Genomic DNA, 115,343 nt, shown 5'->3' with positions numbered 1-115,343 from the left:
CCAGCGACAAAAGCAAAGCCTGCCGGATGGCGATTTATGCCTGAAAATGCCATCAATGCATTAAAGATCACGGTGATTTTGTGGATATGTATCGTGTTATGGCTGTATGTCCCGATGCCGGGTGGCGCGCTGATCGTATTACTGGGGGGAATTCTGGGTAGTGTGATCCTGACACTGCCGTTTATCAGCACCAGCGTGCTGCTCAGAAGCATTATGATGTGGTCTGGAATCATGCTGGCGCAGTATGTTTTTCTGATGCCATTGATGTCAGAGGTGTGGCAACTGGGTGCCTTCTACTTTTTGAATGCCTTCCTGATCTGGTATGTTTTCCACCAGCCACAGCAGATTATTCAGCGCTTACTGGGTTCTCAGATTCTGGCGATCATGACCAGCAGTGCCATGCAGTTGAATCCGGTCTATGACATTAATCTGGCTCTGCTGCAACTCATGCTGATTGCAATCAGTATGTTGGTCATTTTTCTGGTTAACCATACCTTGTTTCCAGCCACCGCGGAGCATGTGTTGCTACGGGAACTGAAACGGTTTCGCCTTGGTCTGTTGCATCGACTCACAGTGATGAGCCGTGCCGCCGATAAGCCACAACCTACCTGGCTGGCTTTCAGTCAGACTCCGTTGCGTTCCGCCACGATGGCTGAAGTGGCCTCTACCCGGGTGAACTGGCCAGCTTTCCCTGATGTTGCGCCAGCAAATATTCGCCAGCTGATTGAAGAAAGCTACACTTTGTGCGTTCACTTTCACGCATTCCAGGATAGTTACCAGACATGGTTGGCGCATAGCCGCAATACCGGTATCGAGCGATTACTCAAACACACACTTGAGGAGTTGGCCAGTTTGCTGGATACACCATTGCTGAATGAATCTCAGCATGATCTATCATCAGTGCACACTCATCATGCTGAAGCGAGTGCCATCAACGAGCACGAACAAAAACTGGATGCAATGTCAGACAAACTCCAGCAGTATCTGGCAGGTTTTGACAAACACTCCGTCTTGCAACTGACCTTAACGCCGGCGCAAGCCGATCAAAGTTATCAGTTGCTGACGTCTTTACTGCTGCTGGCCAAGTCAATGCGTAAAATTAGCCATTACACACACATTAGCCAGTTGAATCAGTTAAAATTGTCACCGTTTTCACTGTAATGGATAAAACCCAGTGTTAATAGCCCAATAAAGCGAAACCCTGACAAGTGATAAACTATCGTAAACAAGTCAGAATAATTAAATCGCCCCTAAGCCAAACAGAAAGTATCCGCTAGAAAAAATAAAAGTAACAACAAAAAACAATGATAAATAAAGGCATCAACATTGATGCCTTTATTTGCTTTCATCACCATCAAAATTTCCCAACGCAAGATACGTTATTTTAAAGTTGTCACTTTACAATAATTTAAAAACATTCCCATAAAATAGAAGTATAAATCCACCACAATACTTAACCACTAAAAAGTTATACCAATATGATTGAGAATTTCGCCATTCCTTATTATTAAAACTGAGACAAATAAGAGTGACTGATCATTTAAAATCTTCATAACGAAATTAACTGATTATTGCTTATGAAAAGGTATCCTGCTGCTGTGTTGTTGCTGCTATTGACAGGTTGTAACGACTCAGATAATTCATCTGAGAATACGTCTTCAACCGATGACACAATAGACACCACATCCCCAATTAATGTAACTGAAAAAGATACCGACTCATCAGTGTTTATTTCTGATTTAGACGTCGGGTTAGACATTGATTTCCTTTCCAGCGTCTCATTTACCATTCAGCCCATGCCCGGTACGTTTTCCAAACCCATCAAGGCCACCTTCACGCCTGATGCCCTCACAGCTACAGAAAGTGGCTTTCTTTTGCCTGTTTTCGGGCTTTACAGCGGCTATGACAACCAGGTCACTGTTGATATTACATTGACCGACGGATCCACGCGCTCCGTGTCAACACAGATTACAACCAGCGAATATATTGATCCCAATGGCAGTTACGACAATCTGCAAATCAACAAAAAACTGGATACCAACAACATCGCTTTTAGCTATCTCCATCTTGAAAATAATACGGATCAAGGCCCTATCATAGTGGATGTTGACGGCAATGTGCGCTGGACAGCCAATACTCCAACAAGTGATTATCGTTACGCATTATTTGAAAACGGACGTTTTATCATTCAGGATAATGATGAGCTGGTGTATCTTTCCCTGACCGGTGATGAAGAAAGGTTAAAAATTACCTCCAGTCAACTGACACAGATTAGACCACACCACGAAACCTCAAAAGGAAAAACCGGCTATTTCTTAAATGTAGACACCACAAAAAACGGCAATAATTTGGTCGAATCCGTGTTATTAGAAGTCGATCAGAATGGGAATGAAATTGATCACTGGGATTTTGGCGAAATCATTTCAACGCATTTGACAGAAAACAGCGAAGATCCGTCAGATTTCATCCGTAATGGTATTGACTGGTTTCACATGAACTCTGCGATTTATTCCCCTGACGATGACAGTATTATAGTGTCCAGCCGGGAAAACTTTGTCGTTAAAATCGATTACGCCAGCAAAAAAATGAAATGGTTACTGGGCGATGAAACTAAACACTGGTTCGTCAATCATCCTTCACTGCAGCCTCTGTCGCTAACTTCGAGCGACACGAAACCTATTGGCCAGCACGCGTTATCGATTGTCAATGGTGAACTCATGCTGTTTAACAATGGGCAACTGAGTTTCAATCAACCCGCTGGCGCGCCGACAGGCATTGCATTAGCCTCCAGTTTAGCCATGTCCTTTGCCATCGATGAATCGTCCATGACGGCAGACGCCACCTGGATATACGATGCCGGTATTTTCAGTGATATTTGTTCAAGCGTATACAAAAGCGGGGACAATTATCTGATCACCTACTCCGCCGTTGATCGCACTAATGACAACCCTAGTCGGGTCGTCATTCGGGCTATCGACAGCAGCGAGCTAATCCTGTTTGAAATTGAACTGGACGGCACATGCCGACCCTGGAACACCAATTATGTCGAGCTGAGTAATCTGACTTATCAGTAATTCATCCTTACTTACTATAAGTTAACGACCGGATTAGCGGTGCTGGAAACAGATGGAAGAGGAAAGCTGGTCTCCGATAGGTTTCCAGCGTTCCTGAAAGGCTTCAAAGTCATGGTGCGGAATGAATTTCTTCGCTGAGAGGTTACCTTTCAGATACACTTCTTCTAAGGCCCAAACATGGTGATCAGCATAGATCCCCCAGGACTTAGCCCCATCGCTCAGCTCCGCAAAAGAAAGCGGCATCACCGTCAGATAAGATCGAATGAAAGCCAGTGAGCGTTCAACATCCATCTGGAACATATACATACAGGCCCTGACAACTTCATACCCGAGCGGCATTCGTCCGACCAAATCCCAGTCGATAATCCCCGATACCTGATTCGAACCGTCGAAAAAGACATTGTAGTGATGATAATCACCATGAATCAGTTTCAGCGGAGAGGTCGGGGTATGATAGTGTAAGCTTCGCGAACTTGCCAAATACGCTTTCTGTCGGATGGCGCGCCGTAACGCCCAAGCATCAGTCCCACGCGGTAAGCGGTACAATGGGTTTAACGGCAGCGGTTTTATAGGCGCTTGCCGCTGGATTAACGATAACGGTTGGATTGGCAATAGCGGTTGAGAGAGCGGTTTAAAGAGCGCTTGGAATAGAGCTCGCGACGGTAAGCGCTGTTCGATTGCCTCGATAACTTTTTCCAGCCGGCGGACCCATTCCCGCTGCGGCCAGCGCAGAGTAATCGTCGAATACTCAGACAGCTCGCTTTCAGAACACGCTTGATTTAATGCGTAATGCAACCGTCCCAACGCTTCCCCAGCTGAACAGGCATGATCCAGCGTCAGCTGACAAGCAGGCACTGATTGGCCCCGCGCTTCAGGAAATAAGGCGAAGTAATGGCCATCCAGCGAAACCAGCGTTTCGCCCGCAGACGACGTCACGGGAACAACAACAGTCTCAAGAGTACTGGCAAGGGAACACAAAAGCCGGTGCTCGCGCTGAATTTTCGAGACATCCTGAGTGCGATATTGCCGAAGATACCAGACGGGCAATACGGCCTCCGGCTCACCATGTACCCGAAAAACATGATTCGTTGCGCCAACCGCAACGGGTTCCAGCATGCTGTGCTCAGGCACTTGCGGCCAATGAGCCAGCACGAGGCGCAACTTCGCCGCCAGTGATTCCCATTCCAGACAAGATTCCGTTCTTGTTTCCATGTAGGTCATTTTCCCGTTTAAAGGCGTGCCCTTCGCCTTGTATCTGAAATTCAAACCTTATGAAAATTCAAACGGTATGTAAAACCACAATAGCCAAGCGTGTTGATCAAACAGAGCATCATCAGGCCTCGGCTTACGGCTTACGGCTTACGGCTTACGAATAACAGATAACACTGCCGTCACCACCAGTCCCACACCCAGCCCAACCAAAAGCGAACCAACAAATCCAAAAACGGATTCCGGTAGAAAAAAGAAGCCTACACCCAAACCGATGATCACACCGCCGCCAATGGCCCAAGTGCTCTTATCTTCGTTTTGCATTGCCATATTCTTTACTCTCGACTCTTTGATCCGCTAATTGCTGCGCTGACACACACAAACCCACGACGTACTTGAACTCAGCATGGCATCCAGGACATAGCAATCAGAGCATACAACCAAGCTCCTCATTCCGGGGCCTCGCCCCGAGAAACAATAAACACCCGCCCATTTTTAAGCGTAGGTTGTTCGCTGAAATCACGCAGGGATTCCCCACCACGGCATGGCTAACCCAGCAGGTAACAATCACAACGTGTTCCGAGTGCAACGATTAAACGATAGTGAGTGGCGACCCCTGCTTTACGGCCCGAATCGCCAGGTTCGTATTGATGTCCTGCACCATATTCAGGGTTTGCAGCTTACGCATAAAAGACTCATAGTGAGGTAAGTCCTTACTGACAACCTCCAACAGGTAATCGTATGAGCCGGAAATCACGTGGCAACTAATCACCTCTGTCATCTCAGCGATTGCTTCTTCAAACGCATCAATAACCTGATCCCGGTGATTACTGAGCCGGACATTGACAAAAAAGGTCATCATCAGCCCCATTTTCTTCCTGTCCAGCTTGACCTGATAGCCTGCGATAACGCCATCCGATTCCAGTTTGCGGATACGGCGGGCACAGGGAGAAACAGAGAGCCCGACAGCATCGGCAATATCCGCCGTCGTCTTGCGCACATCGCTTTGCAACTCCATCAGTATTTGTTTGTCTTTCTTGTCCATTTCGACACCATCGTTAAGTTCCATCTCATATTTTGGCAATAATTATCAAAAAATAATCTTATTTTGGTAATCATCATCAATATTAGATGTTCAAAGCAGACTTTTTGCCAACATTAACCCGTTTACATTTTCCATAATAAGTTCCTGACACCTTCTTATAGAAATAACATCAGGACTAAACAATGGAACGTTTAACCACTAAGGATACCTTGTTAGGTATCACGGCCATGCTGGCCACTCTCCTGATTTGGTCGAGCTTTTTTATCTCATTGCGCGCATCCAGCGAATCTGACCTGACCATTGGGGATATTGCCCTGCTGCGCTTTGTACCGGCAGCTCTCGTCTTTGGCTATCTCAGCCGCCATTCTCTGCGAAAAATACAAACCACCCCGAAACGCTACCTGTTGGCTATCGGCTGGGGAGCCGGTTTACCCTTCTTAATGCTGGCCGCTAATGGCCTGCATCTGGCCCCTGTTGCCGATGGCGCATCACTGATTCCGGGCATCTTGCCATTGTTTGTCTCCTCCATTGCCGCGTTTTGCTATAAAGAACGCATTTCAGCTTCCCGTAAAACCGGTATCGGTCTGATTGTGGTAGGCATCAGCTTATTCGTGACCCATTCACTGTTCAGTGGCCAAACCGACGTCGTACAGGGACATGGATTGCTGTTACTGGCCAGTTTCAGTTGGGCCTGGTTTACCGTCGCCATGCGGGTTAGCGGTCTGACGCCTGTCACCGGCGGCTTGGTACTGGCAGGTTCGGCATGCCTGCTGCTACCTGTGTTTCATGGTCTGGGCTGGGTAACATTCAATCTGTTCTCTGCACCGCTCAGCGACATTATGGTGCATCTGCTAATTCAAGGTGTGGCTGTGGGCGTTCTGGCCAACTTCAGCTATGGCTTTGCCATTTCACGACTGGGCGCTGAGATGAGCGCCGCGCTGGGCTCGTTTACCCCTGTGGTTGCCGCACTGCTGGCAGCGGCCATATTCCATGAAGCGTTATCGACAACCACGCTGCTGGCAATGAGCTGCATCATCTGCGGCGCGCTGGCAGCCAGCGAACTCATTCCCCTTAAGGGGAAACTAAAGCAACCCGGCTGGCTGAATCGCTTGCGCTGGCAACGATAACCTCTCGCGCAGTGGCGGCTGCGCGAGATCTTAAGTGGTTTTTGCCACGAGGTTGTCTCTTCAGTATTTCCCCAATCAGCATCGTCGATGTCTGGGTGCATACCTGTCTACATTAATCCATCTGCATATAGGTTTCATGGGAGTGTCGAGTTGATCACAAAAGTTGATTACAATAGACGCCGTTGACCTCGACGCTCCCAAGACTTTTACGGTGGATTTTCAGATGTACAAACTCGTTGCTCTCGACATGGACGGCACCCTGCTGACCTCACAGAAAACACTCTCTCCCCGGACGAAGCAAGCCATTGCCGCTGCTCGTGACCAAGGCGTACACGTTGTTCTGGCATCAGGACGACCGTTAGAAGGCATGCTCCGTTATTTGGAAGAATTGGGCATGACCAGCGACAAGGATTTTGTACTGAGCTACAACGCATCCCTGGTGCAACAGGTGAAAAGCCGGACGATTTTGCGCAAGCAAATCATGACAGGCCGTGATGCGAAAAACATCGCTGCCCTGGCTCGCGATTTGGGTACGTTTGTGCATGCATTTTCAACGACTCGCGGCCTGATCACGCCGCAAAGCAACGCTTTTACTGACCATGAGGCAGACATCAATCAGGTAAGTGCCACCGTGATCGATTTTGCCGACCTGCCGGATGATGAAGAGATTATCAAGGTGATGATGGTGGCAGAGCCAGAAATACTGTCAGCCGCAATTCGCCAACTGCCGGAAGTCGTCACTGAACAATACACCGTCGTACAGAGTGCCCCGTTCTTCCTGGAACTGCTTAACCCAAACAGCAATAAAGGGACAGGTGTCGCAATGTTAGCCGAGCATTTGGGCATTGATGCCAGCGAAGTCATTTGCATGGGCGATGCCGGAAATGATCACCACATGATTCGCTATGCCGGACTGGGAGTGGCTATGGGCAACGCGACAGAAGACACCAAAGCTCTGGCGAACCACATTACCGATACCAACGACAACGACGGTGTCGCCAAAGTGATCGAGCAGTTTATCCTGAATCGCTAATCATAGGACATGAGTGACGGCCAGTATTACTGGTTGTCACACGCCGGGTTCACAAACTCTAAGCGTATTGAGCACGCCGGACTGCTCTGGCTTATCTGACAGGGCTGTTTGAATCATCCACTTGAAGGTTTGGCTTGAAGCGCTGTCCTCAAGTAAACCAAACCGGGTATCTGTTGCATACCCGGCATCTCTTGGCATCTCTATTGGTTTTTACGGCTTTTGACGGTGCTTCACCGTTTACCTATGGCACACACTCGTAGCGCTTATTTGAGCATTCCGCTGAGATAAGAACGGTTTGTCCAACGGCTCATCACAATCACGGCGCAGATGTGGACCGCCACAGCAATGAAAGTCAGGTTAGCGAATACTTCATGGATCTCTTTCAACCCATCTTTGTAACCCATCAATTCAACGTGCGCCATCCAGCCGGTTACTGCCGTTGCCAGCAAGCCACACCACATCAGCCAGATCATCACCGCGCCGGCCGGGTTATGACCGACTGACGCATCGACCCGAGTGGAGATGACTTCACTCAAGTGTGTCACCGCTTGAGTCACCGACGGCTTGAAAGCAGACAGCCTGGCCGGGGAACGGGTAACAATTCCCCAAACCAGCCTGATAACAATCGAACCGATAATGCAATAACCTACCCATTCATGAATTTCACTCCCTTCTTCGGTCACGAAATAATTCGCGAAAAAGAGGCCAGCCACTGCCCAATGTGTAATCCGTACAATTACATCCCATTTGTAATGTTTATCCATTTTTACGCTCTTTGACTTTGCTTAGATCGACGGGATTAAAGTAAACATCCACTTTCTTCCCTTCCTGATTAAATCCGTACAGTTTGTAACAGTTCGAACGTGTTTTCCTGAACGAACGAATGTGATAACCCCTTTGAATTAAATGTTCTCTCGCCTGATCCATCGGTACCCATGTCTCTTCCGGTTGAGTCGAACACGAATAATCTGAGTGAGTGGACGCTGCCATAACGGTCAGAAACGCGGTCACAAAGACTGAGGTTGGGACAGGCATAATCTTTCCCCCATGTTGTCGTTATTCAAGGGTAAGGATTGCACTTTTTTCTTAAGAAACGCTGAAATTAATGCATCAATTTCAAGACAGTCTAAGTATTGTTCTAAGGTTATTAACGCAGTGACATATTGTCGGGTTAATACAATGTGATTTTTATTCGTATTATTTTTCAGGCATTTCTCATCTAACCTACGGTTTTATATTTCTTCACGACGTAGCTTATAAGCACAAGTAAGCATAGTGGCAAAAATTTCAGTTTCCCCTCAATCAATCTTAAGTAAATCTTAAGTCTTGAATTCTAATATCAGGTTATTGAATGAAAACTGGATTTCTTAGCTTGAATACATTGACCGCGACACTTCGCAAACCTTTTCAAATGGAAATGAGTGCCGTTACTTACATTGTGATGGTTGCCGCCTATTTTGCGTTGGTGCTCAACTTGCCGGTAACCAGCAAAATCTATCAGTTGGCAGCTCAAAGTTCGCTGAGTTTTGTTGCCAGTAGCCCGCTACTGCTTTTCTTCTGTTTTATTATTATTTTTACACTTTTTTCTTTGCCATTTGTGCTAAAGCCCTTCTCCGTCATTCTGACATTATTATCGTCAATGGCATTTTATGCCTCGATGAAATATAACGTCATTTTTGACTACGGCATGATTGAAAATATTTTCGAAACAAACTCTGGTGAGGCGACCTCTTATTTAAGCCTGAGTTCCGTGCTGTATTTTGTTGTTTTCGGCCTGATGCCGGCCCTTTTTTTCAGTAGCATCACAGTCAAAAAAGCTGAGTCTCATTTTAAAGCCGTTCTGAAACGACTCATTGCTGTTCTGGTAGCGATTCTTGGTATCGCCCTCATTGCACTGTTGTTTTATAAAGACTACGCCTCTGTAGGACGCAATAACAGCTACCTGAACAAGATGATTAACCCGGCTTTTGCCTACAACACCATCAAATATGTTCAGCGTAACTACCTGACTGAGCCGCTGGTTTATCAGCCACTGGGAGAAGATGCCAAACTGGTTTCGGTTCCTAACGGAAAACCGAATCTGGTTGTACTGGTTGTGGGTGAAACCGCGCGCGCAATGAATTATCACTACAACGGTTATAGCCGTAATACGAATCCCTATACCGAAGGAATGGGCCTGATTGCATTTCAGAATGTCTCATCCTGTGGCACAGCGACGGCGGTTTCAGTTCCCTGCCTGTTTTCTAATATGAATCGCGGAGGCTACAACAAAGCGCAGGCCAACAGCCGTGACAATGCCATGAATGTCATTGGCCGTGCCGGCGTAGACCTCACCTGGATTGACAATGACGGCGGTGACAAAAGCATTGCCAAAAACTTCCGGCTGTTAGGCGTTGATCACACGGCAAATCCCGATTTGTGTAAGGATGACGCTTGTTACGATGAAGTACTGCTACCAATGCTTGACCAGCAAATTCAGGCTACGGACGGCAACAAGCTGATCGCCTTCCACATCATGGGTAGCCACGGCCCGACCTATTACAAACGCTACCCGAAAGATAAAGCGCGTTTTCTGCCGGATTGTCCGCGCAGCGACATCGAGCACTGTACCGATGAGCAAATCGTCAACACTTACGACAACACCATCGCATACACCGATTTTGTGCTGGCGGAAATGATTAATAAGCTGAAAACCTATCAGGATCGATACAACGTTGCCCTGATGTATATCTCCGACCATGGCGAATCGCTGGGTGAAAACGGCATTTATCTGCACGGCACACCGTATGCCATCGCGCCGAAAGAGCAAACTCAGGTGCCGTGGTTGATGTGGCTGCCGGATCAATATTCTGAGCAGAGAAAGATTGATCGTGAATGTTTATCAGCCAGCGCGAAAACTGGCGAATACTCGCACGATAACTTCTTCCACACCCTGATTGGTTTCTTTGGTGTCACCACCCAGGATAAAAATAACGACATGGATATTATCAGCCGCTGCCAGGCTTCGATGAGTTAACCACCTATGACAACCCAGACATTACAAAAGCGCACAGGCCTGAATCGAATTATTTATACCTTTGCCAACAGTTATCGCGGTATTCGCTGGATGGCACAAAATGAAGCGGCCTTTCAGCAGGAACTGATGCTGTTTATTCCGCTGACGGCAGTCGCAGTGTGGCTTCCAATATCTGTGCTGCTAAAAGCCCTGCTAATTTGCAGCTTGTTGTTCGTCCTGTTTGCCGAAATGGCCAATACCGCCATCGAGGCCGCGATTGATCGAATCGGTACCGACTATCACCCGTTATCCGGTCTGGCTAAAGACATTGGCTCAGCCTGTGTCTTTATCAGTTTTCTGATCGCCGGCATTCTCTGGCTGGCGGTCATACTTTCAATAAACTGAACAATGACTCCTTTTAAATCAGAACAATAAACAGAACAGAGATTTAAACAACATGCTGAAACTGCTTATCATCGATCAATCACATTGTTTGCAAAAACGTATCCATAGCAAACTGGTGGAAATGGGATTACTGGTACACATTGCACAGAATCACCATGATGGCCTCAAAATGTTGTTGAGTGAGCACTACGACCTGATTATTTTGGACTATGATAAAAATAACCCTGAGCATCATGGTTTTATCAGCAGTATCAGAAAGTTGGAGCTCTCTGTTCGACTATTGGCTCTGACCACGGAGTACACCCCGGAGGTCATCGTCAGCACCTTAACATCCGGTGCCGATGACATTATTGCGAAGCCGGTGTCGTTTGATGAGTTGTATGCCCGCATCCAGTCATTGTTCAGACGCAGAGAGTCCCATATGGACGACGCCCTTATTCTGATCGACGAATGCATGCTGAATAAATCAGAAAAATGCCTGTACTGTCAGGGTGACGTGATAAAACTCACAAAGACTGAATTTCTCATCATTGAATTCCTGTTTACCGATCACGGCAAATTAAAAAGTGTTGAGCAGATCAAAGCACATTTAACCAATGAAGGAATTTCAATTTCAAAAAACTCGATTGAAGCACATTTATCGACGGTCAGAAGAAAGCTGAAACAGGTTAACCGGACCTTGCCAATTTCAAACCGCAGAGGGCTTGGATATGTCGCTGGATAAACTTCTCAGTTTTATTTCTGCCTGCAATACAAATTAAAAGTAGAACAAATATCCTGTTTTCTTTTAGGGAAAGATTGTATGTACCCATTGATCTCAGTCGTCCTGCCAGCTAAAAATGAGCAGGGCAACATTGGACAACTCATTGAAGAGCTACATGTCGCATTAACAGGGAACGTTGAGTTTGAGATCTTGGTGATTGATGACGGCAGCACAGACAACACCGTCGAAGAGGCACTGCGAGCCGGTCAGGCATGCATCGCCGAAGAGTTCTGCCAGCATCAAGTCGCTCATGGCTCTCACACTCCGTTACCCTCATCCCGGAAAAGCCGGGTATCCGTTTTATCGCATCCTGTCAGCTGTGGACAGAGTACCGCCATCCATACCGGCATCAGCCATGCCCGTGGCGAATGGATTGTCACCGCCGATTCAGATGGCCAGAACGACCCGGCTGATATACCTGCACTGCTCAAACTGGCACACCAGTGTCAGGCACCACATTTTTGTATCGCCGGATACCGCCAGAAACGCCTAGACACCTCCTGGGTGCGCTTTCAGTCCAAAGTTGCCAATGCGATCCGCCAGACGATTCTGCGCGATGGCGTCCCGGATTCAGGTTGTGGCCTGAAGCTCTTCCCGAAACAGACTTTCCTTGCACTACCCTATTTTGATCACATGCATCGCTTTTTGCCCTGCCTGATCAAACGACTGAGCGGTGAGATTGTGGTATGTCCGGTGAACCACCGCAACCGCGTAGCTGGTCAGTCGAACTACAACGCCTGGAACCGCGCCTGGGCGGGCATCATTGATTTAATGGGGGTATTGTGGCTGCGCAAACGCACGAAGTATCCTCCATCGGTCACTCTGCATACCGGCCAAATGTCTGACGAGTAGCGCTTATGACAGTGATGAAGCCTCTCTTAACCTGCTCCGTGTTTCTGATATTAATCGCCGGCATTAATACGCCGGTTTTTGCCCACATGACGGATAAGCTGTGGCTGAATAACTATGTTCTCACCAACGGCTTATCTGGCCATCTGGCCATTTTCAGCATCAGCTTTCTGTTTGTCGGACTGGGCGGCCCCCGACAGGTTGTTGCCGCACTCAACGGCTACTTGTACGGCATTGTCTTTGGCCTGCAAATTGCGTTAATGACCTGCATCCTCGCCGCCAGTGTGAATTACTTCGTTGCCAACACCCTATTAAGCCAGACATTGTGCCGTACCTTCCCGAAAAAAATGAACCAGTTTCAGCAATTTGTCCGGCAAACACCGTTCCTGAAAATTTTGATGCTGCGTTTATTTCCGGTTGGCAATAATGTGCTGACTAACCTGCTGTCAGGCAGTATTGGCGTGCCGTTTAAGCCTTTTATTACCGCCAGCTTATTTGGCTACATTCCGCAGACGTTGATCTTTTGCCTGATTGGCAGCGGTATCAGTGCCGCCAACGATGCCATGATTTACGCCAGCATTCTGCTGACCCTAATCAGTTTCATTCTGACGGGTGTGATCTATCGCGATCATATCCGTCAGCGCATTGCACCATTGAAAATGGAAAATCACTCATGAATGGATTCAGCTTTTTCAAAAAGCGCCCCGATATAGAAAAGCACCAAAACATCACAGTGCCCCACAGTGGTAACGCCGGTTCTTTGAGCAACAGCTACTATGCCAACTTATTCGCCATCTTGGCGATTGCTTTCATTGTCATTTTTGCCGGTATCGGGTTACGCGATCCCTGGCCAGCAGACGAACCTCGCTTTGTCGAAGCGGCAAAGGAAATGGTGGAATCAGGCAACTGGTTCTTCCCGCTCAGAGGAAGCGAACTTTATCCGGATAAACCGCCAGTATTCATGTGGCTGATGGCGCTGCTGTATAAGCTGACTGGCAGTCTCTCGTCGACTTTCATGATCCCTAACGCGGTCGCGGGTCTGGTCATGGTGTGGTGCGTGTTTGACTTGGCCGCCAAGCTCTGGAATGTGCAAACTGCACGTAATGCAGCGGTACTGTTGCTGATTACGCCCCAGTTTGTGATTCAAGCCAAAGCGGCACAAATCGATGCCATGGTCGCCTGCTGGATAACCGTGTCGATGTACGGACTGATTCGCCATTTCTTCGTGCAACCCAGCCCACGCTGGTACCTGTTCAGCTGGGCATGCATGGCCGTGGGGATTCTGACCAAAGGGGTCGGATTCCTGCCGGTTTTTGTCCTCATTCCTATCGCCGTGCTGCACCTCACCGGGCGGCAACGGTTCGAGCAACAACTGAAAGCCAAAGCCTTGCTCGGCCCGGCTACCATGCTGGGGGTTCTGATTCTCTGGCTACTGCCCGTGCTCTATTTTTCGTTCTTCAAAGATAACCCGGATTACATCGCGTACCGGAATAACATCCTGCTCCAGCAAACCGCTGAGCGCTATGCCAACCCAACCGGCCACCTCAAACCCTGGCATTACTTCATTGTCAGTGTGATTCCCGTACTGTGGTTCCCGCTCTACTTTTTTCTGTTCAACAAAGAAAACTGGAAGCAGATCTTCAACTCACCGGTTATTCAGGCCATTCTGGTTTGGGTGGTCTGTGTTGTTATCTTCTTCAGCATCAGCCCAGGCAAACGTGGCGTGTATATTTTACCGGCGCTGCCAATGCTGGCGATGGTGATGGGCGCACTGATAACACAATCAGGCATACCGCAATGGATAAATCGTCTGTTTACCGGCGTGGCTGGTATTGTGACCGTCGCCATGGCCGCAGCCACTGTACTCGCGCTGTTCCACGCCCGGGTGCTTACCAAAGAGCTGGGCGACAATCTGCTGCCCTTTGCCGCCTTTTTCGCCGTTGCGGCATTGATTTGGGGCGGAATTTTATGGCTGCGCAAATTCAGGTTAAACCTGCCGGTATACGGCCTGGCATTAGCTCTGACCTGGCTGCTGTACAGCACCTGGGGCTATACCCTGCTGAACCCGATTCGTACCCCGGCGAAAGATATCATGGCTGACGTTTCTTCCATTGTCGGTCAGGATGGCGAGCTGGGCATGACCCGGTTTAAAGAGCAGTTTCTGTTATTTTCATCCGTTCCCATGACGCATTTCAGTTATTTAAGCAATGTTCATGAACAGGATAAAAATGCTTGGTTATGGATGAAAGAAGGCCCTAACCGATTCATTCTGGCTAAGAATGACGGTGACATAATTTGCTTTGATACCAGTAAATCGCAAGTGATGGGCTTTGCTCACCGCCGTGAATGGATTTTGTTGGATGAGAATTCGTTATTACCAGAATGTGAACCACCCAAAACGATTAAACGTTATCAGCTAACTCCTGAGGCGATATATCAATAGAGGATATATTTAAGCAAGTGATATTAATTGTTTTGAAAATAGAGGATGAATATTGTGAGGCTGTTATCCAAAAACATTAATATCAACAAATGCTGAAGATTCACTGAATATCTCCTAAATATCAGTGAAATAAAGACCTGTGTAACGAATGAAACATTTATTCATTCGTTACACATTAAATATTCAATGTCATTAGATAAAAACGGACAAATATTATTTTTACCTCTGTGATATTTTTATTTTTACCTATACTAAAAGCACAATAAAAATAACATATCTGCACAGTGGCCATGCTTTCATAGTCAATGGATCGCTTATGAACATTCGGTATCGCTCGCTGAACAAAGCTCTGCAGTATTCGCTGGCAGTCATGCATGATTGCAAGCGTCCTCCGGCCATTTTTTTACTGCTACCCAGTTTATCGGTATGCCCGGCATGGGCTAACGGAACGGATGCGGATATCGAACCGGTCATGCCGGAGTATGAATCTCGTCTGCCGCCTTCCCCGTTTTCGATTAATGCTGAAGAGACAGAGCCTTCAGATGAGTCCTCCTGGCTGGATCAAACCACTTACTGGGCTGACGAAACCGAAACCTATGTGGCTGACACCGTGCATGATTTCAGTACCTATATTGATCACAGTCTCGCCAAGGAGGAAAACGAAGAAGAGTTAATGAATAAAAGTTATGTCCGGATTCGCTACAAACCGGAATACACCCACCGCGGTTATTTTGATTCAGATTTCAAAATTTCTGCGCGAATCGACCTGCCCCATACCAAACGCGACTGGAAGCTGATCCTGGAAACGGATCCGGATGACTATGACTCGCTGGAGAGTAAACAACGGGCATTGACCCCAAAAAGTAGCAGCACAACGTCCGGCAGTGACGCAATTGCCGGGTTTCGCCTCCAGAATGCGCATTGGGGCGAGTGGAAAACCCACTTTGATGTCGGGGTAAAATTCAAACTGCCGCTGGATCCCTTTGTGCGAGCGAATTTACGCCGGGTCGATAACTTATCAGAAAACTGGACCACGCAGCTAAAGCAAGAGCTCTTCTATTTCGATTCTAAAGGACTGGGCTCTCTGACCGAATTTAACTTTTACTACGGCAACAACAACGATCCAGCCCGTATCTACAAATTCAGCTCCAGCGCCCAGTACCTGTTCGATGAAAGCGGCTGGGAGTTGGTAAACCAGATTGAGTTGTTTAACCGCCTAAACGACCACCATCTGATGGAATACTCAACCGGTGTCAGTATTGATACGAATGAATCCGATCCACTCACTAACTTCTGGATTTCGGCGTCCTGGCGGCAAAAAATCTATAAGGACTGGTTATATTTATCGATTACCCCACAACTGGATACCCCACGGGAATTCAGTCACAAGCTCAACCCTGGGGTTTTAATCGAAATTGAAGCCTTCTTTTCGAAAAACCACCATGTGGACAGACTTAACCGGTATGTACCGGACCCAACCCGACGCTAATCTGAACGCTAAAGTGAGTGGTAAACTGGCCAGATACACCAATAATGATGAGGGGGATCTCACCATATCGGGTAAACTCGGGAGAGCTGAAACAGCCGCATGCCCACTGTCCGTAAGGCAGCGCGGTAAGCAGCGCACTGAACCACAGATTGACAAACAGGTATGCCATGAAATTATTAGTCATTGAAGATTCTGAGCCACTTCGCCGCAGTTTAAGTATCGGCCTGAACAACCTCGGGTTTACGGTCGACAGTACCGGCGACGGCTCTAAAGGACTGACTATGGCGCAGCTAAACCATTACGATTTGATTGTGCTGGATCTGATGCTGCCCAATGTCGATGGCATGAGCATTCTCAAAAGTCTTCGTCAGTCCGGGCAGCAATCACGGGTACTGATCCTCTCCGCTCGCTCATTAACCGAAGATAAGGTTAACGGGTTGCTGTCAGGTGCCGACGACTACCTCACCAAACCCTTTTCATTTGAAGAACTGCATGCCCGCATTCTGGCCCTGCTGCGCCGCAGTCAAACCGCACAAACCAGTAACCTGCTCGAAATAGAAGGTTTCTGTCTTGATCTGTCGACCAAAACCCTGAGCTATCAGGGCAATTTCATCGAGTTGACCAAGAACGAGTATAAAATTGTGGAGTACCTGTTTCAGTCGAAAGGCCGGGTAGTCAATGCGGAACAAATCAGTGAAGCGGTCGTCGGATCATTTGATTTGCTGGCGAAAAACACCATCGAATCTCACCTTTCCGCAATCCGACGGAAAGTCAGGGAAAAAGGCGGTAACCTCCCAGTGAAAAACAAACGTGGCTTCGGCTACATCGCAGGAAGTGTCTAATGCTGTCCATTCGTACCCAGTTGGTGAAGGCCATCACCATCGTTATCGGGTTGATCTTGTTTGCCATTTTTCTCATTGTCGACTTAAGTGTGGACGACTGGGTAGACAATCAGTTTGATCAGTCTCTGACCAGTAAAGCCAACTACCTGAGAGCTTTTCTGAAGGAGGAAGATGAGCACGCCAAGTTCAATTACAACAAAGATGCCATGATGTTGTTTGACCTCCACTCAGACTCTGACTATTTCCAGATCTGGCAGGGAGGTACCGAAATAGCCCGTTCCCATTCTCTGGATGCGTATCCGGGCACCAATTTGCTGAAAACGGAGATTCCGCTCAACACTTCGGTGATCGTGCCGGTCACATTGCCCAATGGTCAGGACGGTAAAACGGTTCTCACGTATTACCTGCCCCCTGCGCAAACTAACGAAAACCCAGATGTCATTCACCAGAAAAATGCCATCTATATCTCTGTGGCTGCCAGCACTGACAGCATCAGTGGCGTACTGATCCTGATAGATATCTCTCTGATCCTCAGCTTTGTTGCGGCCATCATTGGGGTGCGGGTTTTGGTCACCCGCATCGTTGATGCAGGGCTGAAGCCACTACAGGACTTAAACCAAAACATTAAATCGTTGGATATTTCGGCCTCCCACGCCCATATTCCAGAGCCTGCTGTCGATTACGCGGAAGTCACCCCGATTCGCAAAGAACTTAACCACTTCATTTCGACTAACTGCCAGCTGCTGGCCAACGAAAAACGCCTGACCGCGGATATCGCCCACGAGCTCAAAACGCCGATCTCCGAGATGATCAGCCTTAGTGAAGTCTATATTCGCTATCCGCACGATGAGCGTATCGGTGCCAGCTACAAAGAAGACATGCTGGATATTGCCCTGCGCATGAAAGAGATTGTGAACAACCTGATGCTGTTGCAACACTCCGCCACCGGCGCATTCAATATTGATTGTCATCCGCAACCTTTGCTGCCTCTGCTGGATAAGGTGCTGGGCAAGCTGGCGTTTAAATACGATGACTGCCGGGAGCGGGTCGCCCTCCATTACGATGATGAGCCGACGGTCTATGCCGATCTGTTCAGTCTGGACACCATTCTGACCAACCTGCTGGATAACGGCCTGTTTTACAGCCCCGCGGCGTCAAGGGTTGACATCACAATGGCGCACCGCGAACCGGATTTGCTGATGCTGAGCATTAAAAACAGCCTCTCCTCGCCGCTCAGTGAGGAGGATATTGAACAATTGTGCAAACCGCTGTATCAGGCCGACCCTTCCCGCAGCCAGCGTGACCGGCACGGACTGGGTCTGGCGATTGTCGATAACCTGTGCCGGGCCAACCATTTCGAGTGGAACATTCGTTTGCTGGGTCACAATCGTATTGAGGTGGCGGTTCTCATCCCTTTGGTCAGTGACAGCGAGGCCATTCTGACAGCGCACTAAGCACTCACTATCAGCCTCTTGCTGATGAAGCGCAAACAACAGTTAACCAGCTGACAGCAACAAAAAACCGGCGAAACTTTCGCCGGTTTTTTTTCACGCCCAGAGACATTCAAAAATGTCTCTTCGTTGGCAATACCGTTTCTGCCACATTCGCCTCAGGTGCTGGGCTGCATTTGTTCAACCAGTACCAGCAAGCTTTCTGCGGGTTTCACCGTGGCCACAATGGCTTCATCATAAATGGCTGCCGCCTGACTCAGTCGCTGACGGTAGGCATCGCTGTCAGCCTGGCTTAGCGCCTGCCCCTGCTCAAGTGCAGTGATAAGATGGCCAGCTATCTCGGCGACATCAGTGGTGGCATCGGCCAACGGTACCGTCGCCACAGACGCGGTATTTTCCGCAAATATCGTTTTCGCCTGCTCCGCTGCCTGTGCGGCGAGTTCAAAATGGGCTCGCAGCGCAACCAGCGTTTCCGGTTGACGCTCCGCCTGATAGTGCTGCACCAGCGCATTCATTCCGTACACGGTCAAGCTTTCGACCGGCAGGGCATCCACAAAGCGATTCAGGCGTTCGTGCTGGTTATACAGTTGGCCGGAAGGTGTGGTTTGAATCCACTTTTCCCAGTTGCGGGCATAATACTGCGCCGGTTCCGTATAACGGGCCAGAGTTTGTAATGTCGTGACAGCCTGAAGCGTCCCCGGTATCTGCATAGTGGCAGTGCCTTGAACCTGACCGTCAGCCTTGCTTGGGCCCTGCCCGTTAGCCAACCGCTGCAACATCAGGCGGGCATTCACATGATGTTGCAGGCCGACAGACAGCTCCGCCCAGTCATCTACCACCGCCATGCGCCGGTACATGCTCGCCTCATCCGTGAGTGCAGCATCAGACCAAAGCCGCTCGGCAATGGCATAGCTGCGTGGCCAGATCCGGTTTTCGACTGTCATACCATCAAGATTTTCCGCCCAGACCGTCAGTTCGCCGCCCAGAATACGTTGCTGCTCCCGGGCGTTCAGCTCAGCCGGATACCCGCCGGTCGGGGCCGGAATCTCGGAGCCTTTAATGGCTGTGCCCGCCACCAGCGTGCCGGTTGTCGGCCAGCGCACATTGCCGATCAGCTGGTAGCTGCCTTCAGCCAGCTGAGTGTCGGCAAAACGCAAATTAAACTCGGTGTAGGACATAAAGTTATCGAAATGGCCCCGGAAGCGGGTACCCGGTACATAGTCCAGCACCTCGACCTTCGCCCGAGATTTGCCGTTATAGTCGGTAAAAGCCCGCACCGTGCCGTCTTTCCCTTCGATAATTGTCAGCAACCCTTTGCGCGGGCCCCCTTTGGTTCGGGGTTTCACCCACTCATAGGTCACAAAGGTTTCGCCGGGATGCAGGGTGTCATCAACCTGGATGCCGGGTGGCATCGGGTCGTTGCGGTAGTGGTAACTGGTGGGCTGCGGCTGATCCAGATAATAGCCGGTAGACAAAATTCCCTGATAGCCTTCCTGCGCCGCGCGGCCGATACTGTCGTGTCCACGCCAACTCTGAATCACGACCGATTTAGGCAGGTCTTTGTGCCAGATTTCATCCCAGCCCATCACCTTCTTGCCGCGCTCAGCCAGCAGGGTTTCTACCTTGGTGTTCAGGTAAGACTGCAGGCCTTGGTTGCCGTCCAGCTGATGTGACCGGATAAAGTCCTGAATGCCCGCATTATTCGTCCACTGACTGTAGTCTGGTTCATCTCCCCCGATATGCACGTACTCATCCGGAAACAAAGCCACCACTTCGTCAAACACTTTCCCCAGGAAGGTATAAAGCGCCGGGTTGGTCGGATCCATCAGCGGCTCAAAAACGCCCCAATGGCGCTGATGCGGATAGGTTTGTCCTTCTTCACCAGACATCAGCGACGGATAGGCGTGCGCGACAGCTGAGGCATGGCCAGGCAGGGAGATTTCCGGAATAACCCGAATGCCCAGCTGACGGGCGTAGGCAACCACATCACGGATTTGGTCTTTGCTGTAATAGTGCCCGTCTGCCGTCATCTGCCACAGCTTCGGATAACTGTCGAGCTGGATACGAATGGCCTGATCGTCCCACAGGTGCCAGTGGAAAATATTCAGCTTGGCTGATGCCATCGCATCCAGCTGGCGCTTAATCACCGCGACGGGAATAAAATGGCGCGACGTGTCATAAGACACTCCGCGCCAGGGAAAACGCGGAGCATCAGAGATCGTCACTTGCGGTACAAAGTAACCGTCACGGTCGGTTTCCACTAGCTGAAGCAGAGTTTCAATACCCCGAATAGCCCCGTAAGGCCGGGCTGAAGATAAAACAATCCGGCCGTTTTCAGCCGTAAGCGTGTACGATTCATCGGTATCCAGTGACTGGACTGGCGTCTTGGCCGCTTCTTTGACCTCAATGATTACCGTCGCTTCAGATGCCTGGCTGGCGAAAGGCGACAGCAGCGGCAACCCGGTCTGACGGGCAAGACGGTCAATGAGACGCTGCGCAGTAAACGTGATGCGCTCAGACTGGTAGCCCTGAATGTACACCTTAAAATCGCTGGTAATGGCAATTCGCCCCTGATGCAGTTCCACCGATTGCGGGTAAGGCATCAGGTTCAGATCCGTATTTGGCGCATTCCCGGTCACGCCAGCCATCGCCGACGCCGCACACATCCCCATCATCATCACGGGCAAAATCGTTTTTTTCATAACCCTTCCTTTGCTGTACCACTCAAACTATTCCACTTAAGCTACTATCCCACTTAAGATATGCCACTCAGACTGCACCACTCACCGTTTAACTTTCAGTTTTAATTGCTGCTGATTTCGATTCATCAAGGTGAAGTATTCAAACACTGAGGCAGTCCCAACTGACCGACATGTTAATTTCGCCACGCAAAATAAAAAGTGAGTACACCCTCATTTGGCCATGACCAGCGTGATAGTTTCAGGAAAGAAAAGACAAGTGCGACAAAAAAACGATGGCGGTTCAGGCAGTTACATCATGTTAGAAGAGAACGTAACAAAAACCATTTTTAATGTTTAAATTCATAAAGTTAAAGATTGCTCCCACTTTATTGCTGCGTTGACGCCAGCGAAAGAGCGGCATCGGGCCACATAGCTCAAAACGGCGACCGTTCAGTGATGTTTGAGTGATAGTTTCAATCAGGAAAAAAGTCTGTCATGCCGTTTCGACACACTTCCCCCTGCCGATAGGCTGCATCTAATGGCGGCATCAACCATTGGTAACAAGCGCTCCCTGCCCGCGAAAACAAAGCGGCTTAACGCTCACAGGCTCACTCTCTCAGAGCCAAGTGCCAAGTGCCAAAGTACTCATGCTCGGTGCTTAGTGCTTAGTGCTTAATGCTTAATGCTTAATGAGCAAAATGTATCTGTTCCACTACCCGGCTGTTGGCCTGACGCAGCATCGCAACAAACCGTGATTCGACATCACTGAGCGGCACGTTCTCCGGTGTGACCAGATAAATATCTGCCACCGGCAATTGCTGATACGGCGGCAGTTGCCAGAGTGCCCCCTGCTCGACATAGGGCCTTGCACCTTCAACGGTGAGGGCGCCGAATCCTACCCCGGCCAGGATGAAACGCCGGATTTCTTCTTCGTTAGAAGAGACTGCGACCAGTTTTCCCCAGAACGGCTGTTGGGATCGAAGCTGAGCAATGGCGCTCAGACCCTCACCCGGCTGGTCGCTTTCGAACGAGACGTAAGACAGCCCGCTGAGATCTTCAATGGAAAGATCCGTATGGCCATATAACGCGTGGCGACGACTGCAATAAAACCCCATTTGCTCATAACCCAGCAAGTCAAAGCTGAGCCCTGTCTGCGAGGTTTTTTTATTGCAGATCCCAATATGAATCTCACCGTCTTTTACCGCGCGCACAATCTCCGCGCTCGGCTGGGTATTAATGGTGAAAAGCACATTGGGGTAAAGCTGGTGAAAGTCGGCCAGCGTTTGGTCAAACGCCGGGCAGTGAATATGGCTGGCGATCTGAATATCGATTTCACCGTGAATAGCGTGCTCGTCTTCAGAAAACTGTGCCGCCATATCCGCCAGTACCCGACGGGTGGATGACGCGTATTCGTACACTTTCAGCCCCTGGCTGGTCAGGGTAAACACCCCTTTACGCCGCGTAATGAGCTTTACCCCCAAATGGCATTCCAGTCGCTTGAGGGCATTGCTGACACTCGGCTGACTCAGCGACAGTTTACGGGCGGCGCCAGTAATACTGCTTTCGTCCACGATCGTGAGAAAGGTATACAACAAATTCCAGTCCAGATTCCGCAGCAGCCGTTCGTGAGACGTCAGCATTCAGCATTCCTTACAAGTTTTACGTGCAACACATAGCGTGAAGCTATGAATAGCATAGCAATTCTTCATTTGTAAACATTTAACATCTTAATAACACTCAGAGTGTTGCACTGACTGCCTGAACGTAGAAGAGGAGGCAGCAAGCCAGTCACCACACGACAGGGATGCAACGCGCAAACACAACATCACAATAAAAAATCAAAGGACACCACAATGCGAAATACATTCTGCTCGCTGGCACTGACAGCACTGCTTGCGTCACTGCCTGTCCATCAGGCACAGGCTAAAGACACAACCCTGCGAATTGCGACCGAGGGCGCCTACCCTCCGTTCAACTACTACACCCCGGACGGTCAGCTGGCAGGTTTTGATATCGATATTGGTCGCGCACTGTGTGACAAAATGGCCATTAAATGCACCTTCGTGGCACAGGATTGGGAAGGCATTATTCCGGCGCTGCTGGCTGGCAAGTATGACGCCGTGATTGCGTCAATGTTTATCACCGAAAAACGCAAAGAGAAGGTAGACTTCACCGAACCGTACCAGAAATCAGCCATGACGTTTGTGGTGCCGAAAGAGTCTAAACTCACGGATTTCTCACCGTCTGCCATGGCAGGCAAAACCATCGGTGCACAGGGTGCAACCACACAGGGGGATTTCCTGTCGGCACTGTACCCTGACTCGGATGTCCGCCTCTATCCAACACAGGATGCCGTCAATCTGGATCTGGTTTCCGGCCGTCTCGATGCACAAGTCGGTGACATCATTCCAATGCTGAACTGGGTTGAAAAATCGCAGGATGGCAACTGCTGCAAACTGGCTGGTGAACTCATTACCGATCCGAAATACGTCGGTGAAGGCGTCGGGATTGCCGTTCGCCAGGAAGACGACAAACTGCGCCTGCAACTGAATCAGGCACTGGCAGCTCTCGTGGCTGACGGCACCTATCAGAAAATCAACGACAAATACTTTTCTCTGAACATCCTGACGCTGGAATAAACCGGCAGACATCCCGACTTGCAGTGATTTCGGAGAAATGTTTATGCAATGGTTTGATTACCTGAGCTTTGGCCAGCAGGGCTGGGGCGATGAACTACTGAGCGGCCTGGGGGTGACTCTGGGTCTGGCTCTGGTCACGCTGCCTATTGGCCTGATGCTGGGTTTTATAGTGGCGGCGGCCTCGGTGTCGGGCAAACCGCTGCCTCGTGCAGCGGCCACCGCCTTTACAACCACCATCCGCGGGATTCCTGAGCTGCTAACCCTGTTCATGATTTACCACGGCGCGGGTCTTCTGATTAACACCCTGCTGAAAGCCATCAATCCGGAGGCCGAGTTTTTTGAACTCAGCCCTTTTGTGGCGGGCACGGTCGCGCTGGGGCTGGTGTTTGCCGGGTATGCCGGTGAAGTGCTGCGCGGCGCCTGGCAGGCGTTGGATCGCGGCCAGCTCGAAGCCGGCCTGGCGATCGGCCTGAACCGCAGGCAAATCTTTTTTCGCATTGAGCTTCCGCAGCTACTGCGCCTGGCACTGCCCGGCCTCGGTAACCTGTGGATCAACCTGGTCAAGGACACAGCTCTGGTTTCCGTGATTGCCCTGAACGACCTGATGCGCATGGCGAACGTCGCGGTTGGGGTCACAAAGAAACCGTTTCTGTTTTTCCTCACGGTCTGCGTCATGTACTGGATTATCTGCCTGTGCTTTGCCTGGTGTATCGGCAAGCTAGAGCAGAGGGCTAACCGCGGCATTCGCGCCTCATAGCACCGAATAAGGACATATACCCATGTTTGAGATGTTAATCAGCTACGGGCCCAAATTGCTTGATGGCGCCATCATGACCCTGAAGCTGACCTTTATTGCGGTCGCGATTGCTTTGCTGTTGTCATTGCCACTGGCAATGCTGCGCCGCAGTAAAAAAGGCTTGTTTCAGTATCCGGTACGCCTTTATGTATCGTTTTTCCGCGGCACCCCACTGCTGGCGCAACTGTTTCTGGTGTATTACGGCTCCGGTCAGTTTCGTCCCGAACTGATGGAGGCAGGATTGTGGTGGTTTTTCCGTGATCCGTTTTACTGCGCCCTGTTTACCTTTGCGCTGAACTCCACGGCATACCAGATTGAGATTCTGCGCGGCGCGTTGCAGGCGGTTCCACCCGGAGAAGTGGAAGCCGGGGTGGCTATGGGCATGCCGCCGCACCTGTTGTACCGCAAGATCATTCTGCCCCACACCTATCGGATCGCGTTTCCGGCGCTCGGGAATGAAATCATCCTGATGCTCAAAGGCGGGGCGATTGCCAGTGTGATCACACTGCTGGATCTGATGGGACAAACTCGGCGTGCGTTTTCACAGACATTTGATATTTCCGTCTACGTCTGGGCCGCCCTGATCTATCTGCTAATCACTACACTGTTTGTGCTGGTCTGGCGCCGGATTGAACACCGCTTAACGCGTCACTTGCGACTGAATATTGTGAGCCGTCCGGCCAGCTCTCAGGCAGACACACGGCCGGCCACACAACAGCCAAGCATGCAACAAACGAACACATCAGTCGCAGCTCAACCGTTGCAAGCCAAGGAGGCTACCCATGTCCGTTAATACCGCTGAAATCGCCTTGCAGGCCGACAATCTGCACAAAGCCTTTGGCAATATCGACGTGCTGAAAGGCGTCTCGCTGGCAGCTCGTAAGCATGACGTCATCACCATCATTGGTTCCAGTGGCTCAGGCAAAAGCACCTTCCTGCGCTGTCTGAACCTGCTGGAGATGCCCGACAGCGGCACTTTACAGGTACACGGCGAGGAGCTGGATCTGTCCAAGGCGGCCGCCGGTCAGGCCGACAAGGCGCTGCAACGCCAGATCGAGCGTACCCGTGCCCATCTGGGCATGGTGTTCCAGCAGTTCAACCTGTGGAGCCACATGACGGTGCTGGAAAATGTCATGCTGGGGCCATGCTGTGTGCTCAAACGCGACAAAGATGAGGTCGAGAAGCAGGCCAAGGCACTGCTGGATCGGGTCGGCATGCTGGAAAAATGCCATATGTACCCGGATCAACTGTCCGGCGGCCAGAAACAACGTGTCGCCATTGCTCGTGCGCTGGCGATGGAGCCGGACGTGATTTTGCTGGATGAACCGACATCGGCACTGGACCCGGAGTTAGTCAGTGAAGTCCTGCTCGTGATCCGCGAGCTGGCGAAAGAAGGCCGCACCATGATTATGGTGACGCACGAGATGCGCTTTGCCTGTGATGTATCCACGCACGTAATCTTCCTCCATCAGGGAAAAATTGCCGAACAGGGGCCACCGGAACAGCTGTTCAACCACCCGCAATCGGAACATCTACAACGATTTTTATCCTCCCAGTACTGAATGTATTGAAGCCTGAAAACAACCGTCCTTGGCATGGTTTGAAAACATGCTGATGGAACACTGCGAATAAATGACAGAAGGACAACACCATGACAATGAATGAACTGAAAACCCCGTATCTGGTTTTTCTGGGCGATGCTCAGGATCTGCTGATGGCCAAAGTGGCGAAAGGTGTTGCCCATTGGCGTCCGGAAAAATGCCTGGCGCAGAACCGTTTTGACAATGCCAAAGCCGATCTTGGCCTGCCGGATATGTCGATCCGTGACGCGGCAGAAGCCGGAGCCAAAACCCTGATTCTGGGTCTTGCCCCTATGGGCGGCACCCTGCCCCAGAGCTGGATCCCGCTGCTGATTGAAGCGATGGAAGCCGGTATGGACATTGCCAGCGGCCTGCATATCCGCCTCAACGAAATCGAAGATCTGGTCGCGGTGGCCAACCGCACCGGACGCCGGATGTTTGACGTCCGTAACCCGCCGAAAACCCTGCAATGCGGTACAGGCCAGCCTCGCAGCGGTAAGCGCCTGCTGACAGTAGGCAGCGACTGCTGTGTTGGCAAAATGTTTACCGCACTGGCGATCCACAAGGAAATGGCCGCACGTAACATCAACGCGACCTTCCGTGCCACCGGCCAGACCGGGATCCTGATTGAAGGCTCCGGCGTACCGGTCGATGCCGTGGTCTCTGACTTTATTGCTGGTTCGGTTGAACAACTGAGCCCGGCCAACGATGCCGATCACTGGGATATTATCGAAGGTCAGGGCTCGGTGCTGCACCCGGCTTATGCCGGTGTCAGCCTGGGTCTGCTGCACGGTGCACAAGCCGATGTGATTATTCTGTGTCACGAAGAAGGCCGCATTCAAATGGACGAAATGCCGGGCTTTGAAGTGCCGGATTTTGACACGCTGATCGAAACTAATCTGGCGTTGGGTCGCATCACCAACCCGAACATCAGTTTGGGCGGTATCGCGCTCAACACGTCATCACTGTCTGAAGACGATGCATTGAAAGCCATTGCACGTTATCAGGCCAAATTTGGGGTACCCGTGGTGGATCCGGTCCGCACCGGCGTGGCAGCAATTGTTGACGTGCTGGAGGGCTGATGATGCGCAAGATGACTGTCACCGTTGAAAAGTGGCCGCTGAAACAGCCTTTCGTTATCTCTCGTATGGATCCCATGCTGCATGGCGAAGTGGTGGTCGTTGAGATAGAGGAAAACGGCATTGTCGGACGCGGGGAATGTGAACGCAGCGATGTGTTCGAACCGGATTACCCGAACGTCACCAATGGCATTGAGGCGGCTCGCGAGGCCGTAGAACGTGGCGCCAGCCGTGAAGATCTCCTGTCGCTGATGCCGGCCGGGTGTGCGCGCAACGCGGTTGACTGTGCCCTGTTCGAGCTCGAAGCGAAACAAAAAGGCCACACTGGCTGGCAAATGGCTGGGTTCCGTGAAGCGCCGCAACCGGTGACCACGGTCTTCACCCTGTCGCTGGATACGCCTGAAAACATGGGCGCAATGGCAGCGCAGAATCAGGACCGTCCGATCCTCAAGCTCAAACTGGGCCGTGAAGGCGACATCGAGCGTGTGGCTGCGGTGCGTGCCGCAGCGCCAAACACCCGACTGGTGATTGATGCCAATACCGGCTGGAGTCTGGAGCAACTGAAAGACTATCTGCCTAAACTGGCCGAGCTGGGGGTCGAAATGGTTGAACAGCCTCTGCCTCCGGGTCAGGATCATTTGCTGGAGCAGATCGACCCAATCATTCCGATTGCTGCGGATGAGTCGTGCATTGATCGCAGTTCGCTGCCTGAACTGGTCGGACGCTATCAGATCGTCAATATTAAGCTGGATAAAACCGGTGGGATGACTGAAGCGCTGGCACTGCTGGAAGACGCTCAGGCGCTGGGCTTTGACATTATGATCGGCTGCATGATTGGAACGTCGCTGGCAATGGCACCGGCAATGCTGCTGGCGCAGCAAGCGCGCTGGGTCGATATCGACGGACCACTGTTGCTCAGCAAAGACCGTGACAACGGCCTGATTTATCAGGGCAGTCAGGTGATTGCGCCAGACGTGGCGGTGTGGGGCTAATCTCTCGCAGAAGCTGCCGCTATCAGGCCAATACCAAGCGTTTGGCTAAGGCGATTAACTAAGGCGATTAACTAAGCCGTTTAGCGAAAGTGTGAAAACCGCCGACGTCTCCGAAATGGCCAACAATCCAAGCAGGGCTCAGCCCTGCTTTTTCCATTTTGGGAGATAGATAGTTTTTGAGCGACATCTTTTTTCTTTGCGCTAACGCAGAGTGAGCAAAAAAGTTGGTTCAGAAATTAACCCGCAGCTTCCACGAGAAGGTGTTACCTTCCGGCCGCCGACGGGTTGTAAACTCATTCAGCCATTTGAGCTCAGACACAATTTCCGAGTTGGCAAACTGCTTTCGATAGGTCAGCACTGGTCCCACTCCGGCCGCCATGCCCTTAAAATCCCCGAATCTGGCACCGTCGCCACTGTCAGCACTGAGTTGCTGATACCAGTAACCGGTCAGGCCGATTCCGGTAAAGCCACCCAGCAACATTACATGCTGAATCAGCGTTGATTCCAGATGCCCCTGCACCCCGGAGCGATAGTGGGTCTCTGTATTTTCCGTGTTCACATCGATGCCGGCGGAGACTACAAACTCCTGCCCGGTCATTGGCTGCAGGTAGACCACTGAGGCCGATGGGGAAAATGACCAGTAATTACGGCCGGGATTGGCAAGACGACCCACCTCATAGCGCCCGGTCGGCGCATAAATTCCAAGCCGCCATTCGCTGTACCAGTCGTCTGCCAGCGAAGTGGATAGCATCAGCGGCAGCAACAGAACATCGCCGATACCATCCTCACTGTCATGTCGGAACCCGGAACGCCCGGAAACCGGGTCATCCTCCACATTCGCGCTGACATCGAGCGAGACATAAGGCAGTGACAGTCCCAGAGCATACGCCCAGCCATCACCGAATTCCCGACCGGGGTTCCACATCAGGTTCAGGGCAAGCACCTTCATATCAACATCGAGACGGGTCGCCAGCATGCCCCCCACAGGGACGGCCTGCTCTGGCTTGGCGATATTTCCGTCATAGCCGAAGCTGTCCAGACGCACACTGAACGGGGAAGATCTAGGCGCGGTAACCGGTGTCACCAGCGGTAACATGTCGATAGCCGACGCAAAGGATCCCGGCTGATAATGCCCACCACCGCCCTCCTCAGCATGCGCAGTGAGCGGTCGCCAACCGAGTATTAGCCACAGGAGCAGCAAAGCCCACAGCCAAAGAGGCGGCCAAGCCCGCGGCCTGCTCCTTCCCACGAGAGAGCGGCCGAAAAATCTGCCGCTTTTCCGGACCATCGTCATCCCCGAGCTAAGCGGAGCAATGACACAAAGTACGTGCTTTACCCGACTCACCTTCACCTTTTCCCCAACCTATCAGTCAGCCAATGACAGTATAGTCAGTGACTTGCTGCGACCCTGTCAGGCAAATCAGACTTATCACTTATGAGAGTCAGCTGGGTTTGTTTTTTAGCGTGCCATCATAAAAACCCCAAATCGAAAAATAATTTTTAAAACACCTTTTCAACTTTGAAATTTGCACTACAATGACGCCACGTTTATCGGCGCATCGCCGTTTCCTCTGCAGGCATAGTTTGATGTCGAATTCCATTTCCCGAGCGGTTGCACTTTTAGTACTTGCCAATTTGCTGGCCTCTTTTTCCGATGTTTCGCTTAAAGTCCTCAACGGAGAAGTACCGACATTTCAGTATGTTTTTATTCGGCAGCTTATCAGCACCCTTATCCTGCTGCCGCTGTGGCTGAGACTTCCCCGCGCACAAAGGATGCAAGGGCGTTGCTTCATCACATTTTCCCGGGCTCAGCTTATTTTGCTTGGCAGCGCCTGCGCGATGATCACTATTACCTATTTGCCGCTGGCGACCGCTAATGCGATGTTTTACGTCGGCCCACTGCTGATGCTGCCGCTGTCAGTGGTTTTATTACGAGAGAGACCGGCTCTGAAACAGATCATCGCCACGCTGGTTGGCTTCGGCGGCGTACTGGTTGTCCTGCGGCCGGAACAGTTTCACTGGGCAGCACTGGCCGGACTGGGGTGCGCGCTCTCAATGGGATTAGGCAATATCCTGATTCGTCGCTTACCCACCGATCAGCCGTTAATTTCTACCTTGTTCTGGACCGGGGTAATGACACTGCCTCTGGCTTTCATTCTGGCGATACCTGAATGGGGTACGATTTCTTGGTCGCATCTGGGCTGGATCATGTTGATTAACCTGCTTGTGCTCGGTTATCACGCCCTAGTGGTACTGGCATACAAAGGTGTGGAGGCAAACCGTATTGCTCTGGCCGAATATTCAGGCCTGGTGTTTGTCACAGTCATGGGAGTGATGTGGTTTGATGAAATACCGGATGTGCTGACTCTGGTGGGCATCGTGCTGATTGTCGTGCCGATGATGCCAGTCAGGTGGTCAACATACCTGCGCCGCCATCGCCAAAAACGGGTTTGCGAATCGATAGACTGAAAAACAAAACAACAGACGCCCCTTCGACTGACGGCCGACCATGTGGTAACCGGAGATACGGATGAGCGAAACAGCTAAAAGACAGAACTGGCGGCAGGGAAATCATGGAACACAGAAAGAGCAAGGAAGATAGGAAGATAGGAAGATAGGAAGATAGGAAGATAGGAAGATAGGAAGAACAGGTTGCACGCTTGTACTTAATACCTTAAAAATACCTTAAGCAAAACCACGCAATCTGTTCACCCTCGGCCTTTGAAGAATGAGTCAAACCGGCACTGCCCTGACCTCGTTACACCACAAAATTGAACACGGCACCCATCTGCGCCATGTCTTGTCCGGCGTCTCGTGAGCCGGAGGCAATGGGTTGTGGATCCATCTGCAACTCATCGCGGTTTCGTCCCCACCATTCGTTGCCAGTCTGACCTCGAAGGTATAATTGTGTCGTCAGTAATTCCCGTTCACCGCGCCAGACTTTGACGTGAATATGTGGCGGCCTTCCTGTGTACGGCACCGGATAAAGGGCATAAAATCGGTATCTTCCCTCCGCATCGGTGACCACCGCACCAAAACCGGCGAAATACGGGTCAACCCGCGCTTGACCGGGTTGGTTCGGATGATGATAAATCCCTGCACCATCACACTGCCAGATCTCCACCCGACAATCGGCCTGCGGCTCACCCTCGGTATTCAGTACCCGGCCACTCAGCCACATTGGTGAACCATTCACCGCCTCAGCATTCAGGATCAAATTCTCGCGAAGCGGAATAGCCTCCACCGGATAAAACGGTCCTTCCGTTTGCGAGGGTGTCAAACGAAGTTTACCGGCCGCCAAGGCAGTCCGAAACCGGTTCCCCACCGATTCCAGCATACATGCTGCGAGAGTGAATACTGCCAGGAAACGCCGCCTGTTCATGGTTGCCTCCGCGAATAATGTCCCGGTTGTTTAACAACCAATCGTCAATAAAGTCTGCATTTTTAAGTGTGGCAGACCGGTCGACGAATGTCAGAAGAACATACATTGTCCGCTAACGTTACAGCCTGAGTGCGCCGTATTGGTCAAACGCGTACCGCGCCGCAACTGCCAGTGTGGTTGTGACAGACAAGGTGGCAGAAATGAAGATCGCCACCATGATGACCAGCTGATATTTCACTGCCAGCATCGGCTCGGTGCCACCCAGGATCTGGCCGGTCATCATGCCCGGCAAGCTGACAATACCCAGGGTTGTCATAGACGCCAGCTGTGGTGCCAGTGCCGCTTTCACGGCTATGCGGTGAAACGGCCGTTCCGGGTGTGGCGCCCCCATCGCGAGATAGAACTGGTACTCTCGGTGATTCTCGCTGAGTTGGCTGTACCACCGCTCCAGCGCCAGTACATTGGCCGCCAGACAGTTACCCAGCAGCATGCCCGAGATTGGGATCAGGTACTGAGCCTGCCACCAGGGGTTGGTCTGGATCACACCAATCAGCAACGGCGGCAGTACAATCCCCAGAGCCACCACCTGACCAGCCATCACGGCAGGCATCGTCCGCCTGAGCGAAACGCCCGAGCGGCGACAAATTGTTACCGCGGCCACCAGCACCATGGCCGACAACCAGAGCGCATTAAGCCCGGGATGCTGAAAAGAGAACACAACCTGCAAATACAGTCCCACGACCGACAGTTGCACCGTCATTCTCAGCAAGGCCATCAGCAGGTCTTTACCTAGCCCCAACTGCCAGCGATAGAACAGCCCCAAAGGCAAAAGACAAAGCAGATAAAATCCTGCCAATGCCCACGGACTGAGTGTCAGTGCACTACCCATTATCGCCCTCTTTGTTTACTGCTTCTTCTTTACTGTTCATGTTCAGCTTGCTTGACGTGCCTTCCTGGCTTGCGGTCCGATCTATTGGTTCCTTTTGATCTTTACGGCTCCTTTTGATCATTACGGTTCCTTGTGATCATTACCGTGCATCGTGTACTGCTGGTCAGCGCACGCTATCCAGGCCGGGTCATGTGAGACAGATACAACCGTGACAGACTCTTGTGCCAACAATGCCAGCACGTTGTCGCGATTATTCGGATCCAGGGCGGAAGTCGGCTCATCCATAAACCACAAGGGGCGATTCATCAGCACTGCCCGGGCAATTGCGAGGCGCTGTTTTTCACCGCCGGAAAGGCGAGTCACCGCTGTCTCGTCATCATGATGTAAACCCAGCTTGTGCAGCAACGGCTGATACTGCTCGCGCACAGGCAACGTATGGCTGCAGGCGCCTAACCGCCACGGCAGTAACAACGCTTCAATCAGCGACATTGCCCCCATCACCGGGTCCTGCGGCAGATAGCAAAATTGTTGCCGCCACCAGTGCAGATTGGATTCCTGAACAACCTGCTGTTGCCAGGTTACGGTTCCCCCATGTGCGGGACGCAATCCCACCAGCACCTGTAACAGACTGGTTTTGCCACACCCCGATGGCCCGGAAACCACAAGATGCTGGCCGAGGTGCAATGATGCGTTCAGCGTATCGGATGTTCCGCTCCCTCGCTCGGCAGCTAAAGCGTGGATGGTCAGAATAGAAGGCGGGTGTGTCGTCATACTACTTTCCTGTTACCCAATAGCCGGAGAGCAAAGGGCTGGTGCAAATGTTAATCTTCCCTTCACAAGCGAAAGGTTAACAAGACGAAAAGGATCCTGAAAACTCAAGTCTAGATAAACCCAACCTCAGACACAAATGATTGAAAATCATAACAAACATCAATCATGCTGATTCCATACTTCAATCACTGACTGGCTGCGCGCATTCTTCATCAGCCTTCTCCAAGCCACCCCATCGCGCAGCCCTCTTCACACTGCCTAAATCCTCTGCAGTCAGGCTGCTTCACCCTGTTTTAATTACTGCCCGAGCAGATCCGAAATAGCGCGTTTTTTCCTCAACAGGGGCAAAATCGCTTATGCAACTCCCGACATCTGAAACTAAAAAGCAAAGTGTCTGTCAGATATGTTGGCCTGCCTGCCACTGCCCGTTGATTTATGTTAAGGTGCCGCCAAATTACGGTATCGGCAGTGAGCTGTACGCGTTTCACGTCAACGTCACAAGCACTCGGGAACGCCTTCGTAAGCGGCTGCGGCGATAACGCTGCGCCTTTACCCAACGTCATCCTTCATAAAATTATGCAATCAAAAAAACCAGTATCTTCCTCTGACGCTGAAACGAACAACAACGCCGGTTCGCCAGAGAAGCAAACCCTTTTACGCAAGTTTAAATTAAGGAAATGGGCCAAATGGACTGGTATTGGCGTTCTGACACCGACAGTGGCGCTGACTGCGCTGCTGAGCGTCGGCATTGACGTCGATCTGACCCCACATAAAACCAGAATCAGTCAGTGGTTGACCGATACGCTGGCGCGGGAAACCCGGATCGAGGGAGATATCCGCCTGGCGCTCTCATTCAGCCCGGAAATACAGCTCGAAGCCATTTCTGTTGCTAACACCGAGGCATTTCAATGGCAGCCATTGCTGCAATCGGGCAAGCTCAACGCCCGGGTCAACTTGCTTCCACTGCTGACCGGTACGCTGGCGGTAGATTATCTGGAGCTGGAAGACATCCAGGTCCAATTGGGGAAAGACGCAGACGGGCATGCGAACTGGTTACTCGGCAACGGGATCGCCGCAGCTCAACCTGTATCCCAGCCAGCACCTCAAACAACACCAGACTCTGCATCTGCCGGACTGCATCTCACCCTGAGTGATAAGATTTCAGCCAAAAATATCTCGCTGATTTATCAGGACCGCCAGGAAAACCTGTTCTACGACAGCTATCTGGAAAGCCTTTCTCTGAATCAGGACGATAGCGCATGGCAGCTGCTGGCCCAGGGCGCGGTCATGGGACAAGCATATCAGCTTGATCTGCGTGGCGATCTGCTACAACTGCTCAATCAGCAGCAAGGCAAGTTGCAGGTCAACGGTGAGTTGGCCGGCGCCTCCCTGACGGTTGATGCCGATATTGTACCTTGGCACAGCGGAGATTCTCAGGCCGATATCCGCCTGCACTGGCGTGATACCGGCCCTGTTACCGCATTGCTGGGTCTGGACGTCAAACCAGCCGCGCCGCTGACCGTAACGGCGTCGCTGAAAGGCTCTTCAGAGCGACTGGCAATCAACGACCTGAACATTGACAGTCCGGTCACGCAGGGACAGGGCTTTTTAGCTGTCACTCTTGGCGATCACACCACCATTGACGGTGAGCTCACCGTACCGCTGATTGATCTGCGTCCGTGGCTGGCCCCGGAGCCTGAGCCAATGATGCGCGCCTATGCTTCAGCTCCTCAGCAATCTCCGTTACAGCGGGCGCTTGAGCAATGGCTGGTCAACACTTCCACCCGGCTGGATCTCAACATCCATGAAGTAAAAGGGCTGGGGTCCTCAGTCGAAAACCTGTCGCTGTCTGTGAATGGAAAAGACGGCCTTTTGTCAGCGCCAATGACCGCGGATATTGCCGAAGTGCCGTTCCGGGGACAGGCCACACTGGATGCCACCGACTGGACCTCGACACTGGCAATTACACTAGGTGCAGACAATTCTCCGCTGGGGGAAATGGCGCAATGGCTGACCGGGATCCCGCACGCCAGCGGTACTCTGAAACATGCCGCATTATCGGTTGACACTCAAGGCACCAAACTGAGCGAATGGCTGGACAACGCCAAGGTCGGTCTGGCTATTGATGAAGCGCTGGTCAAATGGGGCGAAAGCGCCAGCTTCAGCATAGCGACGGCCCGACTGGAAGCCGGTATGAACCTGCCGTTTTCGTCAACGCTTGATGGTCAGCTGATGGGACTGCCCACTCGCATTCGGGCACAAGGGGGCACACTGGGTGATGTGCTTGCTGAACGCGATTGGCCGGCACAGCTGGAAATCAACAGTCCGGCAGTGACAGTACGGGCAGACGGTTTGCTGAAACAGTCCCGCTGGCGTGACGGCAGTTGGCTGAATCTGAACGTCAACAGCCCGGATGCCGCCCGGTTAAGCCCGTGGTTGGGCACACAGTCCCAGATCAGCGGCCCGGTACGTTTCAGCGGCAAAATGGATTATCGTGAAGGCTGGATCAACCTGGCCATGCCCGATCTGACCCTGCTCAAAAGCCGGGGCAATGTCAATCTGCGCTGGAAACCGGATGAACAGCGCCCCTTCCTGGCCCTTGACGCGCGTTTCAGACAGCTAGATTTTACCCAATTCGGCCAATTTATAAATGATGATTCCCTGCCTGAAGTAGAGCAGACCGTCCCAACCCAAGGGGTCAATCTGGATGTTCCCCTGCTGGGAGAGGCGATGGTGATTGCTGATGCCGATCTAAACGTCAGTGTTGATACCTTAAAATGGGCCAATCAGAAAATGGACGCCTTGTCATTCAGTGGCAAAGTCCGCAACGGACGTATGGCAGCGGCGCCGATTCAGGCTCACTACGCCGGCAGCCTGTATAAAGGGGACATCGCCTTTGGCATCAATGCCGCCAATATTGATGCCCAGCTCAATCTGGCCGTCAACAATCCGGATATCGGTACCATTCTGCACCAGTTTAACATCACTGATTCGTTTGATATGCACCTGGCACAAGCCCGTCTGGCTGTCAGCCTGGAAGGCCGCACCGTACTCGAATTGATGGAGCATGCACAAGTCAGCGCCGAGCTGAGCGGCGGTCGCGCAAGCATTGCTGATAGCTACACCGGTAAAGCGCTGGCGGTGAAACTCGACCGAGGCCACTTTGTCACCGGGCCGGACACCCAAACCCGCCTGACCCTGAGTGGCATGGCGGCCGGACAAGTTGCCAGCTTCAGCCTGGATTCGCTGTCGCTGAAGGCAGTCAACGATGGTCGGGAAAAACTGCCGGTTACTGTACGCGCTTCGCTGGGTGACATGGCATTCAATGCCCGCTCCCACCTTGCGCTGCCGATCAACCCTCGGGATCTGTCACTGACATTTGACGCTTCACTGCCGAATCTGGATAGATTGGAGCCTTTCACCAGCATCGACATGCCGCCTTACGGTCCGGTCAATGTGACAGCTCAGCTGGATCTGGATGCCGTGGGTTACCATCTGCGTGACCTGCTGGTACAGGTAAACGAAAGTTCGCTGACCGGTCAGGGTGCCTTTCTCCCACCGCTGAAAGCCGGTTCCCGTCCGCGTCTTGAATTAGCGCTGAAAGCCCCGTTTATACAGTTGGATGACTTTAAAGTGGGTGACTGGGCCGCATGGGCAAAAGCCGGGGTTCCTGTGACGGAAAAAGACACGGCACAGCAGACTGCCGCGAAAGGGAAAACCAGCGATACCAGCGCCACTGAAGACAATGAAGGCACGGCCATGACGACCCCGTTCATCAGCCCGGAGGGACTCGATAAATTCAATGCGCAATTTAACCTTAATGTGGGCGAAGTTCGTTCCGGAAAAGACTGGCTGGGTGCCGGTCAGCTGGCTTGGACGCTGGAAAATGGCCTGTTTACACTCAAACCGATGTTCGTTCAGTTACCGGGCGGGAATATTCAGCTCGATAGTCAAATCAAAGCAAAAGACGAGATGTTTGACATCCGTCTGAATGGCAACATAGACAACTTCGATTACGGTATTCTGGCCCGTCGTCTGGCGCCGGACAGTGGTATGTACGGCAAACTGAGCACTCAGTTTCGCCTGAGCAGTCTGGCCAATTCTCCGGACACCCTGATGAACAATGCCAACGGACACATCGGCGTTGCAGCGTGGCCAAAACAGTTAGAAGCCGATTTGATTGACCTTTGGGCAGTCAGCCTGACCGATGCGATCATCCCTAACTTCACCAACAATGACCCATCAGTGCTCAATTGTGTCGCGGCAGCGATCGATGTGAATCAGGGCGCGCTGAAGCAAAAAGAGATGTTACTGGACACCTCGCGGATTCAGGTTCAGGGGGAATTTGATGCCAGTTACGCAAACCGTGATTTCTCGCTGTTCCTGCGACCACAATCGAAACGCGCCCAGATTTTCAGTCTGCAAACGCCGATAAAGGTATACGGTAAGTTTGAGAAATTTGATTTTTCGGTTCCGATGTCAGCGATCCTGGAAACGTCCGTCCGTTTTACAACCAGCCCGGTTATATCCCCCATTCGCTGGCTGGTTGAAAAACCCCTGCCTGCCGATGGCAGCCAACAGTGCGAACAAATCTGGCAACACTATAATTCATAATACAAAAGCCAGCCTTCGGGCTGGCTTTTTGGTACCTACCGTCCACATTTCCAGGGCACCTGTTCGCTTTACGTTATTTACTGTTACGGAAAAACAGGTACGGAAAAAACAGGGTAAAATAACAAGCACTAAAATGCTTACCTCTTTTCTGACTCTCATTCAGACACAACACTTTTTAGAAAAAAGGCCGTGCCGTGAATGAATCCCGCTCAATTAGACGCATTTCATCAACATGAATGAGCTCAATAATCTTTCTCTTAATCCGTATTTTTTCACGACAAAAATATTGCCGTAAGAAAAACGCTAAAAATATAGGGGAATATTTACCCGGCTTTTGTTCACTTTGCGACAATAAATAAGTTCAGAGAATGTTGGACCTCAAAAGCATATAAAATCCAAACAAACCCCAACAATAAAACATAAAAATCATAACTTTAACTAAGACGCCAGTAGTGAAAAAGTCAGCAAACACCGACCGGCCTAACAACCGGAGTAGGTCTTTTATTCTGCTAACAATCACTCACGTCACAGAGCAGAGAGTGTTGTCCGAATTATCTTCCGTTATTTTATTCCAGGAAAATTGGCAGAAAATACATTTCACAGCGCAATAATCACTTTTATCAAAACTGTTATTTGTATCTAAAAATAAAATAAATCATAATAATGCGACCGTGTATCCGCGATATTAAACAGGCATGACAAATTTTGAAGCAAACGAGCAAAAAGTATTAGTCGTAGAAGATAGCCGCCCATTTCGACGAGTCATTGAAAGCGAACTAAGACAAGCCGGTTATACGCCTGTGATTGCTGAAACCATCGCGGAAGCGGAACGGATTCTTGACGAAAGCACCCACTTTCTCTGTGCCATTCTTGACTACTGCCTACCGGACGGTCAGGACGGTGAAATCATTGACGTCTGCCTGTCAGTCGGCGTGAAAGTGATCGTGCTCACCGCCATGATGGACGAACTGACGCGTGAACGGGTGCTGGCTAAAACCGTCATCGATTATGTCCCGAAGGACAGCCCAACCTGTATCAGCAGTATCATTCCAATTCTCAAGCGCCTGGAACACAATGCGGGCCACAAAGCTCTGGTCGTGGATGATTCCGCTACCGCCCGTAAATACACGCGCAGTCTGCTTGAGCGCCAATATCTGACGGTGCTGGAAGCAAGTAATGTCAATCAGGCCCTGGCACTGATTGAACAGGAAAAAGGAATCTCGCTGGTGATCACGGATTACAGCATGCCTGAACGGGATGGAGTCAGCCTGGTGAAAGAACTGCGCCGCAGATTTCGACCGGGGCAGATGGCCATCATCGGGTTATCCGCCAGCGATGAAAATGCCCTGACCGCTAAATTTCTGAAAGCCGGTGCCAATGATTTCCTGAAAAAACCCTTTAATCAGGAAGAGTTCTATTGCCGTCTTCACAGTACGCTGAACATCATGGACTCAGAGCGCAACCTGTTCCAGATGGCCAACAAAGACTACCTGACCCAGACATGGAACCGCCGCTATTTCTTTGAACACCCGCAGGTCAAGAAGCACAGCGGGCCGCGCTGTCTGGCGCTGCTGGATATTGATAACTTCAAAGGTCTTAACGACACCTATGGCCACCACATTGGCGACATGGTACTGATTGAGCTGGCCAAACGGCTGGAAGCTTATTTCCCGGATGCATTGGTCGCCCGCTTCGGTGGCGAAGAGTTCTGCATTTTATATGGCAACTCCGCCGAAATTTTTGAGCGTCGGCTGGATATTCTGCGCGAAGACATTGCCAACACGGAACTCACTATTCTCGGCAACCCAATCCGTTACAGCATCAGCCTGGGTGTGGTACACGCTGAAACCGGGATTCATGAACTTATCCAACGTGCTGATGCCTGCCTGTACAGTGCCAAATCCAGTGGCCGTAACCGCATTGTGAAAGAAGCATAAGAGCGAAATTGTAACCCATTCGCTTGTCTTCGCTTGGCATCATTTATCATGTCATGTCTGCCGTGGTAATTATCCAACAGACATGCAGTTGGTAGGGGTTTTACACTGTAAAATCCCTACTCTGTCATTGCGACTTTCTGTAGCCATCACCGTCCGTTCCTGCATTTTCCCTTCTGTTGTCTACACTTGTAGGCAGATAATTGAAATCAAATACCATTAGCAGGGTGTGCACGATGCCGGACAGCCATATCCCCCATTCGACTGCGGAACTGGATCCTAAACAGGCTGCCCAACAGTTGCTGGCACTCATCGAACAACTGGCCAGTGAAGCCAATCAAGGCACATCGGCCTTACCCGAGATACAGCTGGACAGTCAGTTGGACAGCGATCTGGGTTTTGACAGTTTAATCCGGGCTGAGCTCATCCAGCGTACAGAAGTCTGCTTTGCCGTACCTTTGTCTGATCAGGCACTGGCGACCATAGAAACCCCGCGCGATCTCCTTAACGAAGTGTTCAGTGCCCTCCAGGCTCCCAGTGCAGTAAAAGCCAATATTGGCGAAATTCATCTGGAAAAAGCAGAAAAAGCCCCGGAACAAGTGGAAACCTTGCAGGAGCTACTGGACTGGCATGTGCAGCATCATCCGGATCGCCCTCACCTGTATGTCTACCAAAATGCCGATGACGTGGAAATCATCAGTTATCAGGTGCTTCATGAACGTGCGCGAAAAATCGCGCAGGGGCTGCTGGCGGCGGGGATAGAGCCGGGGCATACCGTTGCCATTATGCTGCCAACCTGCAACGAGTATTTTTTCTGCTTTTACGGCATCTTGTACGCACGGGCAATTCCGGTTCCGATATATCCGCCGGCACGGCCATCTCAGCTGGAAGATCACCTGATGCGCCATGCTAAAATCTTGCAGAATGCAGACGCGCGTATGCTGATCACCGTCAACGAAGCCAAACCGCTATCCCAGCTGCTGCGCATGCAGGCAACCAGCATTGAGCACATCGTAACACCGGATGAAATCGCCCCCGATCAGGACTATGTGCATGTCGGGCAAGCCAAAGCAGATGATATCGCGTTTTTACAGTATACCTCCGGCAGTACCGGCACTCCGAAAGGCGTCACCCTGACACATCGCAACCTGCTGACCAACGTCCGGGCCATGGGCAAGGCCGTCGGCGCGACGCCTGATGACGTGTTTATCAGCTGGCTGCCGGTCTATCACGACATGGGACTTATCGGAGCCTGGTTTGGCAGTCTCTACCATGCCATTCCGCTGGTTATTATGTCGCCGCTGTTGTTCCTGGCCAAACCGCAGCGCTGGTTGTGGGCGATCCACCATCACAAAGGCACCCTGTCTGCCGCCCCGAATTTTGCCTATGAACTGTGCGTCAACAAAATCGATGAGCGTGATCTGCAAGGGCTGGATCTCAGCAGTTTGCGCCGGGCCTGGAACGGTGCCGAACCCATCAGTGCCGATACCATGGCCCGTTTTACCGAACGCTTTGCCCGGTACGGTTTTCGCCCGGAAGCGATGGCGCCGGTTTACGGACTGGCGGAATCTACCGTCGGGCTGACCTTCCCGATGCAACCCCGAGCCCCACGGGTGGAATATATTGACCGCGATACCTTTTTTCGCTCCGGGCAAGCCATCGCGGTAACATCCAACAAACCAGAGAAGCCTCAACACCAACCTGGCTCAACGCCTCACACCAGCCCGACCCCTCACCCCGATCATACCTTTGCCGATAGCCTGCCCTTAATCGGATTGGGCCATCCGTTACCGGGGCACCAGATCCGGATTGTTGACAGCCAAGGGCGGGAGCTGCCGGAACGCCAGGAAGGAGAGCTGGAATTTAAAGGACTGTCATCCACGCAGGGCTATTACCGCTCACCGGAAAAAACGCAAGAGTTATATCACCAGGACTGGCTGAGGACCGGCGACCGCGGCCTGACCATCGACGGAGAACTGTTTCTGACCGGACGCTGCAAAGACATCATCATCAAAGCCGGTCGTAACATTTATCCCCATGAGCTGGAGGCTGCCGTCAGCCAGCTACCCGGGGTACGCAAAGGATGTGTGGCAGCATTTGCTCATACCAACACCCGAAACGGCACAGAGCAACTGATTGTGCTGGCCGAAACGAACTTGCGCACGGAAGAGGATAAAACGGCGCTTCGTAACCGGATTCAGGCCGCGGCTCAGGAGGTACTGGGCATTCCCGTTGACGATATTGCCTTGTGCCCGCCCCATACCGTCCCGAAAACCTCCAGCGGTAAAATTCGCCGTTCTTCCTGCCGCCATCTGTATGACACCGGCACACTCAATGCCCCACAGCGTGCCGTCTGGTGGCAGACCCTTCGGGTTGCGGTGGCGGGTATGCAGCCGACCCTGAACCAGTTTGTTCGTCAGGCAAAAAGTTACCTGTTTGCCGGCTATATGTGGCTGATACTGGGATTACTGGCTCCGCCGGTGTGGTTGCTGGTTGCCCTGCTGCCAAGCCACCTCGCTTGGCGGGTCACCCGCTGGGGCGCGCGTACTCTGCTTTGGCTAACCGCGACGCCGTTTACGGTGCAGGGCAAATCTCACCTGCCACCGAAAGGTACACCCGGTATTCTGGTGGTCAATCACGCCAGCTATCTCGACGGTATCATGGTGATTGCAGCGACAGACCGCGAATTACAGTTTGTGGCCAAGTCGGAATTACTGGGGAATACCTTCGCCCGTATTTTTCTGGAAAAGCTGGGCACTCACTTCGTTGAACGGTTTGATACCGAAAAAAGCCTGAGTGACAGCCAGAAGCTGGCCGAGGCCTCCATGCGCCCCAGCCCCCTGACCATTTTTCCAGAAGGCACCCTTTACCGCATGGCTGGGCTGCATGATTTCCATCTCGGCGCGTTTCAGATTGCGGTGGACAAGCAACTGCCCGTGATCCCTGTTACGCTGCGCGGCACCCGATCCATGCTGCGTGACCAGTCATTATTTCCGCGGCGCAGCGCAATCGACGTCATCATCGGCCAACCGATTTATCCGAACGGGGAAGACTGGCATGCCGTCCTGACCCTGAGAAACCGAGCCCGGGCAGAGATTCTCGCCCAATGTGGTGAGCCGGATCTGGCACATGAAACCACCCGATAAACGCCCTGATAGAAATCATCCTACGAGATAAGTACCGAACTGATTCGTTAATCAGCCAGATGCCGGTCGCCAGATGCCTATCAGCCAAGCAACAAAGCCTGCTCGGTGTCGATATCAAACAGATGGCAATGATTCATATCAAATTGCATCAGTCTGTTGTCGCCATGGCGGATGTCCTGCGCCGGATCAAACGGGATCCTGGCCACCAGCTTATCGTCACCGGTCTGAAAATACAGGTACAGTTCATTGCCCATCGACTCAACAACATCGATACGGTGCCATTTCTGGCTCTGGGGCGCCTTTTCGCGTGGATTGACATCCGGCACCGTTGCATCATTCAAATCATTCTCAGACATACTGACGACATGAATGTGCTCCGGTCGCAACCCGAACCAGATCTGATGCCCTAATTTATGCGTAACTTGTTGTGCTTTATCCGCAGGAAGCGGCAATTTCATGCCATTTCCCAGCTCGATAAATGTCATACCGGATTCTGCCTGCACTCTGGCTTTCACCAGATTCATCGCCGGTGAACCAATGAACCCGGCGACAAACTTGTTGGCCGGGTAACGATACAGGTTCATGGGCGTGTCCACCTGCATGATTGTTCCCTGATTAAGCACGCAGATACGATCGCCAAGAGTCATGGCTTCCACCTGATCGTGCGTGACATAAATCATGGTGGCCGTCTGCCCTTCCGCTTTCAGATCATTGTGCAACTGAGCAATACTGACCCGAGTGGACACCCGCAATTTGGCGTCAAGATTAGACAATGGTTCGTCGAACAGGAAAACATCCGGTTTGCGAACCATTGCCCGTCCCAGCGCAACCCGCTGTCGCTGGCCACCAGACATTTCACCCGGTTTATTTTCCAGCAAATGGCTGATTTCCAACGTCTCTGCAGCCTCTCGGATCCGACTGTCTATGTCGTGCTTATCCAGCTTTTGCTGCCTCAGGCCAAAGGCCATGTTGTCGTACACCGACATATGCGGATACAGAGCATAGTTCTGAAACACCATCGCAATCCCCCGATCTTTTGGCGGCAAATCGTTCACCCGTTTGTCGCCAATCAGGATATCGCCACCGGAAATTTCTTCCAGACCGGCGATCATACGCAATGTGGTTGATTTGGCGCACCCTGACGGCCCGACAAAAACCATAAACTCACCTTCTTTGATCGTCAGGTCGATCCCCTTCACTGCTTTAAATCCGTTCGGGTAGGTTTTTGCTACGTCCCGAAGCACTACTTCAGCCATGTTTATTTTCCGTCTCTGTTCTGTTTTTCATGTTGTCAGCCCCAACTGGCCCTAGGCTTGCACATAGGGCCATTGGAGCCGATGCATCACGGCTTACGCCGTTTCAAGCAGGCTGGGTGAAAAGTCTGCCACTGAATGGAGGACAAAATCGGCGTAAGGGCGTAATTCTTCCTCAGTCGCGGTTCCGGTCAGCACGCCAATCCGACGGGCACCGGCATTGCGGCCGAATACCATGTCAGACACGGTATCGCCAAACATCACCACCTGATCCGGCGTCAGATCACAATGGGCACAAAACGCATTCATTAACGCTGGCGCGGGTTTCGGGGCAATATCGCCGTCGGAGTAACCAATGAAGTCAAACAATCCCAGCAGACCAGATTGCTCTAAGGAGTACAGCGTGGCGGCTTTGGTGTCAGCGGTGGCGATTCCCAGCTTATAGCCCATTTGTTTCAGTTTAATGAGCGATTCTTCAATCCCCGGCAGAGCCTGGATCAGCTCTGGCTGCGCTTCGACTTGCTGATTAAACAAGGTTTTCACCTGACACGTAAAAGCGTCACGAGAGCAGGAAGGTTGTAACATGGCATACCAGGCATCGGCAGTGTCTTCAACCGGGTTCGATGCCAGCAAACCATGGTTATCGACCCGTTCACCGAACACGCCGATTGCTGTCAGCAGGCTTTGCGCCGTCACGTCGCTTGATGCATCATCAGTTTCTGCATCGATTTTTTCATCGGTTATGTCACTGCGGGCCGGGTACGCCGCCAACAACGCGTTGACAACCCCCTGCGCCACCTTGAGCCACATGTGATGAAACTCCAGCAGGGTGCCGTCTTTATCAAACAACACGCCTTTGACTTTCTGCTGTTTACTCTGCGTACTCTGTTGCGTGGCCAGATGATTTGCCTGCTTGATAGCAGCCATGCTGTCGCTGGCCATCAGTTCCCCCCAGGTAGTCACCACTGGCTCAGCAAAGAGAACGTGCTGCCCGTTGAAAACGGGATTAATCAGCCCTTCAAATTCCCCACGTTCACCGCGGCTCAGCTGCGTATCGCTGGGCACAGTCCCGCGGCGAATATCCACCCGCAGCCAGTGGTAGCGTGCCATCTCGACTTCAACCTCGGTCTTGAGCCCGCTCCCTTCCAGTTGTAATGCCTGGCGGGCGATGACGTCACCGTCCGCGATAAATTCCGCGTAATAGTCATTCACCTTGTCCTTCACCGTCAGCTGAAAATGCACGACGCTGTCGCCGACATCCTGCCCCGGCAGCACGCTACCAAGATTAATACTGACCACCAGCCCGCATTGACGTTCCAGGTACACATGCCCGTTACGCAGTCCCGCCAAAATGCCTTCACCACTCAGGCCATGTGAAAACACGTATGTCGCCGGATCACCGTAAATCGACGGTGCTGTCGCTTTGGGGTTACGCTCGTGTGGTTCAAGGTGTGAATCGCTGCCGCCGACGCCGTAAATCCGGTGACCGCACTGCCACATAGCCGTTAACACTTCAAGTGCCTGCTCAGTGGAAGCCGGTGAAGTCGACCAGGTCGGATCGCAACAAATTTCCATCGTATCGACCTGCGCCAGCGGCATATCGGCATATTGCCAATGCCAGGGTTTCATCATCGGATGGTTAATGCTGATGTTCCCAAGGTGGCTGGACGCGCCTGGGATGTTCTTTCCTGCCATGGCAATGCCCTGCTCAATCAAGTCAGCACTGGCGTGTTTGGCCTCAAACATCGCCAATCCCCGACATGGACCATGCACATTGAAATGACCTTTGTCCGTCGTGATTTCGACACCCGGCAGAATCAGTGTGTGTTCGCTATCCGGCAACGCCGGGTGGCAAAGGTTATGCTCGGTCAGGAACATAAAATCCAGTTCCTGCGTTTCAATGATTGCGGCTGCGGCTTCCAGCGTATTGTGCCCGTCCGACAGCAGGGTATGAGCGTGCAAGTCCCCTTTGTACCAGCCTGCCGCCGGTTTTTTTAGCGCACTGTAATCAAACGCAATCCGGTTATCCGGTTGCAAATTCGGTACCGTTGGCAACCCCATCATCACCGGCGCAACATCAAACCGGATTTCGGCCTGGTACTGCATCGGTTTATGAGAGCGATCTTCCCCCTCCAGATTGTACAAGTGAAGTGACCAGGTACCAGCGGGCAACTCCCCCGCCAAGCCGCCCAACGAGGCGGAATCATGGGTAATCACTACGTCTTTTTCTGGCTTCATCCACAGAATTCCGGCACGCAGGTGCTGGTTGGCATCAAACAGGTAGGCGTAAAGAAACCCTTTTTTTACCGTAGTTCCTCTGAGGGAAATCGCTGTCGTACCTTCAAGTACCTCAAACGTTTCGATACGGCGGCCAAAGGTCAGTTCACCGGAAAAATTCAGCATCATCATTTCTCATTCAACAGGATGGTCACAGAGCGCCCGGCAGCAAGGCATTGCCTCGAACAGACAAGCCTTACTACCGGTTTGTTTGGTAGATCTTCTTGAGAGCTCTTTGTAGATAGTTAGTGGTGGATAGCTCTTTGTATTAAGAGGTCGTGATTACGGCTAAGAACGATTCGCCCGATCCAACGCACGCTGTGCACGTTTTGCAGCCTGCTTCAGGGCTTTTTCAGCTGGAATATTCTCGATTTGCACCTGATCAGCCGCGATAGCCAACGCATCCATGATCTTGCCGTTTGTCGGATCCAAGAAGTCCATGCTGGCTGTCGCCGCTTGTTTCAGCGGGATCAGCGCCTGCGGATTTTTCTTCGTGTAGGTCTGATATTCATCCACATTTTTCACGCTTTCACGTACCGGGATATAACCGGTAAACATTGACCAACGTGCCGTATTCAGCGCATTGGTGTAGAAGTTCATAAACTCAAACGCCCCCTTTGCGGCTTTCTCATCGGTGCCGGTCGGCATCACAAAAATCTGCGCGCCCGCCTGAGGGGCGGCAGGATGTGCCCCCCAGCCCGGCTGTGTGGTTGCTGCCAGTTGGGTGAAATCAAGATCCCCCTGATCACCGGAAGATCCGGTATAGCCCAACGCGCGGCCTTTCATCACATCGTCGATCGTTTTGTACCAGTATTCCCAACCCTGACCACCGTGATGAATGCGCATGGTCTTGTCTTCGTGAATCCACTTACGGAAGCTTTCCCACACTTCAACCCATTCCGGCGAGTCAATCAGCACCGTTTTGCCGTCATCACTGATCACTTTTGCGCCGTTAGAAAAAGCGGCATCCATCAGGTTGTCTTTACCCCACATTGGCTCCCAGCCGTAGTAGGAAGTTTTCCCTTTGCCATCTTTCTCAGCCACTTTAGCCGCAACTTTAGCTACGCCCTGCCAAGTGGAGAGATCGGCCTCCGTAAAGCCATGTTCAGCCAGCTTAGCTTTGTTGTAGTAGAACACCTGAGTCGTTCCGTAGGCCGGCAGCCCGTAGACCGTTCCGTCCGGGTATGTCACCTGCTGACGAAACGCCGGAATGAAATCCTCAAAGTTGAATGAAGCATTCATGTACGGGCGCAGATCGCGAACTAGCTCTCGGCCAGCCATAGATTCCGCCTGCACCGAGTTCAGCAGCACAAACTCCGGTGCCGTTTTTGATGCCATCCCGGCCTGTAGTTTCTGGTAGGTCTCTTTGTAGTTACCCTGTAACGCACCTTTGATAACGTATTCATCCTGACTGTTGTTAAATTCATCAATCAGCTTGGCCATCATTTGCTGCGGCTTGGTTCCACCGGAGTACCAGAAATTGACTTCCGTTTGCGCCATGGCACTGCCTGCTAAAGTCAATGAGCTGGTTGCGTAGCCTGCACATACAATTGCGAGTGTTTTTAGTTTCATATCCATTTACTCTTTCACACCATTATCGGCAATGCCGGACAAAATTGTTTTTTGACAAATCATGAACAGGATCAGCAGCGGCAACACCGCAATCGTGCTGGCAGCCATAATTTGCGACCAGTTAAGGCCATAGTTCCCTTCAGCAATAAAGAACTGACGGATACCTGTAGCGATCAGGTGAAGCTCCTGCGAGGTGATCACTAAGCTCGGCCACATGTAGCTGTTGTAGTTGGTAATAAACGTGATGAGGAACAAGGTCGCGAGTGCTGCCTTACACTGCGGCAACACGATAGCCCACAGAATTTTCAGCTCCCCGGCACCGTCTATACGCGCAGCTTCAACCAGCGACGGATGAATTTTCAGAAAGACCTGACGCAGATAAAACACCCCGAACACACTGGCTGCATTGGACAGTACCAGCCCGGTATGGCTGTCGAGCAGCCCCATACGCGCCAGCGTGATATAGGATGGGATATATGTCACCGCCCCCGGCAGCATGTAGCAGGCCATCACCACGACATAGAGCACGCCACGGGCTCGAAACCGCAACTGCGTAATGGCGTAGGCAAACATCGAAGAGGTGACCAGTACCAGTAAAGTGGTCATCAATGCGACCGAAAAACTGTTGAAGATGTACTGCCCGAAAGGCGCCAGCGCGAATGTTTCGGAAAATGTTTCCCAGCGGATCTGAGCCGGAATGATGTTGAGAGGATTGGCAAATATCTCGTCATTCGATTTCATTGAACCGGACAGCATCCAGATGAAGGGAAAAACCATCACAATGCCGGACAACGAGAGAAACACATGCTTTACCGCTGTTATGCCTGCTGCCCGCCAAGATGAGCACAGTCGCTTCGTGGCTGCCGTGTCAGCCGATGGGGTGCCCTGTTCAAGTGGCTTATTTTCAAAAGGCTTAGATTCAAAAGGCTTAGATTCAAATGTCGATTGCATAACCATCGCGAATTCCTCAGTAATACACCCAGCGTTTACCCATAATGGTGTTAACCAGTGTCAGCACCCCAGTTATCAGCAGGATAATTAACGACGTAGCCGCCGCCGGCCCCATGTCATATTGCTCAAATGCCTGCTGGTAGAAGAGATAAAGCAAGGTGCGGGTACTGCCGCTCGGCCCACCTTGTGTCAGGATCTGGAACTGATCAAAGGCCTGAATCGCAGTGATCATGTTGACGATCACCAGAAAAAACGTGGTGGGGGAAATCAGCGGCAGCGTGATTTTGAAAAAACGGGTTACCGGGCTGCAACCATCAATCAACGACGCTTCATAGAGCGAAACCGGAATCTTATTCAGCGCACTAATGTAAAACAGCATGGTCCAGCCGATGGCCTGCCAAACGGTGACAATGATGACTGCAATCATGGCGCTGTCACCGCTTTCCAGCCAGGTAATGGGTGCCATGCCCAATTTGGCCAGCAGCAAATTAGCCAGACCGGCTTTGGTCTCAAACACCCACGACCAGACAATCGATATAGCGACAGTCGGGGTGATCCAGGGAGAAAAAATGACCGCCCGATAAAGCTGGCTGCCGGAAAAGTTCTTCTGCAACAGCAAGGCAAACATCAATCCCAACGCGACGGTCGGAATGACTACCCCCAAAGCAAACAGGAATGTGTTCATCAGCGCCTGATGAAAGTCGCCGTCTTCCAGCATGTACTGGTAATTTTCGATGCCAACCAGATCATAGGCAGGTGAAATATAATCCCAGTCCGTAAAGCTGATATACACGCTCCAGCCAAAAGGAATGATCCAGAATGCCAGCAAAGGTACCATCAGAGGGGCAATGAACAGCAGCACCCTGGCATTGCTATGAAGCACTCTGGCATTGCTTTGAAATGTTTGCAGCGTAAGTTTCATGATTCGAGTCGTTCTGTGTCGAGATAGGGCTATCCTAGGCAGGCTCTGTGACAGGTATATTTGAACCAGCGTCATATTTTCCTTTGCCTGCCATAAGTTTTTCTTAGGGGGTATATCCCGACAGATAAGTCGAAGTAAGGGGATGAGCTTCTTCCGTGACCTGGGTTTGCTGATGCAGCCAGTCACAGAAAAAATTCACTTTGACCGCACGTTTATTAGGGGTGATCAGATAATGGCCGGATTCAGAAGGCATTGCCCCTTCGAGTGCCAGCACCACCCTTCCGGCCAGCAGATCCCGCTCCGCCACTAACGAGCGCACTAGCATCATGCCAATCCCCTGTTTGACGGCTTCCAGTCCGTGCAGGGAATTGCTCAACTCCAACTGCACGTTAGGGACCACCGCTACCCGCTTGTGATGTGTCAGCCACTGCATCCAACTTTCTTCATAACCTTTGACCTGAATAGCCGGCAGGCTGGACACATCACCACGAGCCAGCGCCTCACTGTGCTGTGTTTTAAAGGTCGGCGAACACACCATCAGCCATTGTTCCTGAAACAGCTTCTCTGCCCGGGTATGTTTGCTGTCGATAAATCCGTTGGTAATTTCCACATCTGCCTCAATACACGGTTCGCGGGATGGCCAGTCCACCAGCGACAAATCGAGGCGTATAAAAGGAAACTTGGTGGTGAAATCTTTCAGTTTGGGGATCAGCCAGTTATGGCCGATAGAATGATTAGCTTTAACCCGCAAGACATCGGGCTGCTGTTTACCGAAGAGCATTTCCGTTTGCAATCTGAGGTGTTGCAGGGATCCCGTTACCGCAGGCAAATACTGTTGAGCGGCCGACGTAAGGCTGACGCCACGCTGGCTGCGCTCGAACAGTTCACAGCCGAGAAACTGCTCCAGACTCTTCAACTGTTGGCTGACAGCGGCCTGGGTAACGTGCAGTTCGCGCGCCGCTGCACCAATGGAACCCAACCGGGCAACCGCTTCAAATGCAACCAGTGCACGTAGTGGAGGCAACATCCTTTACCCTCGTTAAAAAACAGGCAAAGTAATGCAACCAGTTGACAGTAAAGTTACATCAGCAAGACACTATGATGACACAAGGGAAAATTAACCATGAACAAAATACGTGAAATTCAAAGCATATCCAGACGGATAGCAGCATAATCCTCTGTTTTGTCGTTTTTATGAAGCTTATCAACAAACCGGTAATCACATCCCCCGGAAAGTGGTCATACCGGATGAAGAGTGATAATAAAGGCGCTGTATTTTATTTTCCGCACTTTTGGTCGCTTAGCATCCTGCCAACGCCAGTCAGGAAAATAAAATACACATAACGAAAAGCATCGCTGACAAGGTGTCAGCCGCTTGATAAGGAGTGTTTATTTATGTTGTGCCCAGAATGCAACCAACCTATGGTGAAAACGAAAGATAACCAGAATCAGTGTGTCGACATTAATTGTCCGCCGACCCGTACTCACTGCCCTAAGTGTGATTCTGCCAATACGGATATCACCAGCAAGAGCATCAGCGATGCCACGTTGGTCTGCCGCGATTGTGACGAGCAATGGACAATCTCTCGTAGCTAATTGCGAATCGTTTACTAATATGATGTTTACTAAGGTGATCGCTCATTAAGGGGGGAGTCGCGAGGTATATCGCGCACACTACGCCATTGGGCGAAACGAAGCGTATAAGCCACTTAGAGACAAAAGGCTGCCCGAAGGCAGCCTTTTGTCGTTGAACGCTATTGCTGGAATAGTTAACGAGAAGCTGTCTGTTAACTTTCTCAGCTTCAGAACAGTAAAATCACCAGCCAGGTCAGTCCGCACAGAATCATACTGACCATCACCGCCGCAGAGCCAATATCTTTCGCCCGACCTGACAGATCATGGTATTCATCACTGATGCGATCGACCACCGCTTCAATGGCGGAGTTCAGCAGCTCCACAATTATGACCAGCACGACGCTGGCAATCATAGCCAGACGCTCAATCGGGGTCACCGGTAACCACCAACTGACCACCACGGCAGCCACCAGAATCATCACTTCCAATCGGAAGGCTTCTTCATGCCGCCAGGCTGCCATCAGTCCTTTTGCCGAATAGCCTGCTGCATTAAAAATTCTTTTTACGCCTGTTGCTCCGGGTTTCATGATGAACGTTATTCCTTACAAATAGCAAAAATATCTAAATGAGCATCGTACTCACGGGTTTGTACCTGCATCATGCCCAGCACAGTGTGAAACAGGTTATCGTGCGACAAGTCTGCTTTTCTGGCCAGTCTGCTAACGCATTCCCTGTTTATCTTGTGCTGCCGCTGATACGACGCTGAAAACCAGGTAATCATCGGCACTCGGGTTTGAGTTTCCGGAGCGATAGTATAAGGCATTCCATGCAAATAAATGCCCTTTTCACCCAGCGATTCCCCATGGTCAGACAGATAAAGCATCGCGGTGTTCACCGTATCGCCCATCCTTTTTAGCTTGATAATGACCTGGCTCAGAATGTAATCGGTGTACACCAACGTATTGTCGTAGGTATTGAGCAGGGCTGCCGCCGAACAATGTTGTATTTCGCTGCTTCGACATACGGGTTTGTACACTTCAAACGACTCCGGATAACGCTGGTAATAAGTCGGACCGTGACTTCCTAAAAGGTGCAAAACAATAATTCCGTCACCTTTCAGTGCTGCCAGCTCCTTATCCATATTTTTCAGCAAGATACCATCAAAGCATATCCCGTTAGGACAGAGGGCAGCATCCTGATCCGGTGTGATCTGAATATGCCTCACCCGATCCGAGACCCCTTTACTGCCACTGTTGTTGTCTTTCCACAGCACATCAATTCCGGCATGCTGCAGTACATCCAACAACCCTTCCTGTCGCCGGGCAAGAGCAGCACTATACTCCTCTTGGCGCATATTGGAAAACATGCAAGGCAATGAAGCCGCAGTGGCAGTCCCGCATGACGCGACCTGACGAAACGCGTGAACATCTTCGTGGATTAAAAAAGGATTGGTATTGCGTGAATACCCGTTGAGGGCATAATTTGAGGCCCTGGCGGTCTCCCCGACAACCAGTACCATCACATTCCGCGACGTGTTACCGGCATTCAGATTCACCGCATCGGTACCGATTTGAGTGAATGGAACCCTTGATTCATACCACCGGTTCTTGAGCACCCGAAATCCGGCACTGGTGTAGCTTGTCGGGTTAATCAATGATTTTACTTCGCTATGGTTACGCAGCAACGAAGCATAATCTTTGTAATACACCCCAGCGATTACGACTAGAATCAGCACCGATGCACTCAAACTCAAGCATTTTGATATCAGCAATCGCCGTTTTGTTTCAGGAAAACGAACCTCTGCCCGTTGTACCGCCCATAGCGGCAATACGACTAGCCCCAAAAACCACCACAATACAGACAGGGACAGATAACTGGTGGCTTCATGGAAGTCTGTTTCGAAAATGTTCACCATCATGCCGTAATCGAAGACCACACCAAACTGGCTCATGCCATAGGTCACCGCCGTAGATGCCACAACCAGCACCATCAGCATCCAGCGATACCCTCTGGGCCAAATCAAGACGGTAAAAACCAGATTCATCAGGGTCAGAATGACTAATGGCAAGCTGAGTGCAAAACCCCAGCTCCACCCCGGCTGCTGATAAAAGAGCACCGCCAGGTGTTGCCACAAGGCAATATTCTGAAACAGCGTAAAATACAGGGCGACAATGAGGGTAAACGTGGAGCTACTTAAGCGGTATCTCATATCCACAGCCTTGATATGCACATATAGGAACAGCGTTCAATTTAATCAAGTGCGCAATAGTATGAGATTTTAGTTTGTGACAATGTATGGGATTGTCATCGTCCTTTAGGTCATCAGGATAAGGACTGTAATTATCAAATGAAAAACGACTTCATTCGACGATTCCAGACCGCTATTTTCTCTTTTTTTGTTCAGCAATTAACATTTTTAATCTTCAGAGATACTCTAAAAGTAAATTTCTCATTAATATAGGAATAAATAGTCATCCCTATTTATTTTCTCATTATATTATCGGGACATAAGTGTGAATAAAAATAAAATAACAATTGGGTTTATCACTGCTGCTTTCTTTTTAACTGGCTGTCAAACAACAATGACCAGTGCCGATTTTTTATATAATCAATATAGAGCTAAGCCAAACAACAAGGCTTATTCAATTGGTACTAACAATGTTGCCGGAGCAGCATGGGGAGCAGAAACAGAAGAAGAAGCCATTCAGATGGCAAATAAAACATGTATTAAGTCTGGTGGTAAAAATTGTAACGTCACTGAAGTAAATGGGATTCCAATGTCAAACGGAGCTCTACAAAGTTTTGATGTCGCTCCTTATAATAAACCCACAGTCAATAATTATAACTATATCTACCAAGGCATAAGTTATGTTCCAGATCTAAATAAGAGAGCATCAGGTTTCTTTATCAGTAGCGAGCACCTACTTACAACCAGCCAGATGGTTGACTCATGTACTAAAATAAGTTTTGAACGTAATGGTCAACTTCACGATACAACCGTCTTACGAGCAGACAAAAACAATGGTCTAGCCGTGCTAAAGCTAAACTCGCCTGTCAGTAACTATGCAAAAATCAGCTCACAAACAAAAACAAAACAAGGTGATAAAACCTACACCTTTGGGTATGACCTATCCGATGTTGTAAACTCAAAAATTCCATCCTATCAAGGAAAGATCACAGATGGGATTATCAGTTCAGCGCTAGGTAAAAATAATGATATTCGCTTCATGAAAACAACCAATGAGATAAATAATGGAAACATTGGTGGGCCTGTTGTCTCTGAATATGGTGATGTAATAGGAATTATAACTAATATTAATAAGGATGCAATTAAATCCTCTATGATCAACTTGTTCCTGAATGAATCAGAAGTACGAATTCAAAACTCAACTAACAAGAAAAAAGTCACTACATCTGAGATCGCTGAAAAAAGCCAAGGTTTCACAGTTCCACTTGTTTGCTTAAAGCAGGCTTAATTTAAATAAGCCCACTCTCATTTAGTGGGCTCTCTTTCTACCCCTGCAACACTAAAATACCCAGGTTCTCCAATAGCTGAGTTTGCTGCCATTCGCAGATAGTGACATTTTCAAGGTTGACCCGTCTGACATCCAGTCCGCTCAGATCAACATGGCTGAGATTTGCCCCCGTTACATCAAACTGCCCCCAGACATCCTGAGAGAACTCCCCGTTGGTCAAATCCGCCCCTTTCATTGATGTCCCCAGCAGGTTGGCGCCAGTCCAGCGATTTTCAAACAGCTCGCATTCATCCAAAGCAACATCTTCCAGGTCGGCATAGGACAGATTGCAGCGCGTGATGTACGCCGAGCACACATAAGTATTTTGTGTCAGATAGTTAGCAAAGCGACCACGTTGAAACGATGCCCCCTGAAGCTGGCAGTCACGCATTTCGACGCCAAACAATTCAGCGCCATAGAAGCTGGCCATGCTGAGATTACAGTGCTTGAAGCTCGCCTCCTTCAGGTTGGTATAGCTGAATGAGCAGCCGTCCTGCTCACCCCGTTCAATAAACTGGCAATGCACAAATTGCGCCTCACTCAAATCTGCCCGGCTGAAATCACACCGGATGAAAATGCAGTGCTCAAAAGTTGCCTGCTGCAGATCATCACCGGTAAATTTCTGGTCATGATAAGTGGTGTGAGTAACGTGCATGTGTTCGTTTCCTGTATCGGGGTTAAGCTCAGACGAAAATCGCGTAATGGCGCGCAGTCTTTTAATTCTTAATTTGTGTTATCGAAATTTTCGAGGGTATTGACCGCTGATTGACGGGTAATGCGATGAAATCCTCAGCGACTTTAAACAGGGTTATTCAACACGCTCGTACGTCTTTTCCATTTCATCCGGCGCAATGCCATACCCGCCATCTGACAAGTAGCCATTTTTGTACACCGTCATGCCCTGCTCATTCCAGTCAACCGCAATGATCGCGGTACTTCCGTCCTGACTGCCCAACCAATTCAAAACTTCTTCCGTGATCGGGATGGCCTTAATAGTTTTCACTCGTTTAAACGGCATAAAACTGTCAAACAGCGGTAATTCACCGTAGTTTTTTGTCCAGATATCCTGCGGCACCAGCCATTCGTTATACACAGCGCCAATCACCGGTTCCGGGTTTCGGGCAATCACGATACCTTCGGAAACCACATTTTCCGTTTCCAGTTTAGGTTTACCATCTTCACCCGCCACATAGGTTGGGAAAGGTTTGCCCATCTCGACTGCATGCGGTAAACGGCCCAGCGTGACGGCTTTTTTTCGGTATTCAGGAGCACTTTCTAACGCCGTCATCACTTCTGGAATTGACTGAAAGACAACCGGCGTGCTCTCCGTCGTCTCAGCCTGAATATAACCAACAGGTAAAAGCAGCATGGCCACAATAGTCAGTAAAGGCGTATTCATTCTTTCTCTCATTCTTTTTCAGCTGACATCCTATGGTAATACCTCACAAAAAAAATTGGTAATAATCATGTAAATTGATGGCGGCAATGGCCTGATATCGGTCAGTTTTTGCGCGCCTGAATGATTGAGTTTATCAGAACTAACTGCGATTTTGTGCTAGTACCATAGCCAACGTAATACCTGAGGGCGACATTACGTCCCCCAAACAAGACGAAGTAACCGTCAGAATCTACTATGCTTTTTTACATGATGTTTTTTGTCATCCTGCATTGTTATCCAGTTCCGTTGAAGGAAGCCACTGATGACCCAGACTCCCGATCAGACGATGTCCCGCTTGGCCTACCTTGGTCTGCTGCCTTTTGTGATTACCCTGCTCTGCATCTGGCTGGATAAGACATTGTTCGGCCTAGAGGCCAGACAAGTGTTTATTGCCTACAGTGCGGTTATTTTGAGTTTTCTGGCCGGGATTTTGTGGGGAAATGCGATTGATCATATCAAAAGCACCCTGAGCCGAAATACCTTACTCTTGAGTATTCTGTTCGCAGTGATCGCCTGGGGAGTCCTGCTACGATCACCGGAACACTATGTCTGGTCACTGCTGGCTTTGCTGTTTGGCTTCATTGCTATCTGGTTTGCCGAAAAAAAGATCCGTGAAGTTGAAAAAGAAGGGCAGCCCGCCAGCTACCAGCCGATGCGAAATCGGCTGACCGGCATCGTTGCTCTGTTGCATTTGATCGCGCTGGCCAGTTAAACCGCAGGCCTTGCCAGCTTCCCCCTTTAGCAACACGCCCCAGGCAAAATAATGGTGAACCTCGCCCCACCCGTATCGCTGTCACCGACCCGCAATTCGCCACGGTGCATGGACACTACCTGACTGACAATCGCCAGCCCCAAGCCGTGCCCGCCACTCTGCCGATCACGCGCCGTACCTATACGATAGAAGGGTTGGAGAATTTTCTGCCGTTCATCCTTCGGAATCCCGCATCCATCGTCATCGACATCGATATATAACCTGCCTTGTCGGCAGTATGAGCGGACGATGATGGTGTCTTCCGCATAGCGAAACGCATTGCGCACCAGATTCGACACCGCGCGCCCAAGATGGTGCGCATCGACAGTAAACGTACAGTCGGTCGGGCACTCCAGACGCAACGTCTTATTGGTGTCTTTCTGGCACTGATTCACAGTCAGAGCCAGCACTTCAGCGACATCCTGTTCTTTCATTGCCAACGTAATACCGGAGCGCTCCATTCGGGCGTAATACAGCAGCTCATCAATCAGCTGCTCCAGCTCTTCCATATCATCCATAATACCAGCCACATACCCCTGCTGAGTGGTGTTCAGCGATGTATCTTCCAGCATTTCAAGTTGACACTGCACCCGAAAAATCGGAGTGCGTAGCTCATGAGCGATCGCATTGGTCAGTTGCTTGTGGCTGACAATCAGCTCAGCGATTTTATCCGCCATCTGATTAAATCGCTCATTCAGCCGCCCGACCCGATGGCCCGGCTTTTCCGAAGCGCGAACATTGAAGTCACCGTCAGAAAAAGCCATGGTTGCTTCTTCCAGCATGTGAAAGCGGCGCGCCAGAATTTTCAGCATCAGTGCGCTGTAAAGGGCAAAGGTCGCCACAAACGACAACCACAAGAAGCCGACTTCATAATCAAGGTATTGCCAGATCGTCTGGGTGCGGTCTGGCTCTAGATAATAAATCCATTGCTTGTTGCCAAATGTCGCCCAATACTGATTTTCATCCTCAAAAACGGCACCGTGTCTGAACAGTTGTTCTGCTTCAATGGCAGTCAGCGTGGGATGCCCCCAACTATAGCGTTCTGCCTTAAGATGGCTTCGCTCAACAAAGCCCTCAAAAAGCTGCTCAGCCTGCTCCTGCCCCCGCTGCGCCGCCACATCCCCCAGAATCTGCATTACACTGGCGACATAACTAATTTCTATTTCGGCTTCATAGTCCGGTGTCAGCTCCTCAGTGACGTAGGAAACAGCGACCACACAAAGGAAAAACAGCCCGGACAGGCCAACAAAAAACTCCAGGTAAAGCCGTTTCATTTCTGCGCTCCGTGTCACCAGCGATCCGGCACGAACAAGTAGCCTTTACCCCGTACGGTAATGATTTTTCTCGGCAGTGACGGGTTATCGTCCAGCTTCTTTCTCAGGCTGACAATTTTGTTATCAATCGTGCGATCCAACCCGTCGTACTGAATCCCCCGGGTTTCCATTACCAGGTAATCGCGGGTGAGGACCTCATCAGGCTGACTGGCCAGCAACCAGAGCAGACGAAACTCGCTGTCAGTCAGACAGATCGACTGGCCAGCCAGTTCACAAGTACGACGACGCTGATTGATTGTCAGCGCACCATAGCGATACTGGGGATCCGTCGCCGCTTGAACACCAGCCCCAGATGCACTGAACTCTGCAGGGGAAGGCATATTCAAATCACGACGCAACAACATTCGAATCCGCGCCAGTAACACGCGCGGTTTAATGGGTTTATTAACGAAATCATCAGCCCCGACTTCAAGCCCAGCCACATGATCGATGTCATCGTCACTGGCGGTCAGCATCATGATTTTACTCTTCACTTTCGCACGCACTTTCCGGCAGACACTCAGTCCATCCATGCCGGGTAACATCAAATCCAGTATGACCAAATCCGGTTGTTCACGAATAATCACAGCTGGTGCCTCATTGCCATCGGTGACGGTTATTACTTCAAACTGTTGTTGCCGAAAGTAATCCCCCAGCAAGTCACATAATTTGGCATCATCTTCCACCAGCACAATTTTGGTCATAACCCCTACCTACACAAAATAAAACAGCGTTCAACATAAGAGCAAAAAAAAGCAACCCGCCGATTATGCCAAATAGTATGATAATTTTTAAGTAAAAATACCTTTTTTGAATGGGGTTTTTTAACTAATTGATTGCCTTGCAATTACAATGCAGTGATCTCTTTTTACCTTGCAGGCCGTATACTCAGAACAGTCCAAATAACAGTCCGCGCTTAGGGATATGACAATGACACCACCTGCACTGACCCTGTTTTATGATGGCTTTTGCCCACTGTGCGTGGCTGAAATGCAGCGATTGCACCATGCCGATCAGCTGCAGCGCCTCTGTCTGGAAGATATTCAACAAGACGGTTTCGGCACACGGTACCCAGACATCGACCCGGTCAAAGCGCGGGAAATTCTGCATGGTAAAACCGCCAACGGTCAGCTATTGCTGGGGCTGGATGCGACCTATGCCGCATGGTCTCTGGTTGGCCAAAAACGCTGGATTGGCTTACTCCGGTTACCCGTGATTCGGCTCCTGGCCGATGCCGGATACCGTTTTTTTGCCCAACACCGTTATCGTTTTTCCTATCTGCTGACGGGCCGTTCATACTGCCAGACATGTCGTCTGGACAGCACAACCTGTACAGGCGAAAGCAGCAGCAATCAAGATCGTTAACCAGCGGGCAGCACACGACAATGTATACGTTGGTTACCGAGTAAAAATACCGACGTCATCGCGCTTTTTCATGCCGACCCACTTCCTGTTGCAACCAATCCGTAAATGCGGCGATTCGCTCGGCGCGCGGTGAGGTCGGATCAGAATGCAGGGTATAGCGCACACCCGGTGTCATACCGATATCAAAGGGCTTCACCAACAACCCGCGCTCAATGAAATCCCCGGCCAGACTTTCCGTCCCGAGACACACACCATGACCGGCCATCACTGCGCTTAACCCCATATCAAAGGTACTGACTTCCATCCATTGCACTTTGTCTTCGGCCATATTTACACCTGCCAGCTCAAACCATTTTCGCCAGGTAAAATTTCTGGTTTCGACCCCGTGAATAAGCCAACAGTTGAGTAACTGTTCCGGATGTTGCAGTGACAGGGAGGCAGCCAGTTCCGGCGAGCAAATTGGGTAAACCGGTTCTTCATATAAAAAGGTCGACAATATCCCCTCGCCAAGTTGCTTGCCATACCCCTGACGAATGGCAACATCAATGTGACCATACCGAATCACCGGATCGTCGGTGGTCGAATATACCCGAATAGGAATGCCGGGATGTTGCATCGTGAACTTCCATAATCTGGGCATCAACCAGCGAGAAGCAAAGGACGGCGTTGTGTTAACGGCCAGCATCCCTTCCAGCGGTTCGGCCTGGATAGCGTTCAGACCAGACACGATATGGCTGAACCCGCGAGTGACCTGTTCAAACAGGGTTTGTCCCTTCGTAGTCAGCACCATTTCCCTTCCCTGGCGGGCAAACAATTTACAGTTGAGTCCTTCTTCAAGCTGCCGAATTTTCTGACTCACCGCCGCCTGACTGACACACAGCTCATGCGCAGCTTTACTGTAACTTCTCAGTCTGGCAGCCACTTCAAAGTAACGCAGTCCTGCTAACCACCTCAGCCGATAATCCATTTCAGCCCATAACTCCTGCTTATAGTAAGTGTAATAAATCGTCGTTCGTGACAATAGGCAATATTACGCATACTGAGACCATCAAGCCACCCCAACTAAGGACAACATCATGGTAAAGCTGGTTTTAAAATGGCACCTGGATTTTCATCTTTCCCTTTTTAATAAGGAGATAATCGGGATCAGACCCCATCGAGAAAAACGCGCATCCCTCAGTGTCTTGCCGATAAACAGCCACCTGCAACGAGACATTGGCCTGACAGCATCCAATGATCATCCGCCGTCATTCAGGAAGTATTTATAACCTTTTATTATGTTTATGTATCGGCTCGAATGAGACATCGCGGGTTGACGTTTCTGCACCTAAGCTATTCTCGAGAAATCTAAGTTCGGGAAGCTATGTTCGAGAAAGAAATGCGCTGATAACAGCCGTGGCGTAGTCTGGGAATAGCTGCAGATTATTATGTTCAGCACCTGCAATGACGAACACTGCGACTTGCCGGAGGGGAAAATGTGTTATCAAGGCGTCAGTACGGGCACGGGAAATTATCTGGTCATGTTCAGCAATTATCACGGTCGTTGGTGCCGTAATCGCTTCAACACGAGCCACCGAAGCGAACTTATCTTTCAGCAATAAAGAAACGGGAAACATCCAATAAAAGTCTCTGGCAACCCGCTCAATACTGTCAAAAGGGGTCACCAGCACCAGATGTTCTACCGGGCGCGCAGCCGCGACATATGTCGCCACTCCCGAGCCAAGGCTTCGCCCCATCAGTGAGACAGATTGATGGCGGGGCGCAATCTGATCAAACAGAGCGACTGCATCACGGTATAAATGCTGTTCTGTTGGGTGCCCCGGATTATCGCCGTAACCCCGATACGGAATCAGATAAACACTGACATGGGTCAGCCGCTCTGACAATGGCGGGAATGGCAAGGCCCACTCCATCTGGCGCGTGAACCCCGTCAGAAAGCGGAAAAAGGGAATCGTCAGCTCGATCGCTTCGGCATTACCGCCATAGTAAATCAAGGCTTCAGGCTGCCCTGGATTGATCACCCAGCCGCTTAACGTCACCCCGTTTACGGTAAACCGGCTATTCTTTTCACCCAACATCGACATCGCTGGTTGCGGAAAATAGAGCATTTTTCTCTGGAATACAGACAACATCACTGCACTGACCAGATACACGATGATTACCAACCATAACAGACTTTTCACGGTTGCCTCCGGTTTGGTGCCAGCCAATGGCTTCTTGCCTTCTCGTTATGATCATGCCCCTTAACCTAAGGCATGGCTCTTTTAAGATTGATGCACTTTCCACCATGGTGCGACCTGCCCAACATTCTGTGATCGTCATTCAGCTTTACAGCAAACATCATTGTTTGGTCATCAGATTTTGTGATGTTCGACGAGTAACAACATTTTGTTAACCATTATGCTTTGGGCACTTTTATACCAATAAAATCAGAAGACTATATACGGACCTATATGAAAAGCTATATGAAAGGCTATTTGAACTGTAAAACTTTTACTTTGAGTGCGCTTGCGCTCCTGATGTCTCATAACAGTGTTGCTCAAATCGTGAATGGCGACTTTGAGCAATGGAATGGCAATGTGCCTGCTGGCTGGCAAGTCATTGATAGTGGGATCAGCCTCGCTCCCTCTTCAACCCAGGTAAAATCAGGTGGATTAGCTGCAGAAGTGCTCGTAAGCACCAGCACACAGAGCAATACCGATTTATTGCAAACCGTGCATGTCGAGCAAGGCAAAAGTTATGATTTCAGCGTTTCAGTTTTCCATACCGAAGGGAACCTGAAAGCCCGTCTGGTCGCTGACGGCTATCAGGGCTATTCCGATAATCTCAAACCACAGCAATGGCAGGACATCAGCTTCAACTATACCGCCACCACCACGAAAGATATTCAGGTCGGCCTGCGCTTTTATGATGTTTCCGGGTTTGACGGCACTGAAGTGGTGTATGTTGATCATTTCCGTCCGACGGACAGCACGGCAATACCGCAACCACCCACAGATCCCGTTGAGCCGCCTACCGATCCGGTCGATCCGCCAGCCGGTACAGAGGATCTGGAGGCCTACTATCAGGCCGCAGAAGGTAAAACCGGTTTTGCACTAAAAACCGCGCTGCACAATATCATTCGTCAGCATAACAGCCAGGGTTACACGGCGATTTGGGAGCTGGTGAAACAGGCAGATCTGGATAACTACTATGAAAAAGACGGTTCAATTCTGGATATGTATTCAGAGAATCCTTCGGATTCAGATGCCGTTACCTTCACCAAAGTCACGAACCAGTGCGGCCAGTACAGCAAGGAAGGCGATTGTTACAATCGGGAGCATTCCTTCCCGAAAAGCTGGTTTGGCGGCAAGGTTGAACCGATGAATTCAGATGGTCATCACCTCTTTGCCACCGATGGATACGTCAATGCCAAACGAAGCAACTGGCCATTTGGTGAGGTAGGCTCCGTGACGTATACCTCAAGCAACGGTTCAAAGCTTGGGCAGGCAAAAGCTGCACTCGGCTTTAACGGGACAGTGTTCGAGCCTGTAGACGAGTTTAAAGGGGACTTTGCCCGCGCCTATTTCTATATAGCAACCCGCTACGAAAATGAAATCGCGTCGTGGGAAGGCAACACCACAAACTCAGATGCCGTTCTAGATGGCACCAACACCACAGTCTTTGAGCCTTGGCTACTGGCCATGCTCAAACGCTGGCACACCAACGATCCGGTCAGCCAAAAAGAGCTCGACCGCAATCAGTCGGTATATAAATTTCAGGGCAACCGAAATCCGTTTGTGGACCATCCGGAATTTGTCACTGCGATCTGGGGTAACTGATTCCGGTTGGATCCATTAGCCCTTTTTCTTTTGTTCCCCTTCGATTTCCCCCGTTGTTGCTGACGGGGGCAATCAGAGCTCACGCTGTCAAAGCTTATTTTCAGGCATGGCCTAACAGCCTGAAATTCCAGTTTTCTACCTGGTTGGTTTCAAGGCGCTGCTCTACCTTACTCATCCAGCTGTGGGACAATTTTCGCTGTTGCTGCAATTGTTTTAACCCTTCATGGTTTAGCGGGTCACCGAAAAAGATGTCGCACACAGCCTTCAAAGTCATGGCATTGGGTTCACGCTCAATCAGCACCAGTGGATCGGTCACACTGACCAAACCCGGTTGAATAACGCGGTATAACCAGCCACAACGGCTGATGGCCTGCATATTGACCGAGATCTCTTCCACTCCCCAACGCTTGTTCAGTTTAAAGCAGGGTGAACGAGGCTGACTGACTTCGATCACGGCTTCACCCCAGCGATAGCGATCGCCGAGACAGACCGTTTCTTCCGTCATGCCTTCTGAACTGATGTTCTCTCCCATTCCCGGAGCTTGCCACTTTGGCGCATCTTGTTCTCCCTCCTTATGGTGCAGCTGTTGCCAGTAAGCATAATGTTCACTGGGGTATTGATGCAGCGCTCGCTCTGGTCCGCCATGATGACGCTTATCAGCACATTCATCGCCGTCCAGACCGGTCAAAGAGAGGTAAACTTTTTCCACAACGAGCGATTTATCAATCGCCGTTTCCAGACCGTACCGCTGTGCGATCTGGCCACAGTAAACCCCATTCAGGTAAAACTTCTGGTTCACAATGTTCTCCCTTTGAAAATCCGATCCTGGCAGCTGTGCTTGGCATACGTTGCCTGACAACCCACCATTTAATAAGCACTAAGTTTACCATCATTAACAAAGTGAGACTTCATCATTACGTCGGCGCAACGCTATACCGTACAAAGACAAATAAAAAACCATGACACCTTTGCAGGCCTCATGGTCACTTGGGGAATGGCTCACAGATTCATCTATCGTTTTATTTGGCTATTTTATTTGGGTAAAGGGATAAACTCTTCTTCGTCGCCGGGGACTTTATCAAATTGCTGATCCTGCCAGTCACGTTTGGCACGGGCGATTTTTTCTTTGTCACTGGAAACAAAATTCCATTCAATATACCGATGACTAATGGTTTCCCCTCCAACCACAGCGATGCGCGAGTCCTTAACCGCTTGCAAAGGGCATTCCGAGTCACCGGGCAATACCGCAAACGCGAAGCGAGGGAGCGTTTCTCCACCCAGCGTCAGTTCACCATCCAGTACATACACGGCTTTTTCGTCCGCCTCGGGCAAGACTAACGTATGACCTTCCGGAATGGCCGCCTCAAGATACAATGTGTCGTAATAACATTTAACGGGAGAAGTGGCACCATAGGCGCTCCCCATCATCACCCTGACTGTCACATCATCCTGCTTTACAACCGGAATGGTCTGGCTTTCGTAGTGGTAAAACATTGGCTCTGTATCTTCATCATCTTCCGGCAGAGCCAGCCACAATTGAAGGGCGTGAAGTGTGCGATCCTGGTTAAGCACAGCCGGGCGTTCACGTTCAGAGTGAACAATACCTTTTCCGGCTACCATAAGGTTAATGTCACCCGGGTTAATCGTCTGCTCTGTCCCCAGCGAATCCCGGTGCAAAATTTCCCCCTCAAACAGATAGGTCACGGTTGCAATACCAATGTGTGGATGCGGCCGGACATTCAGCCCGTTATTTGCGTCAAACTGAGCGGGTCCCATATGGTCGAAGAACACCCACGGGCCGACTTTCTTCAGAAAGGCACTCGGTAAAGCCCGACGCACGATAAAGTCGCCCAAGTCTTTATCCTTCGGAAACAGCAGCTGCTTGATTTCATCGCAACTGTCCGTTCGTTCACAGTGCAGCTCAGTGGTTGGCGCTTCATTACTCATGATGTTCCCTCCCTTCTTTGACTAACTCATTTTCATAAGTGTAATCATTAACGAAGTATCCGCCGGGACTTATGGTTTAAAAGGTGGAATTCAGCAGGGAAATGGTAAGAAATATTGAAAAATGATTGCCAACAAGTATTGACGATACACCTAACGTTCTACTCAGAGGCTGTGATGTCGAGGCGGAACGGCTAAGACCGTATTCGGCCGGGCTGGCGCTCCAGCGGGACTCATTTGTCCGCAGGACAAACCTAAAACCCAACACAAACAAAAAAGCCCCGTCATTTCTGACGAGACTTCGTTGTCGTGGCGGAACGGCCGGGCTGGCGCTCCAGCGGGACTCATTTGACCGCAGGGCAAACCTAAACCCCACACAAACAAAAAAGCCCCGTCATTTCTGACGAGGCTTCGTTGTAGTGGCGGAACGGCCGGGCTGGCGCTCCAGCGGGACTCATTTGACCGCAGGGCAAACCTAAACCCCACACAAACAAAAAAGCCCCGTCATTTCTGACGAGGCTTCGTTGTAGTGGCGGAACGGCCGGGCTGGCGCTCCAGCGGGACTCATTTGACCGCAGGGCAAACCTAATCCAACACAAACAAAAAAGCCCCGTCATTTCTGACGAGGCTTCGTTGTAGTGGCGGAACGGCCGGGCTGGCGCTCCAGCGGGACTCATTTGACCGCAGGGCAAACCTAATCCAACACAAACAAAAAAGCCCCGTCATTTCTGACGAGGCTTCGTTGTAGTGGCGGAACGGCCGGGCTGGCGCTCCAGCGGGACTCATTTGACCGCAGGGCAAACCTAAAACCCAACACAAACAAAAAAGCCCCGTCATTTCTGACGAGGCTTCGTTGTAGTGGCGGAGCGGACGGGACTCGAACCCGCGACCCCCGGCGTGACAGGCCGGTATTCTAACCAACTGAACTACCGCTCCAATTCTTTGTGAAATCCGGCTTGCGCTCAATTTCCAGAATGTGGCGGAGAGATAGGGATTTGAACCCTAGATACGCTATTAACGTATGCCGGTTTTCAAGACCGGTGCTTTCAACCACTCAGCCATCTCTCCGTAAGTGCGGCGAATATTACGCATTCAGGATTTAACTGTAAACCCCTCAATGATTCAAGTGGTTACATATCGACCATATTTTCTGATTTTTCTTACTTGCCGGTCAGAAATCAGCACGAAACGGTGTTTTCGCCACTAACGCCAGAACCCCAGAACGCCTGCTGTGGCAGTCTTTCCTGCTTAACCAATGCCCGCAGCGCTTCAGGGTAAAGATTCCACTGCTCAATATCTTCACAGCGCACCCAGAAAAACTCCAGATGGGATTCATTCGAAGTGATTGGCTGAGAATGTGTCAAAGACGTGTTTACCTCGAAAATCAGGTTAATCTCAGACTGTGTCACACCATGATCAAACCACTCATTTTCAGCGGCTCCGACAAATCGACCGACAGTGGCCTCGATCGAGGCTTCTTCCCACAATTCACGGGCCAGCGCTGATGCCGCAGGCTCCGCAAATTCAATATGGCCGCCAGGCAGAAAGGTCATAGTATCGCCAATCGCCCGCACCAGCAGAATATGGCCCTCGGAGCGAATGATCCCCCGCGCCAGGTAATGAAAACTCACTCGACTCTCCTGTTTTGTCTTTTTCCCAGATTCTATCCCAACTCAGACATCGGATTAAACCACATCGACTGCACGGCTCTTTAAAGTCATCAGGGTTACTGCTAACCTCTTCATTACCTCAAACCACAAAATGATAACAATGAAAATTTTCAGTAACTTCGAAAGCGGGAATATCGAGATCGTTAAAGCAGAAACGCCAGACGATATCCAACTTGCCATTCCTGCTGACAATCAATCTGACATTGCCCAATGGTTTCACTTTCGCCTGGAAAGCGAGCCGCAAATTCCCCACCACTTCAAACTGCTTAATTTGGCGAAATCTGCCTATCCGGAAGGATGGAAAGACTACGATGTCGTTGCCTCATATGATCGTGAAGAGTGGTTCCGTATTCCGGCAGATTTTGACGGTGATACGCTGAGCTTCACCGCTTACCCTGAATATGGCTCGATGTACTTCGCCTACTTCGCACCGTATTCGTACGACCGCCACCAGGATTTGTTGCATCAGGCTCAGTTGCATCCTGCCTGCCGCCTGGAAACACTAGGGGCGACACTGGACAACAATGATATGAGCCTGCTGACCATTGGTGAGCCGGAGGAAGGGAAAAAGAACATCTGGATTATCGGTCGTCAGCATCCGGGCGAAACCATGGCGGAATGGTTCATTGAAGGCATGCTGCAACGCCTGCTGGATGACACCGATACCCTGGGCCGTGCGCTACTGAACAAAGCCGTATTCCATGTGGTTCCTAACATGAACCCGGACGGCAGTATTCGAGGTCACCTGCGCACGAATGCGGTCGGCGTCAACCTGAACCGCGAATGGCAAACGCCTTCAATGGAGAAAAGCCCTGAAGTCTTTCTGGTCCGTGAGCGTATGCTGCAAACCGGAGTCGACATGTTCCTGGATATTCACGGCGACGAAGCGATTCCGTATAACTTTGTTGCAGGCAGCGAGGGCATTCCGTCTTACGACGAGCGTCATGCCGCACTGGAGAATGCCTTTAAACAGGCACTGCTAACCATTACACCAGAGTTTCAGGATGAGCACGGTTACGACAAAGATGCGCCGGGCCAGGCAAATTTGACCATTGGTTCAAACTGGGTCGCAGAGCAATTTAAGTGCCTGTCTTACACCGTTGAAATGCCATTTAAAGATCATATCAGCCATGCGGATGAAGTCTACGGCTGGTCTCCGGAACGCAGTGTGGCTTTTGGTCAGGATGTGCTGGCTGCTGTTCATGCCGTTGTTGATCAGATTTAAGCGCGGTTCGTGATACTTTGGGGCAAACACTCTGCCAGTGGCATTTGTCCTGCAGACTGAACGAAAAAAAAGCCAGTACCAAATCGGTACTGGCTTGTGCCTTAGGACTATATACCTAACGAATATGTTTCTTACATAATCTATTTATCAATAAATCCGTCTTACAAACCCAGGTCTAACATGTCTAGGTCTAACAGAATAAGTTTCTGTGACTATTAACGCATGATCATCTGTTCACGGCCTGGACCAACAGAAACCATTTTCACCGGAACACCCATCAGCTCTTCAACGCGCAGTACATAAGCCTGTGCAGCCTTAGGCAGTTCTTCAAATGCGCGACAACCCGTAATGTCTTCGCTCCAGCCTTCCATTTTCTCGTAAACTGGTGCCAGTGCAGCCGTTTGAGGCCAGATTGGGTTTTCACTGTGCTTACCGTCGTAGGCAACACAGATCTTCAGATCTTCCAGACCACTCAGGCAATCAAGCTTAGTCAGCGCCACTTCAGTTGCAGCCTGTAGTTCAACACCGTTACGTGTTGCAACAGCATCAAAATAACCCATGTCACGTGGACGACCCGTGGTTGCACCAAATTCATTAGCCGCTTCACGGAAGGCATCTTGCTCTTCCATTGCCGTGATCAACGTACCGGTACCTACTGATGAGCTGAACGCTTTCGCTACAGCAATCACACGCTCCGGACGCAGAGCAGGCAGACCGCCGCCAATACCAGCATACATAGACACAACATTCGAAGACGTTGTCCAAGGGTATTCACCGTAAACCAGGTCACGACCGGCACCCAACTGAGCTTCGAACAGCAGGTTCTCGCCTTTTGCCTGCAGCGCTTTCAGCGGCAGAGTCACGTTAGTGATTGCGTGACGCCATGGCTCAGACACTTCAAGCAGCCACTGAGTCATCTCTTCTGCAGTCTGGTTAAAATCACAGCTTGGGTACAGCGCTTTCAGCTGAGGCAGTTTCCAATCCAGCAGGAACTGAATACGTTCTTTCAGCACCTCAGGTTGCTGCAGCCAGCCAACCAGAATGCCTTTTTTCATCACACGGTCACCGTAAGCCGGCGCTATGCCCTGGCGTGTTGAACCGTAAGCACCGTCACCAAGACGCTCTTCTTCAAGGGTGTCTTCTAAAGCGTGGAGTGGAAGACAAAGAGTCGCGCGGTCAGAGATGCACAGGTTCACTTTTACGCCTGCAGCTTCAACTTCCGCCAGTTCTTGAGACAGCTTCTCAGGGCTGATCACCATACCAGGGCCTAGCACCGCCAGACAGTCAGGGTTAAATACGCCGCTCGGCAGCTGGTGCAGCTTGAACGTACCCAGGTCATTCACAACGGTGTGACCGGCATTGTTACCGCCCTGGAAACGGATACTTGCTGATGCCTGCTCAGCCAGAAAATCCACGATGCGGCCTTTGCCTTCATCACCCCAGTTTGCACCAACAACAACGATAGACGACATAATTAACTCTCCTTAATCTCGAAGCCCTTATGCTATGCCCGCTCAGCCAATAAGAAAAATTAATAATCGTTATTGGGCTAATAAGAATTCCATATGGGATTTTGTGGGACAAAAGGTAGAATAGGAGGCGGCGTACACGGCCTAACGACGGACATTAAGCGAGGAAGCATGCTCGATTTACACTGGTTAAATACATTTGTGACGTTGGCACGATTGGAGCACTTTGGTAAAACCGCTTCCGAACTGCACATGACCCAGCCCAATGTCAGTCTGCATATCAAACAACTGGAGCAGGCGACCCGGGTCAAACTGATCGAACGGAACCCCTTCAGACTGACGCAAGCAGGTGAGCGCTTACTACAAAGTGCTCAGTCAACGTTGCAGGAGTTGCAGATCTGTCAGGCCGATCTGAACGCGATCAATGACCTGTGTCGAGGCACCCTTTCCATTGCCGCCAGTGACATTATTTCACGCCTGCTGCTGATCAAACCGTTTCAGTCTTTTAAGCGGGAGTTTCCGGGGATCGACCTGTCGCTGTTTAACACCACGTCCAGTCAGGCTGCTGAGCTGGTTAAAAGTGCCAGGGCCGATCTGGGGTTTGTCATCGCTCAGAAAGAAAGTCAGCCGCTGCACTTTACTGAATTACGCCAGGTACGCTGGTGTGCCCTGGGAAACGGACTGGCTGACTGGCAACAGCAAGCCAGGGGGCAATCGCCCCATACTTCGGGAGATGGACCCACCCTGATTCTGCTGGGGCACGATACCCGTACCCGCGACCTGATCGATCTGGCGCTGCCGAGCCTGAAATTGCCCAAATACCGGGTCATGGAAGTCGGAAGTGTCGATGCTCAGATTGACTGGGCCGAGGCGGGGTTTGGCATTGCGATTGTACCGGCTTTCTCGCTGCACCCTAAACTCAACCTTAAAAGCACCATTACGCCACTGCCGGATTTTCCGACCACCAGCCTGGGATATATTGTGCGGCAGAATCAGGTGCTCTCGCGGGCAATCAAACAGTTGCTGCACTGGGTGAGCGAAGAAATTGCCAACTCGCCGCATAACCAGTAACCGGCCACTTAGGGCAACGCACAAACCCGGGCAACAAGAAGACAAAAGGCAGCCCATGCTGCCCTCTGTGCCCGTGGAATGATCAGCGCTCCAGCGCATCTTCCAGCTTAGCTTTCCACACCGCCAGTGCTAACGCTGGTGTTCGCAGCACCTTCGGGGTCGGAATCCAGCCATGCTTGATTCTGGCAAACACATCGAAACGCTCGGCAGTGCCCGACATCGCTTCGGCCACAACCCGACCGGCAATGTTAGTGAGTCCGACGCCATGACCGGTGTAACCGTGTGCAACGTAGATATCGTGACCCAGATGATCGATCTGCGGCATGTACGAACGGGTCACCGCGAACAACCCGCCCCAGTGGTAGTCCATCCTGACATCTGACAATTGTGGGAACACCTTGATCATGCGTTGACGCAGTCGCTCCATAGAGTCGGCATATTCCCCATTGAACGGGTGGTTCACGCCGCCAAACAGAATCCGCCCATCCGCGGTAGGACGATAATAATCCAGGCAATTATTCAGATCAGACATCGCCATCTTGTTACTGATCGGCTGGCGATCACCCAGCGGCTCCGTCACTGCGATATAGGACGCCACCGGCAGCACCACACTCTGCGCTTTTCTGTCTAATCCATCCAGATACGCATTGCAGGCCAGTAACACCTGACGGGCTTTTACCCTGCCTTTATCGGTGTGAATTACATGGGGCTGACCTTTTTCAATTTTTAGCGCCGATGTATTTTCGTACAAGGTTGCCCCCAGTTCCAGCGCTGCACGAGCCAGACCCAGGGTATAGTTTAGAGGATGTAAGTGCGCACTATTGGCGTCGAACAATCCCCCGAGATAATGCTCGGTGTGGGCAACCTGATTGATGTCGTCCTTGTCCCACCAGCTGGCGCTTGGATAGTCATACCGGCTCTGTTTCAGCTCCAGCCAGGATTGCAGTTCCGCTTCCTGACTCTTATTCAGAGCTAACTCGATGTATCCTTGCTGGAAATCACAGTCAATCTTGAATGTTTCGATGCGTTCGCGGGCGATATCCACGGCTTCACAGGATAAATCCCACAGTTGTTTGCCCCATTCCGGACCATAGGTTTCATCCACTTCACGCAGCCCCAGACAATAGCCCACCAGACATTGGCCACCGTTTCGGCCAGATCCGCCCCAAGCCAGACGACGGGATTCCAGCACCACGACCGAATAGCCTTTTTGGCGCAATTCAATGGCCGCGGAAAGACCTGTCATGCCACCACCGATGATGCAGACATCGGCTTCAACCGATTGATCCAGAGAAGGTTGCTGCGGGAAAGGGGTCACGGTCGCCTGATAATAACTATCAATGTACTGACTGTCTTTAACCATGTCTGCTGCTCGCAAAATTGTGCCTATGAAAATTGGCGCGCATGGTGTCACGGGTTCATTACCCAGACAAGCAATTTATTATCGAGACGAGATTCAAAATAATGACTTATCGCCTTTGACAGGTATCCCCCTATCCTATCATTCGCCTCGTCAATACGGACTCTGCCTGTTAAAAGGACTATGAAAACATGCATAAAGTAATTAAAGGGGTGACTGCACTTACATTTGCACTGTCCACACTGAATGCTTCTGCGGCCAGCAACGTACTGAATGTGTACAACTGGGCGGAATATATGCCGATTGAGGTACTGAAAGCATTCGAAAAGGAATACAACGTCACAATCAACTACTCAACGTTCGAAAATAACGAGAGTATGTATACCAAGCTGAAGTTGCTGGATAACAAAGGCTACGATGTGGCGTTTGCCTCTACTTACTTTATTCAGAAGATGTCGCGCGAAGGCATGCTGGCCAAAATTGACAAGAGCAAACTGCCAAACCTGAAAGACATTAAGCCGGGTTTGCTGGGCCAGCAGTTCGACCCGAACAACGACTATTCATTGCCATACGTCTGGGGCGTGACCGGTATTGCTTACAATTCTGACGTAATCAAGCCTGAGCAGGTTTCAGGCTGGAACGATTTGTGGAAGAAAGAGTTCGCCATGCAGGTAATGCTGCTGGACGATGTGCGTGATGTCTTTGGCATGGCACTGAAAGCACAGGGACACAGTATCAACTCGACCAATGAAGCCGAAGTCAAAGCCGCCTATGAGTACCTGCTGAAACTTCGCCCGAATGTGGTGGTTTATAACTCCGATGCCCCGCACGTCCCGTTTATTACCGGTGAAGCCAACATTGGCATGCAGTGGAACGGTAATGCCTATCTGGCGCAGAAAGAGATGAAAGAGCTGGCCTTCATTTACCCGAAAGAAGGTTCGATTCTATGGATGGATAACTTCATTATCCCGGCAGGCAGCGATAACAAAGACCTGGCGCACAAGTTCATCGACTTTATCTACCGGCCGGAAAATCAGGTGAAAATCGTCGAAGAGTACGGTTTCCCTGCCTCCAACGACAAAGCAGAAGCGCTGCTGCCTCAGGACGTCCGGGACAACCAGACCATTTTCCCAACTGACGAAGATATCGAAAAAGGCGAGTTCACCAATGACATTGGCGCGGCCATCCATATCTACGAAAAATACTGGCAGCTTCTGAAAAGCTAAGTCGTTGGCACTCAGACCGTCTCCGCTTGGGGACGGTCATTAAACGGGCTGTGATGTTCAGCTATAACGCCGCTATTTGCTGACAAGATAGCGATGCCAGTTGTGATCCAACTGCTGAAAAAGCGCTATACATAACTCTTTTCGCTCGGCAAGATCCTCTTTTTCGACCTCATCCAGCAAATTCTTATGTTTCTCAGGGTCGCTACCATAAACCAGACACAAGGTTGAAAAATACCGTTGTAAGTCGAAACTGTGCTCATCAATATATTCGCTGAGTTCGTAATAATCCGGGCGATCGTCAGACTCAAACGCAAACATATCTGCGGCACTGATGGCGGCGTCATCTCCACCTTCCACGTAATTGATCAGCATCAGGGTTGCAAAGTTATCGACAGCATCTTCTTCCTTGCCCAACACTGGAATATTGTGGTCTTCGACAAATGCATGCCCGGCTTCATGGAGTAAAGTATGAAGCACCGTATCAATCGCCCCCAGCTTCGGCGCTTTTCCAAACCGTTTTTCGTAGTCATTTTCCCGAAAATAATGCAGTGATTCGGTCACAAATGAGTAAGGAATATAAACAATATGTGTTTCTGGATCGTACAGCGGTCCTTCTTCTCCGCCGTACCTTACCGTCAACGTTTCCTTAAACGGAAAATAAGCGTCAGAAAGCCCAGTCAGCGTTTCATTGATACCGCTTTTCTCTATAAGCTGCCGCGCAGCCTTGTCTTCTTTACCTTTTGTTGCCAGGTACTCAACAGAGACATTTGTATCAGCCGCCATCACTGAACCGGCCAACAACATCCCCAAACCTAACAATGTCATCGTTGATTTCATGCAAACCCTTATTCCGGCACCCACCAGGAGAATGGCCGAATCATAACGGTAAGCCAGCTCCTAACCAAGCCACTTAACTTAAAACGGCTTGATCCTGCTTCGTTGTCGTAGCGGAACGGCCGGGTGGACGCTCCAGCGGGACTCATTTGTCCGCAGGACAAACCTAAACTCACCACAAACAAAAAAGCCCCGTCATTTCTGACGAGACTTCGTTGTCGTGGCGGAACGGCCGGGCTGGCGCTCCAGCGGGACTCATTTGACCGCAGGACAAACCTAAACCCAACACAAACAAAAAAGCCCCGTCATTTCTGACAAGGCTTCGTTGTCGTGACGGAACGGCCGGGCTGGCGCTCCAGCGGGACTCATTTGTCCGCAGGACAAACCTAAACCAACACAAACAAAAAAGCCCCATCATTTCTGACGAGGCTTCGCTGTCGTGGCGGAACGGCCGGGCTGGCGATCCAGCGGGACTCATTTGACCGCAGGGCAAACCTAACCCCCAACACAAACAAAAAAGCCCCGTCATTTCTGACGAGGCTTCGTTGTAGTGGCGGAGCGGACGGGACTCGAACCCGCGACCCCCGGCGTGACAGGCCGGTATTCTAACCAACTGAACTACCGCTCCAATTCTTTGTGAAATTCGGCTTTCGCCCAATTTCCAGAATGTGGCGGAGAGATAGGGATTTGAACCCTAGATACGCTATTAACGTATGCCGGTTTTCAAGACCGGTGCTTTCAACCACTCAGCCATCTCTCCGTAATTGCGGCGAATAATAACGGGGGACGGCTAGCTTGTAAACCCTGAATTTTAGAAAAACCAACCGCTTGCGCAACTTTCAGCCAAATAACACCAATGATTGGTAAAAATCAGTCACCCATCAGCTCTTCCGGCTGAGGACGGGCGCGCTTTGGGTAGTCAAAATAGAGGACTGTCGCCTGCCCGGAATCAATCGCACTCCAGCAGTCAACTTCAAACGCAAACACCACCACACCACACGTCGGAATCGAATCGGCTTTGAGCCCGAGCATCTGTGCCAAGTTGGTGATCGCCGGATTGTGGCCCACCAGCATTATCCGATCGGCGACATTGGTACAGGAACGGATCACATCCATCAACTCAAACGCCGATTCAGTATAAAGTTCCTCGCGAGCCTCAAGCTTCGGACGGCTGTACAGCGTCTGGGCAAATAACCCGGCCGTTTCACTCGCACGCAGCGCGGAGCTGGTCAGGATCAGCTGCGGTCCCCACTGCCATGCATTGAGGCGGTGTACCATCTTTGGAATATTTTTCAGTCCGCGATTACTCAACGGGCGGGCATGGTCTTCGAGCGATGGATCATCCCAGGACGACTTTGCATGACGAAGCAAAAACAACAGTTTCATTGCCTTCTCTCCCCAAACTCGCGCCAGTATCCCGGCACTCTCCGCAACGGAAACGCAACGGCATTCATTGACGACTTCTGGCTATAAGTATAAGGAAAATAGGCAACTAGCGTGTGTTGTTTACAATAATTACCACCAAATAGTTCCAGCTCAATCTGGCTACATCGCGGATTTGACCGCGCGAGCCAAACGCTGTGCCGCTTGCTCCGGATCGGCCGCCTTGGCATTGAAGTAATCACTGACTACATCAGAAATCGCGGCCTGTACATAACTGGTCGAGGCCATACCCTGCGACAGACTCGGCACTAGGCCACCGTTTGTTAAGCTCTCCCGGAACACTGTCATGGAGTCTCGGGCACACTGGTCAAATGGCGTCATGTCCATATCCATCCGAACCGGGATCGACCCTTTGCGCTGGTTAAACCCAACCTGAAACGTTTTGTCGAGCAGGATACGGGCAAGATCCTGCTGGGCCTTGATATCGGCCTCGTTCGTCAGCTTGAAAAAGGCAAAACTGTCAATGTTGTAGGTAAACTGTCCTACAGTGCCGGGCGCTGCCACACACAGATAATCCTGCCCCGGCTTTAGCCCTTCTGCGGCAAATTCCCCTTTGGCCCAATCCCCCATAATCTGCATCGCGGCCTCGCCCCGACTGACCATTTCAGTGGCGCTGTTCCAGTCCCGCCCACGATAGCCCGGATCAATATAGTCCCTCAGCCGCAGAAACTGGCGAAACACCTCGACCATTTTCGGGCTGGAAAGCACACTCATATCCAAATCCACAAAGGCCCGTTGATACCCCTCCGCGCCCAGCACCGCCAATGCAATTGTCTCAAACAGCGTCACGTTCTGCCATTGCTGACCACCGTGCGCAAGCGGAATATATCCCGCTTGTTTGATTTTGTCTGCCGCAGCAAAAAACTCAGGCAGGGTACGAGGGACTTCCACTCCGACTTTGGCCAGTATGGCCGGATTGGCCCATAACCAGTTAACCCGGTGGATATTGACCGGGACAGCCACATACTGATCGTTGTACAGCATGATCCGGCGTGCCACGTCTGGCACCACTTCCGGCCAGTGCGCCTCGTCGGCCACAACACTGAGATCACTCAGAAAACCTAAGCGTCCCCATTCCTGAATATCCAGCCCTTTCAGCTGGGCTGCCGATGGGGGATTGCCCGATACCGCACGGGTTTTCAGCACCGTCATGGCACTTTCACCGCCACCACCGGCAATGGCAAAGTTTTTCCAGTGATGGCCGCGCGCTTCAATGTTGTCCTTGAGATAAGTTGCGGCATTGGCTTCTCCGCCGGATGTCCACCAGTGCAGAATCTCCACATCACCGGCAGTCACACTGGTCGTGCTACACGCCAACCACAATGCAAGCAGAGTGCGAGGTCGTTTCATGTTCAGTTATTCTTCTTTCATCAGGCGCGGGATAAACACCTTCACTTCTAAACCGCCATCCACAGCATTGTGGATAGCCATATCGCCACCATGAGCATGGATGATGTTACGCGCAATCCCCATACCGAGACCGTGCCCCTCGTCATCTTTTGCCAGACGAACATAGGGTTCAAAGACCGCTTCCAGCATTTTTTCCGGAATACCCGGTCCGTTATCCTTAATGATCAGAATCAGCGAGCTTTTCTCGTCTTTAATGATCAAGTGCACTTCATGGCCGTATTTCACCCCATTATCAATCAGGTTGCTGAAACAACGCTTGAGCGCCAGCGGTTTACCCATCAATGGGGCAATCGGAGTATCCGGCAGATGCACTTTGACATGGCCACGGTTATGACGTTCGGCAATGCTATGGAGCAGCTCGTTGACATCCACTTCGGTCAGGTTCTCGTGCAAATCAGTATCTTTCACCGTTTGCAGCGCCCCTTTCACCATCATCTCCAGCTCATCCAGATCGCGGTTAAATTTCTCGATCTTGGCTTCATCATCAATCAGCTCAGCCCGCAGGCGCAAGCGAGTTATGGGGGTTTTAAGGTCATGTGAAATAGAAGAAAACAGGTGTTCGCGATCATCAATGTATCGACGAACACGCAACTGCATCCGGTTAAAAGCGCGAGTCGCCGTCACCAACTCACTGGCCCCTTCTTCTTTCAGCGGCGGCTGATAAATATCAAAGCTCATCGCGTTGGCAGCATAGGCGAGCCGTTTGAGCGGCCGGGTCTGGCGACGAATCATAAAGAAGGTAAACAGCAACAACAGGGTGGTGATAAACACCATAAACAACACCTGCTGGCTGGTAATAAACTCATCTTTCAGGCTGACATACGGCGCAGGCAACAAAGCTGCGATATACAGCCATTCATTTTCAGCCAGCTCAAGCTGTACCACCAGAATCGGTGGATTCAACGGCTCCAGACTGAGGGTATAGTGCGCCCAGGAACGTGGCAGATCGCTCAACAGAATGTCATTTTTCAGGACATGTAAGGTTTCCGGACGAGAGAACTCCACCCGAATCACATCCAGGCGGGGAAGTTTTTCATGTAAAACATCTTCGAACACCCTGACTGCCGTGGTTTTCATCAGCGAATCCGGGATAGGGTCAATCCGGATTTCTTCTTCGTTAAAGGAGACGAAAAAGCGCGTGCCTCCCATATTACGCAGCTGATCCAGCACAATATGACGGTACTCAAGCGGCAGGGACTGGAAGAAAGTGACCGTCGAGGCAAACATGTTCGCCATGCTGGCCGATGCGGATTCCAGACCGGCAATATCGCGCTGTTTAGACTGCCCGTACCAGATAATCGTGGCGATCATCTGGGCCAGAAAGACCGCCAATAAGGTGAACCACAGGGTGCGAGCCAACAGAGATTTTGGCCACAGTTTTCGCAAATTCATCGTCTCAGGCCTTCGTTGCGGGCACAGTCGTGCTAATGCTTTGTACCGTACTTATTCTTCGTAAATCACTTCGGCGTTGAACGAATAGCCGTTTCCTCGGATGGTTTTGATCAGTCGCTGCTGGTTGCCTTTGTCACCCAGACGCTGACGCAGTCGGCTCAGTTGCACGTCGATGCCGCGAGCTGACGGTGTGGCTTCTCGCCCACGAGTGGCAAAAGAGATGGTATCCCGATCCAACACCTCATTCGGTCGGGTCAGAAACAGCATCAGCAACGCAAAGTCACCGCCGCTGAGCTCATAATCTTTGCCTTTATCCAGGTCATACAGTCGCTGTGCCGCCGTATCCAGACGCCAGTTGGCAAAACGGATCGACTTGGGAGCGGTCGGCATCTGCTGTGCCTCGGTTGGCTTTACCCGGCGCAACAACGCCTTGATACGTGCCATAAGCTGGCGGGGACTAAACGGTTTAGCAATATAGTCATCGGCGCCCAGCTCCAGCCCGATGATCTGATCCATCTCATCAGAGACGGCTGTCAGCATAATGATAGGAACGTCAGACGTTTTGCGAATGTACTGGCACAGGGTGAAACCGTCATCCCCCGGCATCATGACATCCAGTAAAATCAGATCCGGATATCCCATTGCCAGACGGCGTTTCATTTCTTCCCCTTCCGCTGCCGTCGTCACATTAAAACCGGCTTTGGTCAGATATTCATCCAGCAGTTCGCGGATGTCCTGATCGTCATCGACAACAAGAACTTTCTTGGTTGTGCTCATTCTTTTTTCCTTGCCCTGTTTACACGGTTCGGGCTGATGCTCTAAAAACCGGAATGGTATCGAAACCCTGGCAGTAACATACCAAACTGCATCAAAAAAGGCGCCTGTAGCGCCTTAATATCATGATCTGTGTAAATGCAACCAGATGGACAATACTCAACAAGCTGCATTCCACGGTTAGCATCTACTGATTTGCACGCGGCAATCCCCCATGCAGCAGTACGAAAGTGTTCACACCGAAGCTAGCGATACCGCTGCAACACGGTTTACAGCCCCATCTGCTGCTTATATTTCATGACCGCCTGTTCGAAAAACTCGCGTTCGTCATCGTCGTCAATCTTATTCGCGATCTCGGCAAATACCTCATATCCGACTTTGGCCTGTTTCACCTGCCAAACGGCATAAGCGGCTTGTTTGTCCAACTCTATCCGGTTTCGCTCTGCATCAGAGAGCAGTGTCAAATTATGCATGAGTCATGTCCTGCATGATTAAATCTCTATAACCGGGCGATTTTAGCGAAAAAAGTCACTAATACCAATTGTCACCAATGCCAATTATCACCACACTCACATGACGGCGTTGCGGACTCAGAATCCGAGCAGCCATTTAAAAGTCACAAAAAAGCCGACGACGATCGCCATAAACAACGCCACACTCAGCACCGGGCTCAGAGTTGATGTGGTCGGGTTTTGGATCGCATCTGCCAGCGTTGGCTCATCAGGCAAGCTTTCCCGTTGTTGATGGATTAACTCTGAAATGTAATGACGGATAGTTTCAATGGATTCATCTACCGAATCGATCACTTGTGCGCCCAACCATTTTTCACGATCAATCAGCAATTCCGGCGCAATATTTTTAGGGTCGGCAAAATGGCCGGTACGGCGGTCAATCACTGAAATCGCCAGCTCATTACCCTGAGCGCCCCACACCCAACAAGGCAGGTAGTTGCCACCAATATTGACCTGACTCGGATAGGGATAACCGGGATCATCCAGAAAGGTTTCAATTTTGGACTTAGACGACGTCAAATCGTGAATTTGTTGCAGGCCATGATCCAGCCAGTGAGGGAAGTTATTTCGAAAAGCGCTCTGACGCAGTGGTGCCAGCCTTGCTGCTCCGCGAACGATATATTCAATGACCTGCCTGCCTACAACCGATTGATCCGGCCAGCAACTTTGGGCCTGCTCCGCAGAAAGGTTCAGGTGCTGGCAAACCGTCCCAGTTGGTGCCACCATGCTAACCACACATTCATCCGCAGCTAACGCATCATGATGCCGGATTTTCCAGGGTTGACTGACTTCCTCAAGAATCACCCGGTTTACCTGGTCGACTGTGGATTGATAGTGTTCATAGTTGGTCATGGCTTTCCTCCGGTGAGCGCCTTCTCTTTCTGATTATTGTATAAGAGTGCGTGTCGGGCATCATTGATCAAAACCTTGTTTTACATCATGACTTTACGTCACAATGTCACAAATTGCGGCGTTTCGCTGAACCTGTCCTGAATACCTGTCATTATACACGCCGTACTCTGTCTCTGATGTGTCAGCTCAGAATCCGGATACTTTATGTCACCGCACGGGAAACGACGACTATGCCACCGATTAATCGCGACTCTTCTGACTCAGCTGAAAAAGCTGTATCGCAGCCAGGTGCAACGCCAAATCACAACGCTCAGCCACCCACAGTGGATGTATCATCATTACAGCTGCGCGCCCTGGCTCCGGCAGAAGCACCAATGAACTTACTGCTGGAAGCCGATCCTTCAACGGCCATGATTCAGACGTATTTGCCTGACTGCCTGATTTGGGGAGCGGAACTGCAAAAAGATGCGAAACCAACTGTGATGATTGGGGTTTGCGCTATCCAAATGCAGTCGGCACAACAGGCTGAGCTGATGAACATCGCCATCGAACCGGCGTTTCAGAATCAGGGGCTGGGCAGTGTATTCCTGCAGAAAATCATGGAAACCATGAAGCTTCAGGGGATTCGCTACCTGGAACTGGGAACCGGCACGTTCGGCCACCAGCTGACCTTTTATCAGCGCGCCGGATTCCGGGTTATTGCGGTAGAACCGGACTATTTTCTTCGTCATTACCCCATGCCACTGTTCGAAAACGGCCTTCAGCACAAAGACCGGCTTCGCTTACGGTGCGAACTGCAACGGCACAAACTCGCAACCGTTCCAACGTTGTGAACCGGCTTTTTGAAACCGCTTTCTGATAATAGGAGTTCAGCCAAACCTTGGAATACTCACTATGCGCGGGACATTACAGGCTCGCACCAATTCCCAGCAGGATCGCATTGTTCTTCACAGCCCCCATTTCGCGGTACTCATAGCCAAGGGAAATGTCGACAATCGGCAGCAAGGTAAAGACCACACCGGCACCGCCGGTAAAGCCCCAGCCGTCATCACTTTTGCCTGTGACCGGGTTGTCCACATCGTAGTCATAGTAGTTCGTGCCAGCTTTGGCGTACACAGAGCCAATCAGTAGAGGAATATCGCCCCGCAGCGTGAGAGGAAAAGCGGTGTAGTCAATGTCATTTTTAGCCGACTGCCCCCGGGCATCGACTTCTGCGCTGCCCTGCACCACTCCGGCATTGATGCTGAGAAAATCGTTGAACGGATACGAAGCGTGAACCCCATATTCGTAACCGTAATCGTCGTTCCCCTGATATTCAATTCTGGCGGCCCCAGCACTGGCGCCGACACTGAATCCCCAAATATCGGCTGAGGCGGGCATCGCCGCGATCAGCAACAAACCTGCTGCGTACTGTTTCATGATTTCTGTCCCTCGAAATGCTGCGGTACAAGCTGAAAAGCTAAAAATATCTTCATATCGCCAGGAGTGTGGTAACGGTTCAGACCACGCTGACGGGAACGTCTCGTCCCCTTAATTGGTAGTTCCAATCATGCCAAATTACCAATTTCACAGACAATTTCCTTGCCGGTGCTCACTGCGAAACCATCGCCTATGCTTATACCATTATGGTTCCTGAGGTAGCTTCTCTGATGCTCGCAGTTTTCAGGTTTACCTGCCTGCTTGGTTTTCTTGCTCTACTCAATGCCTGCGACCTGGGCCCATCCCCGGACGCTGACACGATTTATCTCAATGGCACCATTCTGACCATGGCCGATCCTCCTACCGCCAACGCCCTGTCCGTCCGGGATGGCAAAATCCAAGCCATTGGGACCCAGGATGGGGTTTTGCGGCACAAGGGCAATCACACCCGCGTCGTCGATTTAAACGGGCAAACCCTGCTGCCGGGTTTTTATGCCTCCCACACCCTGCTCGCAGCAGAAGTGGCCACAATGGGTTCAATGGAAGCGGCGCAAAATGCGTATGCCAGTCAAGGCTTCACAACGGTGGTTGACGGCTATGCTGATACCGCCAGTGTGAAACAACTGCAAGATGCGGCACTGAGTGACAAGCTGAGCCTGGATTTCATCGCACTGCCACTGTACAGCGACGCAGAAGCCTTACTGAAAGACAAAAGCTGGTCCTTTGGCAGTTACCGACGCCGGCTGAAACTGGGAGGCGTGAAACTGGTACTGGACGGTGACAGCAGAGATCTATCGGCCTGGCTGGCCTTGCCCTACCATTCCGCACCCGGTAAACCGGAGAACTGGCGCGGCGAACCGCTCATCCCCTTCAGTGAACTCGCCGCCTTTTACCGTCAGGCCATAAAACGTCATTTGCAGGTGTTTACCCATGCAGTCGGTGACGCTGCCATTGACGCGATTATTCAGGTTGCCTATGAAGTAAAACTCAGCGCCGAGCAAAACCAGCGCCATGTTGTGCTGTTCTCGCGGTTTATGCGGCGTAATCAGCTTGAGCAGTTTGCCAAACTGGGGCTCATTCCCTGCTTCAACAGCAGTCAAATTTACCTGCAGGGCGATGCCGATTTACAGTACGTTGGCCAGGCATCAGGTGAGTTTCAGAGCCCGATGAAGTCAGCGCAAACCCTGAACCTCCCTTTTTCTAATCACTGCCAGTTGCCACCACAGTCACAAGACAGCACCACAAACGGTAATAACCCGCCCCGCAGCGACGGCGACAGCGACAGCGACAGCGACAGCGACAGCGAAAGTAACGGTAACGATAACGGTAACGGTAGCGGTAGCGGTAGCGGTAATAACAATAGCAACAACGCTCCTCAATCCACTGAGCACTTGCCAGTCAGCCTGCTGGCGATCTGGAGCAGCGTAAACCGACTCAGCCAAAGCGGAGTGATCCTCGGACCGGATGAGCGAATTGATCCGGACACCGCCCTGAAAGCCCTGACGATTCAGGCGGCGTATCAGTTTTTTGAAGACGACACCAAAGGCTCCCTCAGCCCGGGAAAGCTGGCTGACATGGTTATCCTGTCCGACAATCCACTCACCATCGCCCCGGGCATGCTGAGGGAGATCCGAGTACTGGAAACAATAAAGGAAGGAAAAACCATTTTCAGTCAGCGTACCGCCGCCCCGGCCAGTGCGATATCTGATACCGCTCTGCCCGCCAAAGATACCGAAAAGGCCACCGAAACAGACACTTCAGAACCACCTGCGGCTGGGCATAGCTCTATCCCTCCGGTCAATTAATGGGCAGTTTTAACTCAATTCATGTGCTTCAGAAAAATGAAATGCATTACAAGATCACAAAATTTCATCCTTGTTACATTCAGGTTCATACATTACTTTCCAGATTCACAATAATCATTAATGATATGAAAATTAAAAGAATAATAATATTTACCGCCTCCAGATGGCGGTTTTTCAGGCTGTTTTGCGCAAACGATACCCCTCGCCTTTTCAACAGAATTAGTAATCAATGGGTGATTTTTGCTTAAAAGGACAGCAAAATGTGATCGTGATCGCGAGAAGGGGTGACAGCCTTGCTTACACTTCTCTCAACAACGGCGAACATTACAAAGGCGCGATACAGCAGCCACACTAAGCCGACTATTTAGTACGACACAAAGCTAGAGGGTAAACACATGAGCGAGATTCTGCTTGCAATGGTTGCAGGATTAATTGTTGGTCTATTTTTCTCGGCGGTTAAGCTGCCTCTTCCTGCACCTCCTGTGCTACCGGGAATCATGGGCATTGTTGGTGTTTACCTTGGCGGTATCGCGTATCAATCAATCGTTGAACGATTTTTCTCTTAAATTTCCGTCACTGACGAAAAGACAACAGAATCTGGAGTGAACTATGGCTACCCCACACATTAATGCTGAACGTGGTGATTTTGCAGAAACGGTCCTGATGCCAGGCGACCCACTGCGCGCAAAATTCATTGCCGAGACATACCTTGATGATGTCAAACTGGTTTGTGATGTGCGCAACATGTTCGGTTACACCGGCACTTACAAAGGCCAGCCAGTGTCTGTTATGGGCCACGGTATGGGTATCCCTTCGTGCTCAATCTATGTTCACGAACTGATTAAAGAATTTGGTGTGAAAAACATCATTCGTATCGGCAGCTGCGGCGCCGTGCATGATGACGTGAAGCTGATGGATGTCATCATCGGTATGGGTGCATCTACAGACTCCAAAGTTAACCGTATCCGTTTCAGCGACCATGACTTCGCCGCCATTGCAGATTTCGGTCTGCTGGAAACTGCAGTGAGCGAAGCACGTGCGCAAAACGTGCCTGTGCGTGTCGGTAACGTTTTCTCTGCTGACCTGTTCTACAGCCCGGAAGCGGATCTGTTCGACAAGATGGAAAAACTGGGCATCCTGGGTGTGGATATGGAAGCCGCCGGTATCTACGGCGTAGCGGCAGAACTGGGCGCAAAAGCCCTGACGATTCTGACGGTATCTGACCACATTAAGCGTGGTGAAAAACTGAGTGCAGAAGAGCGTCAGAAATCATTTGCCCAAATGATGAATGTCGCACTGGAAACAGCGATCAAGCTGTAATCCCAACCAAGATGCTTATCGGTAGCAGTCTATCGATAACAGCTTAACGGCGAAGAGTCTTCACCAGTGGTCGACGTTCCCCCCGATACGTCGACCACATTTTCCCCTTGGGAAGGCATATCCATAACCATAGAAGCGTGGAAGCTGCTGAAGCGGTGTTTCTGTGAGTATGGATATGACTGAAACGCAGAATAGTTAGTCTCTACAAGGATGCAGGGGCCACGACTCCGCTGCTCAATATTCTGTAAAATGTGGCGTCTTACACAATTTGAACGGTGGCAATCAGCCGCCGTGCGGACGAAATGACCACTGCGACTTGTAGGCACTAATGGTGTCGAGCCGGGGACCCACTCCGGATCGACACCTCCCCCCGACACCTGACCCTGAACAGGCACTTGTCTGTTGCTCGAGCTGAAGGAATTAGTTAGGTAGACATGAAGAATATGTGCCGCACCAACAATCACACGTCCCTGCTGCCTGAATCATGTAACGGGCACCAGCTGAATCATTGCAAAACGGTAAGTTGCGTCAACTTTGGCTCAACCGACACAGAGCATTATGTGCTGCAGCGCAACAATCCCAACAAGCCGATTCTGGTGTGCCGGGAATGCGGTGCGTTTCCGCCAATTATCAATAATCACGATGTTATCGCTGAAGTGATGCGCCTTAAACAGCAGCAGAACAGCGGCCTGCCAGCCTGCAGTCATCCGGACTGCGAAAACTTCGGTCTCCCGGTACTGACCCACCGCCATCTTTATCATGCGTTTGGTTTCAGCGGTGATCGCCAGCGTTATCGTTGCAAATGCTGCCAGGCAACCTTCGTTGACCGCTGGTCCGGGTTTAACGCCAAAAATCAGACCCAGCAAAAGCTGCTGGCCATGCTGTTTACCGGCTACAGCGTTCGCGACATCTGTCGCCGCCTGAGCCTTAATCCCAAATCGTTTTACGATCAGCTTTCCCATATTGCCAGTCGCTGCCGCCGCCAACTGGCGATGTTTGATGCCCGCCTGTGCAAGCATAGTGCTCACCTTTCCCTGGCATCTGATATCAGTGAGTTGCAGCCCAAAAGTGATAACGGCGTGCAGTGGATTGCCAGCTGTGAAGCGCGTTCAGGCTATGTGCTGGCGCAGGACATCAACTATCAGGCAACCGACCCGGACAGCCGCAGCGAACACCATGACCCTTACACCAACGGAACGCGTTTTATGGCGCCTCCGGCAGCACGGCTGGCAATTGTACCGACACCAAAACCCCTTGCGCTACTGGCACGCATTGATGCCATTTACCGCGAGGTCATGTCCCGTCCTAACCTGGAAGACCCGCTGTCAGACAAAGCCCGCCTGAACTACCCGACCAAAGGCTGTCTGATCCGTCCGCAATACACAGTGTATGCCCATTACATGCACCTGCAGGAAATGCTGGAAGATAACGAAGAACTGGCCATCTACATGCCACAGGAACCCCTGCTGCGCTCTGCCTGTATTTCAGTTTTCCGAGAGCGGGTCAAAAACAAGACCATTCATCCGGTCTATGTGGAAACCGATCCGGACTGGGAGCACGGCCAGACCGCCGGTAAAATTGATATCGTGCTGATGGGGTGGTGGCGCGATCGCTGGGCGTTTACCCGTCACGGTGATATCAGCAAAGGAATCTGCCATCTGGGTGGTGAAAAAGACAACGAGGCCAAGTGGCTGGCTATCGCACACCATGATGTGATCACAGATTACCAGCAACGTTTCCAGGATCAGTTCAGCCAGCTGATCAATGAGCCACGCCGTAAACTCAGACCGGGCGGCCTGTTACCTCTCATGGATATTTACCGCGCCTGGCACAACCTGTGCCATCAGGACAAAAGCGGCCTGACTCCGGCCCAGAAAGTCGGTCTGATCTGCGCCCCCCTTACTCTTGAGCAGCTGCTCAGTTAATTTCACGACTGACCGCACAATAATGATGGGGAGATCGTATTTCTCCCCCTAAAGCAACAAATTACATTGATCCTTTGCGGAACTATGTATCACACTCCATAGAGTTGTCTTGGCGAAAAAAACGACAACAGTCATCACAGAAATGGACTTTGGGGTGTGCCTTGGTAAATTTTCTACCCAACCGAATTAAGCCTATCTTACTGGGCAGTATGTTATTCATCGGGATTGTTCCCGCCCTGCTCTACAGCTGGGTCAGCAGTGAAAAACTTAAAATCGTCGCCACTGAGCAGATTTCTCAGGGGCTGAACAGCCGTACCAATCTGGCCGGTCATCATATTGATGACTTACTGTCCCGGCGTATGATCAGTATCCAGAAACTGGCACATTCGCCGGTGTTTGAACTCGCTCCAAAGCACATGTCAGATCCGAATTCTTTCATTACAGCTTACCTTGCGGAGCAAAGCCGGGTTGATCCGGCGCTGAGTGAGTTGTACGTGCTGGAACAGGCCACAGGTGGTAAACCAACGCTGACCGCCAGCTCCGTCACCACCGAAAACGATATTCCACAGAGCGCTCAACAGACAGAGCAGGCTTTGTTTGCCTCACTGGCCCAGGCAGGCTTTCCTGATCTGACATCAACCCTGAATGCCCTTTCGCTATCTGCCCAAGTAACCGGAACAGATTCCACGCAGCTTCAGCTCTCCTCCATAAGCGCACCAGCCAGCGAAAACCAAGGGCTAAACCAGACTCAGAATCAGAATAACCAGAACGCTGCCCCGACCATCGCCGTGTCTGCCCCCCAATATGATGCAGACAACGCCTTCCTTTACCTGATCCATCCGATTAAGCAGATCGATACCAACACCATCCCGGGCAGGGTTTCCCGCTTTCTGGTACTTCGCTACCAGTTGAATGAAATCAATCGTCAGTTGCACTTTCTGGAAAAACACATCCGAAACATTGATTACGTCTTGCTGGTTGATGCTCAGGGCAAGCCAGTACTGACCGGTCGACATCAGGGGCAGAAGCTGGCTGTTTTCCGTCAATTCACCGCCTTTTACCAGCAAAATGGCCTGAGTCAACGCCATGAAGAGATGACGGAACTCCTGAGCTACCAGACGCCGGAAGGACAAACCATGGTGGTGTCATTGGCCCCGTTAGACACCGTTCATGCTGGTGTAACAGGCCTGCCGCAGTGGTCGCTGGTTTCCATTACGCCCAGAGATACCGTCACAGCCGTGATCGGTTATCTGCAGCATTACTTCCTGCTGGCACTGTTGGCTACTGCGGTTGTGGTCATTATTCTCGCCCTGACACTGACCCGCCGCATCACGGTTCCGCTGGCGAGGCTGTCCCGTTTCGCAGCCCAGTTCAAGCTCGGAAATTATGATCGTAATGATAATTTCCGTGGCCCGCACGAATTTCAGGTACTGAACGATGCGCTGAATCAGGGCGCGCAAAAAATCTCGCTGGATACTCAACGACTCAATCAGGCACTGCATAAAGCAGAAACGGCTGATCGGGCCAAATCGGTGTTTCTGGCAAACCTGTCCCATGAGATCCGCACCCCAATGAACGGTATGCTGGGGCTGTCTCAGTTACTGCTCAAAACACCGCTGAGCAAAGAGCAGGAGCAACATCTGCGCACGCTGCTCGACTCCGGCAAACACATGATGGCCCTGCTCAATGATATTCTGGACTTCTCCAAAATTGAGCAGGGGCAACTGAAACTGGACCCGTCACATTTCTGCTTTACCGATCTGGTGGGTGCCATTGAGAGTACTTACTTCTCGCTGGCCAAAGAAAAAGGCATCGACTTTACCATTCAGTGTCAATTCAAACGGCAGCAATGGTTCTATGCCGATAAGGCCCGTATTCGCCAGATTCTGTTCAACCTGATCAGCAATGCCATCAAATTTACGGAAAAGGGAAAAGTCGACGTCACGTTGCAACTGGCACCGACCGACACCGATAAGGAATTGATCCTCACGATCATCACGCAGGATACTGGAATTGGCATTCCGGCAGACAGGATCGGGCTGATCTTCGACCCGTTTGCGCAGGCAGAGGCATCCACCAGCCGTCGTTTCGGCGGCACCGGATTAGGGCTGAGTATTGTTAAACAGCTTGCGAGCCTGATGAACGGTGACGTGACCGTGAGCAGTGTTCAAGGTGTCGGTTCGTGCTTTACCGTCACACTCAAGGTCCGTGAAGGCAACTACGTCAAAGAAGACTCCTCAGATATCGAGCTGGATCGCCAGGCTTTTGCCGGGTTACGGGTACTGATAGTAGAAGACAACCATCTGAACGTCATGATCATCGATACCTTCCTCAAACAGCGGGGCTTTATTACCACTATCGCCGAAAACGGTGCCGATGCCCTCAATGCCATGCAGCAGTACGCGTTTGATCTGGTGCTGATGGATAACCACATGCCGGTCATGGATGGGATTGAAGCGATTCAACGTATCCGAAAACTGCCGCCTCCGGCCTGCGCGACCCCAATTTTTGCCTGTACCGCCGATGTGTTTGCCGAAACACAGCGCAACATGATTAACGCCGGGGCTGAATGCGTTATCACCAAACCGCTGGATGAACGTAAGCTGGTTGATGCCCTGCAACGTTACCAACACCCAATCACCCGGATGGCTACGCTGCATGCTGAGGCCAATACACTGCACTATGCCGACCTCCCCCCTGAGACGGCATCCGAGCCGCTGCAAGACCAGCAGCAAACTAACGACCAAACACTTGTGTTTCCGACCGCAACAGCCGGATCACACTTGTCTTCCCCGTCATACGGCCAAACGCAATCTGAGCCTGAAGGATCAGACTGTGAATGTGCACTGGCTGACAAGCCACGCACTTTGACTGCTGACACATCAGAGGATGCCATGAATAACAATCTAGATGAGATGTCGCCACCTGTGACGCTGGCTGATAAGCATTTTCAGGAGCTGGATGTCAGTGGAGTGCTGGATATGATGGATGACGATCACGACATCGTGGCGCATTTCCTGACGATGTTCAGTGATGAGCACCAACATGATGCCAAGCGCTTCCGTGACGCTGTTGAAAAACAGGATTTTGATCTGGCTGTACTAATCAGCCACTCGTTGAAAGGCGCTTCTGGCAGTATCTGTGCCATGCCATTGCACAATGCCGCCAAGGCCGTTGAGCTGGCTGTCAAAAAGCAACGGATTCCGACTGAAGACGAAATCCAGGCTATGGAACAGGCATTACAGCGACTGGTAAGCGAGATTCGCACTCAGCTGACACTGCAATAATTCGTGCAGCCCTGATAACACTGAACGGTATTCATACATCCTGAAATTCTGGGATGGCTTGGCTTCTGAGTACTCAACACCGCTGAAGGCGAAACAAGCTTTCAGCGGTGTTGACTTTCATTTGGGGCATCTTTTAGATGAGGTCTGACTTTCAGTTGGACTGCAGCTTCATGTTGTTAGAGGCATTCGCTTCAGCGCTGCGCCATCGTTCAGGCACAATCAGGCCTTACGACCAGAGAACAGAGCCACACAACCGATCACGTCAATCTTCACCTCAGCAAAATGCGTTTTTAAGACCGACTCCAACGCCACGACGTCATCCAGCTCGTTACTGAAAATACCTTTTTTGTTATAGATAGCCATCAGCTTCTTCGCGAAGGCATTTTTTGGCGTCCCCTGCCCCAGAATAGTGCTGCCGAAGACCACGCCACCATCATTCATCACCGCTTTAAGATGCGAGAAAACAATTCCTTTCTCGGCAATATCCCCCGGCAGGCAATGCAGCAGGTAGTTGATACTGACTGAATCAAACTTTTCACACGGCAGGTTGAAAGGCTCTAGTACATTTCGGCAATACTGTTCCGGATTAAGGTGAGATATCGCCTGGGCGGCTGTGCTCAGGCTGTTTTCATTCAAGTCCACCAGTGCGACCCGCCGGGTCTTTGCAGACAGCCCGTGTTTTAAATAAAACCCGGTTCCCACTCCCACATCCAGATGGTTTGCCGATACCTGCTCTGCAAACCGCTTGCTGATAAGATGAGTCGGACACTTCCATAAATAGTGGTTGGAAACCCCTAACACCCACCAATCATAAATAGCCAGCACCGCTTTTGAGTAAATGGCCTGACCGGCAACCACATCGTTTTTATTCATTTTATTATCAATATCACTTACAAAGGGTAAGGAATTTACCTGAATATCAATAACGATCAAAGCATACCAGTCCCGGTTTTTATCAGTCTTATCAATAAGTACAGCAAGGCGACCCTACATCCCTTTCTTCAATTATCTTTTTTCAATCCAGATCCTGTTAACCAGCCCAAAATGATTCCTATTTCCTGCCACAAACAGGAATCAGATATTTCCTCGTCACCCCTTGAGCCCATTCTCAGAATCTCTTTCCAGATACCATTAAGATAAGGAAAAAATAACAAACATAACAATAAGAAGAGAGATACGATCACCATGCGAAAATTAAGTGATTTTGATTTAAAACTGCTGCAGGTTTTTACCACCATTGTGGAAACCGGGGGATTTTCTGCGGCCCAGTTTGCCCTGAATATGCATCAGTCAACAATTAGTACCCGCATGCATGACCTGGAAGTGCGATTGGGGATGACCTTATGCCAACGCGGACGACGCGGCTTTCGGCTGACGCCGGATGGCGAAAAAGTCTACGCACTGTGTCAGACCCTGTTTCAGCACATCAACCACTTTGAAAATCAGATCGACGGTATCCGCAAAGTGTCTCACGGGCATATTACGCTGGCACTGACCGATAACCTGGCCACGAACCCTGATTGTCACGTTCAGCAGGCCATACGCGCTTTTTGTGCCCGCTACTCAAAAGTCACACTGGAAACCGTGGTATGGGACTCCTATCAGATTGAGATGATGCTCTTGGAGGGGAAAATAGAGCTGGGCATTACCTCATCAGAGGTACAAAAAGATGGATTAACCTACACACCGTTGTTCAGCGAGCATCAGAGCCTGTACTGCGCCAGCGACCATCCTATCCTGCAGCACCCTAGCCCAATCACCGAAGACGATCTGATGCTGTATCCGCTGGTTGACCGCGGTCTATCCCACCACATCACCCCACTCAGCCACTGTGAAGCTATGCCGCATCTGGCCAGTAGCACCAATATGGAAGCAACTGCGCACCTGCTGCTGTCCGGCAACTTCATCGGGTATTTGCCGGATCACTATGCGGCAATCTGGGTTAACCGGGGCGAGTTAGTCAGAATCGTGGCACCTGATTGGGAATACAAGGCCGATTTTCATCTCACTACGCTGGATAACAAAGAGCACTCACTGGCTGCTACCAAGCTGATTGAAGCTATTGTGGAAAACCATATCGACCACAAAGCTTACCTGGCAACCTCATAGCGTCTAGTTCAGACTCCACCGATGACAGGATGGCCAACGCGACCTGCCATCGGTTCCAGTCGCTCGTTTTTCGCGCTATTTTTGTAGCGGTTTCTTTTCAAAACGACTGGCAACTCCCACTATTTACATTAATTGCATCGACTCAAATTCGGTCTGACACTGATAAGATAGTTTTTAATCAAAAGGCATAATTGCCAAGAAGTGCAGCACACAAGTTATCACCCGTTATCTTATTAACATCAAACTACTCAAGGTTTAAACTCAGCATTCGTAATATTCTAAAAAGCAATCATCAAAAAAGTAAAAATACCTTTAAGGTACACTATATATACAGGGTATTTGAAAATAAAATATAACTCTGCCATTTCGAAGTGTTAATACCAAGATCTTCGCTCAATAAAAAGGCGAAAATGAAGAAAATTATAGCGCCAAAATTTATGCACGCAGACCACCAAAGTGGTAACTTCCGTACAAAATCACCGTTTGTAAATACTAGCCAGAGATATCGTCAAAAATCATCAGACTATATGGTAAGAAGCGTGAACCCATTCTAGTTACTTGATACTTAATAAATTAAGTCATTGTTTAATTTTAGGCGTTTTTATAAAGTGTTATATTACTGAAAACTATACGGCAGCGTTAAAACGGATTAATCATACACAGAGCCAAATAATACATTGTTATACAAAAGGAAAATTTAAAAACCATGGAAAAGGTTGATTAGCATAAAAATCATATTGATGACAACACGCTAATCACAGATAGCTACCTAGAACACCACCCAGAATGTTCGCAGATATTTCAAATCCAAATTTTTCGAGCAATGTAAGTTCGACCGTGACTTTATGAATTGGATAAATAATGCGACTGGATTGACAATAGGTGATGCTGTTCAAGAATGGGCTAGGCGTCATAATCCAAGGTAAGCCTTTAAATTAAAACATTTTTCAGGTGTAGTGTGGGTAATGTGCGTGTTTACGGTGCAATGGTTTAAGTTAAGTGGAGGCGTTGATCACTACTTAACGCGGAGTTATACGATTTAGTCAAGGATGAGAATTTTGGAAATTATAAGAAGTAAGGAATTTAAAGCATCACGAGCTTGGGGTGCTAAAGACATAGCGAACATGAATGGCATCACCACCCGCTTACATTGGACAGATCAACCGTATAAATGGCATATCAATGATGGTGAAGAAGTTTTTGTCGTACTAGATGGTGTTGTAGAAATGCAATATCGCATTGATGGGAAAGAGGAAACTACAATCTTACAGACAGGTGATATTTTCTATGCTTCTGTTGGTACTGAACACGTGGCTCATCCGCAAGGAGAAGCAAGAATTTTAGTCGTTGAAACCGCAGGCAGCGTCTAACAAATAGCTTAAAAGTGACGGCTAAACTTTGGCATTTTTGGATCGGTTTAGTTTGTCTACGGACAAGGAGGCTCGGTGAAAATTACGTTGGTTCGGCCTGGAAAGCCGGTAGCGAGTTCTACCCCTAAAGTTACAGCGGTTGGTTTGGCAAAATGGGGGCGGGCTTACAAGCATTAATTTGCCTTTCTGATCGTCGACCACCTCTAACTTTTTATCAGACATTTGTTTAGGTGTTGGCGAAGATCTAGTTCTGAGTGGCTGAGAGAAATGGATATTCCTAGACGCAAACTCCCGTTTTCGATGTCAGTTAATCGCTGGCTTTTTATATCGCGATTGTGTTGGTTTCTGGGTTTATCTGATAAGAGTGAATCTTATAAAGCAGGTCGCAGGCGTGTAATATCCGTGGTTGACGTAATTATCTCAATTGGCATGAACATATGACAATGCAGTTTTCGGGCATGGTATCTTGAACCGTCTAGTTGCGAATGAATTGAAACAACGTGGTTGGAATATTCAAGGTGAAAGCAAAGGGTTTTGGGGCGAAACTGAACTTATAAACGTAATAAAGCGTTAAATTATTTAAGGTAGAGTCGATGAAATTCAGATGTATTAGTACTTTAGTTATACTTTTAACATGTAGTTCTTGGGCATTCGGAAATGAAGATCTAGTTGAAAGAAAAATTCCAATGTGCGATTACACTAGCCTCATGATTAATGTACCGTCAACTGTCAAAGTAGTTGCCAGAGGTGTGTCGTCTGGTAGCGTCAAAGGTGTCAGTGAAGAGTTAGATACTCTGAAATATACGTGTGATAATGACAAGCTAGAAATCAGCACTAATACCAAGATTAAAATAAAAGAAGGTTTTATCTTTGAGTTTGTCAATGGTTCAATCAATACTCTAACGTTTAATGGAAAGCAAAATGCTTACATTACTGAGTTAGATGCTAAATACTTTCATCTTGCAATTAATGGCTTTGGTCAGTCATTACTATCCGGTCATGTTGAACATTTCATTGTTTCGTTAAATGGTGCCGCTCAAGTGGAAGCGTCATCATTAGAGTCACAATCCGGAAAAATAAATGTAAGTGGCTCAGGTTTAGTTAAAATAAATGTAGTTTCCGAACTAGATGCGAAGGTGAATGGTTCGGGGCGTATTGAGTATTTAGCGAAACCCAATAGCCTGGAAACGCATGTTAATGACAGTGGTTCAATATCATTAAGCCAATAGGCATCAAAAATAGCACAAAGCATAAGTTTACAGGGAGTATGAATGAACTTTAATCAAGCCACTTTAGCGGTTCATGATATCGACTTAGCTGTTGATTTTTATAAAAAGCTTGGATTAATCCAGATTGTTGAAGATGAACACTATGCACGCTTTTCATTTCCAGAGGGAGAATCAACTTTCTCTATCTACCTAGATAAAGACAAAAAGGGGTTAGATTGCCGGGGAGTTGTTTACTTTGAACATCAAGAACTTGATGGGCTTGTTGCGGACTTAAAAAGAAAAGGAATCAAATTCGAACAAGAACCGATAATGCAGCCATATCTTTGGAAAGAAGCCGTTTTAAGTGATCCTTCTGGTAACAAAATTAAATTGTATTGGGCTGGAGAAAATCGCCTTAATCCCCCATGGAGATTGGAACAAAGCGCTTAATAAATTATTCAAGAGGGATTCGTAATACATGTGACGTTTGCAATGCATTGTGTTTATGGCGTTTCCTGCGGGCTGTATGGTATTGCTTACACCGTGACAAGGCGTTAATGATCAGGGAAGAAATGGTGAAAAATGTAGAGTTGAGAGATCCAGCTAAAGGATTAGGGAAAGAATGTGAAACCGTACTTAGAACAGTACCTGATTGGTTTGGTAGAGAGGACGTTTTGCTCACATATGTAGGTCAGATTGACGAGCTAGATACATATACAGCGTGGTTCAAAGGCCAATTAATCGGATTCTTTTCGGTAAATTGTCATAATGAGCATTCCGCAGAGTTACATGTATTAGCTGTGAGTATGGACTATCATCGCCAAGGTGTTGGTAGTGCCTTATACTCAGCCGTAGAGTCTGACCTAAAGGCTAAAGCAATAAAGTTTGTTCAAGTGAAAACTTTAGGTGTCTCAATGAATGATCTTAACTATGAAAAAACGCGGCAGTTTTATATGGCATTAGGTTTTTACCCGCTTGAGGAAATTCCTGACTTTTGGGGGAAAGGCACTCCATGTTTACTCATGGTCAAGCGCATTTAACCAACTGTTTAAAATCACTCGTAACGCGAGGACATTTTTACTTTGCCTCACAGTTTGTGTGTAAGGTGTTTTTCAGAGGCTTAGGTATTGCGTTATTCGCCCTTAATAGAGGGTTATATCATTGGAGGAAAATCAATGAGGGCACCATTTCAAGTATTAGTCTTACCCTATCAAATGACCGATAACGTACCTCGTTTTTTAATTGCACTTAGAAGTGATAATGGCGTATGGCAAGCCATTTCAGGTGGCGGTGAAGATAGTGAGTCATTAGTCGAGGCAGCAAAGCGGGAATTAGCCGAAGAAACTAAGTTAGTTGGCAGTAATTGGCAGCAACTTGACTCAATGTGCATGCTTCCCAAAGTTTTCTATTCCGGACACGAAAACTGGGCAGGCCATCAATATGTGATCCCTGAATATTCTTTTTCAGTTCAAGTCACTAGCGAACCTCAATTATCAAACGAACATACAGAATATCGTTGGTGTAGTTACCAAGAAGCCAATAAGTTGCTGAAATACGACTCAAACAGAATTGCTTTGTGGGAAACCCATGAAAGGCTCAGAAGCACTAGTTGAAAAATACATAACAAAGTGTTCGTGAAGGGCGTCCAGACCATTCGTTCTGCCCTTCTTTAAAATTTAGTCAAACAAAAGGAGTCTGTTTTGACGATCAAAGTGACATTTCTTAACTCTTCAGGAAAGTTAAGTAAATACACAGATTCATTAAATCAAGGAATAGATAAAACGCTAACCAGGGTCGGTGAGTTTTTTGAATTGTCCGAAATTGATATCACTGTTTCTCCCTTCCAGAAAGGTGAAGAGTCACCGTCCGGTTTGGGAGGTTATGCTTTAAGCGAACATAGAGTCGAGTTACTCATTGATTGCAATCGTGATGATATGGATAGGGTGATTGAAGCGGAGTTGATGGAGGTTCTGGCGCATGAACTTCATCATTGCTTGAGGATGAGCTTCCATGTACCTTCTGTCACCCTCTCTCAACAGTTGGTCATGGAGGGACTGGCTTGTCATTTCGAGCACACTGTTACCAATGGCAAACAATCCTTTCTATTTAAAGATTTGCAAGATTATGATTGGCGTCGTGGACTAAAAAAAATGAGCCACCTGTTAGACGTCAGTGACTTCTCGTTAGATAAGCTATTTTTAGGTTCTCACCCAGAAGAATATCCGAAATATGCAGGGTATTGGATTGGTTTTAATTTGGTTTCTGAATATTTAAAGACTCATCAGACTAAGGAAGTCGATATCGTGGGTCTGGATGCTAAATACTTTATTGAGCCCCTTATTTTTAAACCCCTTACATAAAAGCATAACCAGTATTGTGCTTCAGTTTCATCTGTAAACAAAACAAGGGCTAGACGGGCTTGTAACACGTTGATGCCCCTAACACGGTTACATAGGCTCCCGGTTGTTTTGCGTACGCTGGATATCGGTGAGGAGAACTTTCGAACGTGTTATTATTTTGTGAATTAACACATTGCCTTGGTGCTCCTCACCGGGGATACTTAAACTATATTTTGTTCAACCAATGCCATAGAAAGATTGCGGTGGACGTGAATTTACAAGAAATAACGAAAGACAATTGGGTCGATATGATTGACCTTGAAATAGCGACAGAACAAGAAAAATACGTAGCTCTTCCATCAGAGGCGATTGCAGCATCCAAATTTTATGACTACTACGTTAACCGTGGTGTTTATCTTGGAGACAAACCAATTGGTTTTATCCAGTATCATCGAAACTACAATGATGGGAAGTACAACGAAATTTTCATCGACCAATTGCTCATTGACGTAAGTGTTCAAGGACAAGGCTATTAGTCAGAATCTGTAAAACTTGTGCTAGCGGAAATCAAAAAGTTGAAGGCATTAACTCAGTCTCTATTGTTACATCAAAGGTCATGATGTAATGAAAATTTTTTCGATCGATTTAATTTCAACGCCATTTAGCAAGATGAATTCGATGAAACAATTATGGAGTTGCATTTTACCTAACTAAACTTTTCAAGTGTGGTATACATGCGTGAAATTTACGAATAACCTTTTATCGCGGTGATAACTTTCATGGAGGAAACTGATTGAAATTTCCAGAACTACAAACAGAACGCTTAACGCTTTCGCAATTAGCTTCTCAGGATGTATCGCGTATTTTCCTACTATTTTCCAATAATGATGTAGTCAAATACTATGATATTGAAGCCTTTACCGATTCATCACAGTCGATACGTTTGATTGATCACATGCAGCAGAGATTTGAATCAAAGTCTGGTATTCGGTGGGGGATTCGGCTGAAAGACACCAATGAATTGGTTGGCACTTGTGGCTTTAATTCATGGAATATCGGGATGAAATCAGCGGTTATTGGTTATGACTTATTACCCTCTTTCTGGGGTAAAGGAATTGCGACTGAAGCCATTAAACAGATTGTAAATCAAGCGTTTTGGGGTGCACTGCCATGTGGGAAATTAAATAGGATTCAGGCTGATACCATACCAGGCAACATAGCTTCAGAATCAATACTGCTCAAACTAGGCTTTAAAGAAGAAGGTATTCGGCGTCAGAGTGGATACTGGAAAAATCAGTTCCATGATTTAAAGTGTTTTGGGTTAATTAGCAGTGAGTTCATAGATAGTTAAAAGGCATGCAGAGGGGCTACCAACACGCAGCATTTTCAGTCAATTTGAACCTTCGTGATTACGATCGACACAATTGAGTTTGGAGACTATGCGTTGCCAGCCCCTTCGCCGGGTGTTAGGCTCAATCAGTACAGTTAGAGATACACATGGAAATTTTCACCTCACTGTAGGCGTCAATAATGTGCTGAACATCAATTTTCCGACCCAGTTGTACACGTTGGTAATGATTTAACGTCTGATTCAAATACTCTTTGGCTGTCTCAAGTTGTTTGATTGAACCAGGACGCCACATTTGGCTTCCGACTGGCGTAATGCTTTCCGTATTCTCGCTTGCCGATGAAACAAGAATAACCTCATAGAAGCGATGATTCTCTTTGATTAAAGCTTCTTGCTTTAAATCAAGCTGAAGTTCTATGAGTTTCTGTCGCAGAGAAAAGTGGTGATGTACCGGACACAATAAAAAATCGATGTTTAAGGTTGGGTGTTGGGTACAAATAGCCTCAACAAACTGAGCGGTGAGATCACCTCCAACACCAGCGATGATCACTAAGTGGCTGCCCTCATAACGTTGTAAAGGGAGCTGTGAGACATCCAAACAGTGAGTTTCCCACGCTGAATCAGTAAAGTAACGGCTCAATTTGTTTTCGAGCGAATCGATTAAATCCGGCACAATATCAACAAAATGAACCTTGGCCCCAGCTTGTTTAGACAGCAAGGAAGCACCAAGAAATCCGTGATCACAGCAACAATCCCAAATGTGGGTATAGTGAGGCTCTACCATTTGTTCAACTAGTTTCAATCGGTTGCTAAGCTTCAATCGGTTGCTCTGGTTCAAGGTGGTTCTCTACTCAGTGTTTGAAAAATGCGTATTGTAAATATTTTTTTGCGTTTAGCGAGTCAGAATCAGCTCACAAGGATTTAGGACTCTAACATTCATTTTCATATCCGAAGAAAATCCGTTCTCACAAAAGCACTTACGTTTTTTTTTCTACCTCATTTTTGGTGGTTCAGATTTGCAAGCTGTCAGCTTTCACCGCCAGCAAGGTCATCAGTCATTACACGTTGTCCCCTCTCTATTTTTTCACCTATGCGGCACTTTTTTCTTGGTCTGCCCAGTTTCAGCGCGGGTGTACTTTGCCTTCTGCCCATTAACATTAAAATCCGGCAAAGTATTCTTGCCATTTCCGTCATTTAACCCCGTCCAAGAAAAGCGCTAAATAACCACCAGAACAAAAAGAAAACAAAAGGTGATTCAATGCGCTCTTACCCTAGAATCAACATTCATTTAGATACGATCACAGAAAATACCCGTCAGATGGTCACCGCATGTGCCGCTCATGGTGTCACACCTGCCGGTGTCACCAAACTGGCTTGCGCTCTGCCTGAAGTCGGTAATGCTATCCTCGCCGGTGGCATTACCCTGCTGGCAGATTCACGCCTCAGCAACCTCAAAAAACTCCAGCCGCTGCGTGCCCAGACCCTGCTTTTGCGCCTGCCGGCCCTGAGCGAAGTGGAAGAGGTTGTGCAATTTGCCGATATTTCCCTGAACTCTGAACGCGTCACTCTTCAGGCGTTGTCCGAGGCAGCACGGGCTCTGGGAAAACGCCATCAGGTTATCGTGATGCATGACCTCGGGGATCTGCGGGAAGGTGGTTTCTATGAAGAAGAAACCCTGTCACTGTGCCGGGAGGCCACCCGTTTACCGGGTATTGAACTCGTCGGGCTGGGTACCAACCTGGCTTGCTATGGGGGGGTCGAACCGACAACCGCCAATCAAAACCAACTGCTCGCCCTCGCCCGTCAGGTCGAAAAAGAAAATGGCCTGCACCTGAGCTATATCTCCGGGGCCAGCTCAGCCGGACTGGGCCTGATGATGCGCCACGAACTGCCCGCCGGCATCAATCAGCTACGGCTGGGAGCGTCCCTGCTGATGGGCATAGGCCTCAATGACGATCCGGTACCGCACACCCGTCAAGACACCTTTCAACTTGAGGCCGAGATCATTGAGATCAAAGTCAAGCCGTCTGTACCGGTTAATTCCACTGCGCTTGATGCTTTCGGTAACAAGCCGGAGTTTGTCGACCGCGGCTTGCGTCGCCGGGCCCTGTGTGCCATCGGCAAGCAGGATGTTGATATCCATGAACTGATGCCGGTTGATAACCAGATCATTATTGTGGGGGGCAGCAGTGACCACCTCATTTTGGATATTGACGACTGCGAGCAGCACTACGAAATCGGCAGTACCGTTAAATTCAACCTGTCATACGGCGCCGTGCTGCAGTGCATGACCTCGGAGTATGTGTATAAGCACATGATCTAACAAAGCGGTTTATCCAAGCCGCTGTTCAGAACCCGAGACTCAAGCGATGTCACTTAATCGATGTAAACCAAGCAACTGACCTCTGAACCCGCAGCCCGGAACGGGCTGCTAAGGAAGCACCATGTTAAAAATAAAAAAGTTTCCCAATACCTTTACTATCCTGTTCTTCCTGATCGCCATGTTTGCCATGCTGACCTACATGCTGCCAGCAGGAAAATACATTCGTGAAATGAACCCTCAACTGGGGCGAGAAGTGCCGGTACCCGGTTCTTACCATGTCATTGACAGTTCCCCGCAGGGGCTATTTGATACCCTGATGGCACCTATTTCCGGCTTTTACGATCCAGTGTCAGGCGTCATCGGCGCGATTGATGTCAGCCTGTTTGTCCTGATGGTCGGCGGCTTCCTCGGAATCGTCACCAAAACCGGGGCAATTGATACCGGGATTGCCCGTATCATGGTGCTGCTCAAGGGGCGGGAAATCTATATGATCCCGATCCTGATGGTGCTGTTCGCTTTAGGTGGCACCTCGTACGGCATGGCCGAAGAATCCCTCGCCTTTTATGGTTTGCTCATACCCATTTTTATGACCGCGCGTTTTGACCCGCTGGTTGCCGTCTCCGTGATCTTTATCGGGACAGGGATTGGCACCCTTGGTTCTACCATCAACCCGTTCGGCACCGTTATCGCGTCCAACGCGGCCAGCGTCGATTTTATCAGCGGTATCGAACTGCGTTTTGTGATTCTGGCTGTCGCCCTGTTTGTGGGTTGTGCCTACGTCATGCACTATGCCCGCAAAGTGCAGCGTGATCCGAACGCCTCGTTGATTGCCCACCTACGTAAAGACCATGAAGCCCACTTTCTGGCGGGCAAACCTACTGGCGATAACCTGGCCCCTCTGACTCTGGCACAGAAAGGTGTACTTGTTCTGTTCATTCTGACCTTCGCCATCATGATTTACGGGGTATCCGTCCAAGGATGGTGGATGGCAGAAATGGCCACTCTGTTTATTTTCATGGGGATTTTATGCGGTCTGGTCGGACGTTTGAAAGAAGACGAATTGATTAACTCGTTTGTTGCCGGGGCTGCCGACCTAATTGGGGTGGCACTGATTGTCGGGGTTGCCCGCGGGATTGTCGTGGTCATGGAAGCGGGGAATATTACCGATACCATTCTGAGCTACGCGGAAACGCTGGTCGCCGGTAAAAGCAGTATTCTGTTCATCAATACGGTTTACTGGATTGAAATGTTGCTGTCGTTTATTGTGCCGTCAACATCCGGACTGGCCGTGATGAGTATGCCAATCCTTGCGCCACTGAGTGACTTTGCCAACACCGGCCGTGATTTGGTCGTGACTGCCTTCATGAGTGGCATCGGGACTGTTCTGTTTATCACCCCCACTTACGGGGTACTGATGGGCGGCTTGGCGATTGCCAAAATTCCGTACATCACCTGGCTGAAGTTTATCGGTCCATTGGTCGCATTCTTCGTGGTACTGAACGGTATTGTACTGTCAATCGGCGCAACCCTTTAAAATAAGAGAAGCCTTGGCACCAGCATTGATGTCGCTTGGCAGTTTATCTGGAAAGGCAAAGTACCACACAGCATAAACCACACGCCTATGCATCTATGCATCTATGCAGTAGCGCATTAACGCAATAACGTAAAACGCACCACCGCCGCACCGTCCCAGCCTTGTCAGGACGGTGCGGTTGTTTTCTGACTGAATCTCGCCTGAACTTGTCTGTTTTTTCATCACACACTGTCCTGAAAGCTGGCATACTCGATGAAGCCGGCGCACTGCACTAAGGTAATAAAACAGTAGCCGGACATCTTCAGTTTCCGGGAGGCAACCATGAACAAACGTATTCACCTGACAGCCTGTTTATTGTCTGGCGCATTCTTCGCCGGGTTAAGCTCTTCAGCATGGGCAGAGCCAGATTTCACCTTTCAATCTCCCCCTGCCGTCGTTGTCTGGAGCCAGACCGACACATACCGCGATGTTGAAGCCGTCGACGAAGTGCAGTCGCGTTTTGAGCAGCGGGTCTTTAAACAAATATCAGCGTTTTTCGGTGAGGCCGCCAAATCCAAACTGACCGGCGAAGAGACACTGTATATAGAAGTCACCAACCTGGATCTGGCTGGTGATGTACGATTTCGGCCGGGAGTCACTCGCGAATTGCGCATTCTGGATGACCTGACGCCTCCCCGCATCACATTTAGCTACAAAATGATGAAGGGTGAGCAGGTGCTCAAGCAGGGTGACGAAAAACTCTCCGACATCAACTACCTCAATAGCGTTATCGGCCCGGCAAGAGATCGGCCTTTTGCCTATGAAAACCAGTTAATTAAAAACTGGGTAAAGAAAACACTTTGAATCGAGTAATGGCCTGACATCCCCGACATCAGGCCCCATCGACTATTCAGGCGAAGTAACTGCTTTATTTTTGTTACTGGTGCGCACAGCTATCACCGCGCGCTTCAAATCGGTTTTTCCTCCTGCCAGCCCTTGTACTGAGCATATTACGCCGGGTAGTGAAAACTCTCAGCCCGGCGCTCACCACCCAAACCTGCCGTCAGAGAGTGAGCATTTGATCACAAGATAGATCATATGTTCGCAGCGGTAATTCCTGAACACCGATAAACAGTCAACATAAATTCACCATATTTCGTTCACCCACTGAGGATTATATGGCTGTAATGAGATCCCATCGGTGTTTATCTGGAATTTTCATTGACAAAGTTTCATAAAATGCTAATTATCGAAGCATCAATTGTTCTTCATAGATCCATTTGCTCAACATCAGGATATGATGGTTAGGGGCGGAATATGAAGGAAACGTAATCGCGGATTTACTAGCTACACTTTAGGCTAGGTCGAGACAAGCCCACACAGATTAAGGTCGAGAGATATGAGCACTAAATTGGAACAACTGCGCGCGCTGACTACTGTTGTTGCTGACACCGGCGACATCGATGCTATTAGCAAGTACAAACCTCAGGACGCGACCACTAACCCTTCACTGATCCTGAAAGCCGCTCAAATCGAAGAGTACGCCCCGCTGATTGAACAGGCCATTGCTTACGCAAAAGCACAAAGCGATGACAAACAACAGCAAATTGCTGATACCTGTGACATGCTGGCAGTAAACATCGGTAAAGAAATCCTGAACGTGATTCCTGGCCGTATCTCGACTGAAGTTGATGCTCGTCTGTCTTACGACACTGAAGGCAGCATCAAGAAAGCCCGTCAACTGATCAAAATGTACAATGATGCCGGTATCTCGAATGACCGCATCCTGATCAAACTGGCTTCGACCTGGGAAGGTATCCGCGCTGCAGAAGTACTGGAAAAAGAAGGCATCAACTGTAACCTGACCCTGCTGTTCTCATTTGCCCAGGCACGTGCGTGTGCAGAAGCCGGTGTTTTCCTGATCTCGCCATTCGTTGGCCGTATCATGGACTGGTACAAAGCCAAAGAAGGCCGTGATTTCGAGCCATCAGAAGATCCAGGCGTACTGTCTGTAACCAGCATCTACAACTACTACAAAGAACACGGTTACAACACTGTGGTAATGGGTGCGAGCTTCCGTAACACGGGTGAAATCCTGGAACTGGCAGGCTGTGACCGCCTGACCATCAGCCCGCAACTGCTGCAAGAGCTGGAAGAAGCTCAAGGCGACGTTGTACAGAAACTGACTCCGGCGACCAACATTAAAGAGCGTCCAGCAGCAATGACACACGCTGAGTTCCTGTGGGATCACAACCAAGACCCAATGGCGGTTGAGAAGCTGGCCGAAGGTATCCGCAACTTCGCGGTTGACCAGGGCAAGCTGGAAGCAATGATTGCTGAGCGCCTGTAAGCGTTAATGAAATTTCAGAAAGCGGCCCTTCATCGCCGCTTTCTTCCTTTTTTATCGACTCAAATTCTATAGTGGAAACCAATATGGAACGTAAAGAACTGGCCAATGCAATCCGTGCCCTGAGCATGGACGGTGTGCAACAAGCTAACTCTGGTCACCCGGGTGCCCCAATGGGTATGGCTGACATCGCCGAAGTGCTTTGGCGTTCACACATGAACCACAACCCTCAGAACCCGCAGTGGGCTGATCGCGACCGTTTCGTCCTGTCGAACGGCCACGGCTCGATGCTGATTTACTCTCTGCTTCACCTGACCGGTTACGATCTGTCTATCGATGATCTGAAAAACTTCCGTCAGCTGCACTCGAAAACCCCGGGTCACCCTGAGTACGGTTACGCACCGGGTATCGAAACGACGACTGGTCCGCTGGGTCAGGGCATCACCAATGCCGTAGGTATGGCGATTGCGGAAAAAGCACTGGCTGCGCAGTTCAACAAAGACGGCCATGACATCGTTGACCACTTCACCTACGTGTTCATGGGCGACGGCTGTCTGATGGAAGGCATCTCTCACGAAGCGTGCTCACTGGCCGGTACTCTGGGCCTGGGCAAACTGATCGCATTTTGGGATGACAATGGCATTTCTATCGACGGTCACGTGGAAGGCTGGTTCTCCGACGACACACCAAAACGTTTTGAAGCATACGGCTGGCACGTTATTCCAGCGGTTGACGGTCACGATTCTGACGCGATCAACGCGGCAATCGAAGCGGCGAAAGCCGACCCTCGTCCAACCCTGATTTGTACTAAGACCATCATCGGTTTCGGTTCACCAAACAAAGCTGGCTCACACGACTGTCACGGTGCACCACTGGGCCACGACGAAATCGCGGCTGCCCGTGAATTCCTGTGCTGGAACCACGGTCCGTTTGAAATCCCGGCAGACATCTACGCTGAGTGGGATGCAAAAGAAGCGGGCGCTGCCAAAGAAGCGACCTGGAACGACAAGTTCGCGGCGTACCAAGCGGCTTACCCTGAGCTGGCTGCTGAGTACAAGCGCCGTGTCAACGGTGAGCTACCAGCGAACTGGGAAGAAGCGACCAGCGCAATCATTGCTGAGTTGCAAGCCAACCCAGCGAACATCGCATCCCGTAAAGCGTCTCAAAACGCGCTGGAAGCGTTCGGTAAACTGCTGCCGGAATTCATGGGCGGCTCAGCTGACCTGGCACCGTCTAACCTGACCATGTGGTCTGGCTCGAAGTCTCTGGAAGCGGGTGACTTCTCGGGTAACTACATCCATTACGGTGTACGTGAATTCGGCATGACTGCGATCATCAACGGTATCGCCCTGCACGGCGGTTTCGTGCCTTACGGTGCCACCTTCCTGATGTTCATGGAATACGCCCGTAACGCAATGCGCATGGCCGCTCTGATGAAAATTCAGAACATCCAAGTGTACACGCACGACTCTATCGGTCTGGGTGAAGACGGTCCGACGCACCAGCCGGTTGAGCAAATGGCGTCTCTGCGCCTGACGCCGAACATGAGCACATGGCGTCCGTGTGACCAGGTTGAGTCTGCGGTTGCCTGGAAACTGGCTATCGAGCGTAAAGACGCGCCATCAGCGCTGATCTTCTCGCGTCAGAACCTGGCGCAGCAAGAGCGCTCTGAGGTTCAGGTGGCTGACATCGCGAAGGGTGGTTACATCCTGAAAGATTGTGCTGGCAAACCTGAGCTGATCCTGATCGCGACCGGCTCTGAAGTGGAGCTGGCTGTGAACGCAGCAGCGGAACTGACTGCCGAAGGCAAGCTGGTTCGCGTGGTCTCTATGCCATCGACTGACACGTTCGACAAGCAAGACGCGGCATACCGCGAAACAGTGCTGCCATCAGACGTGACAGCACGTATCGCTATCGAAGCGGGTATCGCAGATTTCTGGTACAAGTACGTCGGTTTCGACGGCCGCATCATCGGCATGACCAGCTTCGGTGAATCTGCACCGGCTGGCCAACTGTTCGAAATGTTCGGCTTTACCACTGAGAATGTCGTCAGCACAGCGAAAGAGCTACTGGCGTAATTCCCGGTTGGCGTCAGCACGCCGACTTTCAAAATAAAGAATCAAACCCGGCTACTGGCCGGGTTTGTTTTTCTGCCGCGGGGTCATTGCGGTTTGGGCCTCCGGTTTTATCCCCTTTCGACTTTCCTTCTCATACCCATCTTATTCCCCCTCCTATGCCCTCTGGCATTTCACCTGATTTTTTTTCGTTACTGATTTCTTTGCATCTATTTTTGCTGCTTTTTATCTTCTGCTCCCTGCTGGCGAATACCGATTCTGATCGCACTTCTGTGAAACGACTCTCTGGGACAGTGGGTTTAAGGTCGCTTGTGCGCCATCTCACTCGCGGTCGGCCGCGCTGCATTAGCAATTCCGTCCAGCCCCAGATCATCGCGCAGGTGCTCGGGGATATCTGACAGATACTGCAAATTTCGGCGCTGCTGTCGCCAGCTTTTCAATAAAGACAACCCACGCTTAACTGAGTTAACCACTTGCTTAACGGTCGGAAATACAGGGTCATACATTGTCATCATCTTTTAATCGCCTATTCATCTAAAATGTATGATTTATTTTTGTTCACCGACGACGTATGCTCAAACGATTGATTCTGGCACTCAGTTAAGGAAAACTTATGTCAATACCGAGTGACCCGCACAAACGTATGCCCCCGTTGCAAGGTTTGTATTATTTCTATCAGGCGGCGCACCTTGGCAGCTTTAAAGCCGCAGCGGATGCCCTGTTCGTGACGGCGGCGGCCATCAGCCAGCAAATCCGGCTGCTGGAAGAATGGCTGGGAACGCCCCTGTTTTATCGCCAGCACCGCAAGGTGGTGCTGACCCCTGAGGGGGCGATTTTGTTCGAGCACACGCAACAAGGATTTAGCTCGATCCAGAATGGCGTATGGCTGATAAATAACGACCCTGAGCCGCACAGACTGGCACTCTCGACCCTGCCCTCCTTTTCCCAACATTGGCTGGTTCCGCGTATGACCAGTTTCCGGGAAGCACACCCGTCGCTGTCCGTTCTGGTGGAATCCAAAAATGAGCTGAATTCCTTTGAAAAATCATCCGTTGACCTTTGTATTCGCTACGGGAAAGGCCAGTATGCCGGACTAACCAGTCAATGGCTGATGGACGACCTGCTTTACCCGGTTTGCCACCCGCTTTATCAGGCGCAGCATCAGCTCCACACGGTCGATGACTTGCAACGCGCTCACCTGATTGGCGATATCTGGCCGGATATGGACTGGGGGCGCTGGCTGTCACTGGTCGGTGCCAGAGGCGGCTGCTCAGCATTGGCCTATGACGGTGCCAATTATGTGCTTGAAGGGGCATTATCGGTTCAGGGAGTGGCACTGGCTCGCCACAGTCTGGCCCACCGCTATCAGGAAGAAGGGAAACTGGTCAGAATAGGCAACATTGCCGTGAGGCCGGCTTTTCGCTATCACCTGTGTGCGCCTGAGGGATATTTCCGCCGCGAGAAAGTCATCCAGTTTTGCGAATGGATCCGCCAGCAGGCTGACGACTTCCGGCAAACCTGGCCTGCGGAGCTGACAATTATCGAGGGGTAAGCTGTAACGTCAGGTTGAGCACCCTCTTTCACATTGCCGATCAAACTCCCAACCGATAAGTCAGGTATGGCACTCGCCCCGCTCGCCATCAAACCGCAGCGGGGCAAGTGTCAACACAGCGACGATTTCACCCAGATACTACGACTTCACCCAGATACTACGACCTCACCCAGATGCTGCCGTCTTCCACTTTGACCGACCAGGTTGCAAGACTGATCGCCGGCTGTTCCAGGCACTGCCCGGTGCGCAAATTGAAATGCTGTTTGTAGAGGGGCGAGGCCACGCACAGCTCTCCCTTGAGATCGCCAACAATTCCCCGCGCCATCACATAAGCCTTCCCGATAGGGTCCCAGTTATCCAGCGCGAAAACAGCAGGATCCTGAGTCGGTACGTAAAACAGCGCCAGTTGCTGGCCGTTTACAATCGCGCCCATCCCGGTGTTCGCCACCAGCGCATCCAAACCACAGATTTTTATCCAGCTCATACTTCCTCCCTGGCAGCCGCTGCAACCGCACTGTCTGCCGCTTTGCTACCTTTTGTCTTTAGGTCTAGCTGCCGGACAGGGATACGCTGCCCGCGTTCGCGCTGATACGCTGGGGGGGAAATCAATGCTTGAGATTGCCCGTCTGCCTCCTGACTTTCTGCGTTAACAAAACGGCGGAACCGGGCCAATTTATCCGGTGTAGATAACGTGGTTTTCCACTCACACTGGTAGGTGTCCACCACATGGGCCATCTGCTGCTCCAGCTCGGCATGAATCCCCAGGCTGTCATCCACCACCACGCGACGTAGGTAGTCCAGCCCGCCGTCGAGGCTTTCCAGCCAGACGGAGGTGCGCTGTAAACGATCTGCCGTCCGGATATAAAACATCAGCACCCGATCAATCAGCCGCACCAGATCTTCCGTCGACAAATCCGAAGCGAGTAAATCCGCATGGCGCGGCCGCATACCGCCGTTACCACAGACATACAGATTCCAGCCTTTGTCTGTGGCAATCACACCAATGTCCTTACTTTGCGCTTCGGCACATTCGCGGGTACAGCCCGATACAGCAAATTTGAGCTTATGGGGTGAGCGCAGTCCCTTGTAGCGGTTTTCGAGCATGATGGCGAGGCCGATGGAGTCATCGACCCCGTAACGGCACCAGGTCGAGCCGACACAAGATTTCACCGTTCGGAGTGATTTGCCGTAGGCATGGCCGGTTTCAAAACCGGCATCAATCAGCGCTTGCCAGATATCCGGCAGTTGCTCAAGCTGAGCTCCGAACAGATCGACCCGCTGACCGCCGGTGATCTTGGTGTAAAGGTCATATTTTTTGGCCACTTCGCCGAGCACGATCAGTTTGTCCGGGGTAATTTCCCCGCCGGGGATACGCGGCACAACCGAATAACTGCCGTCTTTTTGCATATTTGCCAAAAATGCATCATTGGTGTCCTGCAAAGGCTGGTGCTGAGGTTCCAGCACATGCTCATTCCACAATGAGGCAAAGATGGACGCTGCGGCAGGCTTACAAATATCACAGCCCAGCGCATGACTTGTGTTTTGGTGATGATTCAGATTCGAGCCCTGGCCATAACGGCTGATCAGTGTTTCAAAATTGCGGATTTTTTCTACCCGAGCCAAATGAAACAATTCCTGACGGGTAAAGGCAAAGTGCTCACAAAGATGCTGGTTCACTTCCATTCCGAGCGCCGCCAACTCTTCATCGAGAATGGTTTTCACCATGGTGCTACAGCCGCCACAACCGGTGCCGGCCTTGGTGCAACTTTTCAGTTCTGACAGCTCATGCATCCCGGCCTGCACCGCCGCCGTAATATCACCCCGGGTCACGTTGTGGCAGGAACAGATCATGGCTCCGGGATCCTGTTTGCCTTTCAGCACCGAGCAGTCAAACAGCAGCTCCGCCGGGTGAGCAGGCAGTGGCATCTGATTCAGGTAACATTGCAGCAAAGCGTCGTAATCCTGATTATCACCAATCAGGATAGCCCCCAACAGCTGATCACCCGTTTCATTGACCACCAGCTTTTTGTATACGCCGGCACGCATGTCCTGCAGCACCATTTCCTGACAATCGTCGCCCTGACCGAGCGAGTTGCCAATAGCTGCCACATCGACGCCCAGCAGCTTCAGTTTGGTGCTCATATCAGCACCGCCGAACGTCGCATCACCGCCGAGGATCTGATCTGCCACAATACGCGCCATACTGTACCCCGGGGCGACCAAGCCGAAAATACGCTGCTGCCACAAGGCACATTCGCCAATTGCGTAAATATTGGGATCGCTGGTCTGACAGGCATCATTGATCACGATACCGCCGCGTTCACCCACCGCCAGCCCGCCCTTCCGGGCGAGGGAGTCCTGCGGGCGGATCCCGGCCGAGAACACAATCACGTCCACCTCCAGCGGATCGTGCTCCTTAAAGTTCATTCGGTGATAAGCCGTCTCCCCATCCGAAATAGAAGTGGTCGCCCGGTTGGTGTGAACCTGCACACCCAGCTCCGACACTTTGCTGCGCAACAACGCGCTACCTGCGTCATCAATTTGTACCGGCATCAGGCGCGGCGCGAACTCTACCACATGGGTTTCCAGCCCGAGCAACCGCAGGGCATTGGCCGCTTCCAGCCCCAACAACCCGCCCCCTACGACAGCGCCGCTTCTGGCACCGGTACACGCGGTTTTGATTGCCGATAAATCGTCTAAAGTCCGGTAGACAAAACAGTTATTCCTGTCGCTGCCGGTTAAAGGTGGCACGAACGGGTAGGATCCTGTTGCCAATACCAGCTTGTCATAGGCCAGCTGGCTGTCGCCCGCCAGCGTGACCCGCTTTTTCTCACAATCAATAGCCACGACCGGCTCGCCCAGCAGCAGTTCAATGCCGTTTTCCTGATACCAGGCTTCGCTGCTCAGCAGCAGCGCGTGATGATCATTGCCGGAAAAAAGGGAGGACATATGTACCCTGTCGTACGCGACAAAGCGTTCCTCGCCCAGCACCACAATCTGATAACGTTGCTGGGCATTTTTCGCCACCAACTGCTCAATCAGGTGATGGCCAACCATGCCGTTACCCACCACCAGTAATTTTTCTCTTTGCATCAACATTTTGCTCTCCTGCCTGTTGGCTGCCATCAGCCACTCTGCCTTAACGCGGATTTTCCGTATCCCAATCGGCAGTCATTACGCCACACGTTGCTTGCCGGCCTTGTCGCCAATCGCCTCGACCTTGCGCTGTTTTTCGTAAAGAAAGCGAAGCACGCTCTGGCGCAGGCGCTGATAAACCGGATCGTCCGCCAGCGCGACCCGTTCACGCGGTCTAGGCAGGTTGATATCCAACACTTCACCAATGGTGGCCGCCGGGCCATTGCTCATCATCACAATGCGATCAGACAGCAGTACCGCCTCGTCCACATCGTGGGTGATCATGATGACGGTGTTGTTCAGTTCGGCCTGAATCGCCATCAGGGCATCCTGCAAATGGGCTCGGGTCAGAGCATCCAATGCCCCGAACGGTTCATCCATCAGCAAGACTTTGGGCTGCATCGCCAGTGCCCGAGCAATACCGACCCGCTGTTTCATCCCGCCGGAAATTTCGTCCGGCCTTTTGTCATGGGCATGCTCCATCTGCACCAGTGTCAGGTAGTGCATCACCGCTTCCCGGATCGCCGCAGCGGGCTTGCCTTTACTAATCTGCTTCACCGCCAGCTCGACGTTCTGGTACACGGTCAGCCAGGGCAGCAGCGCATGGTTTTGAAATACCACCGCTCGCTCAGGTCCCGGCCCGTCGATTTCCCGCCCTTCGAGGATCACCCCGCCGTCTGTCGGCTCCAGCAGTCCGGCCACCAGATTCAGCACGGTCGATTTACCACACCCGGAATGGCCAATCAGAGAGATGAACTCGCCTTGGTTGATGGTGAAATTGACGTCTTTGAGTGCCACAAACTCACCGCCAGGCGTCGGAAAGCGCATTCCCAGATAACTGAGTAACAAATATTCGCGTGACATAGTGTTCTCCTTACTTCCGCTGCCTAACGCAGGCTGAGCTGTTTATTCCAGGAAAAATGGCGTTGCAGACTGAGCATGCCGCGATCCAGCAACAGCCCGATAAAACCGATGGTCACAACGGCGACCATGATGCGCCCGAGCGACGCCGAACTGCCGTTCTGGAATTCATCCCAGACGAATTTGCCAAGACCCGGGTTCTGGGCCAGCATTTCCGCTGCGATCAGCACCATCCAGGCCACCCCAAGCGACAGGCGCAGCCCGGTAAACACCATAGGTACCGCCGACGGCAGCACGATGGTACGGACATGCTGCCAGCGCGACAGCTTGAGCACCCGGCTGACGTTGTGGAGATCGTTATCAACACCGGTGACACCGACGGCGGTATTGATCAGGGTTGGCCAAAGGCTGCACATAGCGACGGTAAACAGGGAATTCAGAAACGATTTCGCCACCAGCGGATCATCACTGACATACACCGCGCTCACCACCATGGTGACAATCGGCAGCCAGGCCAGTGGTGAGACCGGTTTCAGCAGCTGGATCACCGGGTTGAACGCGGCATACAGCCCTTTGTTCAGACCGAGGATGATCCCCGCCGGGATAGCAATCACCGTGGCAAGCAGGAAACCGGCGGCGACGGTCAGCAAGCTGGTGCCAATCTGATCGAAAAATGTTGGTTTTCCGGTGTATTCGCGCACCCGGATTTCCGTCTGAGGATCCTGAGCCAGTCGCGCTGCGTTGCGCTTTTCCTGTCGTTCATAAAATGCGGCTTCCTGATCCCGCTCTCGCTGATGCTCTTCCACCAGCCCGCGGAATTGCTGCCAGGTCTGGATTGGCCCGGGTAACGTCCCGAGCGAGGTCTGAACCTGACTTGCCGCCAGATGCCAGACCAGTAAGAAAATCGCGATTCCCAGTAATGGCAGAGCGATCCCGCGGCTGTGCTGAATCATCCGCGCAGGTTTCGGCAATGCCGGAAGTGTAATGATTGACGCCATGATGAGTCTCCTTACAGTTTGTCGTTGCCTTTCAGCCCAATCGTGAATTGATCGAGATAGGCGTTCGGATAACGGCCATCAAAAGTGATCCGGTCGATAAAGCCCGTTTGCGGGTCGCGAAAACCATCTTCGGCGACAAAATCCGGAAAGTCTGCGGCTTTCATTTTGCCCTCATCAATCAGCGCCTCAGCGGCCTGACGGTAGATATCCGGTCGGTAGACTTTTTTCGCTATCGACATGTACCAGTCGTCAGGCTTAGCTTCGGGAATCTGTCCCCAGCGACGCATCTGCGTCAGAGTCCAGATCGCATCGCTGTAATAGGGATAAGTGGCGTGGTGACGAAAAAACACGTTGAAGTCGGGGGCCGGGCGCTTGTCGCCCTTTTCGTATTCGAAGGTGCCCGTCATGCTGTTAGCAATAACCTTGGCATCCGCTCCGACATACTGACTGCGGGCCAGCATTTTTACAGCGTCTGTCCGGTTAGCATTTTCCTGCTCGTCGAGCCAGTACGCGGCACGGATCAGCGCTTTCACCACCCGGATATGGGTATTCGGATTGGCTTCTGCCCAGGCCTTGCTGACTCCGAACACTTTTTCCGGATTATTCGGCCAGATGTCGTAATCAGTGATCACCGGTACCCCTATGCCTTTGAACACGGCCTGCTGATTCCATGGCTCTCCCACGCAGTACCCCTGAATGGTGGCGGCTTCCAACGTGGCGGGCATCTGCGGCGGCGGGGTAACACTTAGCAACACATCCGCCTGACGCTGGCCGCTGTTGTCACCCTGCTGCGGGGCGTAATAGCCGGGATGAATGCCACCGGCCGCCAGCCAGTAACGCAGTTCATAGTTATGGGTTGAGACCGGAAAGACCATGCCCATATTGAACGGCTTACCCTCAGCCTTATAAGCTTCAATCACCGGTTTGAGCACATCGGCTTTGACCGGATGATTGGGTTTGCCGTCTGCGGCTTTATCAATCTGCGGTTTAATCGCGTCCCAGACACTGTTGGCCACGGTGATGGCATTACCGTTCAGATCCATACTGAATGCCGTGATCACATCGGCTTTGGTACCGATGCCGATGGTCGCGCCAATCGGCTGACCAGCCAGCATGTGAGCACCATCCAGCTCACCATCAATCACCCGATCGAGCAGCACTTTCCAGTTCGCCTGCGCCTCCAGCGTGACGTACAGCCCTTCGTCTTCGAAATAGAAGTTCTCATAGGCCACCGCAAGTGGTGCCA

100 protein-coding genes, 4 tRNA genes and 1 pseudogene (2 of these 105 cut by a window edge) are annotated in these 115,343 nt (G+C 50.6%); 53 read left to right on the top strand and 52 right to left on the bottom strand.

The features are described from left to right. Both FH974_RS16735 and FH974_RS16730 read left to right on the top strand, forming a co-directional pair. Window positions 1-1,161, top strand: the 3' portion of a protein-coding gene (locus FH974_RS16735; protein ID WP_047887697.1) for an FUSC family protein. 1,029 nt of this gene lie to the left of the window's left edge; 1,161 of the gene's 2,190 nt are visible here — the last part of the coding sequence; the start codon falls outside the window, past its left edge; its stop codon occupies window positions 1,159-1,161. 416 nt (window positions 1,162-1,577) lie between these two features. Then, on the top strand, window positions 1,578-3,074 hold the full coding sequence (locus FH974_RS16730; RefSeq protein WP_053061948.1) for an aryl-sulfate sulfotransferase: 1,497 nt from the start codon (window positions 1,578-1,580) through the stop codon (window positions 3,072-3,074). Between the two features lie 33 nt (window positions 3,075-3,107). Here FH974_RS16730 and FH974_RS16725 read toward each other — a convergent pair whose 3' ends face one another. The 3 genes from FH974_RS16725 to FH974_RS16715 all read right to left on the bottom strand — a co-directional run bounded on the left by FH974_RS16725 (window position 3,108) and on the right by FH974_RS16715 (window position 5,328). After that, window positions 3,108-4,286: a phosphotransferase enzyme family protein gene (locus FH974_RS16725; protein WP_169776059.1), complete on the bottom strand. Its 1,179-nt coding sequence runs from the start codon at window positions 4,284-4,286 to the stop codon at window positions 3,108-3,110. A 147-nt stretch (window positions 4,287-4,433) separates the two neighbouring features. After that, complete coding sequence (locus FH974_RS16720; RefSeq protein ID WP_169776058.1) at window positions 4,434-4,607, bottom strand: hypothetical protein; 174 nt, start codon at window positions 4,605-4,607, stop codon at window positions 4,434-4,436. Window positions 4,608-4,875: 268 nt separating this feature from the next. Beyond that, window positions 4,876-5,328 carry an Lrp/AsnC family transcriptional regulator gene (locus tag FH974_RS16715; RefSeq protein WP_047887738.1) on the bottom strand — a complete coding sequence of 151 codons (453 nt, stop codon included), beginning with the start codon at window positions 5,326-5,328 and terminating at the stop codon, window positions 4,876-4,878. A 182-nt stretch (window positions 5,329-5,510) separates the two neighbouring features. Here FH974_RS16715 and FH974_RS16710 point away from each other — a divergent pair, with 182 nt between their 5' ends. Together FH974_RS16710 and yidA are read left to right on the top strand one after the other, a co-directional pair. Then, window positions 5,511-6,455, top strand: a complete 945-nt coding sequence (locus FH974_RS16710) for a DMT family transporter (RefSeq protein ID WP_047887696.1) — start codon at window positions 5,511-5,513, stop codon at window positions 6,453-6,455. 223 nt (window positions 6,456-6,678) lie between these two features. Further along, window positions 6,679-7,488, top strand: coding sequence for a sugar-phosphatase (gene yidA / locus FH974_RS16705; RefSeq protein WP_047887695.1), 810 nt, complete (start codon window positions 6,679-6,681; stop codon window positions 7,486-7,488). Window positions 7,489-7,751: 263 nt separating this feature from the next. Here the strand turns inward: yidA and FH974_RS16700 are convergent, their stop codons facing one another. Together FH974_RS16700 and FH974_RS16695 are read right to left on the bottom strand one after the other, a co-directional pair. Further along, complete coding sequence (locus FH974_RS16700) at window positions 7,752-8,252, bottom strand: cytochrome b/b6 domain-containing protein (protein ID WP_047887694.1); 501 nt, start codon at window positions 8,250-8,252, stop codon at window positions 7,752-7,754. Then, window positions 8,245-8,523, bottom strand: a complete 279-nt coding sequence (locus tag FH974_RS16695; protein WP_047887693.1) for a PepSY domain-containing protein — start codon at window positions 8,521-8,523, stop codon at window positions 8,245-8,247. The genes FH974_RS16700 and FH974_RS16695 overlap by 8 nt, the downstream gene beginning before the upstream one ends. Before the next feature lie 316 nt (window positions 8,524-8,839). On the opposite strand from FH974_RS16695, the gene FH974_RS16690 reads away from it, so the two are divergent. The 7 genes from FH974_RS16690 (at window position 8,840) to FH974_RS16660 (ending at window position 16,432) form a co-directional block, all read left to right on the top strand. Beyond that, window positions 8,840-10,504 (top strand): phosphoethanolamine transferase, encoded by a 1,665-nt coding sequence (locus FH974_RS16690; RefSeq protein ID WP_047887692.1) that lies wholly within the window; start codon window positions 8,840-8,842, stop codon window positions 10,502-10,504. Window positions 10,505-10,510: 6 nt separating this feature from the next. After that, a complete protein-coding gene (locus tag FH974_RS16685; RefSeq protein WP_047887691.1) occupies window positions 10,511-10,888 on the top strand; it encodes a diacylglycerol kinase in 378 nt (125 codons plus the stop codon). Between the two features lie 52 nt (window positions 10,889-10,940). Beyond that, window positions 10,941-11,612 carry a response regulator transcription factor gene (locus FH974_RS16680; RefSeq protein ID WP_047887690.1) on the top strand — a complete coding sequence of 224 codons (672 nt, stop codon included), beginning with the start codon at window positions 10,941-10,943 and terminating at the stop codon, window positions 11,610-11,612. Window positions 11,613-11,690: 78 nt separating this feature from the next. Continuing rightward, window positions 11,691-12,503, top strand: a complete 813-nt coding sequence (locus tag FH974_RS16675; RefSeq protein WP_047887689.1) for a glycosyltransferase family 2 protein — start codon at window positions 11,691-11,693, stop codon at window positions 12,501-12,503. Window positions 12,504-12,508: 5 nt separating this feature from the next. Beyond that, window positions 12,509-13,177, top strand: coding sequence for a TVP38/TMEM64 family protein (locus FH974_RS16670; protein ID WP_047887688.1), 669 nt, complete (start codon window positions 12,509-12,511; stop codon window positions 13,175-13,177). After that, window positions 13,174-14,943, top strand: coding sequence for an ArnT family glycosyltransferase (locus FH974_RS16665; RefSeq protein ID WP_084712699.1), 1,770 nt, complete (start codon window positions 13,174-13,176; stop codon window positions 14,941-14,943). The genes FH974_RS16670 and FH974_RS16665 overlap by 4 nt, the downstream gene beginning before the upstream one ends. A 316-nt stretch (window positions 14,944-15,259) precedes the next feature. Further along, on the top strand, window positions 15,260-16,432 hold the full coding sequence (locus tag FH974_RS16660; RefSeq protein WP_053061946.1) for a hypothetical protein: 1,173 nt from the start codon (window positions 15,260-15,262) through the stop codon (window positions 16,430-16,432). Here FH974_RS16660 and FH974_RS16655 read toward each other — a convergent pair. Next, a complete protein-coding gene (locus tag FH974_RS16655; protein WP_146149675.1) occupies window positions 16,398-16,616 on the bottom strand; it encodes a hypothetical protein in 219 nt (72 codons plus the stop codon). The genes FH974_RS16660 and FH974_RS16655 overlap by 35 nt on opposite strands. Between FH974_RS16655 and FH974_RS16650 the strand changes: the two genes are divergently transcribed. Both FH974_RS16650 and FH974_RS16645 read left to right on the top strand, forming a co-directional pair. Further along, window positions 16,600-17,274, top strand: a complete 675-nt coding sequence (locus tag FH974_RS16650; protein ID WP_047887686.1) for a response regulator transcription factor — start codon at window positions 16,600-16,602, stop codon at window positions 17,272-17,274. The two genes, FH974_RS16655 and FH974_RS16650, sit on opposite strands and share 17 nt — an antisense overlap. Next, window positions 17,274-18,728, top strand: a complete 1,455-nt coding sequence (locus FH974_RS16645; protein WP_047887685.1) for a sensor histidine kinase — start codon at window positions 17,274-17,276, stop codon at window positions 18,726-18,728. The genes FH974_RS16650 and FH974_RS16645 overlap by 1 nt, the downstream gene beginning before the upstream one ends. 155 nt (window positions 18,729-18,883) lie before the next feature. Here FH974_RS16645 and FH974_RS16640 read toward each other — a convergent pair whose 3' ends face one another. Both FH974_RS16640 and FH974_RS16635 read right to left on the bottom strand, forming a co-directional pair. Beyond that, a complete protein-coding gene (locus tag FH974_RS16640; protein ID WP_047887684.1) occupies window positions 18,884-21,427 on the bottom strand; it encodes a family 20 glycosylhydrolase in 2,544 nt (847 codons plus the stop codon). A 665-nt stretch (window positions 21,428-22,092) separates the two neighbouring features. Continuing rightward, window positions 22,093-23,046 (bottom strand): LysR family transcriptional regulator, encoded by a 954-nt coding sequence (locus FH974_RS16635; protein WP_047887683.1) that lies wholly within the window; start codon window positions 23,044-23,046, stop codon window positions 22,093-22,095. A gap of 213 nt (window positions 23,047-23,259) precedes the next feature. On the opposite strand from FH974_RS16635, the gene FH974_RS16630 reads away from it, so the two are divergent. The 6 genes from FH974_RS16630 to dgcA all read left to right on the top strand — a co-directional run bounded on the left by FH974_RS16630 (window position 23,260) and on the right by dgcA (window position 28,492). Further along, on the top strand, window positions 23,260-24,045 hold the full coding sequence (locus tag FH974_RS16630) for an ABC transporter substrate-binding protein (RefSeq protein WP_053061945.1): 786 nt from the start codon (window positions 23,260-23,262) through the stop codon (window positions 24,043-24,045). A gap of 43 nt (window positions 24,046-24,088) precedes the next feature. Further along, window positions 24,089-24,802, top strand: coding sequence for an ABC transporter permease (locus FH974_RS16625; RefSeq protein WP_207103953.1), 714 nt, complete (start codon window positions 24,089-24,091; stop codon window positions 24,800-24,802). A gap of 22 nt (window positions 24,803-24,824) precedes the next feature. Further along, complete coding sequence (locus FH974_RS16620; protein ID WP_047887681.1) at window positions 24,825-25,634, top strand: ABC transporter permease; 810 nt, start codon at window positions 24,825-24,827, stop codon at window positions 25,632-25,634. Then, window positions 25,624-26,403, top strand: coding sequence for an ABC transporter ATP-binding protein (locus tag FH974_RS16615; protein ID WP_207103952.1), 780 nt, complete (start codon window positions 25,624-25,626; stop codon window positions 26,401-26,403). The genes FH974_RS16620 and FH974_RS16615 overlap by 11 nt, the downstream gene beginning before the upstream one ends. Window positions 26,404-26,492: 89 nt before the next feature. Continuing rightward, the gene (gene dgcN, locus FH974_RS16610; RefSeq protein WP_207103951.1) at window positions 26,493-27,503 is read left to right on the top strand and encodes an N-acetyltransferase DgcN; all 1,011 of its coding nucleotides are present in this window, start codon (window positions 26,493-26,495) and stop codon (window positions 27,501-27,503) included. Continuing rightward, the gene (dgcA, locus tag FH974_RS16605; protein ID WP_242551942.1) at window positions 27,503-28,492 is read left to right on the top strand and encodes an N-acetyl-D-Glu racemase DgcA; all 990 of its coding nucleotides are present in this window, start codon (window positions 27,503-27,505) and stop codon (window positions 28,490-28,492) included. Before dgcN ends, dgcA begins: the two co-directional genes overlap by 1 nt. Window positions 28,493-28,721: 229 nt before the next feature. On the opposite strand, the gene FH974_RS16600 is transcribed toward dgcA, so the two are convergent. After that, entirely contained in the window at window positions 28,722-29,588 is an 867-nt protein-coding gene (locus tag FH974_RS16600; RefSeq protein WP_207103950.1) for a SphA family protein, read from the bottom strand. Between the two features lie 491 nt (window positions 29,589-30,079). Here FH974_RS16600 and FH974_RS16595 point away from each other — a divergent pair, with 491 nt between their 5' ends. Next, on the top strand, window positions 30,080-30,961 hold the full coding sequence (locus FH974_RS16595; RefSeq protein ID WP_207103949.1) for a DMT family transporter: 882 nt from the start codon (window positions 30,080-30,082) through the stop codon (window positions 30,959-30,961). Window positions 30,962-31,250: 289 nt separating this feature from the next. On the opposite strand, the gene FH974_RS16590 is transcribed toward FH974_RS16595, so the two are convergent. The 3 genes from FH974_RS16590 to FH974_RS16580 all read right to left on the bottom strand — a co-directional run bounded on the left by FH974_RS16590 (window position 31,251) and on the right by FH974_RS16580 (window position 33,534). Next, the gene (locus FH974_RS16590; protein ID WP_207103948.1) at window positions 31,251-31,874 is read right to left on the bottom strand and encodes a dioxygenase family protein; all 624 of its coding nucleotides are present in this window, start codon (window positions 31,872-31,874) and stop codon (window positions 31,251-31,253) included. Between the two features lie 118 nt (window positions 31,875-31,992). Next, window positions 31,993-32,763, bottom strand: coding sequence for an ABC transporter permease (locus tag FH974_RS16585; protein ID WP_047887676.1), 771 nt, complete (start codon window positions 32,761-32,763; stop codon window positions 31,993-31,995). A gap of 120 nt (window positions 32,764-32,883) precedes the next feature. Then, complete coding sequence (locus FH974_RS16580; RefSeq protein ID WP_207103947.1) at window positions 32,884-33,534, bottom strand: ABC transporter ATP-binding protein; 651 nt, start codon at window positions 33,532-33,534, stop codon at window positions 32,884-32,886. Between the two features lie 576 nt (window positions 33,535-34,110). Here FH974_RS16580 and FH974_RS16575 point away from each other — a divergent pair. The 3 genes from FH974_RS16575 (at window position 34,111) to FH974_RS16565 (ending at window position 43,228) form a co-directional block, all read left to right on the top strand. Continuing rightward, window positions 34,111-38,148, top strand: a complete 4,038-nt coding sequence (locus tag FH974_RS16575) for an AsmA family protein (protein ID WP_207103946.1) — start codon at window positions 34,111-34,113, stop codon at window positions 38,146-38,148. Between the two features lie 695 nt (window positions 38,149-38,843). Next, window positions 38,844-40,085, top strand: a complete 1,242-nt coding sequence (locus FH974_RS16570; RefSeq protein WP_047887673.1) for a response regulator — start codon at window positions 38,844-38,846, stop codon at window positions 40,083-40,085. Between the two features lie 233 nt (window positions 40,086-40,318). Continuing rightward, the gene (locus FH974_RS16565) at window positions 40,319-43,228 is read left to right on the top strand and encodes an AMP-binding protein (RefSeq protein ID WP_047887672.1); all 2,910 of its coding nucleotides are present in this window, start codon (window positions 40,319-40,321) and stop codon (window positions 43,226-43,228) included. Between the two features lie 80 nt (window positions 43,229-43,308). Here the strand turns inward: FH974_RS16565 and FH974_RS16560 are convergent, their stop codons facing one another. The 6 genes from FH974_RS16560 to FH974_RS16530 all read right to left on the bottom strand — a co-directional run bounded on the left by FH974_RS16560 (window position 43,309) and on the right by FH974_RS16530 (window position 51,230). Beyond that, complete coding sequence (locus FH974_RS16560; protein ID WP_047887671.1) at window positions 43,309-44,484, bottom strand: ABC transporter ATP-binding protein; 1,176 nt, start codon at window positions 44,482-44,484, stop codon at window positions 43,309-43,311. Window positions 44,485-44,577: 93 nt separating this feature from the next. Next, complete coding sequence (locus FH974_RS26225) at window positions 44,578-46,887, bottom strand: HAD-IA family hydrolase (RefSeq protein ID WP_242551941.1); 2,310 nt, start codon at window positions 46,885-46,887, stop codon at window positions 44,578-44,580. A 159-nt stretch (window positions 46,888-47,046) separates the two neighbouring features. Continuing rightward, window positions 47,047-48,330, bottom strand: coding sequence for an extracellular solute-binding protein (locus FH974_RS16545; protein ID WP_047887731.1), 1,284 nt, complete (start codon window positions 48,328-48,330; stop codon window positions 47,047-47,049). A 6-nt stretch (window positions 48,331-48,336) separates the two neighbouring features. Beyond that, the gene (locus FH974_RS16540; protein WP_047887730.1) at window positions 48,337-49,281 is read right to left on the bottom strand and encodes a carbohydrate ABC transporter permease; all 945 of its coding nucleotides are present in this window, start codon (window positions 49,279-49,281) and stop codon (window positions 48,337-48,339) included. A gap of 16 nt (window positions 49,282-49,297) precedes the next feature. After that, window positions 49,298-50,203 (bottom strand): carbohydrate ABC transporter permease, encoded by a 906-nt coding sequence (locus FH974_RS16535; RefSeq protein WP_047887670.1) that lies wholly within the window; start codon window positions 50,201-50,203, stop codon window positions 49,298-49,300. A gap of 103 nt (window positions 50,204-50,306) precedes the next feature. Then, window positions 50,307-51,230, bottom strand: coding sequence for a LysR family transcriptional regulator (locus FH974_RS16530; protein WP_207103945.1), 924 nt, complete (start codon window positions 51,228-51,230; stop codon window positions 50,307-50,309). Between the two features lie 368 nt (window positions 51,231-51,598). Here FH974_RS16530 and FH974_RS16525 point away from each other — a divergent pair, with 368 nt between their 5' ends. Beyond that, on the top strand, window positions 51,599-51,799 hold the full coding sequence (locus FH974_RS16525; protein WP_146149673.1) for a hypothetical protein: 201 nt from the start codon (window positions 51,599-51,601) through the stop codon (window positions 51,797-51,799). 206 nt (window positions 51,800-52,005) lie between these two features. Here FH974_RS16525 and FH974_RS16520 read toward each other — a convergent pair whose 3' ends face one another. Both FH974_RS16520 and FH974_RS16515 read right to left on the bottom strand, forming a co-directional pair. After that, window positions 52,006-52,365 (bottom strand): diacylglycerol kinase, encoded by a 360-nt coding sequence (locus tag FH974_RS16520; RefSeq protein ID WP_207103944.1) that lies wholly within the window; start codon window positions 52,363-52,365, stop codon window positions 52,006-52,008. Window positions 52,366-52,373: 8 nt separating this feature from the next. Next, window positions 52,374-53,987 carry a phosphoethanolamine transferase gene (locus tag FH974_RS16515; protein WP_047887667.1) on the bottom strand — a complete coding sequence of 538 codons (1,614 nt, stop codon included), beginning with the start codon at window positions 53,985-53,987 and terminating at the stop codon, window positions 52,374-52,376. A gap of 304 nt (window positions 53,988-54,291) precedes the next feature. Here FH974_RS16515 and FH974_RS16510 point away from each other — a divergent pair, with 304 nt between their 5' ends. Then, window positions 54,292-55,254, top strand: a complete 963-nt coding sequence (locus tag FH974_RS16510) for a trypsin-like peptidase domain-containing protein (protein ID WP_053061943.1) — start codon at window positions 54,292-54,294, stop codon at window positions 55,252-55,254. Between the two features lie 37 nt (window positions 55,255-55,291). Here the strand turns inward: FH974_RS16510 and FH974_RS16505 are convergent, their stop codons facing one another. After that, a complete protein-coding gene (locus FH974_RS16505) occupies window positions 55,292-55,948 on the bottom strand; it encodes a Qnr family pentapeptide repeat protein (RefSeq protein WP_047887666.1) in 657 nt (218 codons plus the stop codon). Between the two features lie 153 nt (window positions 55,949-56,101). Next, window positions 56,102-56,692 (bottom strand): hypothetical protein, encoded by a 591-nt coding sequence (locus tag FH974_RS16500; protein WP_053061942.1) that lies wholly within the window; start codon window positions 56,690-56,692, stop codon window positions 56,102-56,104. A 301-nt stretch (window positions 56,693-56,993) separates the two neighbouring features. Here FH974_RS16500 and FH974_RS16495 point away from each other — a divergent pair, with 301 nt between their 5' ends. Beyond that, the gene (locus FH974_RS16495; protein ID WP_047887665.1) at window positions 56,994-57,443 is read left to right on the top strand and encodes a DUF3429 domain-containing protein; all 450 of its coding nucleotides are present in this window, start codon (window positions 56,994-56,996) and stop codon (window positions 57,441-57,443) included. A gap of 26 nt (window positions 57,444-57,469) precedes the next feature. On the opposite strand, the gene FH974_RS16490 is transcribed toward FH974_RS16495, so the two are convergent. Beyond that, complete coding sequence (locus FH974_RS16490; protein ID WP_047887664.1) at window positions 57,470-58,756, bottom strand: ATP-binding protein; 1,287 nt, start codon at window positions 58,754-58,756, stop codon at window positions 57,470-57,472. A gap of 14 nt (window positions 58,757-58,770) precedes the next feature. After that, entirely contained in the window at window positions 58,771-59,499 is a 729-nt protein-coding gene (locus tag FH974_RS16485; RefSeq protein ID WP_207103943.1) for a response regulator, read from the bottom strand. A gap of 226 nt (window positions 59,500-59,725) precedes the next feature. Between FH974_RS16485 and FH974_RS16480 the strand changes: the two genes are divergently transcribed. Then, the gene (locus FH974_RS16480; protein WP_047887662.1) at window positions 59,726-60,160 is read left to right on the top strand and encodes a thiol-disulfide oxidoreductase DCC family protein; all 435 of its coding nucleotides are present in this window, start codon (window positions 59,726-59,728) and stop codon (window positions 60,158-60,160) included. Window positions 60,161-60,215: 55 nt separating this feature from the next. On the opposite strand, the gene FH974_RS16475 is transcribed toward FH974_RS16480, so the two are convergent. Together FH974_RS16475 and FH974_RS16470 are read right to left on the bottom strand one after the other, a co-directional pair. Continuing rightward, window positions 60,216-61,127: a LysR substrate-binding domain-containing protein gene (locus FH974_RS16475; RefSeq protein ID WP_047887661.1), complete on the bottom strand. Its 912-nt coding sequence runs from the start codon at window positions 61,125-61,127 to the stop codon at window positions 60,216-60,218. A 394-nt stretch (window positions 61,128-61,521) separates the two neighbouring features. Then, on the bottom strand, window positions 61,522-62,343 hold the full coding sequence (locus FH974_RS16470) for an alpha/beta hydrolase (RefSeq protein ID WP_047887727.1): 822 nt from the start codon (window positions 62,341-62,343) through the stop codon (window positions 61,522-61,524). 336 nt (window positions 62,344-62,679) lie between these two features. On the opposite strand from FH974_RS16470, the gene FH974_RS16465 reads away from it, so the two are divergent. After that, window positions 62,680-63,981 (top strand): endonuclease, encoded by a 1,302-nt coding sequence (locus FH974_RS16465; protein ID WP_242551940.1) that lies wholly within the window; start codon window positions 62,680-62,682, stop codon window positions 63,979-63,981. A gap of 100 nt (window positions 63,982-64,081) precedes the next feature. Here FH974_RS16465 and FH974_RS16460 read toward each other — a convergent pair whose 3' ends face one another. The 5 genes from FH974_RS16460 to FH974_RS16440 all read right to left on the bottom strand — a co-directional run bounded on the left by FH974_RS16460 (window position 64,082) and on the right by FH974_RS16440 (window position 67,556). Further along, window positions 64,082-64,783, bottom strand: coding sequence for an MOSC domain-containing protein (locus tag FH974_RS16460; RefSeq protein WP_422894370.1), 702 nt, complete (start codon window positions 64,781-64,783; stop codon window positions 64,082-64,084). 230 nt (window positions 64,784-65,013) lie between these two features. Then, a complete protein-coding gene (locus FH974_RS16455; protein ID WP_047887659.1) occupies window positions 65,014-65,928 on the bottom strand; it encodes a pirin family protein in 915 nt (304 codons plus the stop codon). Between the two features lie 856 nt (window positions 65,929-66,784). Then, window positions 66,785-66,861 (bottom strand) — tRNA-Asp (locus FH974_RS16450). Between the two features lie 41 nt (window positions 66,862-66,902). Then, window positions 66,903-66,993 (bottom strand) — tRNA-Ser (locus tag FH974_RS16445). A gap of 110 nt (window positions 66,994-67,103) precedes the next feature. After that, on the bottom strand, window positions 67,104-67,556 hold the full coding sequence (locus FH974_RS16440; protein ID WP_047887855.1) for an NUDIX domain-containing protein: 453 nt from the start codon (window positions 67,554-67,556) through the stop codon (window positions 67,104-67,106). A gap of 139 nt (window positions 67,557-67,695) precedes the next feature. Between FH974_RS16440 and FH974_RS16435 the strand changes: the two genes are divergently transcribed. Next, window positions 67,696-68,820 carry a M14 family metallopeptidase gene (locus tag FH974_RS16435; protein WP_047887854.1) on the top strand — a complete coding sequence of 375 codons (1,125 nt, stop codon included), beginning with the start codon at window positions 67,696-67,698 and terminating at the stop codon, window positions 68,818-68,820. Between the two features lie 215 nt (window positions 68,821-69,035). On the opposite strand, the gene FH974_RS16430 is transcribed toward FH974_RS16435, so the two are convergent. Then, a complete protein-coding gene (locus FH974_RS16430) occupies window positions 69,036-70,292 on the bottom strand; it encodes an adenylosuccinate synthase (RefSeq protein WP_047887853.1) in 1,257 nt (418 codons plus the stop codon). A 168-nt stretch (window positions 70,293-70,460) separates the two neighbouring features. Between FH974_RS16430 and FH974_RS16425 the strand changes: the two genes are divergently transcribed. After that, window positions 70,461-71,360, top strand: a complete 900-nt coding sequence (locus tag FH974_RS16425; protein WP_047887852.1) for a LysR family transcriptional regulator — start codon at window positions 70,461-70,463, stop codon at window positions 71,358-71,360. 82 nt (window positions 71,361-71,442) lie between these two features. Here the strand turns inward: FH974_RS16425 and FH974_RS16420 are convergent, their stop codons facing one another. Then, complete coding sequence (locus FH974_RS16420) at window positions 71,443-72,723, bottom strand: NAD(P)/FAD-dependent oxidoreductase (protein WP_047887851.1); 1,281 nt, start codon at window positions 72,721-72,723, stop codon at window positions 71,443-71,445. 188 nt (window positions 72,724-72,911) lie between these two features. Here FH974_RS16420 and FH974_RS16415 point away from each other — a divergent pair, with 188 nt between their 5' ends. Beyond that, window positions 72,912-73,946, top strand: coding sequence for an ABC transporter substrate-binding protein (locus FH974_RS16415; RefSeq protein ID WP_207103942.1), 1,035 nt, complete (start codon window positions 72,912-72,914; stop codon window positions 73,944-73,946). Window positions 73,947-74,018: 72 nt separating this feature from the next. On the opposite strand, the gene FH974_RS16410 is transcribed toward FH974_RS16415, so the two are convergent. The 9 genes from FH974_RS16410 to FH974_RS16370 form a co-directional block, all read right to left on the bottom strand. After that, window positions 74,019-74,783 carry a DUF4344 domain-containing metallopeptidase gene (locus tag FH974_RS16410; protein WP_084712714.1) on the bottom strand — a complete coding sequence of 255 codons (765 nt, stop codon included), beginning with the start codon at window positions 74,781-74,783 and terminating at the stop codon, window positions 74,019-74,021. Window positions 74,784-75,331: 548 nt separating this feature from the next. Then, window positions 75,332-75,408, bottom strand: a tRNA-Asp gene (locus tag FH974_RS16405). A 41-nt stretch (window positions 75,409-75,449) separates the two neighbouring features. Continuing rightward, window positions 75,450-75,540 (bottom strand) — tRNA-Ser (locus FH974_RS16400). Window positions 75,541-75,650: 110 nt separating this feature from the next. Further along, window positions 75,651-76,166, bottom strand: coding sequence for a SixA phosphatase family protein (locus tag FH974_RS16395; protein ID WP_047885181.1), 516 nt, complete (start codon window positions 76,164-76,166; stop codon window positions 75,651-75,653). A 159-nt stretch (window positions 76,167-76,325) separates the two neighbouring features. Further along, window positions 76,326-77,573, bottom strand: coding sequence for an ABC transporter substrate-binding protein (locus FH974_RS16390; RefSeq protein WP_047885182.1), 1,248 nt, complete (start codon window positions 77,571-77,573; stop codon window positions 76,326-76,328). 6 nt (window positions 77,574-77,579) lie between these two features. Beyond that, the gene (locus FH974_RS16385; RefSeq protein WP_047885183.1) at window positions 77,580-79,025 is read right to left on the bottom strand and encodes an ATP-binding protein; all 1,446 of its coding nucleotides are present in this window, start codon (window positions 79,023-79,025) and stop codon (window positions 77,580-77,582) included. A 51-nt stretch (window positions 79,026-79,076) separates the two neighbouring features. Further along, complete coding sequence (locus tag FH974_RS16380; RefSeq protein WP_047885184.1) at window positions 79,077-79,802, bottom strand: response regulator; 726 nt, start codon at window positions 79,800-79,802, stop codon at window positions 79,077-79,079. Between the two features lie 266 nt (window positions 79,803-80,068). Further along, window positions 80,069-80,272 (bottom strand): DUF3283 family protein, encoded by a 204-nt coding sequence (locus FH974_RS16375; protein ID WP_047885185.1) that lies wholly within the window; start codon window positions 80,270-80,272, stop codon window positions 80,069-80,071. A 117-nt stretch (window positions 80,273-80,389) separates the two neighbouring features. Further along, the gene (locus FH974_RS16370; protein ID WP_047885186.1) at window positions 80,390-81,163 is read right to left on the bottom strand and encodes a hypothetical protein; all 774 of its coding nucleotides are present in this window, start codon (window positions 81,161-81,163) and stop codon (window positions 80,390-80,392) included. 230 nt (window positions 81,164-81,393) lie between these two features. Here FH974_RS16370 and FH974_RS16365 point away from each other — a divergent pair, with 230 nt between their 5' ends. Then, window positions 81,394-81,996: a GNAT family N-acetyltransferase gene (locus FH974_RS16365; RefSeq protein WP_084712551.1), complete on the top strand. Its 603-nt coding sequence runs from the start codon at window positions 81,394-81,396 to the stop codon at window positions 81,994-81,996. Between the two features lie 73 nt (window positions 81,997-82,069). Here the strand turns inward: FH974_RS16365 and FH974_RS16360 are convergent, their stop codons facing one another. Then, the gene (locus FH974_RS16360) at window positions 82,070-82,582 is read right to left on the bottom strand and encodes a porin family protein (RefSeq protein ID WP_047885187.1); all 513 of its coding nucleotides are present in this window, start codon (window positions 82,580-82,582) and stop codon (window positions 82,070-82,072) included. 230 nt (window positions 82,583-82,812) lie between these two features. Between FH974_RS16360 and FH974_RS16355 the strand changes: the two genes are divergently transcribed. The 5 genes from FH974_RS16355 to FH974_RS16335 all read left to right on the top strand — a co-directional run bounded on the left by FH974_RS16355 (window position 82,813) and on the right by FH974_RS16335 (window position 90,919). Then, the gene (locus tag FH974_RS16355; protein ID WP_207103941.1) at window positions 82,813-84,387 is read left to right on the top strand and encodes an amidohydrolase; all 1,575 of its coding nucleotides are present in this window, start codon (window positions 82,813-82,815) and stop codon (window positions 84,385-84,387) included. Between the two features lie 395 nt (window positions 84,388-84,782). Further along, the gene (locus FH974_RS16350; RefSeq protein ID WP_047885189.1) at window positions 84,783-84,953 is read left to right on the top strand and encodes a XapX domain-containing protein; all 171 of its coding nucleotides are present in this window, start codon (window positions 84,783-84,785) and stop codon (window positions 84,951-84,953) included. Between the two features lie 43 nt (window positions 84,954-84,996). Beyond that, window positions 84,997-85,707: a purine-nucleoside phosphorylase gene (gene deoD / locus FH974_RS16345; protein WP_047885190.1), complete on the top strand. Its 711-nt coding sequence runs from the start codon at window positions 84,997-84,999 to the stop codon at window positions 85,705-85,707. Window positions 85,708-86,141: 434 nt separating this feature from the next. Then, complete coding sequence (locus tag FH974_RS16340; RefSeq protein WP_047885191.1) at window positions 86,142-87,632, top strand: lactate dehydrogenase; 1,491 nt, start codon at window positions 86,142-86,144, stop codon at window positions 87,630-87,632. Between the two features lie 161 nt (window positions 87,633-87,793). Then, a complete protein-coding gene (locus FH974_RS16335; RefSeq protein WP_207103940.1) occupies window positions 87,794-90,919 on the top strand; it encodes an ATP-binding protein in 3,126 nt (1,041 codons plus the stop codon). Between the two features lie 219 nt (window positions 90,920-91,138). Here FH974_RS16335 and FH974_RS16330 read toward each other — a convergent pair whose 3' ends face one another. Next, complete coding sequence (locus FH974_RS16330) at window positions 91,139-91,792, bottom strand: class I SAM-dependent methyltransferase (protein WP_207103939.1); 654 nt, start codon at window positions 91,790-91,792, stop codon at window positions 91,139-91,141. Between the two features lie 312 nt (window positions 91,793-92,104). Here FH974_RS16330 and FH974_RS16325 point away from each other — a divergent pair, with 312 nt between their 5' ends. The 10 genes and pseudogenes from FH974_RS16325 (at window position 92,105) to FH974_RS16285 (ending at window position 99,296) form a co-directional block, all read left to right on the top strand. Continuing rightward, a complete protein-coding gene (locus tag FH974_RS16325) occupies window positions 92,105-93,028 on the top strand; it encodes a LysR family transcriptional regulator (protein ID WP_047885194.1) in 924 nt (307 codons plus the stop codon). Between the two features lie 736 nt (window positions 93,029-93,764). Next, window positions 93,765-93,954, top strand: a pseudogene (locus FH974_RS26220) (DUF6434 domain-containing protein). 132 nt (window positions 93,955-94,086) lie between these two features. Continuing rightward, complete coding sequence (locus tag FH974_RS16320) at window positions 94,087-94,398, top strand: cupin domain-containing protein (RefSeq protein WP_047885195.1); 312 nt, start codon at window positions 94,087-94,089, stop codon at window positions 94,396-94,398. A 593-nt stretch (window positions 94,399-94,991) separates the two neighbouring features. Beyond that, window positions 94,992-95,627, top strand: coding sequence for a GIN domain-containing protein (locus FH974_RS16315; RefSeq protein WP_242551939.1), 636 nt, complete (start codon window positions 94,992-94,994; stop codon window positions 95,625-95,627). 42 nt (window positions 95,628-95,669) lie between these two features. Further along, entirely contained in the window at window positions 95,670-96,056 is a 387-nt protein-coding gene (locus FH974_RS16310) for a VOC family protein (protein WP_047885196.1), read from the top strand. Window positions 96,057-96,163: 107 nt separating this feature from the next. Then, window positions 96,164-96,646 (top strand): GNAT family N-acetyltransferase, encoded by a 483-nt coding sequence (locus FH974_RS16305; RefSeq protein WP_242551938.1) that lies wholly within the window; start codon window positions 96,164-96,166, stop codon window positions 96,644-96,646. A gap of 135 nt (window positions 96,647-96,781) precedes the next feature. Then, the gene (locus FH974_RS16300) at window positions 96,782-97,219 is read left to right on the top strand and encodes an NUDIX hydrolase (protein ID WP_047885197.1); all 438 of its coding nucleotides are present in this window, start codon (window positions 96,782-96,784) and stop codon (window positions 97,217-97,219) included. An 87-nt stretch (window positions 97,220-97,306) separates the two neighbouring features. Beyond that, window positions 97,307-97,966 carry a DUF2268 domain-containing putative Zn-dependent protease gene (locus FH974_RS16295; protein WP_047885198.1) on the top strand — a complete coding sequence of 220 codons (660 nt, stop codon included), beginning with the start codon at window positions 97,307-97,309 and terminating at the stop codon, window positions 97,964-97,966. A gap of 146 nt (window positions 97,967-98,112) precedes the next feature. Next, window positions 98,113-98,481, top strand: a complete 369-nt coding sequence (locus tag FH974_RS16290) for a GNAT family N-acetyltransferase (RefSeq protein WP_207103938.1) — start codon at window positions 98,113-98,115, stop codon at window positions 98,479-98,481. Window positions 98,482-98,738: 257 nt separating this feature from the next. Further along, on the top strand, window positions 98,739-99,296 hold the full coding sequence (locus FH974_RS16285; RefSeq protein ID WP_047885199.1) for a GNAT family N-acetyltransferase: 558 nt from the start codon (window positions 98,739-98,741) through the stop codon (window positions 99,294-99,296). Window positions 99,297-99,417: 121 nt separating this feature from the next. On the opposite strand, the gene FH974_RS16280 is transcribed toward FH974_RS16285, so the two are convergent. After that, window positions 99,418-100,131 (bottom strand): tRNA (adenine(22)-N(1))-methyltransferase, encoded by a 714-nt coding sequence (locus FH974_RS16280; protein WP_242551937.1) that lies wholly within the window; start codon window positions 100,129-100,131, stop codon window positions 99,418-99,420. Window positions 100,132-100,551: 420 nt separating this feature from the next. On the opposite strand from FH974_RS16280, the gene FH974_RS16275 reads away from it, so the two are divergent. Both FH974_RS16275 and FH974_RS16270 read left to right on the top strand, forming a co-directional pair. After that, the gene (locus tag FH974_RS16275; protein ID WP_047885201.1) at window positions 100,552-101,616 is read left to right on the top strand and encodes an alanine/ornithine racemase family PLP-dependent enzyme; all 1,065 of its coding nucleotides are present in this window, start codon (window positions 100,552-100,554) and stop codon (window positions 101,614-101,616) included. A gap of 121 nt (window positions 101,617-101,737) precedes the next feature. Continuing rightward, window positions 101,738-103,150, top strand: coding sequence for a YfcC family protein (locus tag FH974_RS16270; protein WP_047885202.1), 1,413 nt, complete (start codon window positions 101,738-101,740; stop codon window positions 103,148-103,150). Between the two features lie 93 nt (window positions 103,151-103,243). Here FH974_RS16270 and FH974_RS26350 read toward each other — a convergent pair whose 3' ends face one another. Next, on the bottom strand, window positions 103,244-103,372 hold the full coding sequence (locus FH974_RS26350; protein ID WP_273860170.1) for a hypothetical protein: 129 nt from the start codon (window positions 103,370-103,372) through the stop codon (window positions 103,244-103,246). A gap of 99 nt (window positions 103,373-103,471) precedes the next feature. Between FH974_RS26350 and FH974_RS16265 the strand changes: the two genes are divergently transcribed. The 3 genes from FH974_RS16265 (at window position 103,472) to tkt (ending at window position 107,554) form a co-directional block, all read left to right on the top strand. Beyond that, a complete protein-coding gene (locus tag FH974_RS16265) occupies window positions 103,472-103,993 on the top strand; it encodes a DUF3016 domain-containing protein (protein ID WP_047885203.1) in 522 nt (173 codons plus the stop codon). Window positions 103,994-104,528: 535 nt separating this feature from the next. Beyond that, a complete protein-coding gene (tal, locus tag FH974_RS16260) occupies window positions 104,529-105,479 on the top strand; it encodes a transaldolase (protein WP_047885204.1) in 951 nt (316 codons plus the stop codon). 83 nt (window positions 105,480-105,562) lie between these two features. Continuing rightward, complete coding sequence (tkt, locus tag FH974_RS16255; protein ID WP_107193829.1) at window positions 105,563-107,554, top strand: transketolase; 1,992 nt, start codon at window positions 105,563-105,565, stop codon at window positions 107,552-107,554. Between the two features lie 296 nt (window positions 107,555-107,850). Here the strand turns inward: tkt and FH974_RS16250 are convergent, their stop codons facing one another. Continuing rightward, window positions 107,851-108,066, bottom strand: a complete 216-nt coding sequence (locus FH974_RS16250; RefSeq protein ID WP_146149671.1) for a DUF1127 domain-containing protein — start codon at window positions 108,064-108,066, stop codon at window positions 107,851-107,853. A gap of 98 nt (window positions 108,067-108,164) precedes the next feature. Here FH974_RS16250 and FH974_RS16245 point away from each other — a divergent pair, with 98 nt between their 5' ends. Beyond that, complete coding sequence (locus tag FH974_RS16245) at window positions 108,165-109,103, top strand: LysR substrate-binding domain-containing protein (protein WP_047884894.1); 939 nt, start codon at window positions 108,165-108,167, stop codon at window positions 109,101-109,103. 157 nt (window positions 109,104-109,260) lie between these two features. Here FH974_RS16245 and nirD read toward each other — a convergent pair whose 3' ends face one another. The 5 genes from nirD to FH974_RS16220 form a co-directional block, all read right to left on the bottom strand. Beyond that, on the bottom strand, window positions 109,261-109,587 hold the full coding sequence (gene nirD / locus FH974_RS16240; RefSeq protein WP_047884895.1) for a nitrite reductase small subunit NirD: 327 nt from the start codon (window positions 109,585-109,587) through the stop codon (window positions 109,261-109,263). Continuing rightward, the gene (gene nirB / locus FH974_RS16235; protein ID WP_047885139.1) at window positions 109,584-112,196 is read right to left on the bottom strand and encodes a nitrite reductase large subunit NirB; all 2,613 of its coding nucleotides are present in this window, start codon (window positions 112,194-112,196) and stop codon (window positions 109,584-109,586) included. The genes nirD and nirB overlap by 4 nt, the downstream gene beginning before the upstream one ends. 81 nt (window positions 112,197-112,277) lie before the next feature. Beyond that, complete coding sequence (locus FH974_RS16230; RefSeq protein WP_047884896.1) at window positions 112,278-113,102, bottom strand: ABC transporter ATP-binding protein; 825 nt, start codon at window positions 113,100-113,102, stop codon at window positions 112,278-112,280. A 23-nt stretch (window positions 113,103-113,125) separates the two neighbouring features. Continuing rightward, a complete protein-coding gene (locus FH974_RS16225) occupies window positions 113,126-114,052 on the bottom strand; it encodes an ABC transporter permease (protein ID WP_415722080.1) in 927 nt (308 codons plus the stop codon). Between the two features lie 56 nt (window positions 114,053-114,108). After that, window positions 114,109-115,343: the 3' portion of a CmpA/NrtA family ABC transporter substrate-binding protein gene (locus FH974_RS16220; protein WP_242551990.1), read on the bottom strand. Its footprint extends 109 nt past the window's final position; the window shows 1,235 of its 1,344 coding nt (coding positions 110-1,344); its start codon lies beyond the right edge, outside the window; its stop codon occupies window positions 114,109-114,111.

Origin of the sequence: Photobacterium ganghwense (assembly GCF_017329545.1) — a bacterium.
Classification (GTDB): Bacteria; Pseudomonadota; Gammaproteobacteria; order Enterobacterales; family Vibrionaceae; genus Photobacterium; species Photobacterium ganghwense.
The sequence above is the reverse complement of the archived record's forward strand: the minus strand, read 5'-3'. Positions and strand labels throughout refer to the sequence as shown.

Bases quoted from the DNA above. Each gene is read 5' to 3' on its own strand.
- FH974_RS16670 (WP_047887688.1), top strand. From the start codon at position 12,509: ATGACAGTGATGAAGCCTCTCTTAACCTGCTCCGTGTTTCTGATATTA.
- yidA (WP_047887695.1), top strand. From the start codon at position 6,679: ATGTACAAACTCGTTGCTCTCGACATGGACGGCACCCTGCTGACCTCA.
- FH974_RS16725 (WP_169776059.1), bottom strand. From the start codon at position 4,286: ATGGAAACAAGAACGGAATCTTGTCTGGAATGGGAATCACTGGCGGCG.
- FH974_RS16520 (WP_207103944.1), bottom strand. From the start codon at position 52,365: ATGAAACCCGGAGCAACAGGCGTAAAAAGAATTTTTAATGCAGCAGGC.
- deoD (WP_047885190.1), top strand. From the start codon at position 84,997: ATGGCTACCCCACACATTAATGCTGAACGTGGTGATTTTGCAGAAACG.
- FH974_RS16370 (WP_047885186.1), bottom strand. From the start codon at position 81,163: ATGACCAACTATGAACACTATCAATCCACAGTCGACCAGGTAAACCGG.
- FH974_RS16730 (WP_053061948.1), top strand. From the start codon at position 1,578: ATGAAAAGGTATCCTGCTGCTGTGTTGTTGCTGCTATTGACAGGTTGT.
- FH974_RS26350 (WP_273860170.1), bottom strand. From the start codon at position 103,372: ATGAAAAAACAGACAAGTTCAGGCGAGATTCAGTCAGAAAACAACCGC.
- FH974_RS16430 (WP_047887853.1), bottom strand. From the start codon at position 70,292: ATGTCGTCTATCGTTGTTGTTGGTGCAAACTGGGGTGATGAAGGCAAA.
- FH974_RS16690 (WP_047887692.1), top strand. From the start codon at position 8,840: ATGAAAACTGGATTTCTTAGCTTGAATACATTGACCGCGACACTTCGC.
- FH974_RS16505 (WP_047887666.1), bottom strand. From the start codon at position 55,948: ATGCACGTTACTCACACCACTTATCATGACCAGAAATTTACCGGTGAT.
- FH974_RS16685 (WP_047887691.1), top strand. From the start codon at position 10,511: ATGACAACCCAGACATTACAAAAGCGCACAGGCCTGAATCGAATTATT.
- FH974_RS16630 (WP_053061945.1), top strand. From the start codon at position 23,260: ATGCGAAATACATTCTGCTCGCTGGCACTGACAGCACTGCTTGCGTCA.
- FH974_RS16620 (WP_047887681.1), top strand. From the start codon at position 24,825: ATGTTTGAGATGTTAATCAGCTACGGGCCCAAATTGCTTGATGGCGCC.
- FH974_RS16580 (WP_207103947.1), bottom strand. From the start codon at position 33,534: ATGACGACACACCCGCCTTCTATTCTGACCATCCACGCTTTAGCTGCC.
- FH974_RS16565 (WP_047887672.1), top strand. From the start codon at position 40,319: ATGCCGGACAGCCATATCCCCCATTCGACTGCGGAACTGGATCCTAAA.
- FH974_RS16270 (WP_047885202.1), top strand. From the start codon at position 101,738: ATGTTAAAAATAAAAAAGTTTCCCAATACCTTTACTATCCTGTTCTTC.
- FH974_RS16570 (WP_047887673.1), top strand. From the start codon at position 38,844: ATGACAAATTTTGAAGCAAACGAGCAAAAAGTATTAGTCGTAGAAGAT.
- FH974_RS16595 (WP_207103949.1), top strand. From the start codon at position 30,080: ATGTCGAATTCCATTTCCCGAGCGGTTGCACTTTTAGTACTTGCCAAT.
- FH974_RS16410 (WP_084712714.1), bottom strand. From the start codon at position 74,783: ATGAAATCAACGATGACATTGTTAGGTTTGGGGATGTTGTTGGCCGGT.
- FH974_RS16465 (WP_242551940.1), top strand. From the start codon at position 62,680: ATGTCTCATAACAGTGTTGCTCAAATCGTGAATGGCGACTTTGAGCAA.
- FH974_RS16310 (WP_047885196.1), top strand. From the start codon at position 95,670: ATGAACTTTAATCAAGCCACTTTAGCGGTTCATGATATCGACTTAGCT.
- FH974_RS16230 (WP_047884896.1), bottom strand. From the start codon at position 113,102: ATGTCACGCGAATATTTGTTACTCAGTTATCTGGGAATGCGCTTTCCG.
- FH974_RS16700 (WP_047887694.1), bottom strand. From the start codon at position 8,252: ATGGATAAACATTACAAATGGGATGTAATTGTACGGATTACACATTGG.
- FH974_RS16675 (WP_047887689.1), top strand. From the start codon at position 11,691: ATGTACCCATTGATCTCAGTCGTCCTGCCAGCTAAAAATGAGCAGGGC.
- FH974_RS16665 (WP_084712699.1), top strand. From the start codon at position 13,174: ATGAATGGATTCAGCTTTTTCAAAAAGCGCCCCGATATAGAAAAGCAC.
- FH974_RS16300 (WP_047885197.1), top strand. From the start codon at position 96,782: ATGAGGGCACCATTTCAAGTATTAGTCTTACCCTATCAAATGACCGAT.
- tkt (WP_107193829.1), top strand. From the start codon at position 105,563: ATGGAACGTAAAGAACTGGCCAATGCAATCCGTGCCCTGAGCATGGAC.
- dgcA (WP_242551942.1), top strand. From the start codon at position 27,503: ATGATGCGCAAGATGACTGTCACCGTTGAAAAGTGGCCGCTGAAACAG.
- FH974_RS16415 (WP_207103942.1), top strand. From the start codon at position 72,912: ATGCATAAAGTAATTAAAGGGGTGACTGCACTTACATTTGCACTGTCC.
- FH974_RS16575 (WP_207103946.1), top strand. From the start codon at position 34,111: ATGCAATCAAAAAAACCAGTATCTTCCTCTGACGCTGAAACGAACAAC.
- FH974_RS16530 (WP_207103945.1), bottom strand. From the start codon at position 51,230: ATGTTGCCTCCACTACGTGCACTGGTTGCATTTGAAGCGGTTGCCCGG.
- FH974_RS16250 (WP_146149671.1), bottom strand. From the start codon at position 108,066: ATGATGACAATGTATGACCCTGTATTTCCGACCGTTAAGCAAGTGGTT.
- FH974_RS16275 (WP_047885201.1), top strand. From the start codon at position 100,552: ATGCGCTCTTACCCTAGAATCAACATTCATTTAGATACGATCACAGAA.
- FH974_RS16355 (WP_207103941.1), top strand. From the start codon at position 82,813: ATGCTCGCAGTTTTCAGGTTTACCTGCCTGCTTGGTTTTCTTGCTCTA.
- FH974_RS16635 (WP_047887683.1), bottom strand. From the start codon at position 23,046: ATGCTGACGTCTCACGAACGGCTGCTGCGGAATCTGGACTGGAATTTG.
- FH974_RS16350 (WP_047885189.1), top strand. From the start codon at position 84,783: ATGAGCGAGATTCTGCTTGCAATGGTTGCAGGATTAATTGTTGGTCTA.
- FH974_RS16360 (WP_047885187.1), bottom strand. From the start codon at position 82,582: ATGAAACAGTACGCAGCAGGTTTGTTGCTGATCGCGGCGATGCCCGCC.
- FH974_RS16645 (WP_047887685.1), top strand. From the start codon at position 17,274: ATGCTGTCCATTCGTACCCAGTTGGTGAAGGCCATCACCATCGTTATC.
- FH974_RS16590 (WP_207103948.1), bottom strand. From the start codon at position 31,874: ATGAACAGGCGGCGTTTCCTGGCAGTATTCACTCTCGCAGCATGTATG.
- FH974_RS16380 (WP_047885184.1), bottom strand. From the start codon at position 79,802: ATGAGCACAACCAAGAAAGTTCTTGTTGTCGATGACGATCAGGACATC.
- FH974_RS26225 (WP_242551941.1), bottom strand. From the start codon at position 46,887: ATGATGCTGAATTTTTCCGGTGAACTGACCTTTGGCCGCCGTATCGAA.
- FH974_RS16585 (WP_047887676.1), bottom strand. From the start codon at position 32,763: ATGGGTAGTGCACTGACACTCAGTCCGTGGGCATTGGCAGGATTTTAT.
- FH974_RS16525 (WP_146149673.1), top strand. From the start codon at position 51,599: ATGTTGTGCCCAGAATGCAACCAACCTATGGTGAAAACGAAAGATAAC.
- FH974_RS16340 (WP_047885191.1), top strand. From the start codon at position 86,142: ATGAAGAATATGTGCCGCACCAACAATCACACGTCCCTGCTGCCTGAA.
- FH974_RS16720 (WP_169776058.1), bottom strand. From the start codon at position 4,607: ATGCAAAACGAAGATAAGAGCACTTGGGCCATTGGCGGCGGTGTGATC.
- nirD (WP_047884895.1), bottom strand. From the start codon at position 109,587: ATGAGCTGGATAAAAATCTGTGGTTTGGATGCGCTGGTGGCGAACACC.
- FH974_RS16325 (WP_047885194.1), top strand. From the start codon at position 92,105: ATGCGAAAATTAAGTGATTTTGATTTAAAACTGCTGCAGGTTTTTACC.
- FH974_RS16315 (WP_242551939.1), top strand. From the start codon at position 94,992: ATGAAATTCAGATGTATTAGTACTTTAGTTATACTTTTAACATGTAGT.
- FH974_RS16680 (WP_047887690.1), top strand. From the start codon at position 10,941: ATGCTGAAACTGCTTATCATCGATCAATCACATTGTTTGCAAAAACGT.
- FH974_RS16695 (WP_047887693.1), bottom strand. From the start codon at position 8,523: ATGCCTGTCCCAACCTCAGTCTTTGTGACCGCGTTTCTGACCGTTATG.
- FH974_RS16490 (WP_047887664.1), bottom strand. From the start codon at position 58,756: ATGAAACGGCTTTACCTGGAGTTTTTTGTTGGCCTGTCCGGGCTGTTT.
- FH974_RS16425 (WP_047887852.1), top strand. From the start codon at position 70,461: ATGCTCGATTTACACTGGTTAAATACATTTGTGACGTTGGCACGATTG.
- FH974_RS16495 (WP_047887665.1), top strand. From the start codon at position 56,994: ATGACCCAGACTCCCGATCAGACGATGTCCCGCTTGGCCTACCTTGGT.
- FH974_RS16615 (WP_207103952.1), top strand. From the start codon at position 25,624: ATGTCCGTTAATACCGCTGAAATCGCCTTGCAGGCCGACAATCTGCAC.
- FH974_RS16420 (WP_047887851.1), bottom strand. From the start codon at position 72,723: ATGGTTAAAGACAGTCAGTACATTGATAGTTATTATCAGGCGACCGTG.
- FH974_RS16480 (WP_047887662.1), top strand. From the start codon at position 59,726: ATGACACCACCTGCACTGACCCTGTTTTATGATGGCTTTTGCCCACTG.
- FH974_RS16710 (WP_047887696.1), top strand. From the start codon at position 5,511: ATGGAACGTTTAACCACTAAGGATACCTTGTTAGGTATCACGGCCATG.
- FH974_RS16560 (WP_047887671.1), bottom strand. From the start codon at position 44,484: ATGGCTGAAGTAGTGCTTCGGGACGTAGCAAAAACCTACCCGAACGGA.
- FH974_RS16540 (WP_047887730.1), bottom strand. From the start codon at position 49,281: ATGCAATCGACATTTGAATCTAAGCCTTTTGAATCTAAGCCTTTTGAA.
- FH974_RS16330 (WP_207103939.1), bottom strand. From the start codon at position 91,792: ATGAATAAAAACGATGTGGTTGCCGGTCAGGCCATTTACTCAAAAGCG.
- FH974_RS16640 (WP_047887684.1), bottom strand. From the start codon at position 21,427: ATGAAAAAAACGATTTTGCCCGTGATGATGATGGGGATGTGTGCGGCG.
- FH974_RS16305 (WP_242551938.1), top strand. From the start codon at position 96,164: ATGATCAGGGAAGAAATGGTGAAAAATGTAGAGTTGAGAGATCCAGCT.
- dgcN (WP_207103951.1), top strand. From the start codon at position 26,493: ATGACAATGAATGAACTGAAAACCCCGTATCTGGTTTTTCTGGGCGAT.
- FH974_RS16365 (WP_084712551.1), top strand. From the start codon at position 81,394: ATGCCACCGATTAATCGCGACTCTTCTGACTCAGCTGAAAAAGCTGTA.
- FH974_RS16475 (WP_047887661.1), bottom strand. From the start codon at position 61,127: ATGGATTATCGGCTGAGGTGGTTAGCAGGACTGCGTTACTTTGAAGTG.
- tal (WP_047885204.1), top strand. From the start codon at position 104,529: ATGAGCACTAAATTGGAACAACTGCGCGCGCTGACTACTGTTGTTGCT.
- FH974_RS16395 (WP_047885181.1), bottom strand. From the start codon at position 76,166: ATGAAACTGTTGTTTTTGCTTCGTCATGCAAAGTCGTCCTGGGATGAT.
- FH974_RS16515 (WP_047887667.1), bottom strand. From the start codon at position 53,987: ATGAGATACCGCTTAAGTAGCTCCACGTTTACCCTCATTGTCGCCCTG.
- FH974_RS16385 (WP_047885183.1), bottom strand. From the start codon at position 79,025: ATGAATTTGCGAAAACTGTGGCCAAAATCTCTGTTGGCTCGCACCCTG.
- FH974_RS16600 (WP_207103950.1), bottom strand. From the start codon at position 29,588: ATGTTACCGCTGGTGACACCGGTTACCGCGCCTAGATCTTCCCCGTTC.
- FH974_RS16500 (WP_053061942.1), bottom strand. From the start codon at position 56,692: ATGAATACGCCTTTACTGACTATTGTGGCCATGCTGCTTTTACCTGTT.
- FH974_RS16390 (WP_047885182.1), bottom strand. From the start codon at position 77,573: ATGAAACGACCTCGCACTCTGCTTGCATTGTGGTTGGCGTGTAGCACG.
- FH974_RS16455 (WP_047887659.1), bottom strand. From the start codon at position 65,928: ATGAGTAATGAAGCGCCAACCACTGAGCTGCACTGTGAACGAACGGAC.
- FH974_RS16545 (WP_047887731.1), bottom strand. From the start codon at position 48,330: ATGAAACTAAAAACACTCGCAATTGTATGTGCAGGCTACGCAACCAGC.
- FH974_RS16715 (WP_047887738.1), bottom strand. From the start codon at position 5,328: ATGGACAAGAAAGACAAACAAATACTGATGGAGTTGCAAAGCGATGTG.
- FH974_RS16625 (WP_207103953.1), top strand. From the start codon at position 24,089: ATGCAATGGTTTGATTACCTGAGCTTTGGCCAGCAGGGCTGGGGCGAT.
- FH974_RS16435 (WP_047887854.1), top strand. From the start codon at position 67,696: ATGAAAATTTTCAGTAACTTCGAAAGCGGGAATATCGAGATCGTTAAA.
- FH974_RS16225 (WP_415722080.1), bottom strand. From the start codon at position 114,052: ATGATTCAGCACAGCCGCGGGATCGCTCTGCCATTACTGGGAATCGCG.
- FH974_RS16375 (WP_047885185.1), bottom strand. From the start codon at position 80,272: ATGCATAATTTGACACTGCTCTCTGATGCAGAGCGAAACCGGATAGAG.
- FH974_RS16660 (WP_053061946.1), top strand. From the start codon at position 15,260: ATGAACATTCGGTATCGCTCGCTGAACAAAGCTCTGCAGTATTCGCTG.
- FH974_RS16485 (WP_207103943.1), bottom strand. From the start codon at position 59,499: ATGACCAAAATTGTGCTGGTGGAAGATGATGCCAAATTATGTGACTTG.
- nirB (WP_047885139.1), bottom strand. From the start codon at position 112,196: ATGCAAAGAGAAAAATTACTGGTGGTGGGTAACGGCATGGTTGGCCAT.
- FH974_RS16535 (WP_047887670.1), bottom strand. From the start codon at position 50,203: ATGAAACTTACGCTGCAAACATTTCAAAGCAATGCCAGAGTGCTTCAT.
- FH974_RS16245 (WP_047884894.1), top strand. From the start codon at position 108,165: ATGTCAATACCGAGTGACCCGCACAAACGTATGCCCCCGTTGCAAGGT.
- FH974_RS16650 (WP_047887686.1), top strand. From the start codon at position 16,600: ATGAAATTATTAGTCATTGAAGATTCTGAGCCACTTCGCCGCAGTTTA.
- FH974_RS16655 (WP_146149675.1), bottom strand. From the start codon at position 16,616: ATGACTAATAATTTCATGGCATACCTGTTTGTCAATCTGTGGTTCAGT.
- FH974_RS16265 (WP_047885203.1), top strand. From the start codon at position 103,472: ATGAACAAACGTATTCACCTGACAGCCTGTTTATTGTCTGGCGCATTC.